The sequence below is a fragment of the Nitrosomonas sp. genome, assembly GCF_019635155.1.
Taxonomy (GTDB): Bacteria; Pseudomonadota; Gammaproteobacteria; order Burkholderiales; family Nitrosomonadaceae; genus Nitrosomonas.
The window spans coordinates 1-115,343 of record NZ_JAHBZY010000006.1 but is presented as its reverse complement, the minus strand read 5'-3'; the positions used below and the strand labels follow the sequence as shown (position 1 = coordinate 115,343).

The window sequence follows — 115,343 nt, the reverse complement described above, 5'->3', positions numbered from 1 at the left end:
CACAAGAACTCCGGCAACTCCCAAAGTGTCGAAATTCTGTCAAAATTAAGTAGCCGAGAAAAACCATGAAAACAATTTTTGCGGCAATCGCCGGTTTATTATGTGTTCTGACAGCCTTTGCAATGGAGAAAAACGTGACACCGATTAATCAAACTAACACTATCAAAACGGATTACATCGTCCTCGGCATGGGATGTTTCTGGGGCGCGGAAAAGCGCATGAGTGAGATTCCGGGCGTGATTGATGTCGAGAGCGGCTATGCCGGCGGCGATTTGCCCGGCGTGGGGTATCAGCAGATTCTGAATCATGAGCGGCTGTTGCTGGCGGGTCGAACTACGGCGCGCAATCATGCCGAAGTGATCAAGGTGACTTTCGATCCTGCGCAAGTACCATTGGAAACCGTGCTGGCCAAGTTCTGGGAGAATCACAATCCGACGCAAGGCGACCGCCAGGGCAACGATATCGGCAGCAATTACCGCAGCGCGATTTATTATCACGGCGAAGCGCAGAAAGAACTGGCGCTATCGACGCAGCAAACATATCAACAAGCGCTCAGCACCGCCGAATATGGCGCGATCACGACCGAAATCCTACCGTTAAAGAACTACATCACTGCCGAGGAATACCACCAGGATTACTTGCAGAAAAACCCGAATGGCTACTGCGGCCTGGGCGGTACGGGTGTAAAATATCCGGTGCCCAGCGGGCAAACGGCAACACAAACCGCATCCGGTAGCGAACTTACCGAACCACTGAACGGCAAGGATTTAAATTTCGCGCAGCAACTGGTAATTTTTGAAGCCGAACATTGCGAATATTGCAAGCTGTTCGATAAGGAAGTACTCAGTCAATGGCAAGCAGCCGTGCCGGTGGCAACAACGATGAACACCAATCCGCCAACCGGATGGTCGCTGGAAAAACCGCTGTTCGCGACACCGACTATCGTATTGTTCAGAAACGGTAAGGAAGCCGCCCGTTACACCGGTTACAACGGGGAGAAAACCAACTTCTGGAAATGGCTGGGGTTTCAGTTATTGACGCCGGAGCAGCAGAAAATCGCGTTCGAGCAAGGTACCGAACCACCGTTCACCGCGTCCAATCTGGATGAAAAACGTCCTGGAACATTTATCGACCCGATCACCGGCGCACCGCTTTTTCTGAGTCAAGCCAAATTTAACAGCGGCACCGGCTGGCCCAGTTTCTTCGACCCCATCAAGGGTTCGGTGACTTACCACGATGACGACTCGCACGGCATGCAACGCATCGAAGTGCGCAGCGCCAGCTCCGGTATTCACCTCGGCCACGTCTTCGACGACGGCCCGCCGCCGAGCCATAAGCGCTACTGCATCAACGGTAACGTACTAAAGTTCGTTCCGGATTGACGGACCGGCGGAATCGCATCGTCCGTCCGTCATTCAAATAAACTCACACTTTCGGCCCCAGTCGGCGCTCGTCCCACAACGGCACGCCAAACACATCGTGAATGAAGTAATAAGCCACCGGCACGCCGAGCACCATGCCCCACATGCCGGTAGTGTGGTAGGCCACCAGCAGGATGATCAACACCAGTACCGGATTCAGTTTCAGATGCTTACCGTAGATCAGCGGATTCAGACCATACGCCTCGATGATATGAATGATGGTAATCATCAACACTACCGCCAGCGCCAGCATCAGCCCGCCGGTGTTCAACGCGACCAGCACCATCGGCGTCGTCGAAATAAATACGCCGAGAACCGGAATGAAACTGCAAACGAACACAATCAGCGACAGGAATGCGACTGACGGAATGCCAAGAATCATTAATCCGATCAACGTCAAGAAGGTATTGACGCAGGCAATCATCGCTTGCGCCTGGATCGCGCGCCCGACCACGTAAGCAAAGCGAATGACCGGTTGCGCGGTTTCCTGGTAAAAATCCCGCAAGCGTGAATCGTGCAAGCTTTTCATCAAGCCGCCGAGGCGGATATTATCGAATAAAATCAAAAAACTGAATAATAGCGCCAGCAATACGGTACCAATCCCGGTATAAAGCTGGTTGATCAGCTTGGGAAAATGCTCGCCGACTTTATCCAGTTGCTTGGATGCCAGAAAATTCATCAACAGCTCGGCTTCCTTGTCGTAGTATTTTCGTATTTTTTCATGCGTCGCTTCAGTAAGTTCCTCTTCGAGCATATGCTCCGGATCGACGTCGCTGGCAAGATAAATCGATTTCTTGAATGCATTCAGTTCAGTATCAATCGCTTGCAGCGCCTGCTCATCCAGCATGCTTCGCATATAGCCGTGCAGTGAACGTTCGATCCCAGGATACTTACTGCCGATATCGCGTTCCAATTCGATCAGTTTTAATTGCACTTCGTCAAAATTGTTCAGAAAGCGATTCGCTTCGCCAATCACATTGGGTGTCACATAGCGGAAGAAACTCACCACCACGATCAGAAAAAAAATATAAACCAATATCAGTGACAGACGATAAGGCATTTTCAAGCGGCTCTGCCCCATCCGCACCAGCGGCGTGGCAATGAAAGCAAGCACGAATGTAATAAAAATCAATCCGAAAAAATCACTCAGGGTCCACAGTAAACTGATTAGAATCAACCAAATGATGATACGCCGGTTAGCTTCGTAAAAGTCGTTAAAACTGAATGACATATTTGAATTCTTTAAATAATTGGCACTACAACATTGAATATGGATTAACACCAGCGCATGCGCTATCCGATATCATACGATCAAAACGAAGCCGTTGCTTGATTTCGCTCAAATCGAAGTATAAACGAGATAATTCCATCGCCGCCAGTGACAGTGGCAGCGAGTGGATATGAAATGTATTTTCGTTTGCTGCAAGAAAACTCAGGATCATTTACAGGCAGGTAGGTAGATTGAAATAAGCATTGAGTATTTCATAAGGTGTAAGAATTTCTAGTGTTGTTTAAAGTATTACTTGTTTTGAGCCAGATAACTGGTAATCAGATTGCGGTAATTCGGAAGATGGTTCGATAAAAGCGCACCCAGCCCCTCAACATCGTTACGCCAGTCTCTGTGCAGTTCACTCGCCACACTGAACCAGTTCATCAGTTGCACGCCAGCCGCCGCCATTCGGGCCCATGCCGCATGTCGGGTGACCTCGTTAAACGTGCCTGAAGCATCCGTAACCACAAAGACCTCATAACCGGCTTCAATAGCTGATAACGCAGGAAACGCAACGCACACATCGGTAACGACACCTGCAATAATCAGTTGCTTACGCCCGGTTTTTTCAATCGCTTTGACAAAGTCTTCGTTGTCCCATGCGTTAATTTGACCAGGCCGCGGAATATACGGCGCATCCGGAAATATTTCTTTTAACTCAGGTACCAGCGGTCCATTCGGGCCGTCTTCAAAACTGGTTGTGAGAATTGTTGGAAGATTGAAGAACTTGGCAATGTCTGCAAGCGCCAACACATTGTTCTTGAATTCTCCCGGCGAGAAATCCTGCACCAATGAAATCAATCCTGATTGATGATCGACCAGCAGACATACTGCGTTATCTTTCGAAAGACGGTTGTATTTAAAAGTATTACTCATTATTGCTCCTATATAGCGTTAATAAATCTATTGGATAGTATTTCTCTTTTCTATAAGGTTCGTGAACAACCGGCCACATGTACTACGATGCCAGATGTCCCATTTTTCCGCTCTGATAATCTATTTTTGCTTGACGGATTTCCTCTGCGGTATTCATTACAAAAGGACCGCTGCCGGCGATCGGTTCGTCTAAAGGGCGGCCGCTTAGCAACAACGCCGTGGTGTCTTGTTCACTATTGAAACGAATATAATCACCCTGTTGGTCGAAAATGGCGACTTCCGCCTCTCTGATGAAATTGGACTCATTAATGCTCACCGAGCCCTTCAGGATTGCTAATACTGCACTATGGCCTTCTGTCAATGTAAGAGTAATGGTCTGCCCTCCGGGTATACGCATATCCCAGACATGAATCGGTGAAAACGTCTTGGCTGGTCCTTTTACGCCATTAAATTCACCGGCAATGACACGAACGGTTCCTTGATTGCCGGGTAACGGCACAGCAGGTATCTGGCAATCTAAAATGCTCTGATAACGCGGTTGAGACATTTTATACTTCGCCGGTAAATTGACCCACAACTGCACCATCTCGAAAGGGCCGCCTTTTCGTGCATAGTCTTGCCCATGAAATTCCTCGTGCACAATGCCTGACGCCGCAGTCATCCATTGCACATCACCGGGGCCGATCTTGCCGCCGCCTCCTGAGCTATCGCGATGTTCAACTTCACCGCTGTAAACAATCGTGACCGTTTCAAAACCACGATGCGGGTGCTCTCCGACACCAAGACGATCGTCAGTGGGCGGAAAATCGACAGGGCCTGCATAGTCGAATAGCAAAAATGGACTGATCTGAGGTCCGATTTCTGAATAGTTAAATAGTGAGCGCACAGGGAATCCATTACCGACCCAATGGCTTGCCGCATTGCGTTGAATACGCTGCAATTTCTTAGCAGTGATACCCGGATTATCGACATTCATAGCTAATCTCCTGGTTGAGCTTTCGATGACAGCTATACTATTATCGCTAAGCGCTCAAGTTTTTATTGACTTTACAAGACTAAGAGCTTACTGATTTTTATATCAACTGAGAACTAGGATTTTCCAGAAAATAGTGTTCTGGAATACAGAACGATGAAACACAAATTTCACAATATCATTGCTTTTCAGTATGCCGTTGAGACCGGCAGCATCAGTGCTGCAGCGCATGCATCTGTCGAAATCGATTGTCAGTCAGCGCATTAAAGATTTGGAAGCTGTGCTGGGTGTGAAATTGCTGCACCGCTCTACATGCGGCGTAACGGTTACCGATAAAGGTGCTATTTTTTATCAGCATACGCGCACCATCATGCTGCAGCTGGACCGGGCTTCAGAGGAGCTGGCCGAACAGGAAAACAGATTATGCGCACAGATCTATCCAGGGAAGGTATGATTTGGGGGTTCACATTGGAAGGCTGCATGACTCTTCCCTCATTGCCCGCAGACTCGCGGTCAGCAGACGTGTGATGTGCTGCAGTCCCGCATACGCGCAAAATGCCGGATTGCCCGTTTCAATTGATGATCTTGCTAACCACACGTGTATCAGTTACGCAAATGTGCCTTCAAATGAAATTTGGCAATTTGAACCGGTAGAACCCACTAATACACCACGCTCTTTGACGGTGCGCAGCCGCATCGTTACGAGTAATGATGAAACAGTCCGGGATACCGCTATTGCCGGACTTGGCATCGCTATACTGCCGGTATTCGTCGCTGCGCAGGCGCTTTCGAAAGGCCAGCTTATCGATATATTGCCAGACGAGCACCCTGTTGCAGATACAATTTATGCGATCTATCCGCAATCCCGCTATATTCCAATTAAAGTCAACGCTATCATTAATTATTTACGTACGGCGTTCCGCGAAGATCCAGCCTGGAACGGACTTGAATCTTAAATACCGGCTATATGTTATGTCTTTGAATAATATTGAATAATCATAATCACAAAGGAGAGTCATGTGGTAAAAATCCTCGGCATTTCGGGCAGTCTGCGCGATCGTTCATACAATACCGCTTTATTGCGCGCCGCCCGTGAGATATTGAACGGTGACGCTGTGCTGGATATTGCAACGCTCCACGATATTCCGCTTTATAACGAAGATATTGAATCTATTGAAGGCATTCCCCAGGCTGTGGTCGCCCTTCAAGAAAAGCTTGTATTAGCTGACGGCGTGTTACTGGCGACGCCTGAATACAATAACTCCATACCCGGTGTATTAAAAAATGCGATCGACTGGTTATCCCGTCCGCCCAAAGAAATTCCCCGTATTTTCAGAGACCGTCCGATTGCAGTCATCGGCGCGACAATGGGAGGGTTTGGCACGGTATTATCGCAAAATGCCTTGTTGCCCGTTCTGAGGAGGCTTGGCATGCGGCCTTGGTTCGGCGAGCAAATGATGGTATCAAAAGCACATAATGTCTTTGACGAAACTGGAAAAATCACAGATGCTGTTATCAATCAGCAATTGGAAAAATTCCTTACCGGCTATATCCATTTTATCCAAGCCAACAATAGGGTGAAATCAATATAAAAAATCCCCATCCAATAGGCCGATGAATCGCTATTTGTTATCGCTAGATACGAAAGCATTACATTCGTGCCTCTTCCTTAATCTCAAATGATTATAAAATCTCCGCAGGATCTTCGTATGATTGAGAAATTCGGATAGTATCCGCGCTTTTGATTGCTTACTGTATTTACTGATCCAGATCATGAACTCAACAAACCATCCGAAGGGTTTGTATCTTTTGTTTTTTACTGAAATGTGGGAGCGTTTCAGTTACTACGGCATGCGCGCCATTTTCACTTTGTTCATGATCAAGGCATTGCTGTTCGACAAAGCATACGCCTCGGAAATTTATGGCAGTTATATCGGTTTGGTTTATTTGACACCGTTGATCGGTGGCTATGTCGCCGACCGCTATTGGGGTAACCGCCGGACCATTTTTGTGGGTGGCGTCTTAATGGCGGCAGGTCATTTTTGCATGTTTTTATCGGCTTCGAATTTCGATCAACTATCCGTAGCGCAACCGTTGCTATTCCTAGGCTTGGGACTGCTAATCTTCGGTAACGGCTTTTTCAAGCCGAACATCTCGACCATGGTCGGGCAACTTTATCCTGAAGGCGACAAACGGGTTGATGCCGCTTTCACCATTTTTTACATGGGTATCAATCTCGGTGCATTTTTCGCACCGCTGGTGTGCGGCGGCTTTGGCGATACCGGCAATCCGGCGGATTTCAAGTGGGGTTTTCTCGCCGCTTCTATTGGAATGATCATCAGCATTGCTTCGTTCGAGCTGCTCAAAAATAGATATATCGTCACACCCGATGGCATCGGTATCGGTCTGGTGCCTCGGAAGAAAGCAGCCAATGATAATCACAGCCGCACATCGCGAGCACTATTATCACAAACGCTGATTTGGGTTAGCGTTTCGTTACTGTTATTTTCCGGATTTTATTATCTAACCGGCTCCGGCATTATCGGATCCGGTATTTTTACCATCAGTATTATCGGTCCGGCAGCGATCATTACCGACAAGACATTGACATCTATCGAGAAACAACGAATCGCAGTCATTTATATCCTGGCTTTTTTCGTGATCTTTTTCTGGGCGGCCTTTGAGCAAGCAGGGGCATCGTTAACTTTTTTTGCTGAAGAACAAACTGATAGAAGTTTCTCAGGAGCAGAAATTCCCGCGAGTTTTTTTCAGTCCATCAATGCGGTTCTGATTGTAGTATTGGCACCGCTGTTTGCGATTCTCTGGACATTTCTAGGTCAACGTAATTTGGAACCCTCTTCGCCCACCAAACATGCGCTTGGACTTTTGTTTTTATCCATTGGTTATCTGGTGATCGCTTTGGGTGTCAAAGAACTGGACCCGGCCATCAAAGTCAGCATGATGTGGCTATTCAGCTTGTATCTATTGCACACTATCGGGGAATTGTGCTTATCGCCAATCGGCTTAGCGATGGTGGTAAAACTGGCGCCTGCCCAATTTGCGTCATTGCTGATGGGCGTATGGTTTTTATCGCTGGCGGCAGCCAGTAAATTGGCCGGTATTTTAAGCGCCTTGTATCCTGACCCAACCGCAGCCGTAACGCCCAGCTTTCTGGGTTTCGAAATTACGAACTTATACGAATTCTTTATGATCTTCGTAGCTTTATCCGGCATTGCATCTTTAATTTTGTTTATGCTCAGCAAAACACTACAAAAAATGATGCACCACGTGCAATAACGCGACACACATCCATTCAGCTTGTGGAAAATGCCGAAAAATTCCCGTCTCGGCTCAAAAAACTGTCAATCTATTTACATTTAATCAATAGATTGCGACTGATCACAGAACCCGACTGAGAAATATAGCCTACGGAAGAAGTTCTCGAGCTGTCATTAAGCTCGCGCAATGCTCCGGAGAAAGAAACGATATTGCCAGCCTGATCAAGGATATGATAACCGCGAACACCGCAGATCTCGCCTGCTTTCTCGAGGCAGTCGCTATAGTTCTTCCCGCTACCGCTGCAGTTGACGTTATGCCCCTTGGTTCCATCCGCAAGAAATATCTCTCTCGATGTCACGCACCCCGACAACAGCATTATAAAAATCGCAGAAACAAAAAATATCCGATGCATAAGATCCTTTCTCGTAATATTTACCCGAGCAACTCAGAAGTGGAGTTTACTACAATCCGCATCCAATCATCATTGTTTGCATTTATACGATCATAATGTAAGAATCCATCTGTCCAAGCGATTTCCGGAACAACGATTTTTTCTATGCGTTCTATTTCAGAAGATTTAGTAAAATCTCACGGATAAACAAAACCGTTTTCAGCAAGTACAGTGCTGGAAATCATCGCCAACACGAAGCTGCTGCATTATCACCCCCACCCTAACAGAAAAAACCAGATTAAAGAATGAAAAAAATAATACTCGCACTCACATTTGCTTTAATCAGCACCGAAACACTTGCACAATGGACCCTTATCGGTGAAAGTCCCGATAAGGGCGGCTATACAGCCTACGTTGATCTTGCTTCCATCCGGAAAGCAGGTAACAGGGTAAAAATGTGGATTCTTTTCGACTATAAAACCGAACAGAGAACGCTAGGAGCTAATTATTTTTCTGAGAAAATCAGGCGCGAATTTGATTGCGAGGAAGAGCAGATGAGAAAGCTTGCTTTCTCATTTTTCAGTTGGAATATGGAAAAAGGCGACCTCGTTCGTTCCTATAGCCAACCACAGAAGTGGGAGAAGATTCAAGACAACAGTATGGACGAGAAAGAATGGCAACTAGCATGCAGTAAAAATCAAACGATTATTCAGTAGCAAAGGGCTTGATACTGAGAAGAAAACTTGCCGGTAGGAAGAACATGCAAAAATTCGGAAGACTTCTAAAACATCCCTGTTAAAAATAACGACACAGAAAAAAATACTGATAACTGTCAGATCGAATCTGAGCTCATGCAGTTTAAGGCATTAAAAATTAATCTTTCTTGATAATCGCCACTTCATTAGCCACGTCATTATCATCGTAGCGTACCAAGAAAGCCATCTCGTCTCCATTGAAGGTTATTTCTGTCGGCGTACCGACAAGTTCCCATAACCCCAGTGTAACAACACTAGCCGCGCCATGGAAAAAAGCCCTTCCCGCCTTTGCACCGGTGCTATAGCCTTGAACAAATTTAAAAATTTCGTATCTCTGGCCATCCTTATATTCACTAATAACCGGGGCGCCAAACTCGGAAATCAGAACCATTCTCGAAACCCCTTCCTTAAGTAAGCTGATATCTTTCTTTTCCGGTTGCTTGGCAGCCATAAACACCGAGCACGCTGAAATCATGCCGATCAGTGCTATAAGTACCAACACATCGCAAACTTTCTTTATTGTACTGACCATTGTTCCTAATATTCCCCTATCCCTTGTCTCGACAACTTGAAAATTACATTGCAGAATTGATTATCAAAATCACACAAAATCAAGTTTTTCAGTAAAACCACTCGAAGCGATTTTTTCCAAATATCTTCTGGCTTTTTCGCTGACGCCCGCACCATGCTTTAAATAACTTTCCGCAGCTTGTTTAGGTGAGTAATCGCTCACCGCATAACCTTGATTGACAACTTCTTGCAGAGATAATCGAGTAACCGTCAGCTTTCCTGTACCTAATTTAATCACAAGAACGTCTTTACCGCTTGTTGCCACAATGATCGCGGTATTCCGGTGCTGATTAATAATTACACTTGGTTGCATGCTTCGTCATTCTCATAAATCAATCGTCAGCATAGTTTACACGATACCTTAATCGTCCCCTCTGTAAGTAACTTTAAATGATCGATCAGCACGCTTCAAGCAGTCTGCATTTCTTGACAAAACGCACAGCATCTCTATAATCCACCCTTTGTTTCTGAAGTGACATAGATCTTTCAGTAACTCCATCATGCGGGAATAGCTCAGTGGTAGAGCACAACCTTGCCAAGGTTGGGGTCGCGAGTTCGAGCCTCGTTTCCCGCTCCATTTTCCATAGAGAAAATGGTTCTTGTAATCTTGTAAGATAGTTTTGTCGGAAACCGCATAGACTCTATAGATTTTTCTTTAGAGCTACAAAAATTTAATAAGCTATGCAAAATGGCGGGGTGGCAGAGTGGTCATGCAGCGGCCTGCAAAGCCGTCTACGCCGGTTCGATTCCGACCCCCGCCTCCATTCTTTGCCCGGGTGGTGAAATTGGTAGACACAAGGGACTTAAAATCCCTCGGGCCTAATACGCCCGTGCCGGTTCGATTCCGGCTCCGGGCACCAATTCCCAATATCAGAAGTTTCATACCGCTCAACTTATTTGTATCTCATCGCCCTAAAAAATTGATCGTATCAATGAGTGATGTTTAATATTCAAAAATACGGCTTCATCTTACCGAAATACCTTCAACACGAAAAAACATCCATCTGTAACTCAATCCTTAATTTATCATCCTATTTTCATTCGTATTTTTTTATTATTCACAAAATCTGTGGATAACATTGTGAATAATTACTTCATAAAAACAGTAAGTCACCCAATAAACAAAGCTTTTTTAGATTGACTATTTACTTAGCACATTAATTATTCCATACATATCATATGGTTGATAATCACCTTTCACTTAAATCAGAAGACTGAAAATAGCCTTTGTTATTTCTCATAACTGTGGATTATTTGAAATGTCAAGAAAAAAACCCATGACCTTTGATAACTCAGGAATTAACTCTGAAGAATCTCCGACTATAAACTTTTAATTCTCAATTCCGATAATTGATGCAGCTAGAGATCAATACAATTGATCCGATTCTTTAAAAACTATTTCAATCATCTAAGACACCCATGCCAAAATTACGCCTGAAAATTATCACACCGAGATCAAAAAAATATACAGCGCAAACAAACAATTTTCTTCCAAATTGTAAACGATACATCCAGCAAAAAATCAACAAGCTTATCGATAGTGACGCTCTTCCTTTAATCATTGCACCTTCTATTTTTATTCTCATCACCGCACTTGAATGGTGGTACTGGTATCTCGAAATACCAACACCTTCTCCAGTCTTCCTGACAGTGATTGCTCTTTTCATTGGAGCCTACTGTGTTTATAAATTATTTTGGCAAAGAAAAAATACAGATCAATCAGGTCAACCACACTCCACCATCAACCAGCGCACAAGGTTGCATTAAAACCAATAGCTCACGCCTAACCAACAACTTCTCCAAGTTGTTAGTGGATCAGGTTATACTGATACCGTTCAGCTATTTGAAACAATCCAAAAAATGCACAAAAAAGTGTATTACAACAGCGCCTGCCCTATCTGCAAAGCAGGGATAGAAAGTCAGCGTCAACATCTTGAACAATGCGGGGTTGATGATATTGAGTGGATTGATATACATACCAACCCAACAGCTGCCTCGGAAGTGGACAGCTCCCTGGAACAAATTCGCGAGCGATTACACCTTAAAGACAGTAATGGTGCACTTAATATCGGGATAGACGCGTTCATTCATCTTTGGCGGCAATCCCCCAATCAACGCTGGCTGGCAAAGATTTTACAAATTCCGGTGATAAAGCTACTAGCTCAAGCTTCTTATAATTGCTTCGCAAAATTGTTATACCGCTGGAATCGGCTATTGAAGCACTGGTAGCACTGGGGCTACAACACCATTCTCCAGGCTAAATTCTCCCCGGCATAAAGCGGTATTAAGCGTTCGCCAGCAAACTCAAAATACTGCGGGACTATCCATTGTTTTTTCTGCAAAGTAATAGTCTCTTGATTTCGCGGCAATCGATAAAAATCAGCCCCATGAAAGCTGGCGAAAGATTCCAATCTGTCTAAGGCGCCAGCTTGCTCAAATGCCACTGCATAAAACTCGATTGCGGCATGCGCGGTAAAAATCCCGGCGCAACCACAAGCATTCTCTTTACTCGACAGCGAGTGCGGCGCACTATCTGTGCCCAGGAAAAATTTTGGACTACCGCTTGTAGCTGCATTCAACAAAGCAAGGCGATGAATCTCGCGCTTCAGTACCGGCAAACAATAATGATGCGGACGAATTCCACCCTGAAAAATCGCATTACGGTTCAGCAATAGATGATGCGCGGTAATCGTGGCTGCAATAGGATGTGAAGACTCATCGACGAATTGAACCGCCTCGTGTGTAGTGACGTGCTCAAAAACAATACGTAAACGGGGAAAACGTTGAGTCAACGGCGACAATACCCGATCGATAAAAACTTTCTCGCGGTCAAAAACATCGACATCGGAATCTGTTACTTCGCCATGCACCAGTAACGGCAGATCTTGTGCTTCCATCGCTTCCAACACAGCATTGCATTTAATGATATCAGTCACACCGGCATCCGAGTTCGTTGTTGCCCCCGCCGGGTATAGCTTCACTGCATGCACCACACCACTTTCCTTAGCCCGGATAATTTCTGCAACCGGGGTATTGTCGGTCAGGTACAACGTCATCAAAGGTTTAAATCGGGATCCTAATGCAACGGGCAATGCCGCCAGAATACGCTGCCGATACGCCAGTGCCTGATCGACAGAAACAATTGGCGGCCGTAAGTTGGGCATGACAATAGCGCGAGCAAATTGCTTTGCCGTATGCGGCAATACAGCGCGCATTTGCTCACCGTCGCGCAAGTGTAAGTGCCAATCGTCGGGCCGGGTAATGGTAAGATTCGTCAAGTTCGATTCCGGGCAGTAGCAGTATTAATCAGTTTCATTATAACGTACGCAAGGCTAAAACCCAGGTTCGCCGGTTGATTTTAAATCCAATGCCAATTGATACAACGCATTTTTGTTTTCACCGGTAATTTCCGCAGCCAGCTTCACCGATTGTTTGAGCGGCAGTTCCGCGAGCAAGCATGACAAGGTATGTCGGGCATGCTCACTGATGTCGGATTTCTCCAGCATTTCCGCACCTGACAACAGCAACACAAACTCGCCCCTTTGCTGGTTTATATCTGCTTGCAGCCAAGCAAGTGCCTCTCCCAATGTTCCACAAAAAATTGTCTCAAACAACTTGGTCAGTTCCCGGGCTATGGTTATTTTCCTCTTTTCATCAAAGATTTCGATCATATCGGTTATACATTCCAGAATACGATGCGGCGCCTCGTAAAATATCACCGTAAATTGATATGACTTTATTTCGGTTAATGCACGTTTGCGTAACCCGGTTTTCGTCGGCAAAAAACCGTAAAATAAAAAATGTGGATTGTTAATACCCGCTGCGGATAGCGCACAAATGGCCGCACTGGCGCCCGGAACCGGAATAACCCGATGGCCGGCTTCGCGCACATGTTGCACCAGAATCGCACCGGGATCGGAAATGGCCGGTGTGCCGGCGTCGGTTACCAATGCGATACTTCCACCGGCTTGCAATCGCGACAATATTTTTTCTGCGACCGCACTTTCATTATGCTGATGCAAACGAATCCATTTTGCTGTGATGTGATGCTTCGCTAATAAATGCTCGGAATTCTGCACATGCTCCGCAGCAATTGCATCCACTCCCGCCAGTACCTCCAAAGCACGCAAGCTAATATCGCTTAAATTTCCTATTGGGGTGGCAACCACATATAATGCACTCTTTTCAAGCATCATTTTCATCCATGGCACGTTTCTTTTCGATTTTCCTGGCATTGCTTCTGGCAATATACGGCAACCAGGCAGTATTGGCCACCGATCAAGAAGACTCACCGCTGTCAGGCATAGCCGCCGGACCCGTGATTGTGTCCCATATTGCGTTGATATTACCGTTGGAATCCCCGGCATTTGCGGGGGCGGCAAATGTCGTTAAAGAAGGGTTTGAAGTCGCCGCACAACGCGGGCAAGGATTACCGCTCACTATCCGGTTATACTCAACCAGCGACGAACCGCTCGATATTCTCATGAATTATCATCATGCGCTCGCTTCCGGTGCGGTATTCGTGGTTGGCCCGCTCACCCGGGACGGTGTTTCCGCCATCGCATCCAGCCAAACTTTGGCGGTTCCGACACTCACATTGAACACGGTTGATACTCATCTAACCTTACCGGAGAATCTTTATCTCTTCGGTTTACAAACAGACACAGAAGCCAATCAAATTGCCGAATTGGCGTTCTTAAGCGGCAGAAATCATGCCATCGTCATCGGAGATGACAGCGCCTTATCCGGACGATTACAAAATGCTTTCATGCAGCGATGGCAAGACGAATACAACCATACTGCACAATCATATCGTTATACCGATAGTTCGGTGCTTCTGCAGCAGCTACGAGACTTAACCGCTGGAGAAGAGCGATTGGTTTTTCTTGCCCTGGATGCGGAAAAATCGCGCATTGTCCGCGCTTATCTCGATCCCGAAGCTCCGGTCTATGCCACTTCACAAATTTTTACCGGTTTCGATAATTTTCTCCTCAATAACGATTTAGAGGGCATTCGATTTCTCGATATGCCATGGCTGTTACAGCCCGATCACCCCGCTGTAATGGCTTACCGCCATACCGGCAACCCCAGAAGTACTGAAATGGAGCGCCTCTATGCCTTGGGTATCGATGCTTTTCGTTTAATGATCAACTTACTGCAAGTACATTCAGCCAATCAGATTACATTAGACGGTGTAACCGGGAACATTCGTTTTAACCCGCCCAATTTATTCGTGCGCGAACCCATCCCGGCGCAATTTAAGCAAGGTAAAGTGCAGCTCATCACGACATCCGGGAATAGCAGCGAAGATGAAAGGCAGTGATGCCGAGAAAATCGCCATTGCTTTTTTGCAGCGGCAACAACTGGTGCTTCTCGCGCAAAATTACCGCTGCCGCTTTGGAGAAATTGACCTGATCATGCGCGACCATGATGCATTGGTGTTTATCGAAGTCCGTATGCGCTCGAATGAAGCATTCGGAGGCGCCGCTGCCAGCATCACACCAATCAAACAAGCCAAATTGCTGCGCACCGCCCGGCATTATCTGGCGCAAATCAACAGTGAACCTCCTTGCCGGTTTGATGCGCTGCTGCTGTCGGGTGATGATGGCAGAAAAATCGAATGGATTAAGAATGCGTTTGGCGAATAATGCGTTTACAACCAGCTCGGATTGAACCGGGATAGTATCAAACCATTACCAGATTCATTCAGATCATTAGCGAACAAGCCGCGCTAACGGGTGTCAGCAAAGCGGACATCAAAGCGATTGTCAAAGCACTGGAACAAAATCGTGCCGGTATCCGCAACAAATAAGAATTCTCCCGCGATAGCAAACCCGCTGCTTGCGGCGGGACCGCTGTTACAAGCTACTTCATAGAATGCAAACCGATCATGTTGCCTTCGGTGTCACGGATCAACGCGATGAACCCATACTGACCGATCGGCATTTTATCCCGCACTATTTCCCCGCCCGAAGAAGTTACACGAGCAGCTTCGATGGCGCAATCGGCGCACGAAAAATAAACCAGCACGCAATTGCCGCCTGACGGTCCATCTGCCATCTTGACCAATGCACCGGATGCGCCCATGGCATTTTCGATCATCGGAAAACTCCAAAGCTCGACGGACATATCCGCAGGCGTCGGTAAGCACTCGAGCTTGATTTGAAAAACCGACTCATAGAATCGTTTAGCCCGCACCATATCCTGCACATAGATTTCAAACCAACCGACTGGATTACGGCTCATCAATGCATCTCCTTGTCTTTAATCTTAAGCCAGGAATTCACAGCCACACCATTAAACCCATTTCCAACGGATGAGTCAGCAGCGAATGATACGGGTATACACGAATAAAATATTCCTGCTTGCCGCACAATTCGGGAGTTAGCTTGAGTTCAAACAAGTGTTCGCCGGAATCCAGCATGCCTGTAAAGGTGAATTGAAAATGTTTGAAATTGCTTAACCGGGTTGTCTTGAACCGTCGGCAAATCAACAGTTCGACCACCACATCGTCGGGAGCCAGATTGTTCAATTTCGCGGCTACCCTGAAACTCAAAGTTTCGTCAAAGCAGATGCGCTCACAAGGCGTATCCAAGCGTCTCAAAGAAACTCCGGTCCAACCCTGTTTTATTTTAGTTTTCCAAGCTGCGATATTCTTCGCGTTTGCATAATCCTGAGCGGCATATAACGTACCTTGACGACTGGCGGGCTTATAAAATTTCGTGACATATTCATCTACCATGCGGGTTGCGTTATAACACGGCAACAACGACAGCATCGAATGCTTCGCCATCTTCACCCATCCAGGCGAATAACCCAGCTTACCGTAGTTGTAATACAAAGGAATCACCTGATCTTGCAGAATCTCATACAAAGCGCGGCTTTCTTCTTTATCCCGCAGAATGCCTTCCATGTCTTGAGGACCCGGCTTGATCGCCCAGCCATTTTTGCCGTCGTAGCCTTCCCCCCACCAACCATCCAGCACACTTAAATTAATCGCGCCGTTGATCCCTGCTTTCATACCGGATGTACCGCTTGCTTCCAACGGATAAATCGGATTGTTAAGCCAGACATCGACACCGGCGACCAGCCGACGGGCTAAGCGCAAATCGTAACCCTCGATCAACAGCAGCCGTCCTTCAAACTCCGGAAAACTGGCAACCTGGCTAATGCGCCGAATTAGGTCCTGCCCCGGCACGTCAGCGGGATGAGCCTTGCCGGCAAAAATCAGCAATACGGGACGATCCTGGTCGAGAATGATTTTCCGTAACCAATCGAGATTCTCAAACAATAACGTGGCGCGCTTATAGGTTGCAAAACGGCGGGCGAATCCAAGCGTCAGTATGTTGGGATTAATCGGATCGACAAATTTCAACAACCGGTCGAGATGCGCCTCCGATCCGCGGTTACGGGTATTCTGATCGGTAATGCGCGAGCGGATGCCGTAAAACATTTGTGACTTTAACGACTGCCGCACGCTCCAGAACAAATGATCGGGAATTGCATCGATCCGCGACCAGTACTCGGTATCGCACATTTTATTGCGCCATTCATAGCCCAAATAACGGTCAAACAAATCCGCCCACTCTTGCGCCAGAAAAGTCGGCACGTGCACGCCATTCGTGACATAAGTTATCGGATTTTCTTCCGGCTCAATTTGCGGCCATAAATCCCGGCAAATATCCGCGGATACGCCCCCGTGTATTTTGCTGACACCATTGTGCGTTCGCGAGCCGTGGATTGCTAACGCAGTCATGTTGAAATCGGCGCTTCCAGGCACATGACCGAGCGCCATGAAATCATCATAAGAAATATTCAGGCTGCGATAAAAGCTATCGAAATAGGATTGCATCATATCCGGGCTAAAATGGTCATGTCCGGCAGGCACGGCGGTATGCGTGGTGAAAACCGTGTTAACCGCCACGCTTTCCAGAGCACTGGCAAAATCCAATCCTTGCTGCACCAGATTATAAATACGCTCCAGGATCATAAACGCCGCGTGCCCCTCGTTGATATGCCATACCGTCGGCTCAATGCCAAGCGCGCGCAGCGTCCGCACGCCTCCCATGCCCAGGATGATCTCTTGTTCGATCCGCATCGTTTTGTCGCCGCCATACAGGTTATGCGTGATATAGCGATCCTGCGGCGAGTTTTCCGGCAAATCGGTATCCAATAGATACAACATGACATGACCGATCCTTGCTTGCCATATTTTGGCAATCACCTTGCGATGCGGTAACGGTACTTCGATGTGAACACTGGAACCATCCGGATGCAACACCGGGTTAACCGGAAGATCCTCAAAATCAGCCAATGTATACGTAACCTGCTGGTTTCCCTGGCTATCGATCGTTTGGAAGAAATAGCCTTGACGATACAGTAAGCCGATCGCTACAAACGGCAAATGCAAATCGCTCGCGGCCTTACAGTGATCGCCCGCCAATATGCCCAAGCCGCCCGAATAAATGGGCAAGCTTTCGTGAAAACCGAATTCAAAACAGAAATAAGCAACTTGATCCTGCGAACCTAATCCATCGGCGCCATTCTGAACAGACGGCGTATCATGATAAGAATCATACGTCGACAGAATACTGTTATACGAAGCCAGAAAAACCCGGTCTTCGGTCGCCCGTATCAAAGCGAATTCGTCGACGCGTTTCAAAAACGCTTTGGGATTGTGGCCGACCGCTTCCCATAAATGCGGATCAAGCCGGGAAAAAAGTGTACGGGTAGCGCGATCCCAGCTATACCAAAGATTATTGGCCAATTCTTCCAGACGCTTAAGCCGGGGTGGAATCTTAGGATTTACAGTGACGGTAAAAGCAGTTCGCGGAAACATTCGAGTTCTCCAAAACTAAAAATAATGATCGGCAATCGTCAAGTTTATCGCATATCGGCAACCAAGCCACCATCGGCTTGATTAACCAGCGCGATTAAGCAAGCGCTGCGCTTCTTGTTGCGCGCCTGACAAACCTGCTTGCGGATTGGTGATGATATGCACCGGAATCTCGCGCAGCAATGCGGAGAATCGTCCTTTAGCGCAAAATGCCCTGATAAAACCGCCCGAACACAGCACGTCGGCAATTTTCGGCGCAATTCCGCCGGCAAGATAAACGCCGCCGCGGCATAACCCGGCGAGCGCCAGATTACCGGCATACGCGCCATAAATCTCAGCAAACAGTTCCAGCGATTGAATCGCCACCGGATGATGATGAATCAGAGCCAGTGACGTAATGGCCGCGCCGCTATCCTCCCCGAGTTCGATCGGGTTCGAATGAAAATTCTCAGCATCGTTTTCTTGCAGAAATTTAAAAATATTTGTCAATCCCGATCCGGATAATATCCGCTCAACCGATACATGACTCAATCGCTGGTGGAGCGCTTCCAATAACTGAATCTGCAGCGAATCAACCGGCGCAAAATCAATATGCCCCGCTTCCGTGGGCAGTGCGTGATAACGGTCATGCAACCAAGCCAGCCAGGCCACTCCCATGCCGGTTCCCGCACCCAACACAACGCGCATGGCCCGCGGGTGCGCTTGCCCGGCTTGCAAAGTCAGCAAATCGCTGGACGGCATATGTTCGATCGCCACGGCAACCGCTTCAAAATCGTTGAGCAGTTTCACCATGGGAATTGAAAATTCCGACGAAAGATCCTCACTGCTAAGCTGCCACGGCAAATTCGTCAGTTTCGCCTGCTGTTCTACAATCGGCCCCGCCACTGCAAAACAAGCCACATGGGGTTGACCGGAAATCCCGGCTTGATTCAGAAAGTCTTTCAGGATTTCGGAGAAGGTTTTAAAGTCCGCGCTATGATAGCGTTGAATCAAGCGCTCCTGGCCGTTGCCTTCGGTTATTTCGACCAATTGCAAAATGGTTTTGGTGCCGCCAATATCACCGCAAATCAGTTTTTTATTCACGCAAATTTTAATCCGACAGTTAATCAAGACGCATTGTTCATCGAACAAAGAATTCTTTCGGACATACAAAATAGCATTTATTTACCGACATGTTTTTATTGTCTTTGCTGAAGTTTGACATACAATTAGTCGCGACAGACAGTATTTTTTAATTGACGAGATGGTAAATTCATTGATCATCGCCGCAACCAATACCGCAGAATTAGCACTTTTACCCGCGATGGCCACGCGGCACGGCTGCATTACCGGCGCAACCGGCACCGGCAAAACCGTGACGCTGCAAAAAATGGCGGAAAGCTTTTCCAGCATCGGCGTACCGGTTTTTATGGCCGACATTAAAGGCGACCTGACAGGCATCAGCAAACCCGGGGTGCTGTCTGACAAACTGAAAACGCGCTTGGAAAAATTGCAACTGGATGAACCAAGCTGGCAAGGCTTTCCGGTAACATTATGGGATGTGCTGCAGGAAAGCGGCCATCCGCTACGCGCGACAATTTCCGATATGGGGCCACTGCTGCTCTCACGCCTGCTGAACTTGAACGAAACACAGGAAGGCGTTCTGACGCTGATTTTCAGAGTAGCCGACGATCAAGGCTTGTTATTGCTCGACTTGAAGGATTTGCGCGCCTTGCTTCAGTTTGCCGGAGATAACGCGGATACGTTTAAAACCCGATACGGCAATGTCTCGCCCGCTTCGATCGGCGCAATCCAGCGAGCCTTGCTGCAAATTGAGGCACAGGGTGGCGATCGATTCTTTGGTGAACCGATGCTCGCTATCGAAGATTTAATGCAAACCATCGATGGCCAAGGCGTCATCAATATCCTGGCCGCTGAAAAATTACTCAATTCGCCACGGCTGTACAGTTGCTTCCTGTTATGGTTGTTATCCGAGTTATACGATCATCTGCCGGAATGCGGCGATCGCGACAAACCCAAGTTGGTATTCTTCTTTGACGAAGCGCATCTGCTTTTCAACATGGCCTCGCCTGCGCTATTGGAAAAAATCGAGCAAGTGGTACGCCTGATCCGTTCAAAAGGAGTCGGTATCTATTTCGTCACGCAAAATCCGCTGGATATCCCGCAAAAAATATTGGCGCAACTCGGTAATCGCATCCAGCATGCATTGCGTGCATTTACACCACGCGATCAAAAAGCGGTCACTATCATCGCCGAAACCATGCGGCCCAATCCGCACTTGAACATCAAACAAGCAATTCTGGAACTCTCCGTCGGTGAAGCGTTAGTCTCGTTTCTCGATACCGGCGGCACACCGGCTATCACGCAGCGCGCTTTCATATTGCCGCCTGTCAGCCAGATCGGTCCCATCTCAACGCAAGAACGCGTACAATTGATGCAATCCTCGCTTGTAGCCGGTGTGTATGAGCAAGCCGTTGACCGGGAAAGCGCCTTTGAATTGTTGCAAAAACGAGCCGGTATCGGGCATCCTGCTGCCGATTCGCCTGGAACCACGGATTCGCAGGATTCGAAGAACTCTGCAACCAATACCTTTTGGCCCGATCTGAGCGATCTATTATTGGGATCAACCGGCAAACGCGGCGGGCGGCGGGAAGGAATGATCGACGCATTCGCAAAAAGCGCCGCCCGTTCCGTCGGCTCATCAATCGCACGTGAAATCACTCGCGGCTTACTTGGCTCGATGCTCGGACGAAAACGGCGCTAACCCTTTTCCATTCACTTATTACCGCGCTCCTCTATGATCAACCTCACCGTACAACTACTCGCAACGCAATTGAATCAACACTTTCGCCGTATTTACAACCTCAACGAAGATGTGGTGGTGGTATCCAATTTGCTGGAACTGGATGGCACCGTCGCCACCAATGTCAGCAACAAACTGGTCATTTTTCTGGTCAATATCGAGAAGGATGCGGTTCCGTTCCGCAATGTCAACCTCCACGAAGTCGGCGATCGCGAGGTACAAAACAGCCTACCGCTCTATTTCAACATCTACTTGATGATGACGGCCAATTTCACCGGTAACAACTATCCTGAAGCATTAAAATTCCTGTCCAGCACCATCAGTTTTTTTCAGAAAAACCACGTGATCAATCAGCAATCGGTGCCTGAACTGGATTCACGTATCGAAAAACTGATTCTGGATATCGAGAATCTTTCCATTCAGGACTTAAGCAATTTGTGGGGCGCCCTGGGCGGCAAATATCTCCCTTCGATTGTCTATCGCGTCCGCATGGTTGCTTTCGACGCCGAGGATATCGTGGGCCGCACCGCGGTTGTTGGCGAACCGAAACCGCTGGTTAAATAATCGTGACGTAAAAATTTATGGATTGATCAGACTATGGGTGCTTACCGTCCGCTCTTCAGTATCACCATTGAACATGACTATTTCTCAGGTCACGGCTGCAAAATGCTCGAATTCGTTCCCACCGGCCCCTGCACCGCGTCGCTGCGCAATGCAGGTCTGCTGCTCAAATCTTCCGAAAGCGGTGTAGCGGTCTATTTTGACCATGACACTATCGATATTCTGCGCCTTCATGCCGCCGACAACCTGACATTGACTTTCAAGGTTTTTTCCAAGGACCCCAACTTCCTGCGCTATACGGTACCGGGCGCACCACCCGATCAATCGATACTTTTTTTCGATAACCGGATAATCACGCCGGATGCAGCAGGTAAACAATTGCTGCATCGTGGCACAAACGTTGCGGAAGATTCATGGATGGACATGGCGATCGATCCGTTGGCAAGCATTCTGGATCGTAAAGATCTGTTCGTAAAGCCGGTGTTCATCGTGCAAATGAATATTGATGCCAATGCGCAAGGATTGTGCTCCGATCAAGTGGATGAAGCCGCGCGTAAATTTTTCATCCGTTTCGGCGCCAACCGGACGTTCTGGAATTATTATATTCTCGGCGAACTGTCCAAACGCGCAATCTACATCACCGACTTGGATAACACCGTGCAATTCAAATCCATCGGCAACGTCACATTGCCGGGGCAACGCGAAGCACTTGTGCTGCAATCGTCCGCCGCCATTCCGATGCAAGAGCACTCGCGCCATCGCTTGCAACTCAGAGAATCCGGAAACATGGGCGACAAAGTGCTGATCAAGCGCCTGCCGAATGCCAGCATCGAGCAGACCTTCAGCGAGATCGTCGATGGCAAGATGGAAAATGTATCGGAAATTTTTGTAAACTAAGAATCAACCGGGATCGCAGCTTTTCCCCGCCGCCGCGCATGATACCGTTCCAGCCATTTCAGCAACCGTTGCGGCGCATGCGCACGCTTCCAAGCACCAGCTGCGTATTTATTCGCTTCCGGCCAGGTCGGATAAGCATGAATGGTGCTCAGTATCTTGTTTAAACCCAATCCATGCTTCATTGCCAGCACAAATTCCGCCAGTAAATCGCTGGCATGCCTGCTGACGATACTGACACCGAGAATGCGATCGCTGCCCGGTATGGTCAGTACTTTGACAAAACCATACGCGGCTTCATCAGCGATGGCGCGATCCAATTCCGAGAGATCAAAATGCGTTACTTCGTAGGCAATATGCCGCGCTTGCGCTTCCTTTTCCGACAAACCGGCGCGTGCGACTTCCGGATCGGTGAAAGTCACCCATGGAATCACGGAATAATCAACCTTGAAGCGTTTGATCGAACCGAACAACGCATTCACCGAGGCGTACCACGCCTGATGCGCGGCGGTGTGCGTGAACTGGTAAGGCCCGGCGGCATCACCGCATACGACAATATTGGGATAAACAGTCTGCAACCAACCATTGGTTTCGATTGTGCGCTGTGGGGAAATCGCAATGCCGAGCTGCTCCAGGCCGAAACCTTCGGTACGCGCAACCCGGCCAACCGCGCACAATAATGCGTCAAACGGCAATTTCATTTCCTCGCCGTCTTGCTTGCGTACCGTCAAGAATTGTTCGTCGCCCTGCTGCACGCAGCACACCGTCTCGGTATGCGTCAGCAGAGTTACGCCATCGGCTTGTAATGCCGTTTTAACCAGCGCCACGGCATCGGCATCTTCACGCGGCAACAAATCGCTGCGGATAATCTGCGTGACATTGCAGTCCAGCCGCGCGAAAGCCTGCGCCAATTCGCAACCGACCGGACCACCGCCGAGTACGATTAATCGCTGCGGCCGCTCGGTCAATGCCCAGATGGTATCGGAAGTGTAGTAACGTATGGCTTGCAACCCGGGAATATCCGGCACCAGCGGACGCGCGCCGGTAGCAATGACGATCGCACGCGTGGTCAGCGTTTGACCGTTCACTTCCACCGCCCACGGCGATACGATGGTTGCATTGCCGTGCAACACTTCCACGCCGAGATTAGTGTAACGCTCCACTGAATCATGGGGCTCGACAGTTTTGACGACACGTTGCACCCGCGCCATTACCTCCGCAAAGTCATAAGTCATACCGGCTTGTTGAATTCCCAGCGAAGCGGCGTTTCTTGCTTGCTGCAGAAATGTAGCGGTACGAATCAGCGCTTTAGACGGCACGCAACCGTAATTGAGGCAGTCGCCACCCATTTTATGACGTTCGATCAATGTCACCTTGGCGCGCACCGCAGCGGCAACATAGGCACTGACCAACCCTGCGGCGCCGGCGCCGATCACCACCAAATTCCGGTCAAACTGCACGGGCTTAGGCCAACGCGCATACAACCGGCGGGTTTTAACCAACTCGATACCCCAGCGCGCCAGCCATGGAAACAACGCCAGCAACGTAAATGACATGATCATCATCGGCGACATCACATCCGACAATTGGTTGATGGCTGCCAATTGCGTACCCGCATTCACATACACGACGGTTCCGGCGAACATACCGATCAAACTGACCCAGAAATAAGTGATGCTGGGCAAAACGGTCAACCCCATCAGCAGATTGATCAGAAAGAATGGAAAAACCGGCGCCAGCCGCAGAGAAAATAAATAGAATATGCCATCGCGTTCCAAGCCCTTGTTGATCGTTGCCAAGCGGTCGCCGAAACGCCGCTGCACGGCATCGCGCAACAAATACCGCGCCATCCAGAACGCCAATGTGGCGCCAATGGTGGCCGAGATTAGAACCACCGGCACTCCGATCCATACGCCGAACAAGGCGCCACCGGCCAGACTCAGCACCGCTGCTCCGGGAAACGACAAGGCCGCCATCGCAATATAGATAACTGAGAAGCTACCGATTATCGCAAACGGATCGTCCCGATACGCCTGCTGCAAGATTTCACGGTGTTCTGCAAGCATTTGCAGCGTGAAGAAGCGCCCCCCATCGAAAATAAAAAACAAACCGGTCAGTAAGCCCAGAAGAATCAGCGCCCACCCACGGTGTCCCATCATTCAACGTTTCATTTCACTGCAAGTCGCGCCGAACTGAAAACAGCTATAGCAGCGGTGATGTTTCATACTGACCGGTACTTGCAGGCTTTGCGCCAGTGTTTCCCCTAACGCGTAATCGGCATCGTCGTCGACCAGCGTGCACGCATACACCTTACATTTCCCGCTGTTTTTCACCACCATACGGCTGAAAGCGCACATAAATCCGCGGCGCGTTTTTTCAGTCTGGTAATCAACCATGCAACTTTGGGTGATCTGCGGCGCGGTGACCGTGATACCCGGCGGATAAAATTCGGGAAACTCCATGCGCGGCAGATCCGACGGCAAACCGGCGCCGCGAAAAACCTCCGCAAAACATTTCGCAACTTTCGACGCCGGCATCCCGGCAATCCTCTGACTCGCGACCGATACGCCGAAACCCATGGCATGCAATGCGTTCAATCCATCCAGCGCCATTGAAAACATTCCTTCCCCGCGATTTTTATCATGCTGTTCCGCCAAAAAATGATCGAGACTGATGCGAAAATGCAACGGTTGCGGACATTCGAGCAAAGCATGCAATTGCGGCAAGCGCTTTATCAAGGGTTCGGTGGCGTTGGTCAATACCATGCAGGGCCGATGCCGCAGCGCATAATCCAGGATGCGAATCAAATCTTTGTTTACAAACGGTTCGCCGCCGGTAAAGGAAAACTGCCTGATGCCCAGCGTCAAAGCTTCGTCGATATAAGGCCTGGCATCGTCAAAACGCATCAATTGCAAGCGGTCGTCGCCGGGCTTGGAGCCCTCCAGGCAAAAAGGGCACGATAAATTACAGGCCGTACCGGTATGAAACCACAGTTCTTCCAATACATGAGCGCGAATAAAACCGCGCGGCTTTTCATCGGCCGTTACATACCAGGACTTGGAACGCGAAGGCTGACCGCCGCCAACCGGAAAATCGGTCGCTTCCATATTCAGCAACACCCGCCTTTCTGTTCTTCCGTCACGGCTTCGTTAAATGGGATGCCCATGCCGCAACCGGGAAAAATACCAAAATGCCGGTCGAAATCTCCGTAAAAATCAAAATGCTTAATAAAGCGCGTATCGTGCAGCATGCGCCAGGTATTGCCGCACACCGGAAATTGTCGACCGGTTTCGATAAGATGATGTTTATCCAACCGGAAAGCATGCGCGTGATGCGGAATGGTGCCGTGATACACCACGGATTGCCCGTGATCTTCACAAGCCAATTCCAGATCCCGCAGTTTAAACAATCGATAAGTCGCTGAATAAAAGTTGATATTTCCAGTCCGTTCAATCAGTGCCGGATTATCGATCGTGATCGGGCGGTCATCGACCAAGCGCGGATCAGTAAAACCACTGCTGCGCGCCAATTGCAAAAAATCGTTCCAGTACAATGCACCGCTCAGACATTCGCCATATAACACCGGGTCGCGCATCAATTCCACCGGAATACGGCGGTCGCTATAAACATCGGAAAAATATAATTCACCGCCCGGCTTCAGCACCCGGAACGCTTCGCGCAATACCGCCGCTTTATCCGTTGCCAGATTGATGACGCAATTCGATACGATCAAGTCCACACTGGCATCGGCCAGCTCAAGTTCGTCCAGGCGTTCGATATCGCCATGCAGAAAACAAACGTTACCGCGCTTATAACCGAATGCTTTTTGATGAAACTTCTCGTGCCGGTGCGCAATCACCAATTGCTCTTCGGTCATATCCACCCCGATCACTTGCCCCTTTTCCCCAACCAATTGCGACAGCACGTATACATCGCGTCCCGCACCGCAACCTAGATCGAGAATCGTCAATCCTTCCAGCAGCTCCGGCAGCACCAAGCCACAACCGTAATAGCGCATCCGCACTTCGACATGCACCCGCGCCAGCAACGGTTTAACAAAATGCGGCAGAGCGTCATCGGTGCAACACGCGTTGGTCTGCAAATCCCGGTTGTCTTTCAGTGTTTCGCTATAATATTTTTGCACCACTTCCCGCATGATGATCCTTTCAATTGAGCATTTTCATCATTATGTCATTCACAAGTCATTTTTAGAATGATAATGTGCGACTAAATCCTGCGGCGCCGCTCCTCTCATGAATTTCAATGCCAACAGGCGATTATTCAGACTGCGCCGCCACCAGCCATCCCGTTGCCAGCGGCGCGAATCGACAAAAATCGGCTCCGGCAACGCTGCAAATGGACCTAACCGCCGCGCTGCGCGTACTAGAGGCGCTTCCTCAAACAACGGCCACGGTGCATGACCGCCCACCTGGCGATAAACCGACCGCAGCATGAAAATTCCTTGATCACCGTAGGGTACGCCAAAACGGCAGCGCAGCGCAATTGCCGGTTCCAGAACCCAAGCCGGCCAAGCGCGCGGACTGGCAAAACGGAAGCGGAAATAACCGCCGATCGCGCCGCGTTGAATCGCCATTGTCATCGCCAACAATGGATCGGCTGATAGCTGCGCATCGGCGTGCAGAAACCATAGCACATCACCCTGAGCTTGCGCCGCACCGATACCAAGTTGCAGTCCACGACACGGCTCGCTTAGCAACCGAGCGGCTGCCGCTTGCTCGCAAAGCTGCGCACAACGGCGACTGCCCGCCGCATCGACAACAATGATTTCACCGGGTTGATGCGGTAACCGCCGCAATTGCTCCAGCAAACGCGCCAATGGCTCCTCATCGCGGTAGCACGGGATCACGACGCTGAATTTAAGCATCACGACCATCCCGATTTGAAAGAATGCCGTTTACCTGCAGCAGCAATGCGCGTCGCGCGGGCCGCGGATCCTGCCGCAACGAAGTTGCCAGCCTCACAACATCGCACCATTCGTCAACATCGGAACCGTGACCAATCGCGCTTACCGAATTCCCCGCCTGCCGGCAAAGCCCGATCAACGATTCTCCCAACCGATTCGAGCTCCATGGCAAATTTGATAAATCCGGCCAAGGCCGGCGATTCGCCATCAACACCACGCCGCCATCAGCTGCAGGAATCAACGCCACATCCGTGTGCTGCAATGCATCCCGGGCCATTGCATAATCGTCTGCAAGCAACCCCGGCGCATCGCTGCCGATAAAAAACAAATGTTGCATGCCTTGCAACCGCAGCGTTTGATCCAATGCGTTCAACCGTTGCCCAAGATTTCCCGCTATTTGCGGCACGATTGTCACTCTTGAAGCATGAGGAATCGATAACGAACGCGCCCAATCCGAATCCTCCGCATGCGCAGGTGCAATTACCACCGGCCCCGGCCAATCGGCCGCATCTTCCAATGCGCACATCAGTAGCGCTTCCGCGATCTGATACGTTTTTTTCCGCCCCAGTTTCGCGGCCAGTCGTTGCTTGCCAACGCCAGGTGCAGGCCGCTTACAGACCAAAACGAGCGTCACTTCATTCATGACGGATACTTGCAATTTAGAAAAATGTCATTAAACTAAAAAACGGTTAATTACTTTAAACATCGCCTATTTCCTTCAAAACAGCATGGTTTTATCAGCTTTCTCACCGATTATGCTGCATTCCGGTCAGTAAAAGCGACTTTTGTCCCGATTGGGTATCGCCTGAAAAATGCATGGCGTTATAATACCGGTCAAACTAATGAAAGAAGAACTGTCAAAAATTACTATATGCCACAACCTTTATTCCAAAGAACACCTTTGCTAGATGGCGACGACATCAACCTCAAACGTGAAGAAATCCGCAGTTATTTCCATACCACGCTGGATCGCTACGAGCAACTTTTTGAAACATTGCGCACTGACGAAGCGTACTATAAAAAATCCATTTCGCTACGTCACCCGCTGATTTTTTATCTGGGCCACACCGCGACTTTTTTCGTCAACAAGCTGATTCTCGCCGGGTTGATCAGTGAGCGCATCAATCCGCGATTGGAATCGATTTTCGCCGTCGGTGTCGATGAAATGAGCTGGGACGATCTCGACAGCACGCATTACGATTGGCCGACAGTCGGCGAAGTACGCGCTTATCGCAATGCCATGCGCGCCGCGGTCGACAAACTGATTACCGTGATGCCGCTGGCTTTACCGATCACCTGGGAGAGTTCTTGGTGGCCGATTGTGATGGGTATCGAGCACGAGCGCATTCACTTGGAAACCTCGTCGGTATTGATCCGACAGCATGCCTTGCATTTCGTGCAACCGCACCCCGATTGGCAGCCGTGCCGGAAATCCGGCGCCGCACCGCAGAATTCACTGGTGCCGGTTGCCGCTGGAACGGTTACACTGCATAAAACCAAAACCAATCAGCAGCATTACGGCTGGGATAACGAATACGGCCTGCACACCGCCGACGTCGCCGCTTTTCAGGCAAGCAAATATTTAGTCAGCAATCAGGAATTTCTGGCGTTCGTCGAAGCCGGCGGCTACCGCAGCGACAGCTATTGGCTGGAAGAAGGTCGCTCGTGGCGGCAATTCACGCAAGCCGAGCACCCGGCGTTTTGGGTTAAAAAAGGTGATGACTGGTTGTTGCGTTTGATGACGGAAGAAGTACCGATGCCGTGGGATTGGCCGGTGGAAGTCAATTACCATGAAGCGAAAGCATTTTGTAATTGGAAAGCCGCAACCACCAAGCAGCCGGTCAGGCTGCCGACCGAGGACGAATGGTACCGATTGTACGATGTTGCAGGGCTTTGCGAAGTGCCGTTCGAGCGCAAAGCGACCGGCAATCTTCATCTGGATTATTATGCATCGAGCTGTCCGGTCACTGAGTTTGCGCACGGCGAGTTTTTTGATATCGTCGGTAATGCCTGGCAATGGACCGAAACACCGACATATCCATTCGAAGGCTTCGACGTGCACCCGTTGTACGATGACTTCACCACGCCGACGTTCGACAACCAGCATAATCTGATCAAAGGCGGTTCGTGGATCGCCTGCGGCAACGAATCGATCCGCAGCTCACGCTACGCGTTCCGCCGACATTTCTTCCAGCACGCCGGTTTCCGCTATGTGGTTTCGGACGCTCCGGCGACATTGCCAAGTTCCAATTACGAAACCGACAAATTACTGTCGGAATACGCCGAATTTCACTACGGCGACACTTATTTCGACGTGCCGAATTTCTCCAAAGCGCTGGCGGAAATCGCCATCGCCGCGATGGGCGACCGGCCTAAACGCACCGCATTGGATTTGGGCTGCGCCTCCGGCCGCTCGACCTTCGAGCTGGCGAGAGTGTTCGATCACGTCACCGGCGTCGATTTCTCCGCGCGCTTTATCGGCCAAGGCGTGCAACTGGCGCAGCAAGGTATCCTGCGCTACACCCTGACCGACGAAGGCGAGCTGGTGTCGTACAAGGAACGCACGCTGAGCAATCTGGGATTGGATCACGTCAAGAACAAGGTCGAGTTTTTCCAGGGCGACGCCTGCAATCTGAAGCCGATCTTCACCGGCTACGACCTGATTCTCGCCGCTAACCTGATCGACCGCTTGTACGATCCGGCCAAATTGCTCAACAGCATCCACACCCGCATCAATCTCGGAGGATTGTTGATGATCACGTCGCCGTATACTTGGCTCACCGAACACACCAAAAAAGAAGCGTGGATCGGCGGCTTCAAGCGCGACGGCGAGAATTTCACCACGCTCGACGGCTTGAAAGAAATGCTCGGCAAGCACTTCCGCTTGATTCAAGGTCCGCAAGCGGTGCCGTTCGTGATCCGCGAAACCAAGCGCAAATTCCAGCACACGCTGGCGGAAGTCACGATCTGGGAGCGCATCGCTTGAACGACGCGTTCGATTTCGACCGGGAAATCGATCGCACAGGCACGCACAGCGTCAAATACGACAACCGCCTTGCAGTATTTGGCAAGGCCGACGTCATCCCCGCGTGGGTAGCGGACATGGACTTCGCCACCCCGCCCGCCGTCACGCACGCGCTGACCGAGCGTGCGCAGCACCCGATCTACGGCTACACATTGTTTCCCGATAGCCTGTTCGACGCGCTGATCAATTGGCTGCAACGGCGGCATGGCTGGACTGTGCAACGCGAATGGATCGTAATGTGCCCCGGCGTGGTGCCATCGATCAACGCCGCCGTGATGGCGCTGACGCAACCGGGTGACGCCATCATCATACAGCCGCCGGTGTATTTCCCGTTTTTCTCCGCCGCCACGCAAACCGGCCGCGAGCTGATCCAAAACCCGCTGCGGCTCAACAGCGGCCGCTACACCATCGACTTCGACCACCTGGAACACTGCGCCCGGCAAGCCAAATTCCTGCTGCTGTGTTCGCCGCACAACCCGGTCGGACGCGTGTGGTCGCCGGATGAACTGGAACGGTTGCTGCAACTCGCCGCAAAGCACGATCTGGTGGTTTTCTCCGACGAAATCCACCACGACCTGCTCTATCCCGGCCAGCAACACCACGTGCTCGCCGCGCGGGCAACCGATCAACACGCCGTCATCACCGCCGTCGCACCGAGCAAAACCTTCAACATCCCAGGGCTGAATCTGTCAGCGTTAATCATTCCCGACAAAACGATGCGCAACGCCATCAATCAGGTTTTCAACAGCCTGCACGTCAGCGCCTCTAACCCGTTCAGCGTCACCGCCTTCGAAGCCGCCTACCGCGGCGGCGAAGCCTGGCTGGAAGCGCTACGTAGCTATCTGCACGACACCCGCGATGCCGTCGAATCGTATCTCGCTGAGCACTTACCGGAAATCAAAGTCATCCCAGCCGAAGGCACCTACCTGCTCTGGCTCGACTGCCGCGCGATGAACCTGACCGACGCCGAACTCAAGCACTTCTTCATCCATGAAGCCGGTGTCGGCCTGAATCCGGGCGTGCAATTCGGCCAGGAAGGCAGCGGGTTTATGCGGGTGAATATTGGAGCACCGAGGAAAACGGTGTTACGGGTGTTGGAAAATATCAAACGGGCTATGCGTCGATAACATCATGCCACCCAGCTTGTGGAACTAAATGAGTTTAATATGATGATAATCAGGCAGATAAATTTGGTAAATATATTCATAAAGAGGGGGATACAATGAACATCACCGTATTAGATTTCATTGATCACACAATTGATTACGTCATTTCGGACGTCTAATTCTAGTTAACTCACCAAAAATGGAGATCATATGAAGCCGGAAGATGGAATCGACTCTGAATTCGACTACGAAGACGAAGCTGCAAACAATGATGTAGATGCATTAGATGAAGGTGAGCTCAATCCAGCAGCATCCCCATACAAGAAAGTCGTGCTTGATAAAGCTGATAGGAGTCTTTCTGAGCTTCATAGGTGGTATAAGTCAGGTCGGATTATTATCGATCCCGAGTGGCAAAGAAACTATGTTTGGGATATATCAAGAGCATCAAAACTCATTGAGTCATTTTTGTTAGATATCCCTGTTCCTGTCGTCTATCTTGCTAAGACAGACTCAGGAAAATATGAAGTGATAGACGGTCTTCAGAGATTGACTTCAGTTTTTAACTTTTTTGATAACAAATACAAACTACAAAAACTTGACCTTCTTAATGAGTACAAAGGGAAATCTTATCAGGATCTTCCAAATGAAATTCAAAATAAACTGGAAGATTCTATATTGCGTTCATTTGAGCTTTCAGATAGCCACGGAGATATTCATTTTGTTGTCTTCGAAAGACTTAACACCGGTGGAATTAAGCTCAATGACATGGAAATAAGAAACTGTCTTTACAGAGGGTCGCTGAACTCTCTCATAAAAGACTTGGGCAGGAACGAGAATTTCAAGAGGGCCGTAAATCAGAAGAATTTTGAAAAGCGTATGCAAGACAGAGCCTTGATTCTAAGGTTCTTAGCTTTCTATGAGCGAACACATCTTAAATGCGCCTCTGGATTAAAGCGATTTTTGAACGAGTTTCTTGACACCTATAAAGATGCCAACGATGAAAAAATTGAGGAGTATCGTAAAATCTTTGAAAAATGCATGAAAGCATGTTTGACTGTATTTGGGGAAAACTCATTCAGACTGAAAAGTGACATTGCGAAACCTGGAAAATTTAGCTCAGGTGAGTGGGCCACAAGACCAAATGCAGCAATTTTTCAAGTCATAGCAACTTCGTTCTGCAGGTATGATCTTGGGCAAGTCACCCAGAAAGCGGATGGCATATATGAGTCATACTTGGATTTGATAAATAGTGATCCTGTTTGGGTTGATAGAGTTCGACGAGCAACAGGTGAATCGACCAGACTAAAGTATGTTTTTGATACATGGTTTAAAAGACTTGATGAAATAATGGAAGACAGTGAACCTCAGGATGTAAAAAGAGCTTTCTCTCGACAACTCAAAAAGGAAATGTTTGAAGCAAACCCAACTTGCTCAATCTGCGGGAACAAAATATCTCTTATTGATGATGCAACAATAGATCACGACAATAGATACTGGCTCGGTGGCAAAACTATACCTGAGAATGCAAATCTCACTCACCGATTATGCAACCTAAAAAAGGGCTAACAAGACGTTGCACTCGGACGGTAATTAATGCCTACTTCTATGTTTTATGGGATTCTTATCCTAATGTACTTTTACGACAACAAGAAACAGAACATCCCGCATGTCCATGCCGAGTACGGTGACTACCAAGCTACGATTGCGATTGAAGATGGTGCGCATCCGCAAAAATGAAATTGGTATAAGCCTGGATTGAAATTCACCGGGATGAGTTGATGGCGGATTGGAAGCTGGCGATCTTGGACGAACCGTTGTTTAAAATCGAACCGTTGCGATAGAAAAACCATGGACAAAATCACAAAAGCTGTTCCCTTGTAAGATTACCGGATTGAGATTTTGACGAGCAGCGGGGTTTCCGGGATTTTTGATGTAAAACCCTATTTGAATGGCAACGCTTTCGAGGAACTCGCAAATGAATCATATTTTCGCGGGGTCCACCCGGCACATCATAGCATCGCTTGGCCGCACGGACAGGACTTCAGCGCCGATACGATTATCTGGAATATTCAAAATCAATTGGAGTTGAGAACCTGAAATGCGCCAGATATCAGTAAAATTACCGGGTGAATTGATCGCTGCACTGGATGAAGAAGCCGCAAAATTGCATCGCGCGCGTGTCGATGTGATCAGAGAGGCTGTCGAATATTATCTCGGCGATTTTGAAGCTATTTCCCGTGCCGCAGAAGTTTTGTGCGATCCGGCTGATCCGGTATTGGATTGGGAATACCGCAAAGCATGAGTTACTCCGTCAGCATTAAGCAGAGCGCGCTTAAGTCATTAAAAAACATAACCTATGCGGATCGGATTCGCATTATCGAAGCAATTGATCAACTCAAAACAAACCCGGCAGCGGTGGCGTGCTCAAAGAGAATATCCAGACTACGCCGTATTCGCATCGGTTTGTATTGCGTTGTATACGAAGTGCATGATGCACAATTGACGGTATTGGTTATTCGCATCGGCCATCACCGCGATGGTTTATCGATAAATTCCTTTATGCGCACGAGAATCTCAATATGGCAAATCGAAGCAACACATAAATCTGAGAAAGAAATTTAAGGCATCAATTCTGATGCCCTGGTCTGAAGCTTAATCTATCATCTCAGTACTGACCTGGTCAGTACCTTGCACAAATGGAAATATCAAACCCATAATCGGTTACCACATATCGCAACCGGACAAAAACCCTAATTTCCGGTTATTATGCTATCCATCTGCGCAGCAAGGTTCTTAGCAAGATTTACAAGTGATTCGGAGTCTTCCAGTCCATCGAGAAATCGCTGAGGAATACCGGCCAAACCCACCTGGGCGCCAACCAGTGCACCGGTGAGAATCGCACGCGCTTGATTCTGGCCTCCGCCATTGACGGCATGCAGTACCGCGGATTCAAAATCGTTCCGGAAACGAGCGGCAAGATAATACGCGGCGGGCAGTTGATGATAAATGGCGCACGGCATGCCGTAAACGATCGACACTTTCCAAGCCGGTTCAATACGAATATCCGCATCCGCTGCCGCTTGCGCCATATAAGACGGTGTCAGCAATGCATCCGGCGATGCAAAACGCCCGGCGCGCGGTGGATCGGGATCGCCCGGGCGCGGCGGGTGCAAATCGTCGAAGGTTACGGCATGAAAGGGAAGTTTCCCGGTTTTCACCAGTTTCATCAATTTTCCGGACAATGCCGTATCCAAAGCATGCCCTTGCAACAGCATACTCAATACGGCGGCATAAGCCACTGTCATGGAAATCACCGTATCGTCGATTTGCGTCAAGCGGGTATTGTTCGCCACCGCGATAGCGAGTTCCGCCGGTTGAAATGCATAACGAACAGCAATCGCCAACGTACGTTCGATGGCCTCAGTGGTGTCCGCATGCCCTCCGGTCTTGCTCCACGGCAATTTCTGCTCTACCCGGCAGCGCCACGCATGACGAATCGATTGACTGGTATAACCGCCCGGCCCGCCCATCGGAGTACCATCGAGTAACGGAAACAGTTCTTCATCCAGCCGGCGGCAAAAATCGGCTTCATTGTATTCACCGCGTTCAACGAGGGAACGCACCATGTGTGTGAGAATGATGCCTGACTGAGAGAGTTGGCCCGCTTTGCGTCCGCTGTGGTAGCGCCCCGGTTTGGGATCGGTATAGGTGGTGATCCATTCCCCGTAATCACGCCGTAGTTCGGCGAGATCGTAATACCAATGAGGACCGAGCCCCAAAGCGTCGCCGATAAAAGCACCCATAATGGTACCCGCGGCACGTTCTTGAATGATCGTATGTGACATGACGCACCTCCTGAGTTATCAAATGTTAGTCAGGACGTTGCCGGAAGTGAGCTCGAATTGTTTTCCCGGAGACTCAGTTTTATGAGACGGCAAGCAATATGAACTACTATTACTTAGGAATTCGTTTGTAAGCGCTCTTATCGTTCTCAATCAACGCATACGCCGAATGATTATGAATCGACTCGAAATTTTCCGATTCGACCACATAAGCATCGACGCGGTCATCGTGATTGAGCATCTCAGCAATGTCTCTGACGATATCTTCAACGAACTTGGGATTGTCGTACGCCCGCTCGGTTACATACTTTTCGTCAGGGCGTTTCAGCAAGCCGTACAGCTCACAGGAAGCATTCATTTCGGCAATACGGATAATGTCTTCGATCCACACAAAACTGTTGGTGCGTACCGAAATCGTCACATGCGAGCGCTGGTTATGCGCACCGTAATCGGATATTTTCTTCGAACACGGACAAAGGCTGGTAACCGGAACGACCACTTTCATGGTGAACAGGTATTCATTATTTTTAATTTCACCGATAAAGGTCACTTCATAATCCAGCAAGCTTTTTACTTTCGAGACAGGCGCCGATTTATTGATGAAATAAGGAAACGTCATTTCAATATGACCGGAGTCCGTTTCCAATCGCTCGATCATTTCCCGCAAAATCAATTGAAAAGACTCCACTGATATTTCCCGTTCGTGACCGTTTAGAATCTCGACAAAACGGGACATGTGCGTTCCCTTGAAGTTATGCGGCAAATTCACATACATGTTAAAAACCGCGATGGTATGTTGCACACCGTCGCTTTTATCCGCCACAATCACAGGATGCCGTATGGCTTTGATCCCCACCCGGTCAATTGCAATACGCCGGGTATCGGGTGAGCTTTGTACATCGGCAATCGGCAAATCTATTTCTTTATTCATGTTTATCTCCTGTACGACAAGACCGGATTCATTTACCGCCGAATCTGATGATCCACCGATCCCGGTAAAGTTATGCAAACATTATTGCTCGCACTGATTGAACGATTCCATTCTTGTCTAATCCGCAGTCCGCCAGCATTTGCGCATGCTCGCCTTGATCGATGAAAACATCCGGCAAGCCAAGCTGTAAGACCTTGACAGTGATTCCTTGGTTGTTGAGCGATTCCATCACCGCACCGCCCGCACCGCCCAACACGGTATTTTCTTCCACCGTTACCAGTAACTCATGGCTGCTTGCTAACGACGCCACCAGATCATCGTCCAGTGGCTTGATGAAACGCATATTGGCAACGGTTGCATTCAATTCTTCCGCAGCTTGCAAGCAGGGCGCCAACAAGCTGCCAAACGCCAGCAATGCGATTTTCACGCCTTCACGGCGGATTTCACCCCGCCCAATCGGCAATGCTTTCATTTCCTTTTGAACATTGACACCCGGTCCGGTTCCGCGCGGATAACGAACCGCCGATGGCGTATCCAATTGAAATGCAGTATACAACATCTGCCGGCACTCGTTTTCGTCAGCGGGCGCCATCACCGTCATGTTAGGAATGCAGCGTAAATAGGATAAGTCAAAACTTCCGGCATGCGTCGGTCCGTCCGCACCGACCAAGCCAGCCCGGTCAATCGCAAATACCACCGGCAAGTTCTGAATCGCAACATCATGGATCAATTGATCGTAGGCACGCTGCAAAAAGGTCGAATAAATCGCCACCACCGGCTTCAGTCCATCACAAGCCGCTCCTGCGGCAAAAGTTACAGCGTGCTGTTCGGCAATGCCGACATCAAAATAGCGGTCAGGGTACTCCTGAGAAAAACGCACCAGCCCGGAACCTTCCCGCATCGCCGGCGTAATTCCGATTAAGCGGGAATCCTGCGCCGCCATATCGCACAACCAATCGCCAAATATCTGGGTATACGCCGGTTTGCCACCCGCTTTTGCGACTATTCCTTTTTTCGGATCGAATTTACCGACACCGTGGTACAAAATCGGATCTTCTTCCGCTACCTTGTACCCGGCGCCCTTGCGCGTCACTACATGCAGAAACTGCGGACCATCCAGCTCCTTGATGTTATTCAGTGTAGTAACCAGCACATCCAGATCGTGACCGTCGATCGGACCGATATAGTTGAATCCGAATTCTTCAAACAAGGTACCCGGGGTCACCATTCCTTTGACGTGCTCTTCCGCGCGCTTGGCCAGCTCCAACACCGGTGGCACGACACCCAGCACTTTCTCGCCGGCGCGCCGGGCGGTCGCATAAAACTTTCCCGACATCAGCTTGGCCAGATAATTATTCAAGGCACCAACCGGCCGGGAAATCGACATATCGTTGTCATTCAAAATGACCAGTAAGTTGGCATCCATCACACCGGCGTTATTAAGCGCTTCAAACGCCATCCCGGCGCTCATGGCGCCGTCACCGATGATAGCGATCGCACGCCGGTTGGTCTTGTTTAAACGAGCCGCTACCGCCATTCCCAACGCGGCACTGATGGAGGTGCTGGAATGCGCGGTGCCGAATGCATCGTACTCGCTTTCATCGCGACGGGGAAACCCGGCGATTCCGCCGTGCATGCGCAATTTGCTCATGCCTTCGCGCCGCCCTGTCAAAATTTTGTGCGCATAAGTCTGATGCCCGACATCCCACACCAATTGATCATACGGGGTATTGAAAACATAGTGCAGTGCGATCGTTAATTCGACAGTTCCTAAATTAGACGATAAATGACCACCGGTTTGCGCTACCGAATCAACTAAAAAGTCACGTAACTCATTGGCAAATTGCGGTAATTTTTTTTGATCCAGTTCACGTAATTGGGATGGTAAGTTAATGGTATCTAACAGTGGATACATTCAATGCCTGAAAATAAAAAGTGTGGAAAAAACAATTAGAATTTACGTTTAATAATAAAATCGGCGACTTGCCGCAATCTTAACGCAGCATCATCAAATTCATTAAGTGCTTGGTACGCATCGCGTTGGAGTTTCTCCGCCAATTCCCGGGCTTGACTGATACCCAGAATACTGACATAAGTCGGCTTGTTATTCACTGCATCTTTTCCGGCAGTTTTACCAAGCGTCGCAGTCGTCGCCTCGGAATCGAGCAAATCATCAACCACTTGAAAGGCCAAACCGACACATTTGGCAAAATGATCCAATTTAACCAATTGATCTTCGCGCAACAAACTACTGCAGCGCGCTCCCAGCATCACGGCGGCACGAATCAACGCGCCCGTTTTGTGTATATGCATGAATTCCAATTCCGGAAGGCTCAGCATTTTTCCGACGCTGTCCAAATCAAATGCTTGCCCTCCCGCCATACCTCGTGAACCGGAAGCTAATGCCAATTGCGCGATCATCTTCAGCTGCGTCTCTGCAGTATCAGCAATGCGTTTTTCCGCTAACAATTCAAAGGCAAGCGTTTGCAGACTATCCCCGGTCAGCAATGCAGTCGCTTCATCGAATTCAACATGGCAAGTAGGCTTTCCACGCCGCAGGACATCGTCATCCATACAGGGCAAATCATCATGCACCAATGAATAAGCATGAATCAGTTCCACCGCGGCGGCAACCGCCGTTACCCGTTCAACATCCGCTTCGGAAAGCTCTCCGGCTGCAAACGATAATAATGGCCGCACCCGTTTTCCACCGCCCAGTACCGAATAACGCATGGCTTTATGCAATCGTTCCGGTACACAGTCAACCGCTGGCAATCTTGCTTCCAGAAAGGTTTCAATCCTTGCTTGGCAGCGACTGGCCCAATTCTGAAAATCATTATTCATTGCTATCGGATTTCGATAAATCTTTCAACATGCCGGCTTCCAGTATGCGCACTTGCTGTTGCGCAGCCTGTAGCTTGTTCTGACAGTATTGCAGTAATTCTGCTCCTCGTTGATAGGCGGATAGCGATGCTTCCAAAGACATTTGTCCCGCTTCCATCGCTGTTACGATTTTCTCCAGTTCGGCTGACGCCGCTTCAAAACTTTCCGGTGGAGCCGAAACAGCCTGTTTAGATGATTTGGTCATAAAAATCACAAACCGGTCGATACTAAGGAAACACTGATATTTATTGTCTGTAGAAGCGAATTGCTGCGCCGGACGATACTCGAAAAATTGCCTATCACGTTGATAAGCTTCACTTCCTTCGATCCGTCCGCCTTGCACTTTTCTTGCCCGCCGGGTGATTCAGCGTTTCCCAAAATAAACCTAATAAAAATTGTTTTATAAAAAAAGGAAAATAACGCAATTAGCAGCATCAGGTCAATGCAATTTTAGGGAAACGCTGAATTTCGATGATTTATTCAACGGTAAAATTGTCAACGCTTCGGTTTAACGGATACCATTCCATTCGCAATATTGATACATGAAACTGACTATGGCAAGATACAGCTTTGAGACAGTATGAGCGGAAACAAATACTTTCACAAATCTTCCGAAGCCTTGTTTCTCAATCAGTAAATCGCTGGTCTCTTTACGTTTCCCGGGTAGAGATTCTTACCAATAGAATCCATTTTGTAACTTCTAACATTTATTGAGACGATCTTGAACGAAAACATTGATCAAATCGCAGCGTATTTCGAGAACGTACCGCTCTGGCCGTTTTTGATATTTGGCCTCTTAGGGATAGTGGCCTTTATGATTGACGTCATCAACCGCAAACGGCGCGCTTATGCAATCGAAAGCTTCCGCGCCACGATTGAGGAAGAGCTGGCGGACATGTATCCGGTGCATAAACGTTGGCCCAAAAATATCAATCACTACCTCACGGCCCGGTTACCGGAAATGCACCAGAATTTTGAAGTGCTTCGCGTTTTTATCCCTCAGAAACGCTTATCCGCATATAACACCGACTGGAATAATTTTCGGGACTTCTGCCGTAACATTACCGATGAAAAAATTGCCGCTGCCGAGCAAGACGCCGCGGATTCCAATCAATCTTCCAAAACTCAATCTGATCCGAAAGAAGTTTTTCATCAGCTTATATCGAATCTGATGAGGCATACCAATCTATAACCGTTTCTCTATTGCGCTTTTGCGGTATCAATCGATACATAAAAAAATCGATACCCAGTTAAGCGATCGGTTAAATGTTTCCAGCTCAATACATTTACATCAGTTAACAGTCCCTTTCTATCATGAGTCACATCGACGTTCCGGCCAGCTCTAAAATTACGGTTCGCCCGGTAATGACTTATCGCGATATGGGTCGATTTATCGATGTACCCTGGCATATTTATGCTGATGATCCCGTGTGGGTACCGCCGTTACGTCTCGAACGCCGCTTTCATTTCTCCCGTTTCAACCCGTATTTTAAACATGGTGAATGGCAAGGCTGGATTGCTTATCTGAATGATCAACCGGCAGGAAGGATCAGTGCGCAAATTGACACGTTGCACCAACAACGTTATGGCTCGGATAGTGGTCACTTTGGCTTGATGGAATGCATTGAAAACTCCGAAGTCTTCGCCGCGCTCATCATGCATGCGGAAGCATGGCTGGCATCGCGGGAAATCCGCCGGATCAGCGGTCCGTTTAATTTCTCGATCAATCAGGACTGCGGCATCCTGGTCGATGGGTTTGATACGCCGCCGGCCATTATGATGCCCCATTCCGCACGATGGTATGGCCGGTTACTCGAAGAACAAGGCTATCACCCGGCAAAAGATTTATTAGCTTATAAGATCAAAGTCGAGTTTGAAATACCGGCTGTCATACAATTGGTCATCAAGCGATTCTCTCCGCAGATCCGCATGCGGACCCTGCAACGCGATCGCTTTGACGAAGAAATGGAAACGTTGCGCAGCATTTTTAATGATGCATGGTCGGAAAACTGGGGGTTTATCCCTTTTACTCAGGAAGAATTTGCCGAGTTGGGCAGTAGTTTACGTTTATTGCTGCCGGATGATTTTATTCAGATTGCCGAAGTCGATGGTAAACCGGCGGCATTTATGGTGGGATTACCGAATTTGAACGAAGTATTAAAAGAATTAAACGGCAATCTTTTCCCCTTCGGCTGGCTCAAGCTTATCAACAGAATCAGAAACCGGCAAATCCGCTCCGGGCGCATCCCGCTGATGGGTGTCCGCAAACAATACCACAACACGCCGATCGGGCTGGCGTTAGCTTGTCTCGTCATCGACGCTCCCAGGCAAGCGGGTATCGCCAGAGGCATCGAGGAAGTTGAACTATCTTGGATATTGGAAGATAACGTAGCCATGCGCCACATCCTTGACCAAATCGGTAGCGAACAATACAAACGCTATCGTATTTACCAAAAAGTATTGTGAAATGACTAACAGGCCGTTGAGAAACGCTCTCGATGAAATCGATGCAAGGCAAAAGCAGGCAAGAATATGCAGTGTATAAATATTTTGAATCTGTCTCGAATTTTCATTCATCTTATCGAATCATGCTGCCATGAGGATCTATGAAACTCATTGAGCGATATGTCGCGCGTGAAATCATGCTGCCTTTCACGGTCGTGGCGCTTATCTTGGTCGGCTTGTTCGCCAGCTTCAGCAGCGCCCGGCTGCTGGCCGGAGGCGTAACAGAAACGTTGGGAATCGCCGCGTTGATCAAGCTGGTATTCCTCAAAACCCTCATCGCTCTGGAAGTATTGATCCCCATCGCACTCTATATCTCAGTCATCATCGGTCTTGGCAGGCTCAACAAAGATCACGAGTTGATTGTCATGCGCACCTTCGGATTGAGCGGTTCGCGCCTGGTGCTCATCGTTCTGACCGTAGCGATACCGGTCGGCATTTTGAGCGGCATGCTGTCGTCATATGTCCGTCCGTGGGCTTATGGTGAGAGCTACATTCTGGATGCGCAGGCGGAAGCGGAATTGAATACCAACCGTTTTCAAGCCGGCCGTTTTTACGGTAGCGAAAAATCCGGCAGAGTTGTCTATATGCGGACTAAGGACGAGTTCAGCAGGGAAATGCACAATATTTTTCATTTCACGAGAAAGCCGGACAGCAGTGAAATCGTATTCGCCAAAAAAGCTCATCAGATTCAGCCGACAGTACAAGAACCGAGGCCGCATATACAATTATTTGATGGCGTGGTCTATCAATTAACCAATGCGGTCACGGTGGATGATGTCATTCACTTCAAAAACATGACTTATTTTATCGATAACGACATGGTCGTGAATTACCGGCGCAAAGCCGCAGCAACCCGTACCTTGTGGGAATCGGATCAACCACGCGATATCGCGGAACTGCAATGGCGAATTTCCCGCCCTCTCGGAACCGTACTACTGGCTCTGATCGCAATGACATTTATCCGCCTCTCGCCGCGCCAGGATAAAACCGAACGAACTTATTTGCTTGCCGCTTTAATCTTCGCCGCCTACTACAACCTGACCGGATTGGCCAGAACCTGGGTGGAACAAGGTGTGGTCGGCAGCATGCCAGGAGTTTGGTGGTTGGAATTCATGCTGCTGAGCACCCTCGTCATTTATTGGCTGATCACAGCAAAAAACAAAAAATCGCCGCATCCATCATGATCCTTTATCGCTATATCGTTTATCAAGTAATAGCCGGTTTCGCAATCGCCACTGCGATTTTGTTACCGCTTTTCAGTTTTTTTGATTTATTGGATCAATTGGACGATGTCGGCAAAGGCACCTACCGCGTAAGCGATGCATTTCTCTATACCGTCATGCTGTTACCGCGCCGATTCATCCAAATCGCACCTTTCATTGCACTAATCGGTACCGTCATTGCGCTTGGGAAACTGGCCGTACATTCGGAATTGATTGCGATGCGGGTAGCCGGCCTGTCGCCCTTGCGTATTAGCCTTGCGCCATTAAGCATCGGGGTGGTGTTGTTACTTGGCGTCGCGATTCTGGAACAATTTGTAGCCCCTCAGTTACAACAAAGAGCAATCACTTACAGAGCGAATGCGTTGGAATTGACGGTTGAGCTTGGCAGGAATCTCGGGATTTGGACCCGGAACGAACACAGCATTTTGCGCATCGGTCAAATTGTCCATAACACGAGAGCCGCCGATATTGAAATCCTACAACTGGATTCGGATGGTTTTTTACAGACGCACACACTTGCACAATATGCGGATATCGTTGGTAACGACGTTTGGCAATTGAGCAATGCCATTATCCGCACGTTTAAAGATGATCAAATTACCGCCGCACGTGCCGACACCATCCACTGGAACTCGTTCGTCAAACCGGATGACATCGCCACGCTGACCAAACCGCCCGAAAGTTTGTCGCCGATCGAATTGGCAAAACATGTGGAATTCCTGCGAAGTACCGGTCAAGATGCGGATTCCTATGCGTTAGCGCTATGGCGAAAAATCGGCAGCGCCTTGATGACGATTGCGATGTTGCTGTTATCGATCCCGTTCGTGTTCGGATCGATCCGCACAGGCCTCAGCAACAAACTGGTATTCGCCACCCTGATCGGGATCACAGTTTATTTGCTCGACCAGATTATTGCCAATACCGGCTTGATCCTGCGCTTAAACGCCGCGTTCATTGCCTTAGTACCAAGCATTGTGATGATTCTGATCGCTGGCTTCTGGCTGCGGCGGACTTTTTAGCGATACGCTGTTATTGTTTCCGGAAAACATCTAAAATCGCAGAGTCTTGCGAGACTCGGCCTATTTTTACGGGATCGGGCGATCCAATCAGAATAACACCCTTGAGCTATCACACATGTCGACTTCAACCTACATTTACATTTTCGGAGAAGATACAGTCACCATTTGGGGATTAACAGGACGCGAGCGTTTGGCGCGGATGCTGAAACCTTACCCGCAGTTGATATTCATCGACGATGCCGAGAAAATTCCCGGCAGCGCTCAGGCATTGTTCCTGAATGCCAATTTCCTATTTGATGCGCGTGTATTGAAAGCCCTGCTCGATCTGGACAGAAAGGCTGCGCTATACAATGACGAAGGATGCCCGGCTGCGATATTGACCGACGGCAATTACGCACCGCAGTTATTGCGCAATCTCAACAACAATAAAGACCATAACTATAAATTCGCGTTGCTGACAATCCCGCGGATCGGTCTGAAAGATCTAAAAATCGATTTTCAGCAAAACCTGAAAAAGAAAGATCCGCCGTATATTCTGCCGGTCAGCCTGGAAAATAAACCGCTGCTTGAAAAAGAGCTGTTTTCCGGATCGTACAAAGGCGTTACCGATCTCATCACCAAATGGGTCTGGCCGCTGCCTGCGTTCTGGGCGACGCACTACTGCGTGCGCCGGGGCTGGCAGCCCAATCACGTCACCTACGCCAGCATCGTTTTCGCCGTGCTGGCGGGCGTCGCATTCTGGTACGGATTCTTCGGCACCGGTTTAATCATGGGTTGGTTCATGACCTTCCTCGATACCGTCGACGGCAAGCTGGCGCGCGTCACCGTCACCTCCAGTCGTCTCGGCGATGTATTGGATCATGGCCTGGATATCGTGCATCCGCCGCTATGGTATATCGCTTGGGGAGTTGGGCTGGCAGGCACAGCGACGCCTTTAACCGGGCTGGGCGTCTTGATGACATTGATGTTTCTCGGTTATGTCGGCGGCCGCTTGTGTGAAGGCGCGTTCCAGTTCGGTTTGGCGTCATTCGATCTATTTATCTGGACCAAGCTTGATTCGTTCAATCGCCTGATTACGGCAAGACGCAACCCGAATCTGCTGTTACTCAGCTACGGCTGGCTCACCGACCAGCCTGATTTCGGATTGTTGATGGTGGTCATCTGGCATCTGATCTCGACCGTATTCCTGCTTTGGCGTGTTGTTTCCGCCTGGAAAATCAAGCTGCAAGGCGGAGTCTTGAGATCCTGGTTGCAGGATATCGATCCGGCGCGCGATCGGGATATATTGGCCGTGAGAATCTTCACTCGCCCGCCGATCGAGTTGAAAAAACCGTTCCCGCTATCGTAACTTTGATTAACCTTTAATCAATCCTCATGACGCTGTCAACGCGCATCGACCGCCTGAAAACCGGAGCAGCCAAGATCGGATGTTTGCTGAACCCGATGGGTGGCCAGGTGCGTAAACGTGCAGCCGCCATCCGGCAAGCGCTGCACGCAATCCCGAATTTGATCGTGTGCGAAGCACAAGATGCCGCATCTTTCGAAACCGCTATTGCGCAATTGCTGCAAGCGGATATCGATCTGCTCGTGATCATCGCCGGTGACGGTACCACGCACGCGATTTTCGGTCATCTATTCGCGGCCCGCGTGCCCGCCGACTGGCCGCTAATCATGGTCGTACCCGGTGGCACCACCAACATGACGCCGCTGGATCTAGGCATGCGAGGCAAACCTGAGCCAATCATTCAGCGGCTACAGATGTATCTGCGCCAACCAATAGCGCCTCATTTGGTGCAACGCCCGGTATTGCATATCGCACAACCGGGTATGCCGCCGATTTACGGCATGTTCTTCGCCGTCGGCTTGGTCGCTCGCGGCGTTAAATTCTCACGCAGCCCGGTCAAGAAAATCGGAATCACCGGTGGCATTTTTACCGCGCTGATCATGCTGCGTTCACTGTTCGGCATGCTATTTGGCCGCCAGCAAAGTGCCTGGTCGCCGGTCACCCTGACGTTGACCGAAGCCAACGGCCGAACACACCGCGGCACTTACCTGTTCGCCTTGGTCAGCGCGCTGCACTGCCTGCTACTCAATATCCGCCCGTATTGGGGTACCGAGCCGGAACCGCTGCACGTCACCCTGGTCGATCAGCAGCACAAATGCTTGTGGCGTTCACTGTGGCCGCTGTTATCGGGTGGCGGCCATGTACTACAGGAAAAAGAGGGCTATTACAGTCATAATACCGCCCGTTTGACGATCGAAATGGACGACGAATATATTGTCGACGGCGAACTGTACCGCTCTGCTTCACCGCAATCGCCAATCACCATCGCCGCCACCGATCCGGTTACATTTTTGGTGTTATAGGAGCCATCATGACACTTGCATCCGCCACTCGCGAATCATTGCCCGCCGAATTGCTCGAAGCCGTTGCGGCGGAAAGCGATCAACCGGTTTCACCGGGCTTCGCGCCACTGATCGATGCATTGCTCCAGCGTTTTGGCGATTCGCTCGATGCCATCGTGCTATACGGTTCTTGCTTGCATTCCGCGATCAGTCTGGACGAAGGTATTGTCGATCTGTACGTGGTTGTCGACGACTACCGCAAAGCTTATCCCGAACGACATCTCGCCCTTTTCAATGCCTGGCTGCCGCCGAATGTGTTTTATCTGGAAGTGCCGCATCAGGGAAAAACTCTGCGCGCCAAATACGCGGTGATTTCCACCACCGATTTTGAAGCCGGTGCTCGCGAATGGTTTCATTCGTATATCTGGGCGCGCTTCGCGCAGCCGTCGCGACTACTGTTTGCGCGGGATAGCAACGTGCGCCAGCGGCTATACGCGGCAATGGCGCATTCGGTACTGACTTTTTTGCGATCCGGGGTACCGGCGCTTAAAGCCGGTCGCTACAATGTTGAGCAGCTTTGGACGCACTGTCTGTTATTGACCTATGCCGCTGAGTTGCGCGCCGAAAAAGCAGGCCGCGCCAATCATCTGGCGAATGCCAACTTGACCGCATTCACCCGCTTCACCGCTGCCGCTCACCCCTTACTGGCTGATATACTGGAGAAACAAACGGACGGCTACTACCGTTGCCTGACCGATGCGGCAACCCAAAAGCAGGCGTTATGGCGCTGGCGCGTGCGCCGCTGGCAAGGCCGGGTACTGTCGATTCTACGCCTGGCGAAAGCCACGCTGACTTTTGCCAACAGCGTCGACTACGCCGCCTGGAAAATCGAACGCCACACCGGCGTGCGCGTCGAAGTCACACCGTTGCTGCGCCGCCACCCGATTCTGTGGGGCTTGAAAGTCGCCAGCCGGCTCATACGGCGCGGCGTACTGCACTAACACATAATATAATGTGCTCACAACCAACGAAATCTTTAATTGGAGACATACCTTATGAATCATTTTGTTCGCTTATCCATTCTTCCGATCTTAATGATGCTCAGCGCCTGCACCACGATGTACCTCGAAGGATTGGAAAAAGTCGGTATCCCGAAGCGCGACGTAATGGTGTACCGCGTTGAAAAAGCCCGCGACACCCAGCAGGAAACCAAGGAACAATTCAAGTCGGCATTGGAACAATTCACCGCCGCCACCCATTTTCAAGGCGGTGATCTCGAAGCCACGTATAAACGTTTGAACGATGCGTATGAAGCCAGTCTCAGCAAAGCCGAAGAAGTCCGCAACCGCATCGAAGACATCGAAAGCGTATCGGAAGCCCTATTCACCGAATGGAAGCAGGAAATCACGCAGTACAGCAACGCTTCCTTACGGCAAAACAGTCAACGCAAACTCGAAGCCACGCAAGCGCACTACCATCAATTGATCACCTCGATGAAGCAAGCGGAAAGCAAAATTCAGCCGATTCTGACGGTATTCAACGATCAAGTCATGTACCTCAAACACAACCTCAACGCCCGTGCCATCGCATCATTGAAAGGCGAACTCGGCAACATCAAATCCGACGTGTCGGCGCTGATCGCCTCAATGGAGCGCTCGATCAACGAAGCTAATGCGTTTATCAGTACGATGGATAGCAACAAGTAATCCAGAAATCCGCTCCCGTTTTCAACTTGCGCTTCATACGAAGCGCATCGACAAATCCAACGCCTGGATGTTCTTAGTCAAACTGCCGATCGAAATCCGGTCGACGCCGGTTTCCGCGACTTGACGCACGTTTTCCAGGGTGATATTGCCGGAAGCTTCGAGGATCACCGGTGCTCCAGTCTGTTGACGGGTGAATGCGACGGCTTCGCTTAATTGCGCGGATGTGAAATTATCCAGCAATACCATGCGAGCATCGGCAGCCAGTGCTTCTTGTAATTCTTGCAGCGATTCCACTTCAATTTGGACAAACACACCCGGCGGTGCGATTTCCCGGGCTTTGTTTAACGCCGGTTGAATGCCTCCGGCGGCGATGATGTGATTTTCCTTGATCAGAATCCCGTCGTACAAGCCAATGCGGTGATTCACCCCACCGCCGCACATGACCGCGTATTTTTGCGCCAGCCGCAAACCCGGCAGCGTTTTGCGCGTATCGACAATCACTGCGCCGGTTTCGGCGATAGCATCGACAAACTGCCGGGCTTGCGTCGCCACGGCCGATAGCAATTGCAGAAAATTCAACGCGGAACGCTCCGCTGTCAACAACGCGCGGGCATTGCCACGGATCTTGCACAGTTCCTGTCCGGCCTGCACTCCATCGCTATCCTTGGCAAACCACTCGACCGTACTCGCCGGATCGAGCGACCGGAAACACGCCTCGAACCACTGTGTGCCGCATAACACCCCGTTTTCCCGGCTAATCACCGTAGCGGCTAACGCGGCTTCCTCCGGAATCAATGCAGCCGTCAGATCACCGCTGCCGATATCCTCTTGCAGCGCGCGTTGTACGTTGGCGCGAATTTCATCGTGTAAATCTTGCAATTTTTATCCCTTTGGACTGTCAGCCAGTGCATTATAGTGCACTCAAGTTATTCACTTACGTTCTTTGAACAGCTAGTATAGCGATTAGCCCGCGAAATAAGGAGACGACATGTCCGGCGCATTCGACTTTATCTTTTATAGTATCGCCACAATGCTGGGGGTGGCTCTTGTCGGTTTGATCGTCGTCTGGTTCATCCAGGACGTGACGCAAAAGAAACATTCGATTCTGCGCAATTATCCGGTCATTGGGCGTTTACGCTATTTCTTCGAGATTCAAGGCAAGTATTTCCGGCAATATTTTTTCGCCAATGACCGCGACGAAATGCCGTTCAATCGCGCCACCCGCGGTTGGATTTACAAGAATTCCAAGAATAAAGGCAGCTTGGTCGGTTTTGGTTCGACCAACGATTTGCGTCAGCCGGGTTCGATCATTTTTGTCAACGCCGCTTTCCCGATTCAGGAAGAAGATCAATTGCCGACACCGTCGCTGCGGATTGGCGAAGGTTATTGCACGCAACCGTTCGAGGCGAAATCAATCATCAATATCAGCGGCATGAGCTATGGTGCGATTTCAAAACCGGCGGTACGGGCGTTATCGCTCGGCGCGGCGCAGGCGGGTTGCTGGTTGAATACCGGCGAAGGCGGATTGTCGCCGTATCACATCGAGGGCGATTGCGATGTCATCATGCAGATCGGCACTGCAAAATACGGTATCCGCGACGAGCATGGCAATTTTTCACCACAACGCGCAAAAGAATTAAGCAAGGTGGTTAAGGCATTTGAAATCAAGTTATCGCAAGGCGCGAAACCCGGCAAGGGCGGTTTGCTGCCGGCCAGTAAGGTGCACGAGGAAATCGCGGCGATTCGCGGCATCCCGGTGCACCAGGATTCGATCAGCCCGAATCGCCATAAGGACATCAATAATATTGACGAATTGCTCGACAAAATTTGTTACATTCGTGAATTGACCGGACGTCCGGTCGGGATCAAGACGGCGATCGGCGGCTGGAATTTCATCAATGAATTATGCGACAGTATCAATCGCCGTGGATTGGAATACGCACCGGACTTTCTGACGATCGACGGCGGCGAAGGCGGCAGCGGCGCAGCACCGCAAACCTTGATGGATCATGTCAGCTTACCGATCGCGGAAGCGCTGCCACGCGTCGTCGATGCCTTGCTGCAATCCGATCTGAAGAAACGCATCATCGTCATCGCCGCCGGAAAATTGGTGACATCGGCGGAAGGTGCTTGGGCATTGTGCGCCGGTGCGGATTTTGTCAATACTGCGCGCGGTTTTATGTTTTCGCTCGGTTGCATCCAGGCGATGCGCTGCCATCTGAATACCTGTCCAACCGGCATCACGACCCACAACGAACGGCTGCAAAACGGCTTGGTCGTAGAAGAAAAATACCTGCGGGTTGCCAACTATGCTCGGAATGTTAATAAGGAAATCAATATGATCGCGCATTCGTGCGGACTTCGGCACGCACGGGAGTTTAAACGCGAACATATGCGTGTCGTCGAGAGCGCCGGTAAGAGCATCGCATTGAATATTTTGTATCCCTATCCGGAAGCCGCTAAGAAAAAAAACCCGGATTAATCCGCCCGTTATCGGTAACCGGCGAATCAGTCTTTTTTATCAAGAATCATCAAATAAGCTCGCATTAACACTTCATTTCGAGAATTAAAGGGGAAAAATCTATTAAATATATACTTAAGTAAAGTATTGAATTACCGATAATACATGCCATTAAATCGATATGAAATCTTTACTACAATAACCGGCAACCACACGCAATGCTTCGTTTCTTCATCAATCAAGATGACAAAAAAACATTTGTAATAAGTGGATTAACACTGACGACACTGATTTTTCTGGCTGGCCTCTCGGTCTATACTGTGATGCAACGGCAGATCGAAGCTATGACAGCCGCTGGTCTCGAAGCAACATTAGAGAATACCGTCAAGCTCATTGAAAATGAGATCACGCATTCAGTCGCAAATACCAGAGCCATTTCCACGCGAATTTTTTTGATCCAAAGTTTGGAAAAAGTGTATTCGAATGATTCCAGATCCGAAGGCATCGCAGGATTGCAGGAATCGGCGAAAAAGATACTTACAACGCACTTCTCAGGTATTAGCATCTACGATACCGAAGATAATCTGCTCTTAACCGCGGGTACAATTTCCAAGCATGCTACGCTTCCCGTCGAATTAAACACCCATTCGGAGGTTCACACCTTATTATTCTGGAATCAAGGGTTTGTGTTACAAAATTCCCTCCGGATTTTTAATAAAAACAATCAATTGGTCGGCCGCATAACCACCGAAGAACAGCTATCAGGCCTCACACGCATTTTCACCGATACGCCTCTGGTAGGTAAAACCGGGGATTTTTTACTTTGTGCTCCAGCAGCAAACAGTGACCTCGAAATGGATTGTTTTCTGCGTGCTTTTGACGGCAATCAATTTAAGCGGGTATCGCGCGTCATAAATAATAAGCCGCTACCGATTCATTTTGCTTTAAATGGTGAAACCGGTACGAAACTCCTTAAGGATTACCGGCAGGTTGATGTCGTCGCCGCACATGCGCCTGTCGCCTACGGACTTGGCGCCGCACTAAAGATTGATAAAAATGAACTCAATAACTACTTCACGCATCAAGTCAAGATAATTATCACTTATCTGACCCTGATTTTATTGTTCGGAATTGCGGTAATCCATTGGATGACAATGCCTTTTATCCAACGATCCATTAAACAAAAAGAATCCTATTTGAATGAACGATTAAAAGAAAATATTTGCCTGGAAAAAATTCGAAATTATCTGGCGCAAGATCAATGCATAGAAGAAACCTGTAAAAATATTCTAAGTTTCTTATTGTCAGTCTTCGAAACCCAAGAAATGGTCGTTGCCAAAATCAGTCTTGAGAATAAACAGATTACCACACCCGGATATCGAGAAAACCTGCCCAATACTATTGAAGCTGCAATTATCGCAAATGGCCAGCAGTGTGGATCATTGCAGTTGGCTTTCATGCACGAAGTTCCGCATGGATTGGTTTATCAGAAGAATCTGATCGGCACCATCGTTCACGACCTTGGCAGATGGTATGAGCGCAAAGAAGCCGAAAAACGCATCATTGAGATGGCAACTCACGATGCATTAACCGGTCTTCCGAATCGCAACTTGCTGCAGGACCGTGTCGAACAAGTATTGGTGCATGATACGCGGCGGCAACGGCAAATGGCGGTTCTATTTATCGATCTGGATCGTTTCAAAACGATTAATGATTCACTCGGGCATGATATCGGGGATTTATTGCTTAAAGCAGTCGCCAATCGATTAAAATTCTGTGTCCGTACCGAAGATACCGTAGCCCGCCAAGGCGGTGATGAATTTATTGTCGTGCTCAATTCCATCGCCGAATCGCTGGACGCCGCGAAAGTTGCTCAAAAAATCCTGGATTCTCTGATACAGCCATTTTATATCCATGGCAACGAGCTTCATATCGGCGGTAGCATCGGCATCGCGGTATTTCCCAATGATGGCAGCACCGCCGAAACGTTACTGAGAAACAGCGATGTCGCCATGTATCATGCCAAGGAAAATGGCCGTAACAATTACCAGTTCTTTACCGATGAGCTTAACAAGTCAGCATATGAAAGACACACTTTGAGCCTGGATCTGCGTTATGCGATGGAGCGGAACGAACTGATACTGCATTACCAACCCGTGATGGATATGCCCAATCATCATCTGTATGGACTCGAAGCGTTGTTGCGTTGGCGGCACCCGGTGCATCAATTGATATCACCTGACAAATTTATCAATCTGGCGGAAGAAACCGGATTGATTATTCCCATCGGCGAATGGGTTTTAAAAACCGTCTGCGTGCAAATTAAAGCATGGCAAAATCAAGGCTATTACGTACCCCGAATTGCGATTAATTTATCTGCACGGCAATTCCGCGATAAAGATCTCATTACCAATATCGCACAAATCCTCAGAGAAACCGGGGTGGATGCAAAATATATTTCGCTGGAAATTACAGAAAGCATGTTGATCGACAATATTGAGAAAGTAGTGGAAACGTTGAGCAGCCTGCATGCAATGGGATTACATATTTCCATTGACGATTTTGGAACCGGTTACTCGAGTCTCAGTTACTTGAAGAAATTCCCTATTCATACGCTTAAGATCGATCGATCTTTTGTACGCGACATCGTCACGGACAAAAATGATCGAACCATTGTTGCGGCGATTATTGCAATGGCGCATAGCCTTGAATTGGATGTCATCGCGGAAGGAATTGAAATAGAAGAGCAGTTAGCTTTCCTTACCGAACAAAAATGCAATCATTACCAAGGTTATTATTTCAGCAAACCGGTTCCAGCACTGGAAATCGAAAACATGCTCAAACCGGTTCTGCAAAAAACCAAAATTCGCGCTATCCATTCAATAATGTAATCCCCACTTGAAATTTCGCACCTTTCCCCCACGTAAGCATCAGTTACCTACGATGGGAGAATTTAATGCGTTTCGACAAGCTTACTACCAAATTCCAACAAGCATTTGCTGATGCACAAAGTATTGCAATCGGTCAAGATAGCCCAACTATCGAACCTCAACATCTGCTGTTGGCATTATTGCAACAAGAAGATGGCGGCACGCTATCCTTATTACAGCGTTCCGGCGTCAACACCGCACCTTTACTTGATAGCATCAAACAAAGCATTCAGCGTCTGCCAAAAGTAGAAAACTCCGGCGGAGAAATTACTATTTCCCGCACTCTGAATAATCTACTCAACTTGGCTGATAAAGAGGCACAGAAACGCAACGACCAATTTATCGCATCCGAGATGTTTCTGTTGGCGGCGTCACAAGACAAAGGTGAAGTCGGTACGTTGCTGAAACAACATGGTGTCAGTGCCTCCGCTTTGGAAAAAGCCATTAACACCGTACGGGGAGGAGAACAAGTCAGCAGCGCAGAAGCCGAAGGTAGCCGTGAAGCACTCAAAAAATATACCTTGGATCTTACCGAGCGGGCTCGGCAGGGAAAACTGGACCCGGTGATCGGACGCGACGATGAAATTCGCCGTGCCATTCAAGTGTTACAGCGTCGCACCAAAAATAATCCGGTGCTGATCGGAGAACCGGGTGTCGGTAAAACCGCTATTGTTGAAGGACTTGCCCAGCGCATCATTAACGGAGAAGTACCCGAAAGCCTTAAAGATAAACGTGTCCTTGTGCTAGATATGGCAGCGCTATTAGCGGGTGCAAAATATCGTGGGGAATTCGAAGAGCGTCTCAAGACCGTGCTGAAGGAACTTGCGCAAGACGAAGGAAAAACCATTGTATTCATCGATGAGCTACATACCATGGTAGGTGCCGGTAAAGCAGAGGGCGCCATGGATGCCGGCAACATGCTGAAGCCTGCTTTGGCGCGTGGCGAGTTGCATTGTATCGGGGCCACAACATTGGATGAGTATCGCAAGTATATTGAGAAAGACGCTGCGCTGGAACGGCGCTTTCAGAAAGTATTAGTGGAAGAACCAACGGTAGAAGCCACAATTGCGATACTTCGCGGTTTGCAGGAAAAATACGAGCTACACCATGGCGTGGAAATCACCGATCCGGCTATCGTCGCAGCGGCAGAGCTTTCTCATCGCTACATTACCGACCGTTTCCTGCCGGACAAAGCCATTGATCTGATCGATGAAGCAGCCGCACGCATCAAGATGGAAATCGATTCCAAGCCCGAGGTAATGGATAAACTGGATCGCCGCTTGATTCAGCTCAAGATCGAACGCGAAGCGGTGAAAAAAGAAAAGGATGAAGCTTCGCAAAAACGCCTGACACTGATCGAAGACGAAATTCAGAAACTTGAACGCGAATACGCCGACCTTGAAGAAGTATGGAAAATCGAGAAAGGTGCAGCGCAGGGTGCGGCCAGCATCAAGGAAGAGATTGATCACGTGAAAGCGGAAGTGATGAAATTCCAGCGGGAAGGCAAGTTGGACAGAGTGGCCGAATTGCAATACGGCAAACTTCCGCAGCTTGAGGCCAAATTGAAGGAAGCTGCGCAATACGAAGCTGAAGGCGGACAAAACAAGTTACTGCGCACCCAAGTCGGCGCCGAGGAAATTGCCGAGGTCGTGTCGCGTGCAACCGGCATCCCGGTAGCCAAAATGATGCAAGGTGAGCGTGAAAAATTGCTGCTCATGGAACAGAAACTGCATGAACGGGTAGTCGGACAGGATGAAGCGGTTCGATTGGTATCCGATGCAATTCGCCGGTCACGCGCTGGTTTATCCGATCCTAACAGGCCGTACGGATCATTCTTGTTTCTTGGTCCTACCGGCGTTGGTAAAACAGAGCTCTGTAAAGCGCTCGCGGGATTCTTGTTTGATTCCGAAGATCATTTGATCCGGATCGATATGTCAGAATTCATGGAGAAACACTCCGTTGCCCGCTTGATCGGTGCACCACCTGGATACGTCGGTTACGAAGAAGGCGGCTATTTAACCGAACTTGTCCGTAGAAAACCGTATTCGGTCATTCTGCTCGACGAGATAGAAAAAGCGCATCCGGATGTTTTTAATGTGTTATTGCAAGTGTTGGATGATGGACGGATGACTGATGGCCAAGGACGCACGGTCGATTTCAAGAATACCGTGATCGTAATGACTTCGAATCTGGGATCGCAGATGATTCAAGAAATGTCCGGCGGTGAATATCAGACGATAAAAAATGCAGTCATGAGCGAAGTCAAAACCTACTTCCGGCCGGAGTTTATTAACCGGATTGATGAGGTCGTGGTCTTCCATCCGCTGGATCAGAAACATATCCAATCAATTGCCAGAATACAGTTGCACAACTTGGAAACCAGGTTGGCCAAACTTGAAATGAAGCTGGAAGTTAGTGATGCGGCGTTATCGGCGATCTCACAAGCCGGTTTTGATCCGATATTTGGTGCGCGCCCTCTCAAACGAGCCATTCAGGCACAAATTGAGAATCCGCTCGCTAAAGAAATTCTGGAAGGTCATTTTGTTGCAAAAGACACGATCCGGGTTGATTTCAAAAATGACGCCATCAGCTTCACCAAGGAAACACAATAGATTATTATCTTCAATGACTTGTAATGACATATCAAATGATTGCCGCGCTACAGGCAAGCCATTGGTTTGCCTGGATAGCTCGTGAGGCTGCTTAATTAAGACCAGATTCGGGTAGAATGTATTTTTTTAACTGGGAAGCTTGTCATGTTTAAAGGTAGCTTGGTCGCTATCGTAACTCCCATGGATGAAGAAGGTGGGTTGGATTTGGATCATTTCCGCTCCCTTCTCGATTTCCACATTGAACAGGGTACCGATGGCGTGGTTGTGGTTGGCACCACAGGTGAATCACCGACTGTTGATTTTGAAGAACATCATTCGTTGATGCAGATTACAGTGGACCATGTTGCGGGGCGCATCCCGGTCATCGCGGGTACTGGCGCCAATTCAACACGTGAAGCTATCGACTTATCGATTCATGCTAAAAATGCGGGTGTTGATGCCTGCCTTTCGGTTGCGCCCTATTACAACAAGCCTACTCAGGAAGGACTCTATCAACATTTTAGAGCAATCGCCGAAGCGGTCGACATCCCACAAATTCTATACAATGTACCCGGCAGAACAGTTGCCGACATTCATAACGAAACCGCATTACGCTTGGCCCAAATTCCCAATATTATCGGGATCAAGGATGCAACCGGCGATATTGGCCGAGGCACCGAATTATTACTCAAAGCACCGCGCGGGTTTTCCATTTATAGCGGCGATGACGCCAGTGCATTGGCGCTGCTACTTTTAGGCGGGGCCGGTGTCATCTCGGTTACTGCCAATGTCGCGCCTCGTATGATGCATGATATGTGCACTGCGGCTCTATCGGGCGATCTCAATACTGCACGTGAAATAAACAACAAACTGTTACGCTTGCATATCGATCTATTTATTGAAGCGAACCCAATCCCGGTCAAATGGGCTGTTACACAAATGGGATTAATTGGTCATGGGATCCGTTTACCTCTAACGCCTCTATCCGAAAAATACCATCAACTTATCCGTCAAGCCATGCAATCAGCCAGTGTTCACGAATCAAAGAGGTAAGATGTTAAAAATGAATTGGCGCAATGTAATCGTAACATCTTCAGTATTGTCGCTTTCATTAATCCAAATAGGCTGCAAAACAATCGACCTGTTTCCGGATACCAAAACGATTGATTATAAATCGGCGGGACGATTACCTCCGCTGGATATTCCACCCGATCTGGTGCAACCGGCAGTCGACGAACGCTATTCAATCCCGGAACTTAGCTCATCCGGCAGTACCACTTTCTCTTCTTACAGTAGTGAACGCGGCGGACAACAAACAGCCGGTACGTCCAGTTTATTGCCATCATCGGTACAAAATGTACATATTGAGCGATCCGGAACACAGCGATGGTTGGTAGTACCACAATCTCCCGAACTCGTATGGCCGGTTGTAAAGGAATTTTGGCAGGAATTAGGTTTCTTGATCAAAATCGAGATTCCGGAAGCCGGAATTATGGAAACCGACTGGGCGGAAAATCGCGCAAAAATTCCTCAGGACCTCATTCGCTCTTTCATTTCCACTTTCTTGGATAGTATTTATTCCACCGCCGAGCGGGATAAATTCCGTACTCGCCTTGAACGCAGTGAGACGGGTAATACCGAAATCTATATTAGTCATCGTGGCATGATCGAAGTTTTGGAAGGCGGCAACCTCAATCGATCAATCTGGCAGCCCCGTCCGGCGGATCCTGATTTGGAAGCGGAAATGCTATCACGTTTAATGATACGCTTCGGAGTGGAAGAACAAAAAGCAAAACTGGAATTAACCACGGGTAGAAGTAGTACCTACGAACGCGCCTTTATTGACAATGAAGGAACTTCGTTGATTGTTTATGAAACGTTCGACAGATCGTGGCGGCGCGTTGGCTTGGCGCTTGATCGCATCGGCTTTACCGTAGAAGATCGTAATCGGGAAGAAGGTATATATTACGTACGTTTTGTTAGTCTCGACAAAGACAGTAAGAAAAAAGGCGATGATGAAGGGATTCTCTCAAATATCATGTTCTGGCGAAGCGGTGATAAAGACAATACAAAAGCTGCAAAATATCGCATCCATGTTCATAATGCCGGAACGAATTCAAGCAAGGTTACACTATCAAACGATGACGGATCGGCTGTAAATTCCGTCACAACCGCGCGGATTCTTAAGTTATTGCACGAACAGCTAAAATAAAAAACAATGTATCGATTCAGCGAGATAAGAAATAAAAAACCGCCTTGTTAGGCGGTTTTTTATTATGATGAGCGGCTTACTTCGCTATCAATTAATGTCCTGGTTTGCTTGTTCCACCATAAGGACGAGCATCCGCACCTTCTTTCAAGCAGTTGCCATTCGCATCGATTCCATGAGGACAGTCAGGATCTTCCCCGCGGAGGGCTCTTTCATAATTTTCTCTTTCAGTTTCAGGTAACGCTTGATTTTTTGCACCACCACACGCAGATAAGGTCAAGGCAAACAATGCAGCAGCCAGAAGTGAGTATTTCATTGTAAATTTTCCTTATAAAAGTTCTTAAAAGTTTTGCAGTATATAACGAATTTAAACAACCACCAAGCGTATTCATATGCTTAATGGAAAGTTACTCGGAAGATATCTGCTCTTAAGGATTACATCGCTTAGATAAGTAATATCTATTTAAATGACTTCCTTTTTTCTGCAAGTCCATTTTCAACTTCTGTACTCTAGGTTAAAAAGGAACTTCAAGAGTTTGATCGATATTAAATGTAATCAGAATCCTTACGTTTAAGCTATCGATCAACTGATCGCAAACTCTCAAAAAAGAGAGTTCGTGACTTTTGGGCTTATCAATTCTGTTTGTCCTGTTTATTTCAATTCTTCAGGCTCAGAATCTCTTGGTGCATAAGCTGATGGAGGCGGTTTATCCATCGGATAACCATCAAGACTTTTCTTTCCTTCACATGCACTTAAAGTCAATATCGCGAAAGCAAGCGCCACAAGTGAAAATCTCAGCATTTAATCTCCCATGTTTTCCATTTTGGTTTACGCCGATAGGATAATCGAACTTTCCGGATTATACAAATTTAACACTATGCCAATCATCCATTTGATGATACATCGCATCATCAATAAAATATTATAAGGAATTAATTCTTCAGATTAATGTAACCATTCATATACCATTGATAGAGGATTCCCCCGGTTTCATCATCCATGTTTTTGATCGCCGTCAATTCATAATTATCCGCAAGTTTTATTAATATCCGATACGCCTCGACACTCCCAGAAAAAACCTCACCATTGAGGAAAAATTTATTGCGAACACATAACATTCTACTTCTCAAATCAAGTTCTATACCGTTTTTACAAACTAATTGAATAAAATCACGCAACCGCATCGGCTCTGCAGGCTGCTCAAAAAAAACATGTGACTTTGGCTCCGAAAGATAAATTCCAAGAAAATCTTCTATATCATTCCGATTCCATTTAATTTTCCGCAGTATCATTTGTACCTGCGACAACATTGCTGCGCTCAAAATGGATGGATGGGATTGCAATTGCAGGTCAGGATCCGAATACCGCCCCTCCGCTGAAATCCGATCTTGCAGAAAAACCAGAAATTGCGTCAGCAACTCTTCATAACTGGGTGCACGAAAACCAATCGAATACGTCATGCAATCATCTTCCGCAATACCATTATGTGCGTACTTGGGAGGCAAGTAGAGCATATCGCCTGTTTCCAGCACCCATTCCTGCTCCAGATAAAAATTCTTCAGTATACGGAGCGGCGCATTCTCAACGAAAGCATCATCCAACTGAGCCGATACCTGCCAACGCCTTGATCCCTGCCCTTGTAATAAAAAAACATCGTAAGAATCAAAATGCGGCCCAATGCCGCCCCCCTTCGGTGCATAGCTCACCATCAAATCATCCAATCGCGCATGGGGAATAAAGCGAAACCTGGATAACAACTCCCGGGCCGATGGAAGAAAGTGATTCACATCCTGGACTAACAGAGTCCATTGTTTTTTGGGTAATCTTGTAAAATCCTGATCATTGAGCGGTCCATGTTTAAGCCGCCATTGACCGTTTTTCTGAACAACCAAACGTGATTGAGCATCTTCACAGCACGCCAGCGAAATCAACTCATCGCGCGACAGCAAACCTTTAAAACCGGGAAGTGCATTTCTTATCAATAGCGGCTGCTTATGCCAATAATCACGCAAAAAAACTTTCGGGGTCAAACCTCCGAGAGAAATCGTTTCCATCATTTAGTATTGAATCCCTTACAGTTTTTTATAATATTTTCAAACGAAGGCGCGCGGAATAACCCTAAACAAATTCTCAGCACCTTATAACAACTACAACCTCAGCTTCTCAATCCGGGTAAAGGCTCAGACTGCAATACAAACTGTAGCGCCACTCCATTATTACACCATCGTTCACCTCGTGGTGACGGTCCATCTTTAAACACGTGCCCTTGATGTCCGCCACAACGGGCGCAATGATATTCGGTACGTAAAAAGATTAATGAATAGTCACGCTTGGTTCCGATATGTCCGGCTATCGGCTGAGTAAAACTTGGCCATCCGGTGCCACTTTCATATTTATGCGCGCTCTCAAATAGTGGCAAATAACACGCGGCACAAATATAGGTGCCTTCCCGGTACTCGCCATTCAGCACGCTGCTGCCCGGTTCCTCGGTATGCTCCTCGAATAGCACCTGAAATGCCTCAGGCGATAAAATTTCACGCCATGCATGATGAGGTTTTTTTAGCGGCTGAACCGTCCCCTGTGCGATATCGCTTGCAAACACTCGAATAGGTAACCACGTCGATAAAATTGGTAGCACAGCAATCTGTTGAAGAAATGTGCGTCGTTTCATCCCAAGTTGCTCCTTGATAATTAACACGAATAAAGAACAATTCTACTGTACCCGGAACGAATTCATTTTACTGGAATAACCTCATTAAACCAGATAAACGAAATCGCCCGATTTCGTTTTACTCGCCATGCAGATTTATTTACAAATCCTGTATCATCACACTTTTGGATTTTTCCCTAGTTCACATGAAAATCACTTTTCTGGAATTTGAGCAGAATATTGCGGAATTTGAATCGAAAATCGAAGAATTACGCTTTGCGCAAAGCGATTCAGCGCTCGATATTTCAGCCGAAATCGCTCGTTTACAAGCCAAAAGCCTTTCTCTAACGAAAAATGTATACACCAAGCTGACGCCATGGCAAATTTCGCAAGTCGCGCGGCACCCGCAGCGGCCCTATACACTCGATTATATTGAGCATTTATTTACCGATTTTGAAGAGCTGCACGGCGACCGTAATTTTGCTGACGATCACGCCATTGCCGGCGGTTTGGCAAGATTCAACGGTCAAACCGTGATGGTGATCGGTCATCAGAAAGGACGAGATACCCGGGAAAAAATTTATCGCAACTTCGGTATGCCCAAACCGGAAGGCTATCGCAAAGCACTGCGCCTAATGCGCTTAGCTGAAAAATTTTCAATTCCGCTCATTACTTTTATCGATACTCCTGGCGCTTATCCCGGTATTGACGCTGAAGAACGCGGACAATCGGAAGCTATCGGCAAGAATCTATACGTTCTGGCAGAATTGCGTGTTCCAGTTATCTGCGTCATTATTGGCGAAGGCGGCTCAGGCGGTGCTTTGGCGGTCGCGGTCGGTGATGTCATTCACATGCTGCAGTATGCGACTTACTCGGTGATATCTCCCGAAGGCTGCGCATCCATTTTATGGAAAAGTGCCGACAAAGCGCCGGAAGCTGCGGAGATCATGGGCATTACCGCCGATCGGTTAAAAGCGGTGAATTTAATCGACAGCATCATCGCCGAACCCATAGGAGGCGCACACCGTGATTATCCGGCAATCATGCAATCCGTAAAAAATGTTTTACAAGAATCTCTGCGTAAACTCCAAGATCAACCCATTGAAACGCTGCTGGAGAGGCGCCTGGATCGGCTGATGACATATGGCGCATTTAAGGAAGTCAAAGTCGAATAGCTTGCTGTGTAATGTTCAAGAAGCACTACATGCACATATCAAACCCGATAGCCGATTAACCATTGCTTTAAGCGGTGGCGTTGATTCCGTTGTTTTGCTGCATTTGCTTTCCAAACTCTCCGGGAAAATACCTTTTTCACTCTATGCGGTTCATGTCAATCATGGCATCAGCCGCAACGCAATGCACTGGAGTCAGTTTTGTTGTAATCTTTGTCATCGCCATGGCATTTCCATTCATGTCGCATATTTGAAGATTCATAAAAAAACCGGCACCAGTCTCGAAGCCATCGCGCGGGAAGAACGTTATCGCGTATTCGATCAGATACCAACCGACTATATCGTATTGGCGCAGCATCTGGACGATCAAGCTGAAACACTTTTGTTGCAATTGCTACGCGGCGCCGGCATTAAAGGTTTGAGCGGCATGCCTTTGATTAGAAAACAATCCGCCGCATCCACTTCGCAGCTGCTGCGGCCGCTATTGAATGTCTCGCGAGAACAAATAGAAACGTACGCACGGCAAAATCAGCTTGATTGGATTCATGATGAGAGCAACGACGATATCGCAATCAATCGGAACTTCCTGCGCCATGAGATCTTCCCTGTTCTAAAAAAACGCTACCCGAGCTATGCCAAAACATTACTCCGTACCAGCCGTCACTTATCAGAAGCTTCTTTGCTACTTGATGAGTTGGCAGAAATCGATCATGACTATTGTCTGATCTCAGGTAAACTCTCCCTCGAAAATTTGCGAGCACTAAGCTATACTCGCGCCAAAAATCTTCTGCGTTATCACCTGTCTCGACACAATATTCCGCTTCCCAGTTCGGTAAAATTAGAAGATATTTTGCGGCAGTTGTTGTCAGCCCAAGTCGATCGTCAAATCCATATCCATTTTGGCCATGCTGAGATCCGTTGCTACCAAGGGCTCGTTCACGTTTTAACCAAACACGCTTCAGTCGCAACCCCACAGTACTGCCAATATTGCTGGCATGGAGAAGCGGAATTAACACTCGACCCTATAAAAAGCAAGATTATGTTTATGCGCATAAAAAACCAAGGCATTGATCAACAAAAAATAGCCAATGAACGGATTACAATACGAACACGGCAAGGCGGAGAGTATTTCAAACCCGCTTGCAATCGCCCCCGAAGAAACTTGAAGAATCTGTTACAGGAAGCATCCATACCACCCTGGCGGCGGCAAATCATGCCATTATTATTTTGTAATGAGCAACTTATATGGGTGCCGGGAATCGGTATCGATTGCGAATTCCAAGTAAAATCGAATGACATCGGAATAGTACCGATTTGGAATCATGAATAAAGATAGTACGATAGCAAGGCATCATACACTTCATCATAACCTTTAAGAAACCAACTTATTCTTCCAGGAAATTCGAATGATCATAATTACCGGAGGTGCCGGATTCATCGGTAGTAATTTTGTACTGGATTGGTTAGCACAATCCGACGAACCAATCATCAATCTCGACAAATTGACGTACGCCGGCAATTTGCAGAATCTATCATCCATATCCGAGGATTCGCGGCATATTTTCGTACAGGGCGATATCGGAGATACGCAACTGATATCGCGGCTTTTGAATGAACATCAACCGCGCGCGATCATCAACATGGCTGCGGAAAGTCACGTGGATCGCTCAATTCATGGACCGGAAGACTTTATTCAAACCAATATCCTTGGCACCTTCCGCCTGCTGGAGTCGGTCCGGTCTTATTGGTTTGGATTGGAATCCGGTTCCCGGGCCAATTTCCGTTTTCTGCATGTTTCCACCGATGAGGTGTACGGCACATTAGAGAAAAACGACCCGGCGTTTACCGAAACACACGGTTATCAACCCAACAGCCCCTACTCAGCCAGCAAAGCTTCCAGCGATCATTTAGTGCGCGCTTATTTCCATACCTACGGAATACCGGTACTGACAACCAACTGTTCAAATAATTACGGTCCTTTCCAGTTCCCGGAAAAATTGATCCCGCTAATGATTGCCAATGCGTTAGCGGGGAAATCGTTACCTGTATATGGGGATGGTTTGCAAATCCGCGATTGGTTGTATGTCACCGATCATTGCCGGGCTATCCGCCGCGTACTGGAGGCCGGCATACCCGGCGAAACCTACAACATCGGCGGTTGGAACGAAAAGGCCAATATCGAAATCGTACAAACGATTTGCGCATTATTAGAGGAATATCGCCCCGGTTCCAACTTCCAGCATTTGATTACCTATGTTAAAGACCGGCCAGGTCATGACCGGCGCTATGCGATTAATGCACAAAAAATAGAACGGGAATTGAATTGGAAACCGGCTGAGACCTTCGATACCGGGATTCGTAAAACCGTTGCTTGGTATTTGAATCATCCGCAGTGGATCGCGGATATCCAGACCGGTGCATACCGGACATGGCTGGAAAAAAACTATCACGGCCGACAATAGCATGAAAATTCTGTTGTTCGGCAAAAATGGTCAGGTCGGTTGGGAATTACAGCGCAGCCTGACACCGTTAGGCGATCTCATCGCGCTTAGTTCAAACAGTACCGATTATTGCGGCGATTTCCGCGATCTTTCCGGAATCCAACGCACCATTAGGACCTTAAAACCCAATATCATTGTCAATGCCGCCGCCTACACTGCAGTCGACAAAGCCGAACAGGAACCGGCACTGGCCCGTACTCTGAACGCCGAGGCACCTGGATTGCTGGCGCAAGAAGCCAGCCATTTAAACGCCCGGCTCGTCCACTACTCAACTGATTATGTGTTCAACGGCAGTGGCGATCGGCCGTTTGTTGAAACCGATCCTCCGGAGCCTTTGAATGTTTATGGTCAAACCAAGCTTGAAGGCGAGCAACACATCCACGCATCGGGCTGCTCGCATTTGATTTTTCGTACCAGCTGGGTCTATGCAACTTTCGGCAACAATTTTATAAAAACCATTCTGCGTCTGGCGCAGCAGCGTGATTCGCTCAAAATCGTAAACGACCAAATCGGGTCACCGACCGGCGCGGAATTGATTGCCGATATCACCGCATACGCGCTGCTGCCCGGGCGCCAACCACTGGCAAACGGCATCTATCATTTGACTGCAAACGGCTATACTTCTTGGTTTGAATACGCCCAGGTCATCCTGGCAGGAGCAGAAGCTTCAAACTATCCTCTGAAAGTTCACTCCGGCAGCTTGCAACCCATACCAACCAGCGAATTTCCACTACCCGCCCAGCGTCCGTTCAACTCCCGCCTGGATACCGGTAAACTGAAACAAGCGATGGGGTTGCAATTATCCGATTGGCAAACCGGTGTTCAACGCACATTGACGGAAATAATCAGTGGAAACTAGCCATTGATCGTCAGAAAGGTAAAATCAGGTGAAAAAGCAAGCATTCCAAGTCCGATTTCAACGCAACGTGACCAAATGCAATCATTTTTCAGAACGTCCCTAAACGAATCAAATCACTTGAGCGTCCAGAATCCGCCACTCTCAGACAATAAATTCAATGCAATTTGACTGAATCGTTTAGCAAATACATCCGACAATCCTTCACGCGGTGAAAAATCCACAAGGGTTTCCGCTTTGATCACTTCGCGGGCAACATAGTCCGCGCTACCCAGCGCATCCGCAAGCCCCAAATCGATGCTTCTCTGTCCAGTCCAAACAATTCCACTATACAATTCCGGCGCGTCTTTCAGGCGTTCCCCTCTGCCCGATTTCACAACGTGAATAAATTGCTCGTGTATCTCTCGCAACAAAGTGGCCGCATGCGCTTTTTGAGCCGGATCCAGCGGTGAAAAAGGATCGAGAAACCCTTTATTCTCACCGGCAGTCAATAACCGCCGTTCAACGCCCAGCTTCTCCAATGTGCCGGTAAAACCAAAACCATCCATCAAGACACCGATTGATCCGATCAAACTCGCTTTATCAACATAAATTTGATCCGCAGCAGCAGCCACATAATAACCACCGGATGCACAGATGTCACTGACCACTGCATAAACCGGAATTTCCGGATATTTAGCACGCAAGCGGCGAATCTCATCATTGATATGTCCCGCTTGAACAGGGCTTCCTCCGGGACTGTTAATGCGCAGAATCACGCCTTTAGTACTCTTGTCCTCAAACGCCGAACGCAAGCTCGCATTGATCTTGTCGGCGCTGCTCATACCATTGGGAACAATCATTCCCTCCAAGTCGATAATCGCCGTATGTTTCTCCGCGATCCGTACTTTTCCATCTTCGATCCAGCCCATCCCGACAAACAACAATATGAATAGATAACCGAACGTCAGTAATTTAAAAAATATCCCCCACCTACGGGCCCGCTGCTGTTCCCGCAAAGACGATAGCGCAAGATTTTCCAACAAATCTTTTTCCCAATTTTCTTTTTTTACTTCCGGTTCCGCCATAATGATAGTTCCACAAACCTTGGTTAACGAAGCTTGATTAACATACTGAGAAGAATAAGTGTATGTTTAATTGATCGATATGTTTCATATTTTTCGTTTATTTTATACCATTTCCTGTTTTGCCAGATTAAGAAACAAATGTCATTTTATGGATTTGTTTGGTATCTCATATTTTTTATAATAGATACAACCGGCTAACATTTAATTTCAGCGCCGCCCCGAATGGCTGGTTTATCACGATTTATCGTTGATGGCTGGTGTAAAGCAGAATGTCGGATAAAATAGTGGAACTGATCGAGTAGAATATGTGCGATCATTATTTAAACGCTTAAACTTTATGTTACGCAAAATTCTTATTGCCAATCGTGGTGAAATTGCGGTACGCATCATTCGCACCTGTGCTGAAATGGGCATCCGCTCGGTAGCCATCTATTCCGAAACAGACCGCTTTGCCCTGCATGTTAAAAAAGCGGACGAATCGTATTGCATCGGCAGTGAACCGATGGCGTGTTATCTCAATATTCATGCATTAGTCGATTTAGCATTAGCGATCGGTTGCGATGCGGTGCATCCGGGTTATGGATTCTTGTCCGAGAATGCGCAATTCGCGCGTGCATGCAAGGAACGTGGATTGATTTTCATCGGCCCCAAGCCGGAAGTGATCCATCGCATGGGCGATAAAACCGAAGCACGCAGCGCGATGATCGCTGCCGGCATACCGGTCACACCGGGATCGGACGGTAATTTGCATTCGATTGACGAGGCCTCGCAAGTTGCCGAAAAGATCGGTTATCCAGTAATGTTGAAAGCAACATCCGGCGGCGGCGGGCGCGGTATTCGCCGCTGCGACAACGCCGAGGAATTAAAACGCAATTACAGCCGGGTCATTTCCGAAGCGACCAAGGCCTTCGGTAGCGCCAATGTGTTTCTGGAAAAATGCGTCGTCAATCCGAAACATATCGAGGTGCAAGTACTGGCCGATCATCACGGCAATGTGATTCATCTGTACGAACGCGATTGCTCGATTCAACGCCGCAATCAAAAACTCATTGAAATTGCGCCATCACCACAGCTCGACGAAGCGCAACGCCAGTATCTCGGCGGTCTTGCGGTGATCGCGGCGAAATCGGTCGGCTATACCAACGCCGGAACCGTAGAATTTTTGCTCGACGATGATGGCCGGTTTTATTTTATGGAAATGAATACACGCGTGCAGGTCGAGCACACCATCACCGAAACCGTCACCGGCGTCGACATCGTCGAAGAACAAATCCGCGTTGCCGCCGGTTTACCGCTGCGATTCAAACAGGAAGAAATCGCGCGGCGCGGCTATGCGATCCAGTTTCGCATCAACGCCGAAGATCCGAAGAACAATTTCCTGCCGAGTTTTGGCCGTATTTCGCGCTATTACGCACCCGGCGGCCCGGGCGTACGCACCGATGCGGCGATTTACACCGGTTACGAAATTCCACCGTATTATGATTCGATGGTCGCGAAAGTTATTGTCAGCGCCTTAACCTGGGAAGATGTCATCAAGCGTGGCCAGCGCGCCTTGCGCGACATGGGATTGTTCGGCATCAAAACCACGATTCCGTATTATTTGAAGATTCTGAAACACCCGCAATTCCGCGCCGGCAAATTCAACACCGGTTTTGTCGAGCAAAACCCGAATCTCATCAATTATTCCGATAAACCCAGGCCGGAAGTGCTGGCAAGCGTCATCGCCGCGGTAGTCGCGTCGCACACCGGCTTATAGCATCCGGAATATCGGATAGCGAAGGAAAATCTATGCAAAAAGTTCATATCACCGATGTTATTTTGCGCGACGCGCACCAATCCTTGATCGCCACGCGCATGCGCACCGAAGACATGCTGCCGGCTTGCGCGATGCTGGACAAGATCGGTTATTGGTCGTTGGAATGCTGGGGGGGTGCCACTTTCGACGCGTGTCTGCGCTTCTTGAAAGAAGACCCATGGGAGCGCTTGAGCAAGCTCAAAGCCGCACTGCCGGATACACCGTTGCAAATGTTGTTGCGCGGACAGAATCTCCTCGGTTACCGGCATTATTCCGACGATGTGGTCCGCGCCTTCATCAACCGCGCCGCAGCCAACGGCATGGATGTATTCCGCATTTTCGACGCGCTCAACGATGTGCGTAACCTCAAAACCGCGATTGAAGCAACCAAGGAAACCGGCAAGCACGCGCAAGGCACGATCTGTTACACCACCAGCCCGGTGCACGATATCAACAGCTTCGTGTCCCTTGCCAAAGATCTGGCGGCTATGGGCTGTGATTCGATCGCCATCAAGGATATGGCCGGATTGTTAACGCCTTATGCTACCAGCGAGTTAGTCAAAGCATTGAAAGACACGATTGATTTACCGATTCACCTGCACTCGCACGCGACCGCCGGGTTGGCGGAAATGTGCCAGCTTAAAGCTATCGAAGCCGGTTGCCGGCATATCGACACCGCCCTATCATCCTGGTCGGGCGGCACCAGCCATCCGCCGACCGAAAGCCTGGTGATGGCATTGCAAGGCACGGACTATGACACCGGTTTGGATCCGCAAAGACTGCAAGAAGTGAACGATCACTTTGCGCAAGTACGTAAAAAGTATCATCGTTTCGAGAGCGAATTCACCGGCGTCGATACCCGCGTGCATGTATTCCAGGTACCCGGCGGCATGATCTCGAATCTGGCCAATCAATTGCAGGAACGCAACGCCCTGGATCGCATCAACGAAGTCTACGCGGAAATTCCGCGCGTGCGCAAAGACTTGGGTTATCCACCGCTGGTTACGCCGACTTCGCAAATCGTCGGCACGCAAGCCGTGCTGAACATACTCACCGGTAAACGCTACGAAACCATCACCAACGAAGTCAAACGCTACCTGCAGGGCGGCTACGGTAAAGCACCGGCGCCGATTGATACGAAACTGCAAAAACGCGCCATCGGCAAGGAAGAAATCATCGACTGCCGCCCCGCGGATTTGTTGAAACCGGAATTCGACAATCTGCGCCATGAAATCGGCCATTTGGCGCTCAACGATGAAGACGTGTTGAGCTATGCCATGTTCCCGGAAATTGGCAAGCAATTTCTGGAATTGCGCTCGACCGGCCATTTGGTTCCCGAACCGCTAGAAGTCACAACGACAGCAGCGGATGGTTTACAAAAAGCGCCCACCGAATTCAACGTAGCGTTGCACGGCGAGTCGTATCACGTCAAAGTCACCGGTACCGGTCCCAAGAATGACACGCTACGGCATTTTTATTTCATGGTCGACGGCATGCCGGAAGAAATCGTCGTCGAAACGCTCGATGAAATCGTGCTCGATGGCGGCACTCAAGGCGCCGTCAAAAGCACCATCGGCAGTAAACGCCGCAGCCCTTCCAATGAAGGCGACGTCGTTGTCAGCATGCCATGTAACATCCTCGACGTGCTCGTCAAAGTCGACCAAAAAGTTATAGCCGGGCAACCGATGTTAATCACCGAAGCGATGAAAATGGAAACCGAAATCACCGCTCCGATCAGCGGTATCGTCAAAGCCGTACACGTGATCAAAGGCGAATCAGTGAATCCGAACGAGGTGTTGATCGAGATTGTGGTGGGGTGACGATCGGCATTTATCGTCACCATATTCAACAATGCGTTATGTCATTGATTAAATAATAATTAATTAGAGTTCGTAAAGTCACTCCCAAACCGGAATACAAGTTGTTATATGCATAACCGGATTGTCCAAATAATGAAATCAGTCCCTGTGTTTTATCGCTGCATGATGGTGCGAATATGAATAGGGGAGCAACACCCGATCCTTTGTAAGACTTAACAATAGTTACTCCGATGACGGATGATTTTTTCGAAACCAATGTGGCGCAATTTAAACATGAATTTCCTTCTATCAGTGAAATCGATATTGCGAGCAAGAACTCTCTGTATTGTCAGGGTGAATCAAACTCGCATGTGTTTTGGATCAAAAGTGGAATCGTAAAGTTATCGTATCTGACAGTACAGGGAACTGAGGTCACTATCGCGTTAATTAAAAAGGGAGAAGTCCTGGGTTTTTTACCCAATCACCCCGAACCTCACACAATGGAAGAAACCGCACAAGCGATTGGAAATGTGCAATGTTATCAAATGTCGCATCACGATTTTAAGATTCTGCTGCTACAACACCCGCAATTGCTATGGCCTGTTTTTGAGAAAACTTACGCACGAAAGCAAAACATCGAACACAAACTCAGAACCATTTTAACGCAACCGGTCGAGATGCGCCTTGCAACAACGCTTTTGGAATTGGCTGACATGTTTGGAATAGAATGCTCGCATGGTTATGCATTGGAAATCCATTTAACGCAGCAAGATGTGGCGGATCTGATCGGTGCCAGCCGCTCAGTCGTCAGCACCCTACTAAACAATTTCAGAAGCAACGGCATACTTGACTATACCCGTGACCAGATCTGCATCAACGATACCGCACTCACTAACGCTTACCGCTCAAAATAACATCTATTCGCGCAATTGTGTTATGTAGCTAACAGACACCGCACCAATGCTGTATTACTGTGATATAGAGGGCAACCGCAGTGGTTGGCCGTTTTTCACACAGGAGCATTGGCATGACATTAATCTCACCGCGTATACATGGTTATCTCGATATTCTCACCGTATTTTTGTTTTCGCTGGCACCGACATTATTTGAACTGAATCAGCTACCTGCCTTATTAGCATATTGCCTGGCTGTCGTTCATTTGATGGTCACCCTAGCATCCGATTTTCCTTTAGGCATCGTGAAAATCATCCCATTCCCAATCCATGGATGGATTGAACGTATTGTCGGACCTACATTGGTTGCGATACCCTTTATTTTAGGTTTTTCCACCGATGAAATTGCGCGCAATTTTTATGTCGCCGCCGGAATCGTCATTATTGCGGTCGGGCTATTAACAGATTATCAGAACGAATCAAGCCAATAATCAATTCTAGTGGGATAAAAAGGTAATCTTCTTGATAAACGCCTCGGCGCCGCCTTGGGTATTGTTGGTATTGGCTTGAAAAGCGATCCCTGTAATCGGCGGCGTTTTAGTGTGCTTGAAAGTAGCGCGGAATTTTTCGTCGACTTCAAAATCGGTGGTAATGACCGTACCCGGACGATCGCCGGAAGCCACGCAAAAATACCGCCCGCCCTTTTTCCATAGCTTGCCCACATACATGCGATTCACTTCATCCGCTTTGCCGATAAAAGGACTCAAAAAATAGGGGGCTTCATAGACACCGAAAGGCAAACCGCTTGAAAGTTTTTCAGTTCCAAATGACAACATCACGGCAATGGGCACGCTGTTAATCCCTTCATTCCAATTGGCACCCTGTGGAGACTTATTCACGCCCCAAACGATTTCCACGCGCTTAACATTGTGAATAAAATTCTGTTGCTGCAGCTGCAACCCAAACAATCCGGCCATTTCACCGTCAGCGCTGATCACCAAGGCATCATTTTCAAATCTCGGGTTCAATTTTTTGGCATCCAACTGTAACTCGAATCCTCGTTCCTCCAGCCAGGAAATGGCGCTGCCATTCGACTTTCCAGAAAAATCGATGACGTGGACAATTTTTTCATCCGCAACGGCAAACGATGTCCAACACCACAGAAACAGGATGCCAAACAGATAAAGTTGATTAGAAAAGTGTTGATTCATTTACCGGGTAAGAAGATGCGCACGCGCCAACAGCGGCAAGACTTCAATTGATTGGTTTCATTACTAAAACGAGGACGTCATTGTATGTCTTTTGCCGTCACTTGCACAAGTCTATTCCGGTGAATCGCTGACTCTATGACCATGAGCCACTGCAAAAAATAGGACAAATGTACTAGAAAAAATCGGGAGTCATGAGCTATTGCATCCGCATAATCCGATGACTACCATCATGATTGGGAATGTGGGTTAATAAAGCAATACTTACAATCGCTTGTAATTGCGATAACAAATACATCACACCCGGCTCAACGAATTAGATGCATCGATTAACCAAAAAAATAATTGGGAGATTCCATGAATAAACTCAAATCAACTGTTATTGCAGCAGCGATAACCACCATATTCGCAGCGCCTGCCAGTGCGGCAGTCACTATTTTTTCCGATAATTTCGATAGCTACTCGCCATTGACACTCAATTGGACGCCGCCTGTTGCAAGCGGATGGACAGTTTCCAGCGGCACGGTTGATTTAATCGGAACCGGTTTCAACGATATTTTACCCGGCAATGGAAACTATATCGATTTGGATGGTAGCACCAGTAATAGCGGTGTTTTTGCCAATAGCGTCAATTTAATCAGTGGTGTTACCTATACACTGTCATTCGACTTGGCCGGCAGCCAGCGCGGCTCGACTGAAACCGTCGACATCAATTTCGGTACCGCCAGTACGTCGGTTACGTTAGGCGGTAGCGCCCCGCTGACAGCATATGATCTGAGTTTCACCCCGTCGGCTTCGGGTGTTTATGGCTTCAGCTTTGAGAATCTGGGTGGAGATAATGTCGGGCTATTGCTCGATAACGTATCGGTATCCGCCGTTCCGGAGCCTGAAACCTACGCGATGCTGCTCGCAGGCTTAGGAATGCTGGGTTTCATGCTGCGCAGTAGAAAAACAAACGCTTAATTCATTTTTTGTAACTCAGCCGGGAATCTTGCTCAATAGAGCCGGATTCCGGGTGGCAGTCAATTTCCAGTCACACCCGCTTACACAATTTTATCCATCCGGCATTGACCAAGAATCTCTCTGTGCGTTTCATTGTGGAGCAATTCCGAGAGGATTATGGCATTAACTGGTTTACTGAACAAATAACCCTGCACGATTTCACAGCCAAGGTTCCTCAGAATATCAAGTTGTTCCAGTTTCTCAACACCTTCAGCGATGATTCCATACCCCAGTTTCTGTGCCATTTCCACCATCGAGCCGATCAAAATAAACGTTTTGCTGTCGACCAGCATATCGTCAATAAAATATTTGTCGATTTTCAGATAATCCACTTTGAGATGCTTTAATGACGCAAAGGATGAATAACCGGCTCCGAAATCATCAATGGATAACAACACGCCCAAGTCTTTCAAGTCCTGGAAGATTGCAAGATTCCGCGGATCGGTTTGCACCACCCCTTCGGTCACTTCCAGTTCCAATTCAGCCGGAGCGATTCCGATTTCATCTATAATCCGTTTGATCAGTCGCACAAATGCGTTATCGAGAAAAAGACTGGGAGAAATATTGACCGCTACACGAAGCGAGCATAATCCTTGTTCCTTCCATGCGACCAGTTGATCGCACGCGGTTCGCAGCACCCATTCGGTCAGAGGTTTAATCATGCCAATCCTTTCAGCGGTAGCGATAAAATCGCTCGGCGGAACTTGACCCAATTGGGGATGAAGCCATCGGGATAGCGCTTCGACACCGAAAATTTCGCCACTTTCGATATTAATCTGAGGCTGAAAAACCAGCGATAACTGCTGTTTCTCAATCGCTTCCCTCAAACTCTGTTCGATTTGAAAACGATACTCCGCTTTATGGGTAAGCTCTGCCTGATAAAATGCATAATGATTTTTGCCATCGTCTTTGGCGGTGTAAAGCGAAATATCCGCCGCTTTCAACAAAGCCGACGAATCTTCTGCATCATCAGGAAAATAGGCGATCCCGATACTACAAGTCGGTGTCAGTTTCCTGGAATAAATTTCGATCGGTTGGGAAATTGCTTCAAGACAGCGTTTGGCCACATTAGCGGCATAATCTTGTTCTATTTCTTCGATCAGGATACAAAATTCATCGCCGCCCAGCCGCGCAACAAAATCGGACTCACGGCATGTGGCCACTAAACGCTGCGCCAGCGCTTGAAGCAGCAAATCACCGGCATCGTGCCCCAGACTGTCGTTCACACTTTTGAAATCATCCAGATCAATGTATAGCAGTCCGTAATGGCGGCCATGCCGAATGGAAGCTTTGGTGACTTCTTCCAGGTGCTGAATAAAAGAAGCGCGGCTGGCTAAGCCGGTCAATTCATCGGTATAAGCCAACCGGCGTATGCGCTTTTGCGCTTGATCGCGTTCCATCACGATTCCAGTCAACCTGGCTGCAGCAACAAGGTCTTTCAATTCCTGTTCATCGGGCAACGCCGGGTGGTCGTAATACATGCCAAACGCGCCCAGAACCTTTCCTTCGGAATTTCTAATCGGCTCGGACCAACAACAACGCATGCCATGCGGTAATGCGAAATGCTTGATTTTTTCCCATTTGGGATCGGTTTCAATGTTTTCCACCAGAACCCGCTGCCCCGTGAAAGTCGATGTGCCGCAGGATCCGACGCTCGGTCCGTTTTCCAAACCGTGAACAGCTTTACAATATTCTTTCGGCAAACTCGGCGCTCCGCCGTGCATCAGCTTGTTGCCGCTCAGTTCCAGCATCGAGCAACGCATTCCCGGATGCCGGGCTTCGTACATGAGCGCAATCGCATCGTAAATCTCAGATGCCGGACGGCCGATCGCGATCATTTCCAGTATCTCGGCTTGTTTGCTTTCGTAAGCCTCGGTTTCTTTACGTTCGGTAATATCGACGTGCGTTCCGACCAGGCGGAGCGGTTTACCGTCGAATTCACGGATTACTAAAAACGCCCGCGATAATACAAATACTTCATGCCCGTCTTTATGATGCATGCGCATTTCCACTTCGAAAGAATCTTTGCGGCCATCAATATAATCATGAGCCTTTCCCAGCACGACTTCCTTGTCATCCGGATGAACCAAGCGCGCCCACGTATTTAAATTATTCTCCAGTTCGCCTTCATCAAAACCCAGCATGCTCTTCCAGCGCGGCGAATAATAAACTTCATCCGTCTCCAGATTCCAATCCCAGAGCCCATCGTTAGCGCCTCGCATAGCCAAAGAAAATCGTTCTTCACTGACGTAAAGTTCATGGGTTCGTTTTTCTGTCATCAACTTGACTTCGGCAAGTTCGGAATGTAATTGCCGCAGTTCTTCTAGCAGTTGAGACTTTGTTCGATGAGCATTAACCATGATTCCCTCATAATATCAATTCCGTCACAATCATCCGTTTTTCCGGTTCTTTTTATTTTTCTTCGAGATCTTCTTTGAAATCTTATCAACAACCATCAATTTCTCATGCCCCAGCATCTCGATCAATCCTGCTTTATCAAGCGGTGAAATGACAATGGCTTTATCTTCGCCATAGATTATCTCCAAACGATCGAACGATAAAGCCGGGCTTGTTATCGCACTTTGCGTTTCTTGGATGGATATTATCGATTGAATCGGAATAATCCACGAAAACGGACCGCTGATAATTTTAAGATTTTCCTGATCGGCGATGTATCGGGTTGATGCCAAAATCCATAAAGGAAAACCGATACCGGCGATAATAATGACGGCAATCATCACATAATTGGCGGTTCCACCAATCTTAAGCATGACCGATACGCCCATCAGACAAGCGATAACCGACAGAATGAAGCAAACCAATATCCATCTGTCAATTTTAGATTTAAAAACATGCATGATTTAATAATTAATTTTATTTTGATGACATTATTATCCGCCGACGCCTTCCATAAAATCATGGTTATTGCCCGGAAACTCACACTCATAATACTACCTGGCAATTGCATTGAAACAAAACCATACTCAACTAATTTAGAAAACCGACGATTAGCGCGCACAGTAAATCAATCGATACTTCCCTAGCTTGAATAAATCCACGAAACAAGCGGTCAGATTAACCTAACTTATCAAAAAACCAAACAGTACGGTGAAACTGCGCGCATACAAAAACAAACCGTTTTCACGTATAATTCGATCTTCAATAGCCAGGGCTTTTTAGCGATTGTCCGGTCCTTTTTCCAGATCTTGTCAGTTTCCAAGGAGTTTTTGTGTCACAACGACCGCACGCCATCCTCGCACTTGCCGATGGAACAATTTTTCGTGGCGTGTCTATTGGTGTTGAAGGCATCAATACCGGTGAAGTGGCATTCAACACGGCAATGACCGGTTATCAGGAAATTTTAACCGATCCTTCTTATTGCCAACAAATCATCACCTTGACCTATCCGCATATTGGCAACACCGGCACCAATTTGGAAGATTATGAATCCGGTAACGTTAACAAGGTATATGCTGCCGGCCTGGTAATTCGCGATCTACCGCTCCTCGCGAGCAATTTCCGCAAAACCCATACGTTATCCGAGTTTCTTAAACATCAGAATGTTGTCGCAATTGCGGAAATCGACACCCGGAAATTGACGCGCATTCTGCGGGAAAAAGGCGCGCAATCCGGTTGTATCATGGCAGGATCCATTGACGAGGAACAAGCGCTTCAAGCTGCGAGAACATTCCCCGGGCTAGCCGGAATGGATCTCGCCAAAGTTGTCAGTTGTCGCCAGGCGTATTCCTGGACAGAAGGTGAATGGTCGCTCGAATCCGGTTTTCGGTCACGGGAAAATCCGGAATTTCATGTCGCCGCCTATGATTTCGGCATTAAACGCACCATTCTGCGCAAACTGGCGCAACGCGGATGCAAAGTAACCGTTTTACCCGCGCAAACATCGGCTGAAGAAATTCTCAAATTACAACCCGATGGGATTTTTCTTTCGAATGGCCCCGGTGATCCGGAACCATGTGGTTACGCCATCACCGCAACACAAACATTGTTGCGGAAAAACATTCCGATTTTTGGAATTTGCCTTGGTCATCAGTTGCTTGGACTTGCCAGCGGCGCACGCACCGTCAAGATGAAATTCGGTCATCATGGCGCCAATCACCCGGTCCAGGATCTCGCCACAGGAAAAGTGATCATCACTAGCCAAAATCACGGTTTCGCTGTCGATGCCGACACCTTGCCTGCCAATGTCCGTATTACTCACGTATCGCTATTCGATCGCAGTCTGCAGGGATTTGAACTGACCGATAAACCGGCTTTCTGCTTTCAAGGCCATCCGGAAGCCAGTCCGGGTCCGCATGAAGCCGATTATTTGTTCGATAAATTCATCGCTATGATGCAGCATTACAAAAACAATCTTCACGATCATCCTTAACAACATTCAGTATTCATCCAAAAATAAGTATGCCTAAACGTACCGACATTCAATCCATACTCATCATCGGTGCCGGTCCCATTATCATTGGTCAAGCTTGCGAGTTCGATTATTCCGGCGTGCAAGCCTGCAAGGCGCTGCGCGAAGAAGGCTATCGCATCATTCTGGTCAATTCGAATCCGGCAACCATCATGACGGACCCGGAAATGGCGGATGCAACCTATATCGAGCCCATTACTTGGACAATGCTGGAAAAAATCATCGCAATCGAACGTCCGCAAGCATTGCTGCCAACCATGGGCGGGCAAACGGCGTTGAATTGCGCGTTGGATCTGGTCAAACATGGCGTGCTGGAAAAATACGGCGTCGAGCTCATTGGCGCCTCGCGCGAAGCCATTGACATGGCTGAAGACCGGGAAAAATTTAAACAGGCGATGACGCGCATCGATTTAAATTCCGCTCGTTCCGCCGTGGCTCACAGCATGGAGGAAGCGCTGCAAGTGCAAGCGATGCTGGGATACCCGGTGATTATCCGTCCTTCATTTACGATGGGCGGCAGCGGAGGCGGCATTGCCTATAATCGCGAAGAGTTTCTGGATATTTGCGAGCGCGGCTTGAAAACTTCCCCTACCAAAGAATTATTGATCGAAGAATCTGTCATTGGCTGGAAAGAATTTGAAATGGAAGTCGTGCGTGACAAAAACGACAATTGCATCATTATCTGTTCCATCGAGAATCTCGACCCAATGGGCGTCCATACCGGCGACTCGATCACCGTCGCACCGGCACAAACGCTAACGGACAAAGAGTATCAACTCATGCGTAATGCTTCCATTGCGGTATTACGTGAAATCGGTGTGGAAACCGGCGGCTCCAATGTGCAATTTGCGATTAATCCGCACGATGGCCGCATGCTGGTTATCGAGATGAATCCGCGGGTGTCGCGTTCTTCCGCATTAGCGTCCAAAGCAACCGGTTTCCCGATCGCCAAAATAGCTGCAAAACTGGCCGTCGGCTTCACTTTGAACGAACTGGGAAACGATATTACCGGCGGCGTCACGCCGGCTTCGTTCGAACCGACCATAGATTATGTCGTCACCAAGGTGCCACGCTTCGCATTTGAGAAATTTCCGCAAACCAATGATCGGCTGACAACGCAAATGAAGTCCGTCGGGGAAGTGATGGCGATTGGCCGTACTTTCCAAGAGTCGCTGCAAAAAGCCCTGCGGGGATTGGAAACCGGTGTCGACGGCTTGGACGAGAAAACCGATAATCTGGAAACGATACGCTCCGAACTCGCCAATCCAGGTCCCGACCGGATTTGGTATATTGCCGATGCCTTCCGTTGCCAATTATCATTGGATGAAATTCACCAATTGACGCATATCGATCCTTGGTTCCTGGCGCAAATCGAAAACCTCATCCAGCAAGAACAAACAGTAAAAACCACCAAATTAACGGATCTGGACCGGCAAACCTTGCGTAAAATCAAACGCAGCGGCTTCTCCGACCGTCGTCTAGCAAAATTGCTCAATACCGACCAAACGGCTGTCCGCGCGCACCGCCATCTCCATAATCTGCATCCGGTTTATAAGCGCGTCGATACCTGTGCTGCCGAATTTGCAACCAGTACCGCGTACATGTATTCCACGTACGAAGACGAATGCGAATCCAATCCGACTGGCAAAAAGAAAATCATGGTATTGGGTGGCGGCCCTAACCGTATCGGTCAGGGCATCGAATTTGATTACTGCTGCGTTCATGCTGCGTTAGCATTACGTGAAGATGGCTTTGAAACCATCATGGTCAATTGTAATCCGGAGACGGTTTCAACCGATTACGATACCTCGGATCGCTTGTATTTTGAACCGCTGACGCTTGAGGATGTACTTGAAATCGTAGCTGTCGAAAAACCCGATGGCGTTATCGTGCAATATGGTGGTCAAACTCCGTTAAAACTTGCTCGAGATCTGGAAGCCAACGGCGTTCCGATTATCGGCACCAGCCCGGACATGATCGATTGTGCCGAAGATCGTGAGCGCTTCCAGCAAATGTTGCAACAATTAGGGTTGCATCAACCACCTAACCGTACCGCACGAAATCCTGAAGCCGCACTGATTGCCGCCGAGGAAATCGGCTACCCTCTGGTAGTCCGGCCCAGTTATGTTTTGGGTGGAAGAGCCATGGAAATCGTTCATGAGAAAGCCGATTTGGAGCGATACATGCGGGAGGCTGTGAAAGTCTCGAACGATTCGCCGGTATTGCTGGATCATTTCTTGACCAATGCCACCGAAGTGGATGTCGATGCTATTTACGATGGTGAGACCGTGCTTATCGGTGGAATCATGGAACATATCGAACAAGCCGGCGTTCACTCCGGTGATTCCGCTTGTTCTTTACCGACCTTCAATCTGGCGCCCGAGATTCTTGATGAGCTGCGCCGCGAAACGGCTGAAATGGCGCGAGCTTTAGATGTGCTGGGATTAATGAACGTCCAATTTGCCATCCAGGACGATACGGTTTATGTGCTCGAGGTCAATCCCAGAGCATCCCGGACAGTACCGTTCATTTCCAAAGCAACCGGTTTGCAGCTTGCCAAAATCGCAGCACGCTGTATGGTCGGCAAATCTTTGATCCACCAAGGCATTACCCAGGAAGTAATTCCTCAATACTTTTCAGTCAAAGAAGCTGTTTTTCCTTTTATTAAACTCCCCGGCGTTGATACCATATTGGGCCCCGAAATGAAGTCAACCGGAGAAGTCATGGGCATGGGCGCTACTTTTGCGGAAGCATTTGTTAAATCCCAGCTAGCTACCGACGTGCGCCTGCCGACTTCCGGAAAGATTTTTATCAGTGTACGGCAATCAGATAAACTACACGCCATTGAAATCGCACGAAGCCTTGCAGAACTTGGCTTCTCCCTTTATGCTACACGTGGTACTGCCGCAGTCATCACAGAAGCCGGAATTAACGTTAATATCATTAATAAAGTAGCGGAAGGCCGGCCCCACATTGTTGATATGATTAAAAATGGCGAAATCAGCTTGATTATCAATACAGTGAAAAATCACCGCAGCGCGATACGGGATTCTTATTCGATTCGCCATGCTGCACTTCAAGCGAAAGTAACTTACTATACAACGCTGGCAGGTGCGCGTGCCGCTTGTATGGGTATCACCGACAAACGTGAATTGCAAACATATAACTTGCAAAAATTGCATGTACAGCTTAAAACACAAGAGCACGTGTAATTCACTCCAGTACAATTAATCAGTAGATGAACATAAAAGGTAAGAAATTACAATGAGTACTATTCCATTAACGGTAGCGGGAGCGGAAGCCTTGCGCAAAGAACTGCATGAGATGAAAACGGTACATCGCCCTGCGGTTATTGCTGCAATTGCTGAAGCGCGTTCACATGGTGATCTTTCAGAAAATGCCGAATACGATGCTGCCAAGGAAAAACAAAGTTTTATTGAAGGACGTATCGCTGAACTGGAAAACAAACTCTCCAGCGCCCAAATCATTAACCCGGCGCTTATCAATGCAGATGGCGCTTGCGTTTTCGGCGCCACTGTCGAACTGGAGGATTTGCAAAACGGTGAAATAGTTACTTATCAAATCGTTGGAGACGACGAGGCGGATATCAAAGATGGAAAAATTTCTATCAGTTCTCCCATTTCACGAGCTTTGATCGGAAAATATGCTGGCGATATCGCAGAAGTTCAGGCACCAAGCGGTATTCGCGAATATGAAATACTGGATGTCAAATACATCTAAATGCCGATACGTTCATTCATTCTGAAAATCCCGCTTTCTACGTAAAGGCGGACGTTTCTTCTTGGAAGGTACACGTTCCAGTTTTTTCTCTATTTCTTCCGGTTTGGGGCGATAAATAACAAAAACTTTCCCCACATGTTGTACCGGCGCGGCATTGGTCAACTGGCATATCTCTTCCAGCACAACATCTCTGGCTGCGCGATCATCCACCTGAGCCTTAATTTTTATTAAGGCATGACTCGATAATGCGCGTTCAATTTCTCCAACAACGTTAGCGGACAATCCAGACTTCCCTATCATGACGATCGGATTTAATGCATGCGCTTGAGCTTTCAGTTCACGCCGCTGAGTTACTGTAATTGTTAGCATAAATCCCTTTTAAATTCATTAAACTCTTAGCTATCTGAGTTCATTGCGATGATCTCAGCTGCGGAAGTTTCTTCCGTTGGTTCAAACCATGCCAGATGCTGGTGTAATTTTACCACTTCTCCGACGATGATTAATGTAGGCGGAGTCAAATGCGCGTCTTCAGCCAGCTTCGGCAATGTCTGCAGCGTCCCGATAACAATTTTCTGTTTCTGCGTGGTGCCTTGCTGAATAATTGCGGCAGGCGTGGAATCAGGCAGACCGTGAATCATCAATTGCTGACAAAGCATTGGTAAACCGAGCAATCCCATATAAATGACAATGGTTTGATTCAGCCGCGCAAGCTGCGGCCAATCCAAATCGATTGTGCCATCTTTGAGATGACCGGTCACAAAAATACACGATTGCGCATAATCCCGATGTGTCAGTGGTATACCGACATAGGCCGCGACGCCTGAAGCCGCGGTGATTCCAGGTACTATTTGAAAGGGAATATGATGAGATGCCAAAGTTTCAATTTCTTCGCCACCACGGCCAAATATAAATGGATCACCGCCTTTCAAGCGCAGCACCCGCTTGCCTTCCCGGGCTAACCGGACCAGCAGTTGATTAATCGATTCCTGTTGCAAGGTATGCCGGTTACGCTCCTTACCGACATAAATACGAGTCGCATCACGGCGCACCATATTTAGAATCTCTGGAGAAACCAGTCGATCATAAACCACTACATCGGCTTGTTGCATCAAGCGCATGGCGCGAAATGTCAGTAAATCCGGACTACCCGGCCCTGCACCAACGAGATAGACTTCACCATACGGAGGGTTATTTCTTCCCTGTTCAAGAGATTGCAGCAAATATTCCTCTGCTGCTTTATCCTTTCCAGCCAATACCAACTCTGTCAGTTGCCCTTGCAAAACTTCTTCCCAGAATAAACGGCGCTTATCCGGATGCATAATCCGTTGCTTGACGTATTCACGGAATTTCCCGGCCATCGCAACGAGCCGCCCGTAGGCGGCAGGTATGATAGTTTCCAGTTGCGCACGTAACAGTCTAGTCAGTACCGGCGATTGTCCGCCACTGGATATGGCAATCAGTAAAGGAGATCGGTCAACAATGGACGGCATAATAAAAGTGCATAATTCCGGGTTATCCACGACATTGACTGGAATATGCAACTGCTGAGCAATTTCGGATACCTTCTGGTTCAATGCGTGATCGCTGGTAGCAGCGATGACCAATGTTTGATCGTGCAAATGCGCGGATTGGAAAAGCTCCGCACGATGTACGATGGTGCCTCGGGCAACAAGCTCAGTTAATGCGTCATTGATCTTCGGAGCTATTACAGAAACCTGCGCTCCTGCTTGTAGTAACAACATCACTTTGCGTACAGCAACTTCACCACCACCGACAACCAGGCAGGCTTTGTTTGTTATTTTTAAAAAAATGGGCAGAAAATCCATTGGCATCGCAGCATATTCGCTTTGAAAATAAGAAAAGAAGTACTGACCAATTCTAAGCCAATAGCAGCTCGCGAGTCGATCAGAACTTCCTTTCTTATTACTGAATACAGTGCCTAAAAATGATGTGCTATGACACGATTGTAACTGAGTTTATAAGCTGGATTCCAATTTCAGAATGTCTTCCAATCGTATATCGATTCCAGTTCCCTTGAATACAGTACCCAGTTTCTTTTTGTTCAAATGCTCGATATTGAGGTTATAAACTTCCTTGGAAAGCGGGAAATATTTCACTTCCGTTACCAGTTCCGTTGCATTCTTCATATAAAAGTTCACGAATTCATTCACTTCCGGTTTATCAGTTGATTTCGCGTTGATATATATAAATATCGGACGCGACAATGGTTTATAACTGTTATTTTCTACAGTCTCGGCCGAGGGAAGTACACCACCATTGCCGCTATCGATCGCTACAGCATCAATCTTATTGCTATTCTCGATATAGTACGCAAAACCAAAGAATCCGAGTGCATAAATGTCGCTCGCAACGCCCTGAACCAGCACATTATCATCTTCTGAAGCGGTATAGTCGCCACGACTTGACTTTGCTTTACCAACGATTGCTTCAGTAAAATACTCAAAGGTTCCGGAATCCGCACCCGGCCCATAAAGCTTAATTCTTTTGTCAGGCCAGGCTGGATTAATTTGATTCCAGTTTGTCACTTTACCTTGCGCCGCGGGTTCCCATATTTTTTTTAACTCTTCAACGGTAACGGTTTTGCTCCAGGTATTTTGGGGACTAACAACGACTGTTAAAGCATCGAAAGCAATGGGCATTTCGATAAATTGCACGCCTTCCCGTTTGCAAGCCTCCATTTCCAATTCTGTAATCGGACGGGAAGCATTCACAATATCAATTTCGTTACGGCAAAATTTCTTAAACCCTCCCCCCGTTCCTGAAATACCAACAGTAACCCGGATCGAACCTCGCTTAGCGATCTGAAAATCTTCCGCAACAGCTTCAGTAATCGGAAAAACAGTACTTGAGCCATCAATCTTTATGATCGGTGTCGCATTGACCACGACCGCATTGGTCGCACCTACTGACAGTGCAACTGCGAGAAAAAACCGCAGGTTTGAAAAATTAATCATTACTTCGCGCTCCATTTTATAGAAAGTATCGAACACCCCAAAAACGATGCGGTATCGTATTTCAGAATTGTTACAATATTATGACAATCTTCTGTTTTGTTAAAAAATTAAATGATTGCGGATCCCGCAAGAAACTTACTGATCGCATGAATTTGCAATGCCCGGTTTCCATAGAACATTCAGCCGGCGCATGCTTTTTGGATAACACCAGCAATGTGTTCCGACCAATAATTGACTTTCTGTTTGGATTTTCCTTCTACCATCACTCGAATGAGCGGCTCCGTTCCCGAAACGCGAATCAGCAAACGCCCTTCATCGCCCAGGTCGGCTTCAGCTTCTTTTCTTACCGCGCCGACCGCCTTATTTGTATTAAGATTGAATGATTTGGAAACTCTTACATTAATCAGACGCTGCGGAAATAAAACGACACCGCGCATATATTCTGCCAAAGTCTTGCGCGTATCACGAAGCGCATAAAGTACTTGTAGTGCTGAGATAATACCATCCCCTGTCGTATGCTTATCCATGCAAAGAATATGTCCTGAACTTTCTCCGCCAAGCTGCCATTTTTTTTCTCGCAACAATTCGTGAACATATCGATCGCCCACATTCGCTCTAAGAAACGGTATACGCAATTTATTAAACTGATGCTCGATTGCCAAATTGGTCATCAATGTGCCGACAACTCCCCCGTAGAGTATTTTCTTCTGCAAGCGGTGTTTGGCAATAATGTAAATTAATTGATCGCCATCATAAAGTCTGCCGAGTTTATCCACCATCATGACACGGTCACCATCACCATCCAATGCAATACCGAGATCTGCACGGTGCTGCTTGACAGCTTTCTGCAATGTCGCACAATGCGTAGCACCACACTCAAGATTAATATTCAGTCCGTTAGGCTGAACACCTATTGTGACGACATCGGCACCCAGCTCGTGCATAACGTGTCCGGCAATATGATACGCCGCTCCATGCGCGCAATCGACGACGATACGTAGTCCACGCAAATCCAAATGATAAGGAAAAGTGCTCTTGCAGAATTCGATATAACGACCGGCGGCGTCATCGATTCTTTGCACCTTTCCCAGTTGAATGGAAGGTTTGGTCTCAATCGGCGAGCTTAATTCAGCTTCAATCTTGTGTTCCATTTCATCTGGAAGTTTGCTACCGGATGCCGAAAAAAACTTCACACCATTATCTTCAAACAAATTATGTGAAGCCGAAATGACGATACCTGCCTGCAGCCGAAGTGCACGAATCAGGTAAGCAATGGCTGGAGTCGGCATTGGACCCGATAGAATGACATCCACTCCTGCGGCACATAATCCTGCTTCCAAGGCGGATTCAAGCATATAACCGGATACCCTCGTGTCCTTTCCAATCAGAACGGTTGGACGCTTGCCTTCCATTAAATGCCAATCTGCCGCTGCTAAAACTTTACCGGCAGAGTAGCCTAGATGCAGAATAAAATCCGGAGTAATGGGAAATTTACCTACCCGGCCTCTTATACCATCGGTTCCAAAATATTTCTTAGTCAATTTGATAAATATTCGGTAATTGGAAATAAATCCGGCTGCTGCTATTGGTTTGTGCCATCTTGCTGAATCATCGCCTGATAGATAGCCAACGCATCCTTGGTTGCTTTAACATCATGTACCCGCACAATTTTGGCACCTTTAATGACCGCAAGCAAGGCGGCTGCAATACTCTCGTGCTGTCGCTGGCTCACTTCATTTCCTGTAATAGCGCCCAACATGGATTTACGCGATAAACCCGCTAAAACAGGTATTCCCAATTCTGTAAATTTATCCAAATGATTCAATAATGTCAGATTATGCTGGAGTGTCTTGCCGAAACCAAATCCAGGATCGATCACCAATCGGTCTTTCGAAATCCCCCATGCGTTCGAAGTTTGGATGCGCTGTTGCAGAAATTCTTTTACTTCAGTCACAATATCCTGATATTTAGGGCCAATCTGCATATTTTGTGGCGTACCCTGCATATGCATCAGACAAATCTTTACCTGTGTATGCGAAGCTATGGCTTCCAGTGCATACGGACTACGAAGCGCATGCACGTCATTAATCATCTGAGCACCCGCTGCAATCGCACGCCGCATCACTTCGGGTTTGGAAGTATCAACAGAAATTGGAATATCCGTATTAGCGAGTGCTTCCAAAACGGGCATTATGCGCTTTAATTCTTCATCAACGTCAACTTGTTGACTCCCAGGTCTGGTAGATTCTCCACCGATATCAAGAATATCCGCACCTTCTGAAATCAGATAGTTGGCATGGGCTATGGCTTGCTGCGTGGAAAAATAAAGTCCGCCATCCGAAAAGGAATCGGGCGTTATGTTGACAACTCCCATTATCAATGGACGGTCTAGTGAGGGAAGTTGATCAAGCGAGAATGTCACAGCAGTGGTACAAACGTTAAGAAAATAAAAACGGGATACGATATTACATCGTATCCCGTATCATCAAATTATCAGCGGTTAATCAGCTTCTTTAACGACTTCATTCGGTGTTGGTTCGTTGCTTTGTTGTCCTTCGCTTTCCGCTGATGAAGCTTCACCATCCGTTGTTGAAGACATGGATTGTGGCGGTTTCGGCGGACGCGGAGTACGACCATCCATAATATCCTTGATCTGATCGCTGTCGATGGTTTCCCATTCCAGCAAAGCTTTAGCCATCACTTCGATTTTATCTTTATTTTCCTCGATCAGTTTTCGCGCCAATGCATATTGCTCATCAATGATCCGACGAACTTCCGTATCAACTTTCTGCATCGTTGATTCACTGACATTCTTATGCGTGGTAACTGAACGACCCAAGAAAACCTCGCCTTCATTCTCACCATAGACCATTGGACCCAGCGCATCCGACATACCCCAACGAGTAACCATTTGTCGGGCCATATCAGTTGCACGTTCAAAATCATTCGATGCACCAGTGGTCATCTGACTCATAAATACTTCTTCGGCAATGCGACCGGCAAGCATCATCGAGATCATTTGTAAAATTTGTTCACGTTCCATTCCGAAGCGATCTTCCTTAGGAAGGGTAAACGTAACTCCCAAAGCACGACCACGAGGAATAATGGTAACTTTATGCACCGGATCGTTTTTAGGCAGCAGATAACCGACCACCGCATGCCCGGATTCATGATAAGCAGTATTTCTACGTTCATGTTCAGGCATTACCGCGGAACGGCGTTCGGCTCCCAGGAAAATTTTATCTTTCGCACGCTCAAAATCTTCCATGTCAACCAGACGTTTGTTACTCCTCGCAGCAAACAGTGCCGCTTCATTAACCAGATTGGCCAAATCCGCGCCAGACATACCGGGTGTACCACGCGCTAAGACTTCCGCTTTCACATCCGGCGCAAGCGGTACTTTGCGCATATGCACTTGCAAAATTTGCTCACGGCCACGAATATCCGGCAGAGGTACAGTCACTTGCCTGTCAAACCGACCGGGACGCAGCAATGCTGGATCCAATACGTCCGGGCGATTGGTCGCCGCAATCACAATGACACCCATCGCACCTTCGAAACCATCCATTTCGACCAGTAACTGGTTCAGTGTTTGCTCACGCTCGTCATTACCACCACCTAAACCAGCCCCCCGTTGACGGCCGACCGCATCAATCTCATCGATAAAAATGATGCACGGTGCATGCTTTTTCGCTTGCTCAAACATATCCCGCACGCGCGATGCACCAACACCGACAAACATTTCAACAAAATCAGAACCTGAGATACTAAAAAATGGCACTCCCGCTTCACCCGCAATCGCGCGCGCAAGCAATGTCTTACCTGTACCCGGGCTGCCAACCATCAACACACCACGAGGAATACGTCCACCGAGTTTCTGAAACTTGGTAGGGTCGCGCAAGAATTCTACAAGTTCAGCAACTTCTTCCTTAGCTTCTTCACAACCGGCAACATCATTAAAAGTAATGGTATTGGCCGATTTATCGAGCATGCGGGCCTTACTTTTCCCAAATGAGAAAGCACCGCCATTACGCCCTCCGCCTTGCATTTGGCGCATGAAGAAAATCCATACTGCAATCAACAGCAACATTGGGAACCATGAGATGAAAATACTCATTAACATGGAAGGTTCTTCTTCAGGTTTGGCTTCAACAATTACACCCGCTTTGAGCAAATCGCTGACCATCCACGGATCGGAAGGTGCGTAAGTTGTAAAGCGCCTACCGTCCGATTTTGTACCTCTTAAGGTACGACCTTCAATCACAACCTTTGCGATTCTTCCTTGGTTCAACTCAGAAATGAACTGAGAATATTCCATAGGCACTTGTGCCGGTTGGCGAACACTGAATTGATTAAATACAGTCATCAACACTAGTGCAATTACCAGCCAAATGGCCATATTTTTAATTAGATTATTCAAGATAGCTCCTTGGTTTGCACCTTAACATCATTGATTAGTCATTCTAACTCTATTTAAAAATATAACAGAAAACTACTTGTTATGTTCAATAAATCCACTCTTACACAGTCATACTACTTTATTGTTACTGTTATTCCTAAGCAGATCCATTCATTCCTCAATAGGAATTATTATTTTTTCCCGAGACCCAACAAATATAGCTCATTGCTTCGATCGCGAGAGGCTTTCGGTTTCCGTATCATGACATTTTTGAATCCGATTCGCATATCACGAAGAAATTGATCAAAATCCCTTCCCTGGAAAACTTTGACTAAAAAGTTTCCGCTATAGTTCAGTTGTTCCAATGCAAAGGTTAATGCCAACTCTGCCAGATACATACTTCTCGCTTGATCGCTAATGGCAATACCGCTCATATTGGGCGCCATATCCGAAATAATCAGATCTGGGTGATATCCGTCAAGTCGTTTCCTTAATTCAATTAGCGCAACTTCTTCCGTAAAATCGCCTTGAATAAACTCCACACCTGGCAATGGCATCATTTCTAAAACATCTAGCGCTATCACTTTGCCTTGACGACCGACTTTTTGGCTGACAACCTGCGACCAGCTACCCGGCGTAGCACCCAAGTCAACTACAATCATCCCAGATTTCAAAATATGATCTCGTTCGGTAATCTCCAATAATTTGTAAGCCGCACGTGAACGATAGCCCTCCTTTCTTGCTTGTTTCACAAAAAAATCGTTAACATGCTCTTTCATCCAAGCTTTACTGGTTTTAGCTCGCTTCATCCGAAAAACTTACTGTATTTAGGTTTCAGATTCAAGAGTCTTTTAGAAATCACTCTTGCCTGCGTTAACAACATTTATCTACAAAATAAAAAAGCACTTTGTTAAAAACAAAAGTGCTTTTTCTAGCGGGTCTGGTTGGACTCGAACCAACGACCAAGGGATTATGAGACACAGCCTTATAGCCATCTATATATATTAAACAACAACTTAAAGCGCTTGCCACATATAAAATCATTGTCATACAACCCCAAATTAGGGGATTCACAAACAGGCGTGACACAAATTTGGCACAATCAACTTAACACTTTATTTGATTCTGTCATTGTAAACCTGGTTATGCTTCATGTCGCCAGTCGATTCTTAAGTCTTTGCATGAGATCCATCCGCTCATGCAAAATTGCCAAAATAATTGGCACCTCTTTGTTTTTTGGCTGCCAATAGAAAATATAATGATGTTCACAATGCGTAAACAATAAATCTGATCTGTTTTTTAGAAATACTCTTGGCGTAATATTTCCTTGAGCGATCTCTTGGAATCGCTTTAGCAGCAAGGTTTCGTAATGTTTTGCTTGCTCAATTCCCCACGTATTAACCGTATAACGCGCGATTGCTCTCAAATCTTCTTCAGCAAGAACAGTAAGTTCGTAACCAGGCATTACTTGGTACTTTCGCTATATGCTTCTTGAAAGATTTCTTCTACAGATTTCTTGCTGATTTTCCCAGCTCTAGCTGATTTAATACGTTCATCCAGAAGCGTTTCCAGTTCATTCAAAGCCATGTCTTCATCAGAAGATGTAGGTAGAATTTGAGCAAGCACATATTCTTTAATTGATTTTCCTTGTAAAGCAGCAACAGCCTTAATCTTCTGATGCTGCTCTGGTGTCAGGTCGATAGACAAGCGGCTCATGTTATTTCACCCTTTATCATTGAAGAGAAATGAATATAGTACATATGAAATACACAAATGTTCAAAAACAATGGCATTAATAAATTGCTAAAAATTGCACTTCAAATTTCAATTCATCAATAAAATTAGTGGCTTTACATGGCAATTTGTTTATTGGAAATGATTTTCAGTGATTTTTAAGATGATAGAGTCTGTTAATATTCGCGTTTATTATTTGTTATTTATTAAAAAATGCTATCCCACATTAACCGTAATCTCTTCAAAAATCCATGTGAGTTATATTTTGAATGTTTAGAAAAAGGCTACCATGATAAATAGTACACTCGAACGATTCCGGATTATTGGACTCCATGGGCGTAAAAACGTCGATATTACTATTAAAGAAAATACACTGATACTTGTCGGTGAGAATGGTTCAGGTAAAACAACTTTTCTTCGTATCCTGTTTCACTTCCTCTCTGGACGCTGGCTTTCATTAATTCAATTTCGTTTTGATTCTATTATAGCGACAATAAACGGTAGAGAACACAAAGTTTCTCACGAAGAAATTGTCAAAGCTTTCAAAGGAGTTGATCGCCGATACCTCGCTGAGTTACCCCCATCGATTCGACGTAGAGTCATGGAGCTTCTTGAAAAGGGAGATTTCGAAAGGGTTAGTATTGAGCTTGAACGTGCTGGCGAGCGCCTTGCCATACCACCAGCGATTTTAGTTAGACAAATGGAGTTTTTCGAAGAGTTTCCCAAAGGCTCCAAAAAGGAACTTCAAGAAACTATTAATCGTATTCATGAAGCAATTGGAGCCCAAGTTTTATATCTGCCAACCTACCGGCGTATTGAACGTGAATTGAACAGTATTTTTGAAGGTGTAGACCCAGATGACTTTCGGCGCCATAGAAACCGATTTCGCCAATCAGAAGCAGGAGAGGCTTACATTGAACTTGTTGAATTCGGCATGAAAGACGTTCAAGATGCAGTTGATCGCACATTAGAACGATTAAAAGAGTTCGCTCGTGAAAACTTGAATAATTTGACACTTAGGTACTTGGGTGATGTGATTGATCGAGAGTATCAGAATGTTGGAATGAAAGAGATAGCTAATGTTTCTGAAGACACTGTTAGAGCTGTACTTGACAGAATCCACGAAAGTATTCTTACAAAAACTCATAAGGATCATCTCTTTAGTTTCATTAGCTCAGCTCGTTCTGCTGATGCTCCTACTGAGGAACATGAGAAGATCATCTACCACTACTTTCTTAAATTGCTGGGATTCCAACAATCACTTCAAGAAAATGAAAAGCAGATTTCTGCATTCTGCGAATTGTGTTCAGAGTATATTGTAGATAAGCGTTTCGTCTACAACAGCTCAACATTTAGCTTTTCTATTATCCCTACAGACGAATTGCAGGTTGAGCGGTCGATTACACTGAGCGATCTTTCTTCAGGTGAAAAACAAATTGTTTCGCTCTTCAGCCATCTCTATTTATCAGGGCAACAAAATTTCTTTGTCCTAATTGACGAACCAGAGTTGTCGCTGTCAGTTCCTTGGCAGCGTCGTTTTCTTACCGACATTCGTTCTGGGCAGTTTTGCAAGGGTCTTGTTGCTGTCACGCATTCCCCTTTTATTTACGAGAACGAATTGCGGAACTATGCTTATTCTCTTGGTGAATTTGTAAGCATTTAAGGAACTAGAAATGTCAATGCTTCAAATTCATGCAGAAGCACTTGATAGCGAGATTGCTGCTTATCATGAATTTCTTCTACGTTACAAACCTAATGCTAATGTTGTTTACGGAATAATCGAAGGAAAAGAAGATCCGATGTTTTACCGAGGACTGATTGAGCATAAGTTGCCTGAAGGATGGGAAGTTGAGTTAATCCCAGCTGGTCGAAAAGACAATGTACTAAAAGTATTAGCTATCTTCAATTGGGAAAGATTTTCACGCAAGAGAATTTGTTTTTTTGTTGACCGAGATCTTTCAGATTTCCTTCAAGAATCGTCCATGGCTCCTGTGAATCTGTACATTACCGACAATTATTCCATTGAAAACAATGTAGCTAATTATGATGTTCTGAAACGACTTCTTGAAGAAATACTTAATATTAATAACCTTAATTCCCAAGAGGAGGATGCCATTAAGCAGCGATTTCTTTCTGCATTGGTATTTTTTCAAGAAGCAATGCTTTTAATAATGGTTCAAGTTATTCTTTGGAAACGCAATGGTATGCGGCCATGTTTAGATAGTATTCTTCCTAAAGACTTCTTCATTTTTTCTGATGGAAAAATAAGCCTAAAAGATAAATTTGCGACAGGTTTATCGCGATTACAACATGCTGCTAAATGCGTAAATTTGCCCGCTTCTGATCAGATTGAGTTATCTAAAGTAGAAAAAGAATTTCGTCAAAAAGGTAACGCTGGAAGATTCATTCGTGGAAAGTATCTTTTGTGGTTCATGGTTGAATTTGCTCAAGAAATTCATCGTTCCTTGCCGCTATTTTTTGCGAAATTCTCTACACCACCAAAGGTACGAATTACTATTGGTACTGGAAATGCGATGCCTATACTAGCTCCACGTGTCAGATGTCCAACCTCACTTCGCATTTTCTTGGAAAATACCTACGATCAGTACATTTACGAAAAGATTCATTCTTAATAGATTGGTGTGAGAACTCTTGTCAATACTCTGCATACATAATATATGCTCAACTAGACCATTACTAACTAGAACTTAAAGTTATAGTTGAGTCGAATTCTGCAAAATTATTGAACCTATGGTGTTGCTGATAGGAGTCGAACATACGACCTACTAAAACTGCAGTAAATAATCTAGCTTAATTGAAAAGAAACCGCTTCTCGGGTGCGCCGGTCGACCCGGCGCAAGGCCATGCCCATGAAACTGGGCATGCTGGCCGAACCCACTCTACTATCGTTTTTAACCTACACATCCTTTACTGAGTACGGTTTTGTGCTTCTAATAGAATGCAGTGAATCTTTAGTGCCAAAAAGGAGAGTACAATTCACCCCACTCTATATTGTTTTTTTTAAATACCATCATGACTGAAAACGAAATTGTAGAACATATTAAAACTCGTATTGAATTATATCGCGGCGATGTGATGAATCTTGAACATGCTATTGGATGCTTTTACATTGGCCGCCAATTAGGCTGGAAAATCATTCTTTTGATGCATGACAGAAAAAGTATTAAAAAATATGAACAGCTTTTGGATCTGGATTTCAGAGTGCATATGCCTGATATTGGGGTGCTCGCGCACAAGTCACTTGCCTGGAGAGCTGTTCAAAAGGTAAGCAGCTATTGGAAAGCTGTTAAGGGTGAAATTGCTAATATTCGCACTCCACAAGTAGATTAAGAAGTAATTTATCGTGGGGTGATTGACGCTCTGCATGTGCTTGTGTATAGTGCAGAGCATGAAACACCCCACGTATAAAACTTTTTGCAATTGTAATGATGCTAACAGCGATTCTTTCGCTGACGCGCGACTGTCCGAGCGCGCAGCGCAGGACAGCGCAGCGGACTGCGGCTATGATACCCCCCGTACGGTAATACGGGGGGAAAGTCCCACCGGAGAAAAAAATAAATCACAGGCGGCCTTAACTGACTGGCTGAATGTTTCCTTCCCTTTTCATCCAGAAAATAATAATCCATTAGAATTTTTTAAATCCTTTAGTGAGGCGACTAAGGGCATTTTGGGCGGAATGACCGACCAGCAGCGGGGGCTTCACGGTTGGCAATATTCCTTTCAATTCGATCATGGCTGCGTTTTATTCGCATACGGCGGCCAAAATAACACTGCTTTCCTGTCCCTACCCGGCGAAGGTTGCGCATTAATTTCTGATTGGCAATCTTTTGCTATATACCTGAGAGATCAACTTCGAGCGCGCATTACTCGCTGGGATGGCGCGGTGGATGATTTCAACGGCGTTCATTCTGTCGATATGGCCATTGAATTTTATATGCAAGGCCACTTTAAACACGGCGGCAGAGAACCGAAACTTACACAGCGTGGAAACTGGATTAAACCTGATGGCTCTGGCCGTAGTGTATATGTCGGTAATCGTAAAAATGGCAAGCTCATCAGGATTTATGAAAAAGGTAAGCAGTTAGGCGATCCATCCAGTCCTTGGGTACGCTGGGAAGTTGAACTTCATGCAAAAGATCGCGTTATTCCTTGGGAAGTTTTGCTGCATCCAGGTGAGTATGTTGCGGGTGCCTATCCTTGCCTATCCTGGGTATCTGATCGAGTCTCTCGCATCAATACGATTAAAGAACAAGATCGGATCAGCTATGAACGTTTGAAGCAGGTTGCCTCAACTGCTTATGGTGCACTGCTCAATGTCATGCTGCAACGCGAAGGCAGTGCGGAACTCATCGTAGAACAGCTAAAACGGCATGCCATTCCCCGGCGTCTTGCCGCTACAGATCATTACTTACGCACAAAGGGAAAATCCGATGAAATTTGAAGCGGATGATCTTGATTGGGCAATGGGTGAACTTGCAAATCTATTTGCTGATGCCAATCGGGTTGGTGTTCTCCCGCATCAGATTAATCCAAGTTTGTTTTATGAAGCATGGACAGTGTTGTGTTTTCAGCCGACTGAAGTTTCAACTCGCTGCCGTCAAACATTAATTTCGATGCTTACCTTTCCTTTATGGCAAGTTTCTAAAGAAGGTTATATCAAGAGAAATTTTGATTTTAACAATCCCAACAAACCCATGCGTTATGAAAACACTTTTACTCACTGAGGCTGCCAATTTTCTCAAGATGCACCCAGAAGAAGTGCGCCGTCGTGCAAAGTCTGGGAAATTACCCGGTGCAAAATTGGGTAAATGCTGGGTATTTATTCTTGATGATCTTGTTGAACACATCAGATCACAGTATTCTAGCCCTCGGCAAGCGTTGCGAGTGGTTTCAGAAAAGGAGGTAAACATATGCCACTCTACAAGCGCGGTAATACGTGGTGGATCGCGTTCACCACACCTGCAGGAGAGCGTGTTAGATGCTCTGCTGGCACAGCCGACAAAACCCAAGCGCAAGAGTACCACGACAAGTTAAAAGCTGAATCCTGGCGCATTCAGCGATTGGGGGAAAAACCGGAGCACACATGGGATGAAGCAGCATGTAAGTTTCTAATAGAAACACAGCACAAAGCTACTCATGAGCGCGATAAAGAAAAACTTCGATGGTTACAGCAATTCTTACGTAATAGGCAATTGCACGAAATTGATCGCGAATTAATTGATCACATTGCACATGCAAAAGCAAAGGATACAAGCCCATCAACGGCAAATCGCTATTTAGCGCTGATAAGGGCAATTCTGCGGAAAGCATGCCATGATTGGGAATGGATGGAAAAAATTCCAAAAATCAGGCTTTTCCCAGAACCTAAGCGCCGTATTCGGTGGTTAACTCCTGAGCAAGTAAAAAGATTACTTAATGAATTGCCACAACATCAGCAGGACATGATGATATTTGCTTTATCAACTGGCTTGAGACAATCAAACGTTATTAATCTGGAATGGAATCAGGTTGATCTTGAACGTAAGGCTGCATGGATTCATCCCGATCAAGCCAAAGCAAGAAAAGCAATTCATGTTCCACTTAATTCAGTTGCGATAACGGTGTTACTTCGGCAAGTCGGTAAGCATCAAAACAGGGTTTTTACATTTCGCGGCAACCCGATTGCATGGGTAAATACCCGTGCATGGAAATTAGCATTAAAACGAGCAGGGATAGAAAACTTTAGATGGCATGATCTGCGCCATACTTGGGCAAGCTGGTTAGCTCAACAGGGCACGCCCATGAATGTACTGCAGGAACTCGGTGGTTGGGAATCGGAAGAAATGGTGAGACGGTATGCACACCTATCGAAACCGCAACTCATGCAGCATGCCGAGCTGGTTTCTAATATCCTAGATAACACAATTTTGTCACATCAAAAAGAAAAAAGAGGCTAGAAATTAATCTAACCTCTTGATTTCTGGTGGGTCTGGTTGGACTCGAACCAACGACCAAGGGATTATGAGTCCCCTGCTCTAACCGACTGAGCTACAGACCCTAAACCTTTCACTAATTATTGCCAGTATCCAGAAAGCTCCGTAACCGTTCCGAACGTGCCGGGTGGCGCAGTTTACGCAATGCTTTTGCTTCGATTTGGCGAATGCGTTCACGGGTAACATCGAATTGTTTACCCACTTCTTCTAAGGTGTGGTCAGTGTTCATTTCTATACCGAAGCGCATACGCAACACCTTGGCCTCGCGAGGCGTCAACGAATCCAGTATATCCTTAGTCACCCCTCGTAAGCTCGCATAAACTGCAGCATCGGCAGGTGCCATCGTTGCAGAGTCTTCAATAAAATCACCCAAGTGTGAATCTTCATCGTCACCAATGGGTGTTTCCATCGAAATGGGTTCTTTCGAGATTTTAAGAATTTTTCGGATCTTTTCCTCCGGCATTTCCATTTTCTGCGCCAATACAGCCGGCTCTGGTTCTTGTCCAGTCTCTTGCAGAATCTGGCGTGAAATACGATTCATTTTGTTGATGGTTTCGATCATATGCACCGGTATCCGGATTGTCCTCGCTTGGTCGGCGATAGATCGTGTAATTGCTTGGCGTATCCACCAAGTCGCATAAGTTGAAAATTTGTAACCGCGGCGGTATTCGAATTTGTCAACCGCCTTCATCAGACCGATGTTCCCTTCTTGAATGAGATCAAGAAATTGCAGACCACGATTGGTGTACTTCTTAGCAATAGAAATAACCAAACGTAAATTCGCTTCTGTCATTTCACGTTTGGCTCTCCGTGCCTTTGCCTCGCCAGTCGACATTCTGCGATTGATCTCCTTGAGATCTTTGATTGGAATGCCGATCATATCCCGTAGCGCCAACAATTTCTGTTGCTCCTCGAGAATCGCGGGTTTATAGTGTTCAAGCGACTGGCTATATGGCTTTCCAGTATTGATTTCGTCAACTATCCAATCAAGATTGGTTTCATTTCCTGGGAAAGTTTTAATGAAATGATTTCTTGGCATCTTTGCTTTGGATACACACAAATCCATTATTCTTCGCTCGTAATTCCGCACATCGCCAACCAAATCACGTTGTGTATCACAAAGTTTCTCTACCATTTTTGCAGAAAAGCGGATGCCCATCAATTCCGATGAAATTTTTTCCTGCAAATCAAGGTACGCTTGATGATAAGAACCGTCCTTATTAAGCACCGTTTGCATCTCATAATAGATTTCTCGGATAACCGAAAAACGCTCTAGTGCATCCGCTTTTAACTTTAACAGATCAGCGCTCGCAATTGCAGAACCATCACCGTCATCTTCCTCTTCTTCGTCACTAAGATCGCTTGAAGCTAATTCTTGATCAAGTGATTCTTCCGAGAATTCTTCGTTGATGATTTCTTGCGCATTTGCGTCCAAGAGACCATCGACTACCTCATCAATACGAATGATATCTTTCTCGACCTCCGTAGCCAGATCAACAATCTTCCCAATAATAGGAGGGCAGGCTGAAATTGCTTGAATCATGTGCCGCAACCCGCCTTCTATGCGCTTTGCAATCTCAATTTCGCTTTCACGGGTGAGCAATCCAACCGAGCCCATTTCGCGCATATACATACGGACGGGGTCCGTTGTACGGCCAAATTCGGAGTCTACCGTCGAAAGCGCCGCTTCGGCTTCTTCCGCGACATCTTCATCGGCCACAGTTGTTGCTGCATCTGACATTAGCAATGTTTCAGCGTCAGGCGCTTCATCATGTACCGATATGCCCATGTCATTGATCATACTGATGATGCCTTCTATCTGTTCAGCATCAAGCATATCATCGGGCAAATGATCATTTATTTCTGCATACGTCAGATATCCACGTTCTTTCCCTAAGCCGATCAGCATTTTTAAACGCATGCGGCGTGCTTCAATATCTTGTGGTTGCGGATTACCACTTTCAATAGCTGAAATGGTTCCCACAGCGCCTAATTGATCTATTGCAGCATTTACTTTATTTTTCTTGGGTGTTCTTCCCCTTGGTTTCTTACCATCATTAGATTCAGCATTAATAAAATCGGACATTGTTGTTTGAGAAGCATCGCTGTTCACTTGCTTCGTGCCAGCGGAAAAAACCATTTCTGCGGCAACATCACTGTTTTCCACTTTCTCTACTGTCTTCTTATTAGTCACTTTTATTTTCTTTTCAGATTTTGCTGCTAATTTTTCAAGTTCTCCCTTCCCAATCATTTCCTTCCCGGAAATTTTTTCTTTCTTGGATGCTAAATTTTTAACAACTTCTTTATTTTCCGACCCGACCGCTTTCTTTGGCATATTGGATTCCCAATACATAATTTGTTAATAAGACGCTCAAAGTTTGGAATTGTATCAAAATTTGATACGACTAACACTATGTAACTGCTATTGCTGCTTAACTAATTGTTGCAACTCCATTTTTTCCTCATCGCTCAGCATATTCAACGACTTACTCTGTAATTCGGTTATCCGTTCCTTATACTGCATAAGTCTCAATTTTTTCAAGGTATCTGAAAATTCGGATTCGATAGCCGTTGAATGATTCCATTCCATAGTTTCGCACTCGATACTCTCCAGCAGCGTTTTATAGGGACTATCTTGAAAGTAGCTTGCTATTGAGAATACCGAGCTTTTTTCAATCAAATGTGGATGTGCATCAAAAAAAACAAACAATGCTTCCAAAGCAGCTGTTTCTTCATTTTTTTCATGCAATTTGACAAATAAATCCCGGTCAAGTTTAGTTACGTAGCTGGGGTCATACAGCAATATCCGGATCAATCGCCGATACAATGTGACCATCCGCTTTCTTTCATTATTTCCGACCTTCTTGACTTCGGAAACACGCTTAATCTGCAACAAAGCATCTAATTCTTTATCAGCAAGCTCACTCAGCTCCGCTAAACGCCGCTTCAAAATTAATGACAATGCCGGCGCCACTATTCGCTGCAATAATGGTTTCGCATCCTTAACTAATTTTGCGCGACCTTCACCGGTTTGCAGCTTTATTCCCGTACATAGTTCCTTAAAAAAAAATTCTGATAGAGGCATTGCCTGTGCGATTTGCTTCTCAAAAGATTCTTTTCCATATTGATTTACGTAACTATCCGGGTCAGCGCCTTCCGGTAAAAAAAGAAATCCCAGGTATTTACCATCCGTAAGCAATTCCAAGCTATTCTCCAGTGCTCGCCATGCCGCCTTTCTCCCCGCCCGATCACCATCAAAACAGAAAATAATATTATCCGTTTGACGTAACAATCTCTGCACATGAAAGCTGGTAGTCGCCGTACCCAAGGTAGCCACAACATTATCAACACCATGTTGTGACAGCGCGATCACATCCATGTATCCTTCCACAACGATTACGCAATTCGCCTCACGGATAGCACGGCGCGCCGAAAAAAAATTATACAGTTCTCGTCCTTTCTCGAACAAAGTTGTTTCGGGAGAATTCAGATATTTTGGCTCTTCCTGCGCAAGAACCCTTCCACCGAAACCGACAATTTGTCCTTTTTGATTAAGAATCGGAAACATAATTCGATCTCTGAAACGATCATATTGTTTGGCATCATCGTTAATAATGACCAAGCCTGCTTGCATCAATATCCTGCGAATTCTTTCAGAGGAGTAATCAGAAAAAACCGCCTCCAGATTCTGCCAAGCAGCGGGCGCATAACCAATGGCAAATCGCGCCGCAGTTTTTCCTGATATGCCACGTTTTTTAAGATAAAAAATCGCTTTCTCGGAAAGTTTGAGCTGCTCACGATAATAATGGGTTGCAATCTGCATGGCATTAATCAAGTCTTTCGAAACTATCACGTCACTCTCATGATCTTGGTTATTTCCCGGATCTTGCGATAGATCATTTGAAACAATATGCTTAGGAGAGTTGTCGTTCGACTGCAGAGGCACCTCCATTCCAGCATATCCCGCCAGACTCTGCACTGCCTCAACAAACCCTAAGCCATTGTACTCAATTATGAAATTGATTGCGTTACCGTGCGCACCACAACCAAAACAATGATAAAACTGTTTAGTCTGGCTGACTGTAAAAGAAGGGGTTTTCTCGTTATGAAACGGACAACAGGCAACGAAATTAGCGCCCGCTTTTTTCAAAGGAACATGACGATCAATCGTATCAACAATATCCACCCGATTGAGTAAGTCATGAATAAAAGACTGAGGAATCATTTCCTAGAGCTATAAAAAATGCTTAGCTCCAAGTATAAATAAGTTATGAGAACTGCGGTTATTTTAAATAAACGGGATGTCAGGATGATATTTTTGCTTTAATAAGCGCTGATACTTGTGCCATATCCGCCCGCCCGGCAAGTTTGGGCTTAAGAATGGCCATAACTTTCCCCATGTTTTGCATCCCCATGGCACCAGTTTCTGAAATAGCTGCAATAATCAAATTATTAATTTCAGATTCAGAGAACGGTTGCGGCATATAAGCACTTAAAATGGCGACTTCATCCTTCTCAATTTCTGCCAAATCGGAGCGTTCAGCCACTTCGTACTGTGCAATCGAATCCTTCCGCTGCTTAAGCATTTTTTCGATTACAGCAATCACTGTCGCATCGTCCAATGTGATACGTTCATCGACTTCGCGTTGTTTTATCGCTGCTTGAAGTAAACGAATCGTATCCCGCTGCTTCGTATTGCCTGCTCGCATTGCCAATTTCAAATCGTCGGAGATTCTTTCCTTCAAACTCATATATTGTTTTAACGTAAGCAGGTCACTTCTAATTCTAATGAAACATTCGGAACAGAATTATACGATAGCTTTATTTTACAATGTGTTCCGTTCCAGTTTATTATTTAAGATAACTTAATAAAGTTTAGGCGGTAGCAATTGACTACGCAAGCGCTTATAGTTTCTTTTTACAGCTGCTGCCAGTTTTCTTTTACGTTCCGCAGTCGGTTTTTCATAAAATTCGCGTGCGCGTAATTCTGTCAAAATCCCTGTTTTTTCTATAGAACGTTTGAAGCGACGCATAGCTACTTCGAATGGTTCATTTTCCTTAACTTTAATTGTTGTCATAAATAGGCAATACCCTCATATTGTAGATTGATAAATATAATTAACACCTGCTCATTGCCGCTCAAATAAACAAAGCGCAACAAAAGTCGGCAAGTATAACACTGTGAATTTGGTTATAAAAGACTTATTTACATCACTCGGAAACACAAACAATAATTGCTATGCGGTGCCAGAAAAAATCCAAAAACCGGATAGAAAAGAACAGTCACGAAACACTTCAGATGCCCGGCATGGGCATCAAAGCGACTGGCATCTTGGTGTGATTATTGCAAGAAATTTTGAATTCAATAGAAGAAATATGCACTTATCAATGATCATATTTCTTTTTTTAGCACTCACCGACTGGTGGCGAATCAGGGATTTGAACCCCGGACCAACGGATTATGATTCCGCTGCTCTAACCACTGAGCTAATTCGCCACATGCAAAACACAAGCCGGGCATTTTGCCCTTGGGATAATGTCTTGTCAAGACTAAGGATCTGACAAAGCAGTGGTATAATCCATCCCATGAAATTCGATCTGATAATTATTGGTGGCGGACTTGTTGGAGCCGGTCTGGCAGCGGCATTAAAAGATTGCGACTTAAAAATTGCTGTAGTTGAGCCCCATCTTGCTGCGGCGATACCTCGGAATGACAGCTGGGATAACCGGGTTTATGCAATCAGCCCGGGAAGCGCTGCTTTCTTACGAGCCATCGGCGCATGGCCGCTCATGGATGACGAACGCATCGCACCGGTGCATGAAATGTTAGTTTTCGGTGACGATAGCACTGCCCGCATTAATTTCAGCGCTTATGAAATTGGCATCCCGGAGCTGGCATTCATAATTGAAAACCGCCAACTGCAAGCAGCCGTATGGGAAGTTCTTCAATCCGCTAACGACAACATTCAAATATTTTGTCCTGCGAAATGTACCGCGATCCAATGGTTCGAATCGCACGTCGAAGTTCAGTTGGAAGATGGCAGACTGCTAGAAGCGGCATTACTGGTTGGAGCGGACGGCGTAAACTCCTGGGTGCGTCAACAAGCGGCAATTAATGTAACGAAGCATGCCTATCATCAGATCGGCGTGGTGGCCAATTTCAGTACCGAACAAGCACATCGTCAAATCGCGCATCAATGGTTTCGCCGGGATGGAATACTCGCCTTGTTACCGCTTCCCGATAAACGAGTATCGATGGTTTGGTCTACCATTGAAGATCATGCAGCTTTTCTAACCCAACTGTCAGCGGAAGAGTTGTGTCGGCGAGTGGAAGAAGCTTCGTCTCACACGCTTGGAAAGTTACAATTAATTACACCCCCGGTCGGATTTCCATTAAATTTTGTACACGTAGAGAAATTAACCAAACCACGCCTAGTACTGATCGGTGACGCTGCCCATGGTATCCACCCATTAGCCGGACAAGGCGTAAATCTGGGTTTGCGTGATACACGCGAATTAGCGGCAATACTCAAAGCATATAACCATACGGATTGCGGGGATCCGATGGTACTAAGACGTTACGAGCTAGCCCGCAAGGAGGACATTTTCGCTTTAGAAGTGGTGACCGATGGCTTACAAAAATTGTTTAACAATTCTAATCCGACCATGGCGCGTTTGCGCAATCTCGGACTCGAAATCACCGATCGGCTACCGCTGATTAAGAATCGATTAATGCAACACGCCCTGAACTAATCATTATTTTTAAACTGGAGTTATTATGGCAATGCACTTGAAGCTTTTCATTTATCTATTAATTTTAGGTGCTTTCTCAACAGCTGTACACGCCGATGAAGAAGCTTTGAGAAAAGCGATTGAACCTCATTTTGCCGGTCAGAAAATTGATAGCATCAAGAAAACTCCATTCATGGGTCTGTACGAAGTAGTGGTAGGCGATGAAGTTTTTTATACCGACGACAAAGCCGATTATTTTTTCTTTGGTCACGTGATCGATACTAAAACCCGTGTAAGTATGACGAACGAACGCATTCAGGAAATCAAAGCCGCTCGGCGCGTTCCTTTCGACACCTTACCGCTGCAATACGCGATCAAAGCGGTTAAAGGCGACGGCAGCCGGAAATTAGCGGTTTATACCGACCCTAATTGCCCGTATTGCAAACAATTGGAAAAAGAATTGTTGAACATTACCAATGTAACCGTCTATAACCTGTTGTATCCGGTACTGCGAGGTTCGATGGAATTATCAGCGAAAATCTGGTGCTCCAGCAATCCGATCAAAGCATGGGAAGATTTCATGCTGAGAAGCGTTGCACCATCGTCGAAAGATTGTGAAACACCGCTGGAAACCTTGGTTCAATCAGGTCGCGAAAATAAAGTATCGGGCACACCGACCCTGATTTTTGCGGATGGCTCGATTGTCGGTGGCATGATTCCGGCCGCAACAATCGAAGAAAAATTAAATAGCGCAGCTAAAAGCAAATAATCCTAAAAACAAGAAAGGCTTGATGAGAAAATCAGCAGGCCTTTTTTATTGCCGGGTCACCAGCGGAAATTGATAATCACGCGGCAACAGCACCCACATTTTTCCCGATTGCTTCATTTTACCTGCCTGATTTCCGGCTTCATGCCCAAAGCCCCAGAAAAAATCGGCGCGTACTCCACCCTTGATCGCGCCACCCACATCCTGAGCAACCATGAGGCGGTTCAATGGCTTATTGGTATTTGGCCAAGTCGTCGACAAAAACACCGGCGCTCCCTGCGGAATGGACTGCGGATCAATTGCGATACTGCGACCCGCGGTCAATGGCACACCCAATGCACCGACCGGCCCTGATAAATCGGACGGCAATTCACGGAAAAATACGTAACGCGCGTTTTGTTGCAACAGCTCCGGCAATTTCTTCGGGTTTTGCTGCCCCCACTGTTTAATCCCTTGCATGGAGGCTTTTTCGAGCGGCAATTCACCCTGCTCTACCAGAAGCTTACCAATCGAATTGTAGGGGTAGCCGTTTTGGTCCGCAAACCCTACTTTCATGATCTCCCCATTATCAAAAACGATTCGACCGGAACCTTGCACGTGCAGAAAAAATAACTCAACTTCATCCTCCACCCATAAGAGCTCGTAACCATCCAGCAGCTTCGGGTTATTCATGATGTCGGCGCGGGAATGGAAAGGAACCACTTTGCGTCCGTCCAATCGGCCGCGCAAACGCAAATCTTTTAACTCCGGATAAGCTGCACCCAAATCAATCGTCAATAGATCATCGGGAGCGGCATAGATCGGAAAACGGTAACGACTGGAAGGTTTGCGGCTACCTTTAAGCAACGGCTCGTAATAACCGGTCACCAATCCTTCTTCAGTAGTATCGGTATTGATAATTTGATAAGGCGTAAAATTAGCTTCAAAAAATTTTCTTACCGCCGCATTATCAGGTTGCTTAAGCAGCGATGCCTGCCGGCACGATTCCTTCCATGCCGGTTGCTTATTCAAAGCCAGACAACTTTTCTGAAATGCTCGCCAAGCTGGCAACAGATCATCATCCCGCCAGCCGGTCAACGCGGACCAGGCCACTTTCTTTTGAATGGACTTGGTAAACGGTTTGTCCAGAGGCAGTGCTGGCATCGCCGTTTCCGCAGGCTTACCGGGCGCTACCACAGGACTCACGGATTCAGTCGCGCATCCGGCCAACAGCGAGCATAGCAAAATAGCAAAACTTAATTGGTTTTTCATCGGATTTTGGTTAAAGTAGAAATCTCGTGAATTTTGATAACAAACTCTAAAAATGTGGTTACTCATAGTCGAAGCGGCAGTTGCATTGGGTCTTTTTCTTTTCATTATCTGGTGGACCATGTTTTCCGGCAAAAAAAAGAAAAAGGATGATGATCAAAACACATAATTCACAACGCTAAAACCGCCGGCATAAAACATAAAGCAAATATTCTTCGCCATTCATTAAACTACACCGGGTTCTCGATATCAATAAACTGATGGCGAATACCGAATTTTTGCGCGATATGATCGCCAACCGCTTGTACGCCGTAGCGCTCGGTTGCGTGATGTCCCGCCGCAATGAATGCAACACCCGATTCGCGAGCGATATGCACGTGCTGCTCGGAAATTTCACCGGTCAAATAAGCATCGACTCTCTGCCGGATAGCTGACTCAAAATAGCTTTGCGCAGCACCGGTGCACCAAGCGATTTGCCGGATCGTTTTCTCCGGGTCGCCGATAATCATGGGCTTACGCAACAAAGTTCGAGAAATTTTATGACTGAATGAATATAAGGTAACGGGTTGCGGCAATTCCCCGATAATTCCAACATCCTGTTCACCGAAACGGCCGGTCTCGATCAAACCCAATTTTTTCCCCAATAGCACGTTATTGCCCAAATGCGGATGCGCATCCAGCGGCAAATGATAGGCGAACAAATTGAGTTGCTGATTCAGCAGTAACGCAATGCGGCGGCTTTTCATGCCGGTGATGCGCATGTCTTCGCCACGCCAGAAATAGCCGTGATGCACGAGAATCGCATCCGCTTTAGCTGCAATCGCAGCTTGCAGCAAATCCAACGAAGCCGTGACACCGCTGATAATGGTTTGAATGTTACCGCGCCCTTCCACTTGCAAGCCATTTGGGCAATAATCATGAAAGCGGGAAATATCCAACAATTGATTCAAATGATTTTCCAGTTCATCTCGATGCATTAACGCTCTCCTTGGTGCATAAACTACTTTGCAGTAAATTGATTTTGGAGTAACCACACTGATGTACAGACTTTGGTTGATTTTTGCACAAACAGCAACAATTTTTCTGGCTATTTTTTTTACCGTATCGACGTTGCGGCCTGATTTACTGTCGTGGAGACCCCGCGGAGAAATCGTAACCATAAAGGAAGCGGTGCCTGTTGTAGAAACACCAAGACCGGATAGCTACTTTAATGCTGCGGAAGCGGCCATACCGTCGGTCGTCAATATTTTTACCAGCAAGGAAATCAAAGAGCCGCTCCACCCCTTGCTAAACGATCCATCGTTCCGCCGATTTTTTGGCGATCAATTCGAGTCACGGACACGTCGCACCTCCAGTCTGGGCTCCGGCGTCATCGTCAGCAATAATGGTTATATCCTGACCAATCACCACGTGATCGAAGCATCCGACGAAGTTGAAATCGCGCTGGTCGATGGCCGCAAAGCCAAAGCAAAATTAATCGGCTCGGATCCGGAAACCGATCTGGCAGTCCTCAAGACCGATTTAAAAAATCTGCCGGCAATCACATTCGGACAATCGCAGTACGTTAAAGTCGGCGATGTGGTGCTGGCCGTCGGCAATCCATTCGGTGTCGGTCAGAGCGTCACCATGGGGATCGTCAGCGCTTTAAGCAGAAGCCGGGTCGGCATCAATACTTTCGAAGACTTTATCCAAACCGACGCCGCCATCAATCCGGGTAATTCCGGAGGTGCGTTAACGGATACATCAGGGCACTTGATCGGCATCAACACCGCCATTTATTCCAGCAGTGGTGGTTCCCTGGGAATCGGTTTCGCGATTCCGGTCCATAACGCCCAGCAAATCATGGAACAAATCATACAGTCCGGTAGCGTCACGCGCGGCTGGTTAGGTGTGACCATGCAAGACATGACCCAGGAACTGGCTGAATCCTTCGGCTTAGCACAACCGGTGGGATCGTTAATCGCCAACACCCTCAAAGAAGGGCCCGCGGATCAGGCTGGAATCAAACCGGGCGATATCTTAACCGCTGTCGAGGGAAAACCGGTAAATAGCACATCGGAAATACTCAAAACGGTTGCAGCCTTAGAACCTGGAAAAACCGTAACGATTACGGTCATACGCAACAAACAGGAAAAATCCATCCCGGTCAAAGTCGGTGTCCGGCCTAAACAAAAATAACGCTATTCAAAAAACTTAAATAAGAAACTTCACAACCCTATGAAAAATCCACTACCGGCAACCGGTTTTTTGTCAGTCATCGCACAGTGGTTCAGCGCCAATATTCTGGCGCTTGGCCGTGAAATGCGATTGTCTTATTTACCGCCTTTGATGGTGTATGTCGCCGCTGGTATTTCCGGTTTGACCGGTATCGTCGGCACCTTCTACGTCAAGGAAAAGCTGGGATTATCCGCCGAATTTCTGGCTATGCTCGGATTCTGGATGATGCTGCCCTGGGCGCTCAAAATGCCGATGGGGCATTTGGTTGATTTGATATGGCGTTGGAAAAGCTTACTGGTGTATCTCGGCGCCAGTTTGATCATGCTGAGCTTGCTGATCATGATCGGCTTGCTGGGACACACGGAAGCGATGGCCGCCATCGCCCCTGTTGAAACTTGGTATGTCATTTCCGCGCTGCTGGCGCCCATCGGCTATGTTTTGCAGGATGTCGTGGCCGATGCCATGACTGTAGAAGCGGTACCGCGAGTCGATGAAAATGGCAATAAGCTGGATTTGGAAAAACGGAAACTGATGCATGTCACCATGCAAACCCTAGGCCGCGTCGCGATTATCGGTGGCGGTGTCCTGGTCTCTGTCGCCAATGTTTTTCTGCTGCGTGATGCAGGAGCATTGCCGGAAGCCGAAAAAGAAGCGGTATATTTGCTCGTTTACGAACTAGCGTTGATTATTCCGCTGATCTCCATTTTGGGTGTCGTATTCGCGTCCTGGTTGCATCGACAGGAGAGAAAACGGTTTCTAGCATTGGGTCACAGTTCGCAAGAAATCGACAAATTGCTGGCCGTTCATTCCGAATCGCCGTCAGTCAATTGGTGGATTCTTGGCGGCGGATTGGCTTTTACCATTATCTCGTTGAGCGTCGGTTTAAGCCGGATATCCGGTGGCGAGGAAATCATCTTTGCTATCTCCCTGACGATTATCCTCTTTCTGATGTGGCGTTTGACCGGGGAATTGGAGCCCGAAGCTCGTAACGTTCTGGTTGGCACCGCGGTCATGATTTTTATTTTCCGCGCTATTCCCGGCCCTGGTGCCGGTTCCACTTGGTGGATGATCGACGAATTGGGATTTGACCAGCAGTTTCTTGCCGTTCTATCGCTTGTCGGTGCCACCCTGACTTTATTTGGCATGTTCATTTTCCGCCGTTTTATGGCGGAACGATCGATCGCCTACATCATCGGTTTTCTGACCGTTGCCGGCACTTTTCTGTCTCTCCCGATCATCGGCATGTATTTTGGCTTGCACGAATGGACTGCAGCGATGACAGGCGGGGTGGTCGATGCTCGGTTTATCGCACTGATCGATACGGCATTGGAATCACCGTTGGGACAAATCGCAATGATTCCGATGTTGGCATGGATCGCCAATTCCGCACCGGAAAAACTCAAAGCCACCTTCTTCGCAGTAATGGCCTCTTTTACCAATCTGGCCTTATCGGCTTCGCAACTGGGCACGAAATATCTCAATCAGATCTACGAAGTCAAACGCGAAGTCAAGGACGCGGCGACCGGCCAAATCACCATACCCGCCGATTACAGCGAGCTCGGGCATTTGTTGATTACCGTTACGATTATTGGTTTTGTTTTGCCGTTGGTTACGATTCTAATCGTTAAGCATTCGCGCTTTCGTAATGCCTGACGATTTGCGGGCAACTCGATACAGTACTTTCCTTCTCATCAGTAAAGTCGCGCATAGATCTTTATCCGGGCGAATCACACCCGCAAGAATCGTCTTCCCGGTCCGCATCGCTCCAGGCAAGCTTGCGGTAATCGAAACCGTTTTCCAGCAAGGGTTTGATGATATCGAAGTACGGCGAAATATCGAAGTCGCGCGGTGTAAATAAGCTATGGTGGCGAATGTGATAGATCTCCGCATAGCAATCGGCATGCGTGGGATCCTTCGACCAGGTACGCTGAACCTCCGGCAGAATCGGGTACCGCACGGACTCGAATGCTTGCGCAATCAACGTTGAACAAATCGCACGCGTCGGATCACCGCTTCCGAGCGCCAGCAGGCGTCTGCGAAATCGAGTCGGCACCGGTGCTGTTGGCAACAGATAGCGCAACAAGTCAAAGATATGTTTAAGATCGTATTGGTGGCCCATGCGTGAAATCGCAAAATCAACGACCCGCTTGCGATCTTCAGTGCTCAGCCCGACCGGCCGGCAGATACGCGTGTGCATTTGCGCATAATGCGCCAAGGTGATGGCACGCACGCCTTCTTTCAAATCCGCTTCAATCAATACCTTTGGCAATTCCCACGGCGCACCGTGCGGCAAAACATCTCCGATATACAATGCGGCATGCGACCAGGTCGATTGCGTCAGATATTTGATAGCAACACTGATGCGGGTATCGCCTTCGACCAGCAATACATCGCCCGGTTGAAGCGTTGTCGCTAATTGTTCCTGGTTGACTGTCGCCACCTGAACATTCTGCCGCACCGGTTTGGTCAAAAACCGTGCTAACCGGCTTCCTACGAACTCCGTCACTTGCCCCATGCCATTCCCTTATGTGGCGTCAATTATCCGGGAAAATGCTGATTACCCAGCCGAGCAAGATGCGATGCACAACGGATGGAGCGCAAGAAACGGAATATCATCAAGACAGGAAAATCTCCAAGCACCATCCAACGCAGCACATAACAAATTGCTTTGCCAGCAATTAATCAGTATTTCGCCAAAACAAAATCCCAATTAAATTCTATTATATGTATTCGCCATCCATTGTGTGACAATAATCGATCCTTTTGAATGATGAACGAACACGCTTACCATCTCTTGGCACTTGCAATCTCGGTATCGGTCGTGACTGTATGTGTGATATTGCACTATGAAACACTCCGTTTTCTGGGCCGTACCGTAAGCATCCATGTGCACAAACGCATCGGCGTGCTGGTCGTGATGCTCAGCTTGCTGCTGGCGCATGTACTGGAGATAATGATTTTCGCGTTAGGTTACATGCTGATGCAGAAGGGCGCCGGATTGGGTCACATCACCGGTATGGATGAAGGTAACTTCTTCGATTTTGTTTATTTCTCATCGGTCGTTTACACCACTGTCGGGTTCGGCGACTTGCTGCCTGTCGGCGCCATCCGCATGTTGAGTGCGGCTGAAGGTCTGGCCGGCCTGGCGTTGATTACCTGGTCGGCGTCCTTTACCTTTCTGGCAATGCAGCGGTTATGGCCGCATTTGTTAACACAATCGGGGCGAAATTCGGAAGATTGAAGCAATCTGATGGTCGGTTGCAAAGCAACGAACCATCAGTTGATGCGCGATCGGTTATTTTAAACCAGCCAAATCTTGCTGATACTTGGATTTGCACTGCTCTCCTTTGCCGCCCAGATCCAACATTCCCGTCGTTCGCATGCATTCGTTATATTCAAACAGGATATCGTTTCTTTTCTGCGCGATTTTCTGCGCGGTTTCGAGAGATGCCGATAGCTGCTTCATTTGCTGCGTAATGCCTCTTAAGCTGCTATCCGAAGCGGCGCCAAGCCCTTCAATGCTTTCTTTGGTGTCATCCAGTTTTTTCAATGACTCCTGATTGACTTTTTTAACTTGTTCGGCAAGCGACTGGCTGACTCGATTGGAAACATTTCTCAGCTCATCGACATTTTGTTGCGTAATGCCCGCCAACTTTGTCTGGTAATTATTAAGTTCTCCTTGCACGAAGGTATTGATGCTGTCTTTAAAACCATCCAAGGAACCGTCAAGTTCCTCCTTGAAAGCTTGCATTTTCTTTTCAACCAGCACTTTGACATCGTCATCCAGCTTTCTCACGATCGTCTCGGAAATTTTCTCGACCGGCGGATGCGAGTCGATAATTTCCACTTTCGCCGCCGCCAAATCGGACTTGAGATCGTCAGTCAGCGTTTTTTGCTTGCCGTCGATTTGCGCCAGCGCGTTCTTTTCACTTTCCGCCACCAGCCAGGAAATCAGTATCAATTCCTTTTTCTTATCCGACTTAATGCCATGAATCATTTCGTCCAATACGCTCGCAGCCGCTCCTTTATCCGCAATACCTTTCACATGCGTCAAATTGGCCGAATCCATAAATTCCTGCAAATTTTGCTGAATCTCACCCACATTCGTATGCGCCCGGGCGGATACCATCGATTGGCGGTAAAACTCATACGGCAGATAAACAAAAGCGACCAGCGCACAGATTACCGAAGCGACCGCTTTCCATCGTTTATGTTGAATATAGAAACTCAGTCCGAAAAACGTTAAAAATAATAAAAAAAGCGGCATGATAATTTGCGCCAGTTCCAACCAGCCTTTCTCCATCAGCGACTCGATCGAAAGAAATTTCAGCATGTTGCTAATAAAATCGTTCATCAATAACTCCCCATTAGATATGACGAAAAATACAATTACACAAAAATTCAGTTTGCTGATAATTTATCACGGTATACCGGGTTGATTGAATAATCTTTACATTTTGTGACTGCCGGAGAATACCGGTATGATCACTACACTTTGAAATTTCATCGAAACGGAAAACCGCGTGCCAACCGCTTATATTTCTCATCCGGATTGTTTCAAACATGAAATGGGATCATTCCATCCGGAATGCCCGAAACGGTTGATCGCCATCGATAACGAATTGCAAGCAACCGGCTTGCTGGGGCAATTGCAACGATACCAAGCACCGCTGGCAACCACCACACAGCTCGCACGGGTGCACACCCCGGACTATATCGAAAGCATCCATCAGGCCTCTCCGGCTGCCGGGCTAGTCGCATTGGACGCCGACACCGCGATGAATCCGTTTTCATTGAGCGCCGCATTACACGCCGCCGGGGCCGTCATTTTAGCGACCGATCTGGTGCTGAGCGGTCAAGTTAGAAACGCTTTTTGTGCCGTCCGTCCGCCTGGCCATCACGCCGAATCGGATCGCGCCATGGGTTTTTGTTTGTTCAATAATATCGCGGCAGGCGCAGCGCATGCCATCGCTCAATACCATTTGCAGCGCGTCGCCATTCTGGATTTTGACGTACACCATGGCAACGGCAGCGAAGAAATATTCCGCGACAATCCGCAGATCATGCTGTGTTCGACGTTCCAACACCCTTTTTACCCCTACAGCGGCGCCAACAGCGCCACCGAGCGCATGATCAACGTACCGCTGCCACGCGGCAGTAATGGCGCGATATTCCGCCAGGCCGTCACCGATCACTGGCTCCCGGCACTCAATCGCTTCAAGCCTGAAATGATCTTCGTCTCCGCCGGTTTCGATGCGCACCAAGACGACGACATGGCGCAATTGAACTTGGATGATGACGATTATGGCTGGGTCACCCGGCAAATCAAAGCCATTGCCGCAAAATACGCACAAGACCGCATCGTCTCGGCACTGGAAGGCGGGTATGAATTAAAATCGCTGGCGCGATGCGTGGCGGCGCATATTCGGGTACTGGCAGCGGATTGAGGTGCAAGAGCAAAACTTTCACCCCGGTAAACACCATTGGAATAACGGATGAGTTACATACAGCCGCTCACGATTAACCAGGTTTTCTATCCGGTTGTTTGGATTACAGGTAGTGATATACACTGCGACTCTGCACGTCGGCTGCTGGAATAATAGATCGCATTACACGCTCGTTCCACAGAATAGCTTGACGCCCATACGGATCTTCAAGAAAGAATTCTGAAGGTTTACCGGTATTTTAATTATTTTTCATGGGTCCACGTATCAATGAAATCTTTTGCTTTTATCTTGTTAGCGATGATTTCCGGGCTGGCAAATGCTGCCGAGCCGGCATCATCCGAAATACCCGATACCCTGGATGAGCGCATAAAGCCGTGCATCATCTGCCATAGAGATGCTGACCGGATAGACCGGGATGCTTATTTCCCGCGTATTGCGGGCAAACCGGCCGGTTATCTTTATAATCAGTTGCGTAATTTTCGCGATGGGCGGCGCTATTATCAGCCGATGGCCATTTTGCTCGAAAACATGTCGGATGAATACATGCGGGAAATCGCAGAGTATTTTGCTTCCCAGCCCTACACTTATGTGGAACCGGTAGCACCTGCGCTGTCATCTGCTGAAACACAATCCGTGGAAACACTGGTGTATTCCGGCGACCCCGAACGCAATCTGCCGGCATGCAATGCTTGTCATGGCGAAGCATTGATGGGCATGCAACCGGCTATTCCCGGTCTGCTGGGTTTGCCGCATGCTTATCTGGCCGCACAGTTCGGCGGCTGGCGCAATGGCGGAATCATGCGCGGCCAAACACCCGACTGCATGTCGGAAATAGCCAAAAAGCTGACCCAGGAAGAAGTGAATGCGTTGGCACTGTGGCTTCCCGGGCTGCCGGTATCGGGACAATCCGCCGGAACGGAAACGCTTGCGCCGGAACTGGCGCAACGTTGCCAGACCATTTTGTCCGGAAAGGGGGTATCGCGATGAGAAATTCAAATAGAGCAAGGCTTGCAAACAAATTTGCCGCTTGTATTGCAGGCGGGTTGCTATCCTTGATGCAAATGGCATCGGCTCAAACGCTGGTTGATTCCGATGAACAGGTTCAGCGTGGAGAATATCTCGCCCGGGCGGGCAACTGCATGGGATGTCATACCGCGCGAGGAGGAGAACCTTATGCGGGCGGGCGCAAGCTGAATACGCCTTTCGGTGAATTCGTCACATCGAATCTCACACCGGATAACGAAACCGGGATCGGCCGCTGGAGCGGCGAGGACTTCTGGCAGGCGCTGCATTACGGAAAATCGAAGGATGGCCGCTATTTGTATCCGGCTTTTCCGTATACTGAATATACCAAAGTCACCCGGCCGGATGCCGATGCGATTTTTGCGTATTTGCGTTCACTGCCGCCCGTCGTGCAGACCAACCCGCCTCACAAGATCAGTTCGCCTTACGATAACCAGACACTCCTGTTTCTTTGGCGGAAGTGGTATTTCAAAGAAGGCGTCTATCAACTGGACAAATCGAAAAGCGCTGAATGGAACCGGGGTAACTATCTGGTTCAAGGACTCGGACACTGTAACGCCTGTCATATGCCCCGCAATGTATGGGGCGCCAGCCAGGACGATCAGCTAACCGGAGGTAAAATCATGGGTAGCTACTGGTATGCACCCTCTTTGATTTCCCCGCTGGAAGCCGGAGTCGGTGAATGGCCGATCGAAGACATTGTGGAACTGCTATCCACCGGGATAAACAGCCATGCCGTAACTTCCGGTTCTATGGCGACGATCGTCCGGCAAAGTCTGCAGTATCTGTCAGACGATGATATCCGCTCGATAGCGGTTTATCTTCAATCCCTGGGTGAGAAAAAAGACCATGCCAAAGAACCTAGAAAAGCCCGGAAAATACCGGAACGGGTCCGCCAATATCTAGCGCTCGGACAGGAAGTATATGAAAAACACTGTCAGGACTGCCACGGTCAATCCGGGGAAGGCAAGCCAAAAATATACCCCCCGCTGGCCGGAAACCGGAGTGTAACCATGAGTTCCCCGCTGAACGCAATCCGCAGCGTGCTGTATGGCGGGTATCCGCCTGCCACGGCAGGCAATCCGAGACCCTACGGCATGCCACCCTATCAACATTTCATTCGCGATATTGAAATTGCTCAGGTAGTGTCTTACATCAGGAACGCATGGGGAAATTCCGGCAGCTTGGTGAGCCCGGATGATGTTGATAACAGCCGGGGAAATGAATTTTGAATGATTCCGGTTTTTCCGGAGACTCTTCAGTTTGAGTCAGGCTGGATTAGTGCGGAAGATCGCTTTAGTAATCACCCCTCAGATTTTCTTGCTTAAATTTCCAGAAGATACGTGAATCGCCCCGGGTTTTCCA

The 115,343-nt window shown here is 47.6% G+C and carries 106 protein-coding genes and 5 tRNA genes; 63 read left to right on the top strand and 48 right to left on the bottom strand.

The features are described 5' to 3' along the window. The first annotated feature begins 65 nt into the window (after positions 1–65). Positions 66–1,382, top strand: coding sequence for a peptide-methionine (S)-S-oxide reductase MsrA (gene msrA / locus KF839_RS06055; protein WP_292916938.1), 1,317 nt, complete (start codon positions 66–68; stop codon positions 1,380–1,382). A gap of 43 nt (positions 1,383–1,425) precedes the next feature. On the opposite strand, the gene KF839_RS06050 is transcribed toward msrA, so the two are convergent. The 3 genes from KF839_RS06050 to KF839_RS06040 form a co-directional block, all read right to left on the bottom strand. Next, positions 1,426–2,652 (bottom strand): AI-2E family transporter, encoded by a 1,227-nt coding sequence (locus KF839_RS06050; RefSeq protein WP_292916937.1) that lies wholly within the window; start codon positions 2,650–2,652, stop codon positions 1,426–1,428. A gap of 288 nt (positions 2,653–2,940) precedes the next feature. Then, on the bottom strand, positions 2,941–3,567 hold the full coding sequence (gene ycaC / locus KF839_RS06045) for an isochorismate family cysteine hydrolase YcaC (protein ID WP_292916936.1): 627 nt from the start codon (positions 3,565–3,567) through the stop codon (positions 2,941–2,943). Between the two features lie 82 nt (positions 3,568–3,649). Continuing rightward, entirely contained in the window at positions 3,650–4,543 is an 894-nt protein-coding gene (locus KF839_RS06040; RefSeq protein ID WP_292916935.1) for a pirin family protein, read from the bottom strand. A 190-nt stretch (positions 4,544–4,733) separates the two neighbouring features. Between KF839_RS06040 and KF839_RS06035 the strand changes: the two genes are divergently transcribed. From KF839_RS06035 to KF839_RS06015, 5 genes are all read left to right on the top strand, one after another. Further along, positions 4,734–4,994 carry a LysR family transcriptional regulator gene (locus KF839_RS06035; RefSeq protein ID WP_292916934.1) on the top strand — a complete coding sequence of 87 codons (261 nt, stop codon included), beginning with the start codon at positions 4,734–4,736 and terminating at the stop codon, positions 4,992–4,994. After that, on the top strand, positions 4,879–5,496 hold the full coding sequence (locus tag KF839_RS06030) for a substrate binding domain-containing protein (RefSeq protein WP_292916933.1): 618 nt from the start codon (positions 4,879–4,881) through the stop codon (positions 5,494–5,496). Before KF839_RS06035 ends, KF839_RS06030 begins: the two co-directional genes overlap by 116 nt. Positions 5,497–5,559: 63 nt before the next feature. Next, positions 5,560–6,132: an NADPH-dependent FMN reductase gene (locus KF839_RS06025; RefSeq protein WP_292916932.1), complete on the top strand. Its 573-nt coding sequence runs from the start codon at positions 5,560–5,562 to the stop codon at positions 6,130–6,132. Positions 6,133–6,313: 181 nt separating this feature from the next. Next, a complete protein-coding gene (locus tag KF839_RS06020; RefSeq protein ID WP_292916931.1) occupies positions 6,314–7,837 on the top strand; it encodes a peptide MFS transporter in 1,524 nt (507 codons plus the stop codon). A 678-nt stretch (positions 7,838–8,515) separates the two neighbouring features. Continuing rightward, on the top strand, positions 8,516–8,926 hold the full coding sequence (locus KF839_RS06015; RefSeq protein ID WP_292916930.1) for a surface-adhesin E family protein: 411 nt from the start codon (positions 8,516–8,518) through the stop codon (positions 8,924–8,926). 157 nt (positions 8,927–9,083) lie between these two features. On the opposite strand, the gene KF839_RS06010 is transcribed toward KF839_RS06015, so the two are convergent. Together KF839_RS06010 and KF839_RS06005 are read right to left on the bottom strand one after the other, a co-directional pair. After that, complete coding sequence (locus tag KF839_RS06010) at positions 9,084–9,497, bottom strand: hypothetical protein (RefSeq protein WP_292916929.1); 414 nt, start codon at positions 9,495–9,497, stop codon at positions 9,084–9,086. Between the two features lie 69 nt (positions 9,498–9,566). After that, the gene (locus tag KF839_RS06005; RefSeq protein ID WP_292916928.1) at positions 9,567–9,800 is read right to left on the bottom strand and encodes a hypothetical protein; all 234 of its coding nucleotides are present in this window, start codon (positions 9,798–9,800) and stop codon (positions 9,567–9,569) included. Positions 9,801–10,037: 237 nt separating this feature from the next. Here KF839_RS06005 and KF839_RS06000 point away from each other — a divergent pair. From KF839_RS06000 to KF839_RS05980, 5 genes are all read left to right on the top strand, one after another. Next, positions 10,038–10,112: transfer RNA gene (locus tag KF839_RS06000), tRNA-Gly, on the top strand. Between the two features lie 113 nt (positions 10,113–10,225). Continuing rightward, positions 10,226–10,299: transfer RNA gene (locus tag KF839_RS05995), tRNA-Cys, on the top strand. Positions 10,300–10,305: 6 nt separating this feature from the next. After that, a tRNA-Leu gene (locus KF839_RS05990) sits at positions 10,306–10,395 on the top strand. A gap of 559 nt (positions 10,396–10,954) precedes the next feature. After that, positions 10,955–11,302 (top strand): hypothetical protein, encoded by a 348-nt coding sequence (locus KF839_RS05985; RefSeq protein ID WP_292916927.1) that lies wholly within the window; start codon positions 10,955–10,957, stop codon positions 11,300–11,302. A gap of 93 nt (positions 11,303–11,395) precedes the next feature. Further along, positions 11,396–11,764, top strand: coding sequence for a thiol-disulfide oxidoreductase DCC family protein (locus tag KF839_RS05980; protein WP_292916926.1), 369 nt, complete (start codon positions 11,396–11,398; stop codon positions 11,762–11,764). Between the two features lie 8 nt (positions 11,765–11,772). Here the strand turns inward: KF839_RS05980 and pyrC are convergent, their stop codons facing one another. After that, positions 11,773–12,813, bottom strand: coding sequence for a dihydroorotase (gene pyrC / locus KF839_RS05975; protein WP_292916925.1), 1,041 nt, complete (start codon positions 12,811–12,813; stop codon positions 11,773–11,775). A gap of 54 nt (positions 12,814–12,867) precedes the next feature. After that, positions 12,868–13,728 (bottom strand): 16S rRNA (cytidine(1402)-2'-O)-methyltransferase, encoded by an 861-nt coding sequence (rsmI, locus tag KF839_RS05970; RefSeq protein WP_292916975.1) that lies wholly within the window; start codon positions 13,726–13,728, stop codon positions 12,868–12,870. 11 nt (positions 13,729–13,739) lie between these two features. Here rsmI and KF839_RS05965 point away from each other — a divergent pair, with 11 nt between their 5' ends. Together KF839_RS05965 and KF839_RS05960 are read left to right on the top strand one after the other, a co-directional pair. Continuing rightward, a complete protein-coding gene (locus KF839_RS05965; RefSeq protein ID WP_292916924.1) occupies positions 13,740–14,858 on the top strand; it encodes a penicillin-binding protein activator in 1,119 nt (372 codons plus the stop codon). Further along, positions 14,845–15,183 carry a YraN family protein gene (locus tag KF839_RS05960; RefSeq protein ID WP_292916923.1) on the top strand — a complete coding sequence of 113 codons (339 nt, stop codon included), beginning with the start codon at positions 14,845–14,847 and terminating at the stop codon, positions 15,181–15,183. The genes KF839_RS05965 and KF839_RS05960 overlap by 14 nt, the downstream gene beginning before the upstream one ends. Positions 15,184–15,400: 217 nt before the next feature. Here KF839_RS05960 and KF839_RS05955 read toward each other — a convergent pair whose 3' ends face one another. The 3 genes from KF839_RS05955 to KF839_RS05945 all read right to left on the bottom strand — a co-directional run bounded on the left by KF839_RS05955 (position 15,401) and on the right by KF839_RS05945 (position 19,454). Beyond that, the gene (locus KF839_RS05955; RefSeq protein ID WP_292916922.1) at positions 15,401–15,781 is read right to left on the bottom strand and encodes a VOC family protein; all 381 of its coding nucleotides are present in this window, start codon (positions 15,779–15,781) and stop codon (positions 15,401–15,403) included. A gap of 37 nt (positions 15,782–15,818) precedes the next feature. Continuing rightward, on the bottom strand, positions 15,819–18,374 hold the full coding sequence (gene glgP, locus KF839_RS05950; protein WP_292916921.1) for an alpha-glucan family phosphorylase: 2,556 nt from the start codon (positions 18,372–18,374) through the stop codon (positions 15,819–15,821). 81 nt (positions 18,375–18,455) lie between these two features. Continuing rightward, complete coding sequence (locus tag KF839_RS05945; protein WP_292916920.1) at positions 18,456–19,454, bottom strand: glucokinase; 999 nt, start codon at positions 19,452–19,454, stop codon at positions 18,456–18,458. 160 nt (positions 19,455–19,614) lie between these two features. Here KF839_RS05945 and KF839_RS05940 point away from each other — a divergent pair, with 160 nt between their 5' ends. The 3 genes from KF839_RS05940 to KF839_RS05930 are packed head-to-tail and all read left to right on the top strand — an operon-like array spanning position 19,615 to position 22,632. After that, positions 19,615–21,135 carry a helicase HerA-like domain-containing protein gene (locus KF839_RS05940; RefSeq protein ID WP_292916919.1) on the top strand — a complete coding sequence of 507 codons (1,521 nt, stop codon included), beginning with the start codon at positions 19,615–19,617 and terminating at the stop codon, positions 21,133–21,135. Between the two features lie 33 nt (positions 21,136–21,168). Beyond that, positions 21,169–21,738, top strand: a complete 570-nt coding sequence (locus tag KF839_RS05935; RefSeq protein ID WP_292916918.1) for a Pvc16 family protein — start codon at positions 21,169–21,171, stop codon at positions 21,736–21,738. Between the two features lie 33 nt (positions 21,739–21,771). Next, complete coding sequence (locus tag KF839_RS05930) at positions 21,772–22,632, top strand: hypothetical protein (RefSeq protein ID WP_292916917.1); 861 nt, start codon at positions 21,772–21,774, stop codon at positions 22,630–22,632. On the opposite strand, the gene KF839_RS05925 is transcribed toward KF839_RS05930, so the two are convergent. The 5 genes from KF839_RS05925 to KF839_RS05905 are packed head-to-tail and all read right to left on the bottom strand — an operon-like array spanning position 22,629 to position 28,196. Further along, on the bottom strand, positions 22,629–24,788 hold the full coding sequence (locus KF839_RS05925; protein WP_292916916.1) for an FAD-dependent oxidoreductase: 2,160 nt from the start codon (positions 24,786–24,788) through the stop codon (positions 22,629–22,631). The genes KF839_RS05930 and KF839_RS05925 overlap by 4 nt on opposite strands. Further along, entirely contained in the window at positions 24,789–25,736 is a 948-nt protein-coding gene (locus KF839_RS05920; RefSeq protein WP_292916915.1) for a radical SAM protein, read from the bottom strand. A gap of 2 nt (positions 25,737–25,738) precedes the next feature. After that, positions 25,739–26,785 carry a methyltransferase domain-containing protein gene (locus KF839_RS05915; protein WP_292916914.1) on the bottom strand — a complete coding sequence of 349 codons (1,047 nt, stop codon included), beginning with the start codon at positions 26,783–26,785 and terminating at the stop codon, positions 25,739–25,741. A gap of 39 nt (positions 26,786–26,824) precedes the next feature. Then, entirely contained in the window at positions 26,825–27,514 is a 690-nt protein-coding gene (locus KF839_RS05910; RefSeq protein ID WP_292916913.1) for a TIGR04283 family arsenosugar biosynthesis glycosyltransferase, read from the bottom strand. After that, the gene (locus tag KF839_RS05905) at positions 27,507–28,196 is read right to left on the bottom strand and encodes a TIGR04282 family arsenosugar biosynthesis glycosyltransferase (RefSeq protein WP_292916912.1); all 690 of its coding nucleotides are present in this window, start codon (positions 28,194–28,196) and stop codon (positions 27,507–27,509) included. Before KF839_RS05905 ends, KF839_RS05910 begins: the two co-directional genes overlap by 8 nt. Before the next feature lie 228 nt (positions 28,197–28,424). On the opposite strand from KF839_RS05905, the gene ovoA reads away from it, so the two are divergent. From ovoA to KF839_RS05875, 7 genes are all read left to right on the top strand, one after another. After that, the gene (ovoA, locus tag KF839_RS05900) at positions 28,425–30,539 is read left to right on the top strand and encodes a 5-histidylcysteine sulfoxide synthase (protein WP_292916911.1); all 2,115 of its coding nucleotides are present in this window, start codon (positions 28,425–28,427) and stop codon (positions 30,537–30,539) included. Continuing rightward, positions 30,536–31,705, top strand: coding sequence for a MalY/PatB family protein (locus tag KF839_RS05895; protein ID WP_292916910.1), 1,170 nt, complete (start codon positions 30,536–30,538; stop codon positions 31,703–31,705). The genes ovoA and KF839_RS05895 overlap by 4 nt, the downstream gene beginning before the upstream one ends. A 189-nt stretch (positions 31,706–31,894) precedes the next feature. Then, positions 31,895–33,250 (top strand): GmrSD restriction endonuclease domain-containing protein, encoded by a 1,356-nt coding sequence (locus KF839_RS05890; RefSeq protein ID WP_292916909.1) that lies wholly within the window; start codon positions 31,895–31,897, stop codon positions 33,248–33,250. A gap of 63 nt (positions 33,251–33,313) precedes the next feature. Continuing rightward, positions 33,314–33,421: a DUF4160 domain-containing protein gene (locus tag KF839_RS05885; RefSeq protein ID WP_292916908.1), complete on the top strand. Its 108-nt coding sequence runs from the start codon at positions 33,314–33,316 to the stop codon at positions 33,419–33,421. Positions 33,422–33,574: 153 nt separating this feature from the next. Next, positions 33,575–33,781: a DUF2442 domain-containing protein gene (locus tag KF839_RS14855; RefSeq protein ID WP_416362350.1), complete on the top strand. Its 207-nt coding sequence runs from the start codon at positions 33,575–33,577 to the stop codon at positions 33,779–33,781. A 1-nt stretch (position 33,782) separates the two neighbouring features. Continuing rightward, the gene (locus KF839_RS05880; RefSeq protein ID WP_292916907.1) at positions 33,783–33,986 is read left to right on the top strand and encodes a ribbon-helix-helix protein, CopG family; all 204 of its coding nucleotides are present in this window, start codon (positions 33,783–33,785) and stop codon (positions 33,984–33,986) included. Beyond that, entirely contained in the window at positions 33,983–34,306 is a 324-nt protein-coding gene (locus KF839_RS05875) for a type II toxin-antitoxin system RelE family toxin (RefSeq protein WP_292916906.1), read from the top strand. The genes KF839_RS05880 and KF839_RS05875 overlap by 4 nt, the downstream gene beginning before the upstream one ends. 128 nt (positions 34,307–34,434) lie before the next feature. On the opposite strand, the gene KF839_RS05870 is transcribed toward KF839_RS05875, so the two are convergent. From KF839_RS05870 to KF839_RS05850, 5 genes are all read right to left on the bottom strand, one after another. Next, on the bottom strand, positions 34,435–35,529 hold the full coding sequence (locus tag KF839_RS05870) for an ADP-ribosylglycohydrolase family protein (RefSeq protein WP_292916905.1): 1,095 nt from the start codon (positions 35,527–35,529) through the stop codon (positions 34,435–34,437). A 109-nt stretch (positions 35,530–35,638) separates the two neighbouring features. Next, positions 35,639–36,457 (bottom strand): GTP cyclohydrolase FolE2, encoded by an 819-nt coding sequence (gene folE2 / locus KF839_RS05865; RefSeq protein WP_292916904.1) that lies wholly within the window; start codon positions 36,455–36,457, stop codon positions 35,639–35,641. Between the two features lie 70 nt (positions 36,458–36,527). After that, positions 36,528–38,372, bottom strand: a complete 1,845-nt coding sequence (dxs, locus tag KF839_RS05860; RefSeq protein ID WP_292916903.1) for a 1-deoxy-D-xylulose-5-phosphate synthase — start codon at positions 38,370–38,372, stop codon at positions 36,528–36,530. Positions 38,373–38,407: 35 nt separating this feature from the next. Further along, positions 38,408–39,301, bottom strand: coding sequence for a polyprenyl synthetase family protein (locus KF839_RS05855; RefSeq protein WP_292916902.1), 894 nt, complete (start codon positions 39,299–39,301; stop codon positions 38,408–38,410). Further along, the gene (locus KF839_RS05850; RefSeq protein WP_292916974.1) at positions 39,294–39,545 is read right to left on the bottom strand and encodes an exodeoxyribonuclease VII small subunit; all 252 of its coding nucleotides are present in this window, start codon (positions 39,543–39,545) and stop codon (positions 39,294–39,296) included. The genes KF839_RS05855 and KF839_RS05850 overlap by 8 nt, the downstream gene beginning before the upstream one ends. Positions 39,546–40,061: 516 nt before the next feature. On the opposite strand from KF839_RS05850, the gene KF839_RS05845 reads away from it, so the two are divergent. The 8 genes from KF839_RS05845 (at position 40,062) to KF839_RS05810 (ending at position 48,139) form a co-directional block, all read left to right on the top strand. Then, positions 40,062–40,532: a hypothetical protein gene (locus tag KF839_RS05845; protein WP_292916901.1), complete on the top strand. Its 471-nt coding sequence runs from the start codon at positions 40,062–40,064 to the stop codon at positions 40,530–40,532. A 122-nt stretch (positions 40,533–40,654) separates the two neighbouring features. After that, entirely contained in the window at positions 40,655–41,806 is a 1,152-nt protein-coding gene (locus tag KF839_RS05840; protein ID WP_292916900.1) for an N-acetyltransferase, read from the top strand. Positions 41,807–41,946: 140 nt separating this feature from the next. Beyond that, the gene (lptF, locus tag KF839_RS05835; protein WP_292916899.1) at positions 41,947–43,029 is read left to right on the top strand and encodes an LPS export ABC transporter permease LptF; all 1,083 of its coding nucleotides are present in this window, start codon (positions 41,947–41,949) and stop codon (positions 43,027–43,029) included. Beyond that, complete coding sequence (gene lptG, locus KF839_RS05830; protein WP_323802048.1) at positions 42,945–44,087, top strand: LPS export ABC transporter permease LptG; 1,143 nt, start codon at positions 42,945–42,947, stop codon at positions 44,085–44,087. Before lptF ends, lptG begins: the two co-directional genes overlap by 85 nt. Before the next feature lie 115 nt (positions 44,088–44,202). Next, the gene (locus KF839_RS05825; RefSeq protein ID WP_292916898.1) at positions 44,203–45,435 is read left to right on the top strand and encodes a CDP-alcohol phosphatidyltransferase family protein; all 1,233 of its coding nucleotides are present in this window, start codon (positions 44,203–44,205) and stop codon (positions 45,433–45,435) included. 26 nt (positions 45,436–45,461) lie between these two features. Next, a complete protein-coding gene (locus KF839_RS05820) occupies positions 45,462–46,454 on the top strand; it encodes a diacylglycerol/lipid kinase family protein (RefSeq protein ID WP_292916897.1) in 993 nt (330 codons plus the stop codon). 8 nt (positions 46,455–46,462) lie between these two features. Then, complete coding sequence (locus tag KF839_RS05815) at positions 46,463–47,434, top strand: hypothetical protein (protein ID WP_292916896.1); 972 nt, start codon at positions 46,463–46,465, stop codon at positions 47,432–47,434. 54 nt (positions 47,435–47,488) lie between these two features. Then, complete coding sequence (locus tag KF839_RS05810; protein ID WP_292916895.1) at positions 47,489–48,139, top strand: DUF2959 domain-containing protein; 651 nt, start codon at positions 47,489–47,491, stop codon at positions 48,137–48,139. Between the two features lie 33 nt (positions 48,140–48,172). On the opposite strand, the gene nadC is transcribed toward KF839_RS05810, so the two are convergent. Beyond that, entirely contained in the window at positions 48,173–49,018 is an 846-nt protein-coding gene (gene nadC, locus KF839_RS05805; protein WP_292916894.1) for a carboxylating nicotinate-nucleotide diphosphorylase, read from the bottom strand. 109 nt (positions 49,019–49,127) lie between these two features. On the opposite strand from nadC, the gene KF839_RS05800 reads away from it, so the two are divergent. The 5 genes from KF839_RS05800 to bamC all read left to right on the top strand — a co-directional run bounded on the left by KF839_RS05800 (position 49,128) and on the right by bamC (position 58,333). Further along, entirely contained in the window at positions 49,128–50,621 is a 1,494-nt protein-coding gene (locus KF839_RS05800; RefSeq protein WP_292916893.1) for an FMN-binding glutamate synthase family protein, read from the top strand. A 197-nt stretch (positions 50,622–50,818) separates the two neighbouring features. Then, positions 50,819–53,491: a putative bifunctional diguanylate cyclase/phosphodiesterase gene (locus KF839_RS05795; RefSeq protein WP_292916892.1), complete on the top strand. Its 2,673-nt coding sequence runs from the start codon at positions 50,819–50,821 to the stop codon at positions 53,489–53,491. Between the two features lie 65 nt (positions 53,492–53,556). Next, the gene (clpB, locus tag KF839_RS05790; protein ID WP_292916891.1) at positions 53,557–56,142 is read left to right on the top strand and encodes an ATP-dependent chaperone ClpB; all 2,586 of its coding nucleotides are present in this window, start codon (positions 53,557–53,559) and stop codon (positions 56,140–56,142) included. A 144-nt stretch (positions 56,143–56,286) separates the two neighbouring features. Then, positions 56,287–57,174 carry a 4-hydroxy-tetrahydrodipicolinate synthase gene (gene dapA / locus KF839_RS05785; RefSeq protein WP_292916890.1) on the top strand — a complete coding sequence of 296 codons (888 nt, stop codon included), beginning with the start codon at positions 56,287–56,289 and terminating at the stop codon, positions 57,172–57,174. Between the two features lies 1 nt (position 57,175). Next, positions 57,176–58,333, top strand: a complete 1,158-nt coding sequence (bamC, locus tag KF839_RS05780) for an outer membrane protein assembly factor BamC (protein WP_292916889.1) — start codon at positions 57,176–57,178, stop codon at positions 58,331–58,333. Between the two features lie 91 nt (positions 58,334–58,424). Here the strand turns inward: bamC and KF839_RS05775 are convergent, their stop codons facing one another. The 4 genes from KF839_RS05775 to msrB all read right to left on the bottom strand — a co-directional run bounded on the left by KF839_RS05775 (position 58,425) and on the right by msrB (position 61,002). Continuing rightward, complete coding sequence (locus KF839_RS05775; RefSeq protein WP_292916888.1) at positions 58,425–58,646, bottom strand: hypothetical protein; 222 nt, start codon at positions 58,644–58,646, stop codon at positions 58,425–58,427. Positions 58,647–58,982: 336 nt separating this feature from the next. After that, complete coding sequence (locus tag KF839_RS05770) at positions 58,983–59,132, bottom strand: hypothetical protein (RefSeq protein WP_292916887.1); 150 nt, start codon at positions 59,130–59,132, stop codon at positions 58,983–58,985. Between the two features lie 131 nt (positions 59,133–59,263). Continuing rightward, positions 59,264–60,385: a cupin domain-containing protein gene (locus KF839_RS05765; protein ID WP_292916972.1), complete on the bottom strand. Its 1,122-nt coding sequence runs from the start codon at positions 60,383–60,385 to the stop codon at positions 59,264–59,266. Between the two features lie 101 nt (positions 60,386–60,486). Then, positions 60,487–61,002: a peptide-methionine (R)-S-oxide reductase MsrB gene (gene msrB / locus KF839_RS05760; RefSeq protein ID WP_292916886.1), complete on the bottom strand. Its 516-nt coding sequence runs from the start codon at positions 61,000–61,002 to the stop codon at positions 60,487–60,489. A gap of 185 nt (positions 61,003–61,187) precedes the next feature. Here msrB and KF839_RS05755 point away from each other — a divergent pair, with 185 nt between their 5' ends. From KF839_RS05755 to rfbD, 4 genes are all read left to right on the top strand, one after another. Next, positions 61,188–62,156 carry an acetyl-CoA carboxylase carboxyltransferase subunit alpha gene (locus tag KF839_RS05755; RefSeq protein ID WP_292916885.1) on the top strand — a complete coding sequence of 323 codons (969 nt, stop codon included), beginning with the start codon at positions 61,188–61,190 and terminating at the stop codon, positions 62,154–62,156. A gap of 1 nt (position 62,157) precedes the next feature. Beyond that, the gene (gene tilS, locus KF839_RS05750; protein WP_292916884.1) at positions 62,158–63,483 is read left to right on the top strand and encodes a tRNA lysidine(34) synthetase TilS; all 1,326 of its coding nucleotides are present in this window, start codon (positions 62,158–62,160) and stop codon (positions 63,481–63,483) included. Positions 63,484–63,559: 76 nt separating this feature from the next. Then, entirely contained in the window at positions 63,560–64,615 is a 1,056-nt protein-coding gene (gene rfbB / locus KF839_RS05745) for a dTDP-glucose 4,6-dehydratase (RefSeq protein ID WP_292916883.1), read from the top strand. A gap of 1 nt (position 64,616) precedes the next feature. Then, positions 64,617–65,513, top strand: coding sequence for a dTDP-4-dehydrorhamnose reductase (rfbD, locus tag KF839_RS05740; protein WP_292916882.1), 897 nt, complete (start codon positions 64,617–64,619; stop codon positions 65,511–65,513). 113 nt (positions 65,514–65,626) lie between these two features. Here rfbD and KF839_RS05735 read toward each other — a convergent pair whose 3' ends face one another. Then, complete coding sequence (locus KF839_RS05735; RefSeq protein ID WP_292916881.1) at positions 65,627–66,577, bottom strand: S49 family peptidase; 951 nt, start codon at positions 66,575–66,577, stop codon at positions 65,627–65,629. A gap of 337 nt (positions 66,578–66,914) precedes the next feature. On the opposite strand from KF839_RS05735, the gene KF839_RS05730 reads away from it, so the two are divergent. The 4 genes from KF839_RS05730 to KF839_RS05715 all read left to right on the top strand — a co-directional run bounded on the left by KF839_RS05730 (position 66,915) and on the right by KF839_RS05715 (position 71,555). Further along, positions 66,915–68,333 carry an acetyl-CoA carboxylase biotin carboxylase subunit gene (locus KF839_RS05730; protein WP_292916880.1) on the top strand — a complete coding sequence of 473 codons (1,419 nt, stop codon included), beginning with the start codon at positions 66,915–66,917 and terminating at the stop codon, positions 68,331–68,333. 32 nt (positions 68,334–68,365) lie between these two features. Continuing rightward, complete coding sequence (gene oadA, locus KF839_RS05725; protein ID WP_292916879.1) at positions 68,366–70,192, top strand: sodium-extruding oxaloacetate decarboxylase subunit alpha; 1,827 nt, start codon at positions 68,366–68,368, stop codon at positions 70,190–70,192. Positions 70,193–70,422: 230 nt separating this feature from the next. Next, positions 70,423–71,085 carry a Crp/Fnr family transcriptional regulator gene (locus KF839_RS05720; RefSeq protein WP_292916878.1) on the top strand — a complete coding sequence of 221 codons (663 nt, stop codon included), beginning with the start codon at positions 70,423–70,425 and terminating at the stop codon, positions 71,083–71,085. A gap of 113 nt (positions 71,086–71,198) precedes the next feature. Further along, positions 71,199–71,555: a hypothetical protein gene (locus KF839_RS05715; protein ID WP_292916877.1), complete on the top strand. Its 357-nt coding sequence runs from the start codon at positions 71,199–71,201 to the stop codon at positions 71,553–71,555. A gap of 6 nt (positions 71,556–71,561) precedes the next feature. On the opposite strand, the gene KF839_RS05710 is transcribed toward KF839_RS05715, so the two are convergent. After that, complete coding sequence (locus KF839_RS05710; protein WP_292916876.1) at positions 71,562–72,275, bottom strand: hypothetical protein; 714 nt, start codon at positions 72,273–72,275, stop codon at positions 71,562–71,564. A gap of 354 nt (positions 72,276–72,629) precedes the next feature. Here KF839_RS05710 and KF839_RS05705 point away from each other — a divergent pair, with 354 nt between their 5' ends. Next, positions 72,630–73,235 carry a PEP-CTERM sorting domain-containing protein gene (locus KF839_RS05705; RefSeq protein ID WP_292916875.1) on the top strand — a complete coding sequence of 202 codons (606 nt, stop codon included), beginning with the start codon at positions 72,630–72,632 and terminating at the stop codon, positions 73,233–73,235. Between the two features lie 80 nt (positions 73,236–73,315). Here the strand turns inward: KF839_RS05705 and KF839_RS05700 are convergent, their stop codons facing one another. Both KF839_RS05700 and KF839_RS05695 read right to left on the bottom strand, forming a co-directional pair. Next, positions 73,316–75,634: a bifunctional diguanylate cyclase/phosphodiesterase gene (locus KF839_RS05700; protein WP_292916874.1), complete on the bottom strand. Its 2,319-nt coding sequence runs from the start codon at positions 75,632–75,634 to the stop codon at positions 73,316–73,318. Positions 75,635–75,664: 30 nt separating this feature from the next. Continuing rightward, positions 75,665–76,132 (bottom strand): PH domain-containing protein, encoded by a 468-nt coding sequence (locus KF839_RS05695; RefSeq protein ID WP_292916873.1) that lies wholly within the window; start codon positions 76,130–76,132, stop codon positions 75,665–75,667. Positions 76,133–76,503: 371 nt separating this feature from the next. Here KF839_RS05695 and carA point away from each other — a divergent pair, with 371 nt between their 5' ends. Genes carA through greA form a run of 3 tightly spaced genes read left to right on the top strand, consistent with a single transcriptional unit; the run spans position 76,504 to position 81,444 of the window. Beyond that, entirely contained in the window at positions 76,504–77,664 is a 1,161-nt protein-coding gene (gene carA / locus KF839_RS05690; protein WP_292916872.1) for a glutamine-hydrolyzing carbamoyl-phosphate synthase small subunit, read from the top strand. A gap of 29 nt (positions 77,665–77,693) precedes the next feature. Continuing rightward, complete coding sequence (gene carB / locus KF839_RS05685) at positions 77,694–80,915, top strand: carbamoyl-phosphate synthase large subunit (RefSeq protein WP_292916871.1); 3,222 nt, start codon at positions 77,694–77,696, stop codon at positions 80,913–80,915. A gap of 52 nt (positions 80,916–80,967) precedes the next feature. Further along, positions 80,968–81,444, top strand: coding sequence for a transcription elongation factor GreA (gene greA / locus KF839_RS05680; protein ID WP_292916870.1), 477 nt, complete (start codon positions 80,968–80,970; stop codon positions 81,442–81,444). 12 nt (positions 81,445–81,456) lie between these two features. On the opposite strand, the gene yhbY is transcribed toward greA, so the two are convergent. The 9 genes from yhbY to KF839_RS05635 form a co-directional block, all read right to left on the bottom strand. Then, entirely contained in the window at positions 81,457–81,813 is a 357-nt protein-coding gene (gene yhbY, locus KF839_RS05675; protein ID WP_292916869.1) for a ribosome assembly RNA-binding protein YhbY, read from the bottom strand. Positions 81,814–81,839: 26 nt separating this feature from the next. Then, a complete protein-coding gene (cysG, locus tag KF839_RS05670; RefSeq protein ID WP_292916868.1) occupies positions 81,840–83,270 on the bottom strand; it encodes a siroheme synthase CysG in 1,431 nt (476 codons plus the stop codon). Positions 83,271–83,420: 150 nt separating this feature from the next. Further along, positions 83,421–84,419 carry a PstS family phosphate ABC transporter substrate-binding protein gene (locus KF839_RS05665; RefSeq protein ID WP_292916867.1) on the bottom strand — a complete coding sequence of 333 codons (999 nt, stop codon included), beginning with the start codon at positions 84,417–84,419 and terminating at the stop codon, positions 83,421–83,423. A gap of 179 nt (positions 84,420–84,598) precedes the next feature. After that, positions 84,599–85,960, bottom strand: a complete 1,362-nt coding sequence (gene glmM / locus KF839_RS05660; protein ID WP_292916866.1) for a phosphoglucosamine mutase — start codon at positions 85,958–85,960, stop codon at positions 84,599–84,601. Between the two features lie 41 nt (positions 85,961–86,001). After that, a complete protein-coding gene (folP, locus tag KF839_RS05655; protein WP_292916971.1) occupies positions 86,002–86,793 on the bottom strand; it encodes a dihydropteroate synthase in 792 nt (263 codons plus the stop codon). A gap of 126 nt (positions 86,794–86,919) precedes the next feature. Beyond that, positions 86,920–88,839 carry an ATP-dependent zinc metalloprotease FtsH gene (ftsH, locus tag KF839_RS05650; RefSeq protein ID WP_292916865.1) on the bottom strand — a complete coding sequence of 640 codons (1,920 nt, stop codon included), beginning with the start codon at positions 88,837–88,839 and terminating at the stop codon, positions 86,920–86,922. 170 nt (positions 88,840–89,009) lie between these two features. Next, positions 89,010–89,627, bottom strand: a complete 618-nt coding sequence (locus tag KF839_RS05645; RefSeq protein ID WP_292916864.1) for an RlmE family RNA methyltransferase — start codon at positions 89,625–89,627, stop codon at positions 89,010–89,012. 341 nt (positions 89,628–89,968) lie between these two features. Then, positions 89,969–90,283 carry a type II toxin-antitoxin system RelE/ParE family toxin gene (locus tag KF839_RS05640; RefSeq protein WP_292916863.1) on the bottom strand — a complete coding sequence of 105 codons (315 nt, stop codon included), beginning with the start codon at positions 90,281–90,283 and terminating at the stop codon, positions 89,969–89,971. Next, on the bottom strand, positions 90,283–90,534 hold the full coding sequence (locus KF839_RS05635; RefSeq protein ID WP_292916862.1) for a type II toxin -antitoxin system TacA 1-like antitoxin: 252 nt from the start codon (positions 90,532–90,534) through the stop codon (positions 90,283–90,285). Before KF839_RS05635 ends, KF839_RS05640 begins: the two co-directional genes overlap by 1 nt. Before the next feature lie 307 nt (positions 90,535–90,841). Between KF839_RS05635 and KF839_RS05630 the strand changes: the two genes are divergently transcribed. The 7 genes from KF839_RS05630 (at position 90,842) to KF839_RS05600 (ending at position 96,509) form a co-directional block, all read left to right on the top strand. Continuing rightward, complete coding sequence (locus KF839_RS05630) at positions 90,842–92,215, top strand: AAA family ATPase (protein WP_292916861.1); 1,374 nt, start codon at positions 90,842–90,844, stop codon at positions 92,213–92,215. 10 nt (positions 92,216–92,225) lie between these two features. Then, positions 92,226–93,185, top strand: coding sequence for a DUF4435 domain-containing protein (locus KF839_RS05625; RefSeq protein ID WP_292916860.1), 960 nt, complete (start codon positions 92,226–92,228; stop codon positions 93,183–93,185). Between the two features lie 400 nt (positions 93,186–93,585). Further along, positions 93,586–93,903: a hypothetical protein gene (locus tag KF839_RS05620; RefSeq protein WP_292916859.1), complete on the top strand. Its 318-nt coding sequence runs from the start codon at positions 93,586–93,588 to the stop codon at positions 93,901–93,903. A 58-nt stretch (positions 93,904–93,961) separates the two neighbouring features. Then, positions 93,962–95,014, top strand: a complete 1,053-nt coding sequence (locus KF839_RS05615) for a replication initiation factor domain-containing protein (protein ID WP_292916858.1) — start codon at positions 93,962–93,964, stop codon at positions 95,012–95,014. Then, a complete protein-coding gene (locus KF839_RS05610; protein WP_292916857.1) occupies positions 95,004–95,297 on the top strand; it encodes a hypothetical protein in 294 nt (97 codons plus the stop codon). Before KF839_RS05615 ends, KF839_RS05610 begins: the two co-directional genes overlap by 11 nt. Beyond that, complete coding sequence (locus KF839_RS05605) at positions 95,275–95,607, top strand: helix-turn-helix domain-containing protein (RefSeq protein WP_323802047.1); 333 nt, start codon at positions 95,275–95,277, stop codon at positions 95,605–95,607. The genes KF839_RS05610 and KF839_RS05605 overlap by 23 nt, the downstream gene beginning before the upstream one ends. 26 nt (positions 95,608–95,633) lie before the next feature. After that, positions 95,634–96,509 carry a tyrosine-type recombinase/integrase gene (locus tag KF839_RS05600; protein ID WP_292916856.1) on the top strand — a complete coding sequence of 292 codons (876 nt, stop codon included), beginning with the start codon at positions 95,634–95,636 and terminating at the stop codon, positions 96,507–96,509. A gap of 24 nt (positions 96,510–96,533) precedes the next feature. Here the strand turns inward: KF839_RS05600 and KF839_RS05595 are convergent. From KF839_RS05595 to KF839_RS05570, 6 genes are all read right to left on the bottom strand, one after another. Next, positions 96,534–96,610: transfer RNA gene (locus tag KF839_RS05595), tRNA-Ile, on the bottom strand. Positions 96,611–96,621: 11 nt separating this feature from the next. Beyond that, positions 96,622–98,631 carry an RNA polymerase sigma factor RpoD gene (gene rpoD / locus KF839_RS05590; protein ID WP_416362349.1) on the bottom strand — a complete coding sequence of 670 codons (2,010 nt, stop codon included), beginning with the start codon at positions 98,629–98,631 and terminating at the stop codon, positions 96,622–96,624. A 336-nt stretch (positions 98,632–98,967) separates the two neighbouring features. After that, complete coding sequence (gene dnaG, locus KF839_RS05585) at positions 98,968–100,770, bottom strand: DNA primase (RefSeq protein ID WP_292916854.1); 1,803 nt, start codon at positions 100,768–100,770, stop codon at positions 98,968–98,970. A gap of 79 nt (positions 100,771–100,849) precedes the next feature. After that, positions 100,850–101,296: a GatB/YqeY domain-containing protein gene (locus KF839_RS05580; protein ID WP_292916853.1), complete on the bottom strand. Its 447-nt coding sequence runs from the start codon at positions 101,294–101,296 to the stop codon at positions 100,850–100,852. Between the two features lie 114 nt (positions 101,297–101,410). Beyond that, positions 101,411–101,623: a 30S ribosomal protein S21 gene (gene rpsU, locus KF839_RS05575; protein WP_013648785.1), complete on the bottom strand. Its 213-nt coding sequence runs from the start codon at positions 101,621–101,623 to the stop codon at positions 101,411–101,413. Between the two features lie 343 nt (positions 101,624–101,966). Beyond that, positions 101,967–102,042, bottom strand: a tRNA-Met gene (locus KF839_RS05570). 89 nt (positions 102,043–102,131) lie between these two features. Between KF839_RS05570 and KF839_RS05565 the strand changes: the two genes are divergently transcribed. Next, positions 102,132–103,298 carry a UbiH/UbiF family hydroxylase gene (locus KF839_RS05565; protein WP_292916852.1) on the top strand — a complete coding sequence of 389 codons (1,167 nt, stop codon included), beginning with the start codon at positions 102,132–102,134 and terminating at the stop codon, positions 103,296–103,298. Between the two features lie 25 nt (positions 103,299–103,323). Then, positions 103,324–104,046, top strand: a complete 723-nt coding sequence (locus tag KF839_RS05560) for a DsbC family protein (protein WP_292916851.1) — start codon at positions 103,324–103,326, stop codon at positions 104,044–104,046. Between the two features lie 45 nt (positions 104,047–104,091). Here KF839_RS05560 and mltA read toward each other — a convergent pair whose 3' ends face one another. Beyond that, positions 104,092–105,294, bottom strand: a complete 1,203-nt coding sequence (mltA, locus tag KF839_RS05555; RefSeq protein WP_292916850.1) for a murein transglycosylase A — start codon at positions 105,292–105,294, stop codon at positions 104,092–104,094. Between the two features lie 227 nt (positions 105,295–105,521). Further along, a complete protein-coding gene (locus KF839_RS05550) occupies positions 105,522–106,268 on the bottom strand; it encodes a Nif3-like dinuclear metal center hexameric protein (RefSeq protein WP_292916849.1) in 747 nt (248 codons plus the stop codon). A gap of 61 nt (positions 106,269–106,329) precedes the next feature. On the opposite strand from KF839_RS05550, the gene KF839_RS05545 reads away from it, so the two are divergent. Together KF839_RS05545 and KF839_RS05540 are read left to right on the top strand one after the other, a co-directional pair. Continuing rightward, positions 106,330–107,469: a Do family serine endopeptidase gene (locus KF839_RS05545; protein WP_292916848.1), complete on the top strand. Its 1,140-nt coding sequence runs from the start codon at positions 106,330–106,332 to the stop codon at positions 107,467–107,469. Between the two features lie 39 nt (positions 107,470–107,508). Then, a complete protein-coding gene (locus KF839_RS05540) occupies positions 107,509–109,161 on the top strand; it encodes an MFS transporter (RefSeq protein ID WP_292916847.1) in 1,653 nt (550 codons plus the stop codon). A gap of 61 nt (positions 109,162–109,222) precedes the next feature. On the opposite strand, the gene KF839_RS05535 is transcribed toward KF839_RS05540, so the two are convergent. After that, positions 109,223–110,023 carry a YiiX/YebB-like N1pC/P60 family cysteine hydrolase gene (locus KF839_RS05535; protein ID WP_292916846.1) on the bottom strand — a complete coding sequence of 267 codons (801 nt, stop codon included), beginning with the start codon at positions 110,021–110,023 and terminating at the stop codon, positions 109,223–109,225. A gap of 252 nt (positions 110,024–110,275) precedes the next feature. Here KF839_RS05535 and KF839_RS05530 point away from each other — a divergent pair, with 252 nt between their 5' ends. Continuing rightward, positions 110,276–110,749 (top strand): potassium channel family protein, encoded by a 474-nt coding sequence (locus KF839_RS05530; protein WP_292916845.1) that lies wholly within the window; start codon positions 110,276–110,278, stop codon positions 110,747–110,749. A 54-nt stretch (positions 110,750–110,803) separates the two neighbouring features. Here the strand turns inward: KF839_RS05530 and KF839_RS05525 are convergent, their stop codons facing one another. After that, complete coding sequence (locus KF839_RS05525) at positions 110,804–111,862, bottom strand: hypothetical protein (protein WP_292916844.1); 1,059 nt, start codon at positions 111,860–111,862, stop codon at positions 110,804–110,806. 169 nt (positions 111,863–112,031) lie between these two features. On the opposite strand from KF839_RS05525, the gene KF839_RS05520 reads away from it, so the two are divergent. The 3 genes from KF839_RS05520 (at position 112,032) to KF839_RS05510 (ending at position 115,210) form a co-directional block, all read left to right on the top strand. After that, a complete protein-coding gene (locus tag KF839_RS05520) occupies positions 112,032–112,955 on the top strand; it encodes a histone deacetylase family protein (RefSeq protein ID WP_292916843.1) in 924 nt (307 codons plus the stop codon). 267 nt (positions 112,956–113,222) lie between these two features. After that, on the top strand, positions 113,223–113,942 hold the full coding sequence (locus tag KF839_RS05515) for a c-type cytochrome (protein WP_292916842.1): 720 nt from the start codon (positions 113,223–113,225) through the stop codon (positions 113,940–113,942). Continuing rightward, complete coding sequence (locus KF839_RS05510; RefSeq protein WP_292916841.1) at positions 113,939–115,210, top strand: cytochrome c; 1,272 nt, start codon at positions 113,939–113,941, stop codon at positions 115,208–115,210. Before KF839_RS05515 ends, KF839_RS05510 begins: the two co-directional genes overlap by 4 nt. Positions 115,211–115,343: the final 133 nt, after the last annotated feature.

Coding starts and splice junctions, on each gene's coding strand:
- msrA (WP_292916938.1), top strand. CDS start 66: ATGAAAACAATTTTTGCGGCAATCGCCGGTTTATTATGTGTTCTGACA.
- KF839_RS06050 (WP_292916937.1), bottom strand. CDS start 2,652: ATGTCATTCAGTTTTAACGACTTTTACGAAGCTAACCGGCGTATCATC.
- ycaC (WP_292916936.1), bottom strand. CDS start 3,567: ATGAGTAATACTTTTAAATACAACCGTCTTTCGAAAGATAACGCAGTA.
- KF839_RS06040 (WP_292916935.1), bottom strand. CDS start 4,543: ATGAATGTCGATAATCCGGGTATCACTGCTAAGAAATTGCAGCGTATT.
- KF839_RS06035 (WP_292916934.1), top strand. CDS start 4,734: ATGCCGTTGAGACCGGCAGCATCAGTGCTGCAGCGCATGCATCTGTCG.
- KF839_RS06020 (WP_292916931.1), top strand. CDS start 6,314: ATGAACTCAACAAACCATCCGAAGGGTTTGTATCTTTTGTTTTTTACT.
- KF839_RS06015 (WP_292916930.1), top strand. CDS start 8,516: ATGAAAAAAATAATACTCGCACTCACATTTGCTTTAATCAGCACCGAA.
- KF839_RS06010 (WP_292916929.1), bottom strand. CDS start 9,497: ATGGTCAGTACAATAAAGAAAGTTTGCGATGTGTTGGTACTTATAGCA.
- KF839_RS05985 (WP_292916927.1), top strand. CDS start 10,955: ATGCCAAAATTACGCCTGAAAATTATCACACCGAGATCAAAAAAATAT.
- KF839_RS05980 (WP_292916926.1), top strand. CDS start 11,396: ATGCACAAAAAAGTGTATTACAACAGCGCCTGCCCTATCTGCAAAGCA.
- rsmI (WP_292916975.1), bottom strand. CDS start 13,728: ATGCTTGAAAAGAGTGCATTATATGTGGTTGCCACCCCAATAGGAAAT.
- KF839_RS05965 (WP_292916924.1), top strand. CDS start 13,740: ATGGCACGTTTCTTTTCGATTTTCCTGGCATTGCTTCTGGCAATATAC.
- KF839_RS05960 (WP_292916923.1), top strand. CDS start 14,845: ATGAAAGGCAGTGATGCCGAGAAAATCGCCATTGCTTTTTTGCAGCGG.
- KF839_RS05955 (WP_292916922.1), bottom strand. CDS start 15,781: ATGAGCCGTAATCCAGTCGGTTGGTTTGAAATCTATGTGCAGGATATG.
- glgP (WP_292916921.1), bottom strand. CDS start 18,374: ATGTTTCCGCGAACTGCTTTTACCGTCACTGTAAATCCTAAGATTCCA.
- KF839_RS05940 (WP_292916919.1), top strand. CDS start 19,615: ATGGTAAATTCATTGATCATCGCCGCAACCAATACCGCAGAATTAGCA.
- KF839_RS05935 (WP_292916918.1), top strand. CDS start 21,169: ATGATCAACCTCACCGTACAACTACTCGCAACGCAATTGAATCAACAC.
- KF839_RS05930 (WP_292916917.1), top strand. CDS start 21,772: ATGGGTGCTTACCGTCCGCTCTTCAGTATCACCATTGAACATGACTAT.
- KF839_RS05925 (WP_292916916.1), bottom strand. CDS start 24,788: ATGATGGGACACCGTGGGTGGGCGCTGATTCTTCTGGGCTTACTGACC.
- KF839_RS05920 (WP_292916915.1), bottom strand. CDS start 25,736: ATGGAAGCGACCGATTTTCCGGTTGGCGGCGGTCAGCCTTCGCGTTCC.
- KF839_RS05915 (WP_292916914.1), bottom strand. CDS start 26,785: ATGCGGGAAGTGGTGCAAAAATATTATAGCGAAACACTGAAAGACAAC.
- KF839_RS05910 (WP_292916913.1), bottom strand. CDS start 27,514: ATGCTTAAATTCAGCGTCGTGATCCCGTGCTACCGCGATGAGGAGCCA.
- KF839_RS05905 (WP_292916912.1), bottom strand. CDS start 28,196: ATGAATGAAGTGACGCTCGTTTTGGTCTGTAAGCGGCCTGCACCTGGC.
- ovoA (WP_292916911.1), top strand. CDS start 28,425: ATGCCACAACCTTTATTCCAAAGAACACCTTTGCTAGATGGCGACGAC.
- KF839_RS05890 (WP_292916909.1), top strand. CDS start 31,895: ATGAAGCCGGAAGATGGAATCGACTCTGAATTCGACTACGAAGACGAA.
- KF839_RS05885 (WP_292916908.1), top strand. CDS start 33,314: ATGTACTTTTACGACAACAAGAAACAGAACATCCCGCATGTCCATGCC.
- KF839_RS05880 (WP_292916907.1), top strand. CDS start 33,783: ATGCGCCAGATATCAGTAAAATTACCGGGTGAATTGATCGCTGCACTG.
- KF839_RS05875 (WP_292916906.1), top strand. CDS start 33,983: ATGAGTTACTCCGTCAGCATTAAGCAGAGCGCGCTTAAGTCATTAAAA.
- KF839_RS05870 (WP_292916905.1), bottom strand. CDS start 35,529: ATGTCACATACGATCATTCAAGAACGTGCCGCGGGTACCATTATGGGT.
- folE2 (WP_292916904.1), bottom strand. CDS start 36,457: ATGAATAAAGAAATAGATTTGCCGATTGCCGATGTACAAAGCTCACCC.
- dxs (WP_292916903.1), bottom strand. CDS start 38,372: ATGTATCCACTGTTAGATACCATTAACTTACCATCCCAATTACGTGAA.
- KF839_RS05855 (WP_292916902.1), bottom strand. CDS start 39,301: ATGAATAATGATTTTCAGAATTGGGCCAGTCGCTGCCAAGCAAGGATT.
- KF839_RS05850 (WP_292916974.1), bottom strand. CDS start 39,545: ATGACCAAATCATCTAAACAGGCTGTTTCGGCTCCACCGGAAAGTTTT.
- KF839_RS05840 (WP_292916900.1), top strand. CDS start 40,655: ATGAGTCACATCGACGTTCCGGCCAGCTCTAAAATTACGGTTCGCCCG.
- lptF (WP_292916899.1), top strand. CDS start 41,947: ATGAAACTCATTGAGCGATATGTCGCGCGTGAAATCATGCTGCCTTTC.
- KF839_RS05825 (WP_292916898.1), top strand. CDS start 44,203: ATGTCGACTTCAACCTACATTTACATTTTCGGAGAAGATACAGTCACC.
- KF839_RS05820 (WP_292916897.1), top strand. CDS start 45,462: ATGACGCTGTCAACGCGCATCGACCGCCTGAAAACCGGAGCAGCCAAG.
- KF839_RS05815 (WP_292916896.1), top strand. CDS start 46,463: ATGACACTTGCATCCGCCACTCGCGAATCATTGCCCGCCGAATTGCTC.
- KF839_RS05810 (WP_292916895.1), top strand. CDS start 47,489: ATGAATCATTTTGTTCGCTTATCCATTCTTCCGATCTTAATGATGCTC.
- KF839_RS05800 (WP_292916893.1), top strand. CDS start 49,128: ATGTCCGGCGCATTCGACTTTATCTTTTATAGTATCGCCACAATGCTG.
- KF839_RS05795 (WP_292916892.1), top strand. CDS start 50,819: ATGCTTCGTTTCTTCATCAATCAAGATGACAAAAAAACATTTGTAATA.
- clpB (WP_292916891.1), top strand. CDS start 53,557: ATGCGTTTCGACAAGCTTACTACCAAATTCCAACAAGCATTTGCTGAT.
- dapA (WP_292916890.1), top strand. CDS start 56,287: ATGTTTAAAGGTAGCTTGGTCGCTATCGTAACTCCCATGGATGAAGAA.
- bamC (WP_292916889.1), top strand. CDS start 57,176: ATGTTAAAAATGAATTGGCGCAATGTAATCGTAACATCTTCAGTATTG.
- KF839_RS05775 (WP_292916888.1), bottom strand. CDS start 58,646: ATGAAATACTCACTTCTGGCTGCTGCATTGTTTGCCTTGACCTTATCT.
- KF839_RS05770 (WP_292916887.1), bottom strand. CDS start 59,132: ATGCTGAGATTTTCACTTGTGGCGCTTGCTTTCGCGATATTGACTTTA.
- KF839_RS05765 (WP_292916972.1), bottom strand. CDS start 60,385: ATGGAAACGATTTCTCTCGGAGGTTTGACCCCGAAAGTTTTTTTGCGT.
- msrB (WP_292916886.1), bottom strand. CDS start 61,002: ATGAAACGACGCACATTTCTTCAACAGATTGCTGTGCTACCAATTTTA.
- KF839_RS05755 (WP_292916885.1), top strand. CDS start 61,188: ATGAAAATCACTTTTCTGGAATTTGAGCAGAATATTGCGGAATTTGAA.
- rfbB (WP_292916883.1), top strand. CDS start 63,560: ATGATCATAATTACCGGAGGTGCCGGATTCATCGGTAGTAATTTTGTA.
- rfbD (WP_292916882.1), top strand. CDS start 64,617: ATGAAAATTCTGTTGTTCGGCAAAAATGGTCAGGTCGGTTGGGAATTA.
- KF839_RS05735 (WP_292916881.1), bottom strand. CDS start 66,577: ATGGCGGAACCGGAAGTAAAAAAAGAAAATTGGGAAAAAGATTTGTTG.
- KF839_RS05730 (WP_292916880.1), top strand. CDS start 66,915: ATGTTACGCAAAATTCTTATTGCCAATCGTGGTGAAATTGCGGTACGC.
- oadA (WP_292916879.1), top strand. CDS start 68,366: ATGCAAAAAGTTCATATCACCGATGTTATTTTGCGCGACGCGCACCAA.
- KF839_RS05720 (WP_292916878.1), top strand. CDS start 70,423: ATGACGGATGATTTTTTCGAAACCAATGTGGCGCAATTTAAACATGAA.
- KF839_RS05715 (WP_292916877.1), top strand. CDS start 71,199: ATGACATTAATCTCACCGCGTATACATGGTTATCTCGATATTCTCACC.
- KF839_RS05710 (WP_292916876.1), bottom strand. CDS start 72,275: ATGAATCAACACTTTTCTAATCAACTTTATCTGTTTGGCATCCTGTTT.
- KF839_RS05705 (WP_292916875.1), top strand. CDS start 72,630: ATGAATAAACTCAAATCAACTGTTATTGCAGCAGCGATAACCACCATA.
- KF839_RS05700 (WP_292916874.1), bottom strand. CDS start 75,634: ATGGTTAATGCTCATCGAACAAAGTCTCAACTGCTAGAAGAACTGCGG.
- KF839_RS05695 (WP_292916873.1), bottom strand. CDS start 76,132: ATGCATGTTTTTAAATCTAAAATTGACAGATGGATATTGGTTTGCTTC.
- carB (WP_292916871.1), top strand. CDS start 77,694: ATGCCTAAACGTACCGACATTCAATCCATACTCATCATCGGTGCCGGT.
- greA (WP_292916870.1), top strand. CDS start 80,968: ATGAGTACTATTCCATTAACGGTAGCGGGAGCGGAAGCCTTGCGCAAA.
- yhbY (WP_292916869.1), bottom strand. CDS start 81,813: ATGCTAACAATTACAGTAACTCAGCGGCGTGAACTGAAAGCTCAAGCG.
- cysG (WP_292916868.1), bottom strand. CDS start 83,270: ATGGATTTTCTGCCCATTTTTTTAAAAATAACAAACAAAGCCTGCCTG.
- KF839_RS05665 (WP_292916867.1), bottom strand. CDS start 84,419: ATGATTAATTTTTCAAACCTGCGGTTTTTTCTCGCAGTTGCACTGTCA.
- folP (WP_292916971.1), bottom strand. CDS start 86,793: ATGGGAGTTGTCAACATAACGCCCGATTCCTTTTCGGATGGCGGACTT.
- KF839_RS05645 (WP_292916864.1), bottom strand. CDS start 89,627: ATGAAGCGAGCTAAAACCAGTAAAGCTTGGATGAAAGAGCATGTTAAC.
- KF839_RS05640 (WP_292916863.1), bottom strand. CDS start 90,283: ATGCCTGGTTACGAACTTACTGTTCTTGCTGAAGAAGATTTGAGAGCA.
- KF839_RS05635 (WP_292916862.1), bottom strand. CDS start 90,534: ATGAGCCGCTTGTCTATCGACCTGACACCAGAGCAGCATCAGAAGATT.
- KF839_RS05630 (WP_292916861.1), top strand. CDS start 90,842: ATGATAAATAGTACACTCGAACGATTCCGGATTATTGGACTCCATGGG.
- KF839_RS05625 (WP_292916860.1), top strand. CDS start 92,226: ATGTCAATGCTTCAAATTCATGCAGAAGCACTTGATAGCGAGATTGCT.
- KF839_RS05620 (WP_292916859.1), top strand. CDS start 93,586: ATGACTGAAAACGAAATTGTAGAACATATTAAAACTCGTATTGAATTA.
- KF839_RS05615 (WP_292916858.1), top strand. CDS start 93,962: ATGAAACACCCCACGTATAAAACTTTTTGCAATTGTAATGATGCTAAC.
- KF839_RS05610 (WP_292916857.1), top strand. CDS start 95,004: ATGAAATTTGAAGCGGATGATCTTGATTGGGCAATGGGTGAACTTGCA.
- KF839_RS05605 (WP_323802047.1), top strand. CDS start 95,275: ATGAAAACACTTTTACTCACTGAGGCTGCCAATTTTCTCAAGATGCAC.
- rpoD (WP_416362349.1), bottom strand. CDS start 98,631: ATGTCCGATTTTATTAATGCTGAATCTAATGATGGTAAGAAACCAAGG.
- dnaG (WP_292916854.1), bottom strand. CDS start 100,770: ATGATTCCTCAGTCTTTTATTCATGACTTACTCAATCGGGTGGATATT.
- KF839_RS05580 (WP_292916853.1), bottom strand. CDS start 101,296: ATGAGTTTGAAGGAAAGAATCTCCGACGATTTGAAATTGGCAATGCGA.
- rpsU (WP_013648785.1), bottom strand. CDS start 101,623: ATGACAACAATTAAAGTTAAGGAAAATGAACCATTCGAAGTAGCTATG.
- KF839_RS05565 (WP_292916852.1), top strand. CDS start 102,132: ATGAAATTCGATCTGATAATTATTGGTGGCGGACTTGTTGGAGCCGGT.
- KF839_RS05560 (WP_292916851.1), top strand. CDS start 103,324: ATGGCAATGCACTTGAAGCTTTTCATTTATCTATTAATTTTAGGTGCT.
- mltA (WP_292916850.1), bottom strand. CDS start 105,294: ATGAAAAACCAATTAAGTTTTGCTATTTTGCTATGCTCGCTGTTGGCC.
- KF839_RS05550 (WP_292916849.1), bottom strand. CDS start 106,268: ATGCATCGAGATGAACTGGAAAATCATTTGAATCAATTGTTGGATATT.
- KF839_RS05545 (WP_292916848.1), top strand. CDS start 106,330: ATGTACAGACTTTGGTTGATTTTTGCACAAACAGCAACAATTTTTCTG.
- KF839_RS05540 (WP_292916847.1), top strand. CDS start 107,509: ATGAAAAATCCACTACCGGCAACCGGTTTTTTGTCAGTCATCGCACAG.
- KF839_RS05535 (WP_292916846.1), bottom strand. CDS start 110,023: ATGGGGCAAGTGACGGAGTTCGTAGGAAGCCGGTTAGCACGGTTTTTG.
- KF839_RS05530 (WP_292916845.1), top strand. CDS start 110,276: ATGATGAACGAACACGCTTACCATCTCTTGGCACTTGCAATCTCGGTA.
- KF839_RS05525 (WP_292916844.1), bottom strand. CDS start 111,862: ATGAACGATTTTATTAGCAACATGCTGAAATTTCTTTCGATCGAGTCG.
- KF839_RS05515 (WP_292916842.1), top strand. CDS start 113,223: ATGAAATCTTTTGCTTTTATCTTGTTAGCGATGATTTCCGGGCTGGCA.
- KF839_RS05510 (WP_292916841.1), top strand. CDS start 113,939: ATGAGAAATTCAAATAGAGCAAGGCTTGCAAACAAATTTGCCGCTTGT.